Source organism: Fluviibacter sp. (genome assembly GCF_057744235.1).
In genome coordinates this window covers 230,687-334,049 of record NZ_JBIJFP010000001.1, presented here as the reverse complement: position 1 = coordinate 334,049, position 103,363 = coordinate 230,687, and the positions used below count along the sequence as shown (strand labels likewise).

Sequence of the window (103,363 nt, the reverse complement as noted above, 5' to 3'; positions counted from 1 at the left end):
AGTAAGAAATGGACGATGCCCATCAAAGATTGGAAAGCGGCATTGACTCGGTTTACTATTGAGTTCGGCGATAGACTCGTTGTGAATTAAATGAAACACCGTTTACACAAAAATTCTGACACGCTCAGTTCTGTGTTTTGACCGATCTCGATGCTTCGGGTTCTACATTCCGCAAGTACAACGCTATTGGTCAGAACTTCGACCGATTAATGGAGCATGTTGAAAAACTGCCAAGCAACTGGACTACGCTTTATAAGGTCGCGAGTCTCTCCTCTATCGAATTTAAGAAACTGGTCGATTCGCAGATGTTAAATCCCGCTATCAAGGCATCGACCATTCGAGGTATTCTTGGAGCGCCTGCACCTAAGGTGCAATCAGGGAATATCCGGGTTAGCGTTAGTTTTCCGAAGGGTCTAAACAAGATCGATCTTCAAAGCATTTCAAATGCCTTGAACCAACTGAAATTGAAAAATTTGGTTACGGTTAACCTTGAGAAGATCGAGTCTGAAATTCAGTCGAACAATGTTGAAGAGAATTCGATCGAACGCCTTGCTGCTTAAGAATCAAGATAGTTAACAGAAACCCGCCTTTACGGCGGGTTTTTTTATTTCTCAAACCGTTCAACGTCATCAATCAAAATTTCCCAATTTTTTCGGTCGATTCGCGTCTGTGACCCGAGGATCTTCTTAGCGATGTGACTATTCTGTACGTGGTCGTAGTGCTTCTCGATCTGTTTAACGCTCGTTCCTGCTAGTTTGGCAATTTCGTAGGGCGAGACTTTTCCCGTCAGTAGATGGTAAGAGATGTAGAAGTGCCGCAAAGAGTATGGGGTTTTATCCGTATCGAAATGCTTATGCTGCTTCTGTACTTCCGCTACCAGTTCATGAAAATACGCATACAGCGTCTCCATGCTCAATGGGGTCTTCGATGAAAAGTTTGAGAAAACGTAATCCTCGCGAGTGATGAACGGCGAGTACGTCTTTCTCCGCGTGAAAATGTCACCCCGTCGACCCCGTACCTCTCGCTTTCGCCGAACCTTTGTAGTTTCTGGTTGAACGGTCACGGTTGCAGTTTTATCGGGGTGTACTTTGACGTTCATGTACTGGAGTTGCCGCAATTCGCCAGTTCTGAAACCAAAGTTACCCATTAGCACGATGAAATCTCTAATGGATCGGCGGTAGTAGATTTCCTGATCTTTAGTCGGGTGATCTTTCGGTACTTTTTGATACCACTTCCCAGCGACCTCAACCAGTTGGGTATATTCCTCTAGGGTGTATCCGTCACGGCGAGTTTCATCAATGGGAATCTTAATCTTGCCGAAGTCTGGCGTGTAGTGCTTCTGGATTAACCCCTCGGATACCGCCCATCGGTATAACTGTTTAATGGTGATCGATTCATTGGTGATCACCGTCAATTTGATGGTCTATAACTGCTTCTGTCTGAACTGGCGATACTCCATGAACTTACGTTCGGGGATATTCTGAATGGTCTCGTTCTCGCCGACAAACTCAACATAACGGTTGGTGTAAGAGCGGACGTTGCGCGCGCGCCCTTCGCTGATTTGGTTGCCTGCTACCTGTTCGGCGATGTGCTTTAGATAGCGTGTCTGTAATTCGCCTGCAGTGATCGAGAACACCTTCTCGCCGTTCCGTACCTTTGTTAGGACGCTTAAACCTTCGTCTTTTGCCTGTTCTAGTGCAACACGCTTATCGCGAGTTTTAAGGGATTTGCGGACGTACTTTTGTTCACTCTGAACATACATACGCATCTGCCACACTTCACCCGATCTAGGTGTGCGATAGATACGCACCAGACCATCAAGAATGTCCGTCATATCAGTCATCCGCGGGGTCTTAACAACCTTCTTCTTAGCGGCGCTCGGGCGTTTGGGTGTCTTTGTCATGCCTGGTAGCGTGGTGTACGAATGACTTCACTGTTGCATAAAAAGACTAAGCATACAACGCTCACGCAAACAAAAAGGGCACCTCTGTGAGATGCCCCTCCTGTTTCGGACTCCGTAGAAAAGTCCGTAGACGGTGACGATAACCCGTTGTTTTGTATCAGTAGTCCGTATCAAGTTTGTAGATAAAGTAACCAATAAAAACAACAAGTTATATCATTTCAGTCACTCAAACTCGATAATGATCTGATCGACCGACAGCGACTCACCGGCCGCCGCCGAGATCTTCTTCACCCTACCGTCTTGCTCGGCCTTGAGGATGTTTTCCATCTTCATGGCTTCGATGACGGCAAGCTTCTCGCCGGCCTTAACTTCCTGGCCAACGGTAACAGCCACTTCACGGAGCAAGCCAGGCATTGGCGAGAGCAGGAACTTCGACATATCCGGTGCTTGCTTCTCTGGCATCAGGCTAAGCAGTTCGGCGGCGCGGGCGCGCAGCACGGTCAGATCTACCTGGGTGCCCCAGTGGAAGAGGCGGTAAGCCAGCTTGCGGCGCTCCAGCTGCATGGTGAAGGGCTCACCATTAACTGTACCTTCAAACAGCGCTTCACCCAATTTCCAATCGGAGCGCAGTTTGAACGTTTCGCCCGAGTAGGTGACATCGTAACCACCTTCAGCGGCTTCAACCGTAACGCTATGCGGAATACCATCGCGCAGCACAACCCATTCGTCGCCCACCTTGAGCTCATGGCCGGGCAATTGACCGGTAACGCGTGCGGCGCGGTCGATATAGGTGCGATGAACGAATGCTGCAACGCTGAGTAGCAGTGCAGGATCATCGTGCGGTACATCGCTGGCATCGAAACCCTTCGGGTACTCTTCAGCAATAAACGCGGTGGTGAAGTTGCCGGCCTGGAAGCGCGGGTGCTGCATCAGCGCTGACTGGAACGGGATGTTCGACGAAATACCGCGGATGACGAAGCTGTTCAGTGCATCGCGCATGCGTTCGATGGCCTGCTCGCGGGTTGCTGCGTGAACGATCAGCTTGGCAATCATCGAGTCGTAGAACATCGAGATTTCGCCGCCGTCGTAAACGCCGGTATCAACACGCACCTGACCTGGCACTTCTTGTGGTGGTGAAAACTTCACCAAGCGGCCGGTGGATGGCAGGAAGCCGCGGAACGGGTCTTCTGCGTTGATACGGCATTCCATGGACCAGCCATTCAGCTGCACATCGGATTGGCCAAAGGCGAGCTTTTCACCGGCAGCAACGCGAATCATCTGCTCAACAAGGTCGAGGCCAGTGATCAGTTCGGTGACCGGGTGTTCTACCTGCAGACGGGTATTCATTTCGAGGAAGTAGAAGGACTTGTCCTTGCCGACTACGAATTCAACCGTACCCGCTGATTGATATTGCACAGCCTTGGCCAGTGCAACCGCCTGTTCACCCATGGCTTTACGGGTGGCCGGATCGATAAATGGCGATGGCGCTTCTTCGATGACCTTCTGGTGACGACGCTGAATCGAACAATCGCGTTCGTTCAGATAAACCACGTTGCCGTGGGCATCGCCCAGCACCTGGATCTCGATGTGGCGTGGTTCTTCAACAAACTTTTCAATGAAGACACGGTCATCGCCGAACGCGTTCTTGGCTTCGTTCTTACAGGAGGCAAAGCCTTCGTAGGCTTCCTTGTCGTCGAACGCAACGCGCAGACCTTTACCGCCGCCGCCGGCCGAGGCCTTGATCATCACCGGGTAACCAATACCCTTGGCGATTTCAACGGCCTGTTCGGGTGTGTCGATCGGGTCGTTATAACCAGGAATGGTGTTGACCTTGGCCTCGTTGGCCAGTTTCTTCGAAGCGATTTTGTCGCCCATCGATTCCAGTGCCAGCACTTTCGGGCCAATGAACACAATACCGTTGGCTTCAAGCTGGCGACAGAAATCAGCGTTTTCCGACAGGAAGCCGTAGCCCGGGTGAACGGCTTCAGCACCAGTCTGTTTACAGGCAGCGATGATTTTGTCGATGACCAGGTACGACTCTTTCGAAGCAGCCGGGCCGATACAGACGGCTTCGTCAGCCAGTTCGACGTGGCGCGCCGAGGCATCTGCTTCCGAATACACGGCAACGGTTTTGATGCCCATCTTGCGGGCAGTCTTGATAACGCGACAGGCGATTTCGCCGCGGTTTGCAATCAGGATTTTCTTGAACATGTTTTTATCTCCCGGGCGATCAAAGCGGAATGTTGCCGTGCTTGCGCCACGGATTCTGGATATCTTTGTCTTTCAGCATGGCCAGCGAGCGGCAGATGCGCTTGCGGGTTTCGTTCGGCATGATGACGTCGTCGATAAAGCCGCGTGCGCCCGCCACGAATGGGTTGGCAAATTTAGCTTTGTACTCGGCTTCGCGTTCGGCCAGTTTGGCGGGGTTGTTCTTTTCTTCGCGGAAGATAATTTCCACGGCACCCTTTGGTCCCATCACAGCAATTTCTGCCGATGGCCAGGCGAAGTTGACGTCGCCACGCAGGTGCTTGGAGCTCATCACGTCGTATGCGCCACCGTAGGCCTTACGGGTAATCACAGTCACCTTCGGTACGGTACATTCGGCGTACGCGTAGAGCAGCTTGGCGCCGTGTTTGATGATGCCGCCATACTCTTGCGAGGTGCCTGGCATGAAGCCTGGTACGTCGACAAAGGTAACCACAGGAATATTGAAGGCATCGCAGAAACGCACAAAGCGGGCAGCCTTGATCGATGACTTGATGTCCAGACAGCCGGCCAGTACCAGCGGCTGGTTGGCAACGATGCCTACCGGGCGACCTTCCATGCGGCCAAAGCCGATGATGATGTTTTTGGCGTAATCCGGTTGAATCTCGAAGAAGTCGCAGTCATCAACGGTCTTGATGATCAGTTCCTTCATGTCGTAAGGCTGGTTCGGGTTAGCAGGGACCAGCGTATCGAGCGAGAAGTCCAGACGGTCAGCGCTATCGAGCGTTGGCTGTACGGGTGGCTTTTCTTTGTTGCTCGATGGCAGGAAGTTGATCAGACGGCGCAGCATCATGAGTGCTTCGACATCGTTTTCAAAGGCCAGGTCAGCAACACCGGATTTGCTGGTGTGGGTAATGGCACCACCCAGTTCTTCGGCCGTCACTTCTTCATGCGTTACGGTCTTAACGACTTCAGGACCCGTTACGAACATGTACGAGCTGTCTTTGACCATGAAAATGAAGTCGGTCATTGATGGCGAGTAAACCGCACCACCGGCGCAGGGGCCCATGATCATGGAGATCTGCGGAATCACGCCCGATGCCATCACGTTGCGCTGGAATACGTCTGCGTAGCCACCCAGGGCAGCAACGCCTTCCTGAATACGGGCGCCACCCGAGTCGTTGAGGCCGATTACCGGTGCGCCGACCTTCATGGCTTGGTCCATGATCTTGCAGATCTTTTCGGCGTGCGTTTCAGACAGCGAACCGCCCAGCACAGTGAAGTCTTGGGAGAACACGAATACCAGACGGCCGTTAACGGTGCCGTAGCCAGTAACAACGCCATCACCCGGCAGCGATTGTTTTTCCATGCCGAAGTCGGTGCAGCGATGTTCTTTGAACATATCCCACTCTTCGAACGATTCCGGATCCAGGAATAGTTCGATGCGCTCGCGGGCTGTCAGTTTGCCCTTGGCGTGTTGCGCGTCGATGCGCTTCTGACCGCCGCCCAGACGCGCTTGTTCGCGCTTCTGTTCGAGCTGATGGATGATGTCTTGCATAGTGAGACTCCTTAGGTGATATCCGGAATTACGAGCCGAGACCAGAGGTCGTTGGCGATGTTTGAGCAAGGGTTGTGCCAAGAAAGGCACCTAAAAGCTGACGGGCAGCTGAAGCGGGTGTCTGGCGCGCTTCGTCAACGGCCTGGCGGATGCCGGGCAGGTTGGCCAGTACGGTGGTGTTGGCATGAAAGGCACGGCGAAGCCCTGAATCGATCAGGCTCCACATCCAGGCTTGTGCCTGATGGCGGCGGCGTTCGGCAAACTCGCCCGTAGGCACCAGCGCGGTGCGATATTTCTCGATAGCTTCCCAGAACTTTTCAATGCCATCGTGGTGCAGGGCGCTGAGCGCAATCACCGGTGGCTGCCAGTTCGGGCTGCTCGGCCGGAGCATGCCGAGGGCGTTGCGCCACTGGGCCGCGGTTACTGTTGCGGCACGTGGATCGATGTCGGCTTTGTTAATGACGACCAGGTCGGCAATCTCGACGATGCCTTTTTTAATGGCCTGCAGGTCATCACCGGCGTTGGGTAGTTGCAGTAGGCAGAACATGTCGACCATGCCCGCCACCGTGGTTTCGGATTGGCCGACGCCGACGGTTTCAACGATGATGACATCGTAGCCGGAGGCTTCGCAGAGCAGCATGGCTTCACGGGTCTTTTCGGCGACACCGCCGAGTGAACCGGAAGAGGGGCTAGGGCGAATAAAGGCCTCTTCACGCACGGAGAGTTGTTCCATGCGGGTTTTATCACCCAGAATCGAACCACCGGAAACACTCGAAGAAGGATCAACTGCCAATACTGCGAGTTTGTGCCCCTGTTTGATGAGCCACATGCCAAGCGCTTCGATGAAGGTCGACTTGCCGGCACCGGGTACGCCGGAAATGCCAATGCGGATGGCGTTGCCCGTATTCGGCAGTAACGCGTTCAGCACTTGCTGAGCGCGGATCTGATGATCCTCACGCGTGGATTCGATGAGCGTAATCGATTTGGCCAACGCACGACGCTGACCGGCAAGCACACCCGACACCAAAGCCTGATCGGCTTCGGTGAGCGTGGTGACTTCTTCCGGGCGCATTGCGTTCATACTCAGTGCAGAAAGCGGGGTTTACTTGGCCAGTGCTTTACGAATTTCAGCCAGCACGGTGCGGGCCGAATCTTCAATGCGCGTACCCGGGCCGAAGATCGCCTTGGCACCAGCCTTGTACAGGGTGTCGTAGTCTTGCGCTGGAATTACGCCGCCAGCGAAGACGATGATGTCATCGGAGCCCTGTTCCTTCAGTGCATTCACTAGGGTGGGTAGCAGCGTTTTGTGGCCGGCGGCCAGCGACGATACGCCGATGGCGTGTACATCGTTTTCGATCGCCTGACGGGCGGCTTCTTCCGGTGTCTGGAACAGTGGGCCCATGTCGATGTCGAAACCGAGATCGGCAAAGGCGGTTGCCACGACTTTGGCGCCGCGGTCGTGACCATCCTGGCCAAGCTTGGCAATCATGATGCGTGGACGGCGGCCTTGTTCTTGAACGAACTTCTCGATGTCTTGCTTGATCTCTTCCCAGCTTTCCTGACCTTGCACAACGCCTCCGTACACACCAGAAATGGTTTGGTTGTTAGCACGGAAACGGCCGAAGACCTTTTCCAGCGCATCGGACACCTCGCCGACCGTTGCACGTAGGCGGATTGCCTTAACGGTGAGGTCGAGCAAGTTGCCCTGGCCAGACTTGGCAGCTTCTGTCAGCGCATTCAGTGCAGCATCAACCGCTGCGCTATCGCGCGTTGCACGGATCTTCTGCAGTCGGGCAACCTGGGCTTCACGTACAGCATGGTTGTCGATATCGAGAATGTCGATGTCGTCTTCCTTGGCCAACTTGTATTTGTTCACGCCCACGATGACGTCTTTGCCGGAGTCGATGCGTGCTTGCTTGTCGGCTGCACAGGTTTCCACCTGCATCTTGGCCCAGCCCGATTCCACGGCCTTGGTCATGCCGCCCATGGCTTCGATTTCCTCGATGATGCTCCAGGCCTTGTCGGCCATGTCCTGGGTGAGCTTTTCCATCATGTAGGAGCCGGCCCATGGATCGATCACGTTCGTGATGTGGGTTTCTTCCTGGATGATTAGTTGTGTGTTGCGGGCGATACGAGCCGAGAATTCGGTTGGCAGCGCAATGGCTTCGTCTAGTGCATTGGTGTGCAGCGACTGGGTGCCGCCGAACACGGCTGCCATGGCTTCGATCGTGGTACGTACCACGTTGTTGTATGGGTCTTGCTCGGTGAGCGACCAGCCCGACGTTTGCGAGTGGGTGCGCAGCATCAGCGACTTGGCGCTCTTCGGGAAGAACTCCGACATGATCCGGTGCCAGAGCAGACGCGCTGCACGCATCTTGGCAATTTCCAGATAGAAATTCATGCCCACAGCCCAGAAAAACGATAGGCGGCCAGCAAAGGCATCAACGTCGAGGCCCGAAGCGATACCCGTGCGCACGTACTCGCGACCATCGGCCAGCGTGAAAGCCAATTCGATCGCCTGGTTCGCACCGGCTTCCTGAATGTGATAACCCGAGATCGAAATCGAGTTGAACTTCGGCATGTGCTGCGCGGTGTAACCGAAGATGTCCGAAATAATCTTCATCGACGGGGTTGGCGGATAGATATAGGTGTTACGAACCATGAACTCTTTAAGAATGTCGTTCTGGATCGTGCCGGACAGTTTGTCTTGCGAAACGCCTTGCTCTTCAGCGGCCACAATATAGCCGGCCAGAATCGGCAGCACGGCGCCATTCATGGTCATCGAAACAGAAATCTTATCGAGCGGGATCTGATCGAAGAGAATCTTCATGTCTTCGACGGAGTCGATGGCGACACCCGCCTTGCCAACGTCACCGACGACACGGGCGTTGTCCGAGTCATAACCGCGGTGCGTTGCGAGGTCGAATGCGACCGAGACGCCCTGACCACCGGCGGCCAGCGCCTTGCGGTAGAAGGCATTTGAGGCTTCAGCTGTCGAGAAGCCGGCGTACTGGCGGATGGTCCATGGCTTGACTGCATACATGGTGGGCTGTGGGCCGCGCAGGAATGGGGCGAAGCCTGGCAGGGTGTCGACGTATTGCAGACCTTCGACATCCTGCTGTGTATAGAGCGGTTTGACCGTTAGGCCTTCCGGCGTGTGCCAGTCCAGGCGGCTCAGATCGCCATCCGGCGACTGTTTGGCGGCTGCCTTTTTCCAGGCTTCAATGGCCTCTGGGGTGGCTTTGTTCGAATGACTCATGGCAAACCTCACGACGGAAATTCTTGACGGTTGCGGTGCAACAAATCGCGCAGACGATCACGCGACCTGTACTTCGCAGGAAGTGCTGCTTTGGGTGAAAGCAGCAAACTGTGGCAGACTGCTGACAGCACACCACACATATAAACCGAATCATACGTTATTCATAATTATGGGCGCAACATCCCCGACTCCCCCAAAAAAGACGCCACGCGGCGCTCGGCAACCCATTGTTTCTTCAGCGCTTTATCAGGAGGTCGCTAACCGCCTGCGCGAGGAGATTTTCGACCACGTGCTGCAGCCGGGAGATTGGATTGACGAACTGGCACTCGTTGCCCGTTATGGCATCTCCCGCACGCCGTTACGGGAGGCGCTGAAAGTGCTTGCGGTCGAGGGTTTAGTGACCTTGAAACCACGTCGTGGTTGTTATGTGGCTGAAATTTCCAAAGAAGATGCCGCCGAGATTTACCCTGTGTTGGCCATGCTCGAAGGCCGCTGCGCCTATGAAGCTACCCGTAAGCTCGATGATGCGGCGGCCAGTCGGCTGCAGGCGTGCCACGATGCCTTAGAAGTCGCGGCAGCGGCCAATGAAATCCGTCAATTCTTTGAGGTTAATCAGGAGTTTCACCGGATTGTTCAGGAACAGGCGGGCAATCGCTGGTTGATTCAGATCATCAATGATCTGCGCAAAGTGCTCAAGCTGTCGCGACTGAACTCACTGTCTCGTGTTGGCCGTCTGGATTCATCGCTGGCAGAACACCGTCTGATTCTGGCGGCGATGCTGGATCGGGATGCCGAGGGTGCCGAGGCGGCTATGCGCGCGCACTTACTGGCCGGTCAGCACGCGATTCAGAAGCAAATGGATGAGGGGGGCGCCCCCCGCGAACGCAGCAATACCTAGGTGACTCTGAACCTGGGTTCAGTGAGGCCGCTGACGTGCCGCATCAGGTTCGCCCGCATGGGGCGATCACAACAGCGGTATAGGAGCCAGCGACCATTGCTATAAGCATTGGTTCAAGCAACGCTGGGCATCACCAACGCCGCAAGGGGCATAGAGTAGAACTAAACTGCGACTAGAACAGCGCGTTCTGGTGCGCCTCAATGGCGACCGTAGCGCGTTGGACCATGTCGTCTACTTTACGCTGGGCAGCGCCATTGTCAACGCTGGGTACACCACTGCTAGTGCCCTGCATACGGGCTTCAAGCAACTCGTGTGCCAGCGAAATGGCTGACATGATCGCGGCACGCTCGGCAGACACCTGCCGGCCTTTGCTGGCAACTGCCTGCATTTTGCTATCGACCAGAGCAACCGCCTGACGCAGCGCTTCCTGTTGTTCGGGCGGGCAGGCCAGACGGTATTCACGTCCGAGCAGTGTAATGTCCAGATGATTAGGCGTTGTCATCACAGATTCACCGATTCAGGCAGGTGCGACACCACCTGCTCAAGCTTGTTGCGAGCGCTGTCCATTTGTGACTCGAGCTGTTGACAGCGCGCCTCGGCCGCCTCCAGGTTGCCCCGGAGCTGGTTGTTTTGTTCGCGCGATTGCTCGAGCAGCGAAATGAGCTGGGTCAGCTTCTGATCCAGCAGAGAAAGATGGCTATCCATGCCGCGCACTATAGGATGCCGACGGCGAAGGGTCAACCATATTTATATTAAGTAGATGATTTTTAAACGATTGGTCGATTGGTGATACAATCCGCCGCGTTCGTCTTGTCTAAGATGAACCTTCCGATCGGTGCCCCGTCGCAGTGAAACTGCTCCGGGGTGAAACGGGAAACCGGTGACGCATTTATTGCCAACCCGGTGCTGCCCCCGCAACGGTAAGCGCTGTGTCGTACCTCAAGCCACTGGACTTTCGGGTCTGGGAAGGCGGTACGTTCGGTAGGGATTGCCCTACCCCGCGCGAGCCCGGAGACCGGCCTATCGGACATTCGTGCTGCGGGTGAGCGGCTCCGATCGCTGCTTGCGGCTATCAGACCACTCCTTTCAGTTTTGTTTGCTTGAACCTGCGGGGACGCTCGTTCGGGCTTTGGCGCATGCGCGCCAGGAGTTGCCATGTCTGTTATCCATACCCCGGGCTTTGCCCGATCACTTGTTACTTGTGCCGTTGCTTTGTTACCTCTTGCTGCCGTTGCGCAAGTGGAAATGCAGCAACCTACCGACATTGCTGATCCGATTGTGGTCACGGCGACGCGAATCCCGACGCGCTATAACAAACTGATTTCTGATGTCACGGTCGTCGACCAGGAACAGATTCGGGATTACAGTCCGGCTGAGCCAATTACCGATATTCTGGCCAACACACCGGGGGTTACCGTGCGCTCTAACGGAGGCTTAGGCACAAATACGACTGTGCAGATCCGAGGTGCCTCTAACGCACAAACAATTCTGCTGGTGGATGGGTTAAGACTCAATTCGGCTACAACCGGTGCGCCGCCATGGGCGTATATTCCGATGCCGCAGATTGGCCGCATGGAGGTGGTACGCGGCCCCACATCATCTTCGTATGGTTCTGACGCAATCGGCGGCGTTGTTCAGCTATTCACGCGTAAAGGTGAAGGTCCCGCTAAGTTTTACGCAGACTCGGGTTACGGTACCTATAACACCTCATCCGAGAACATCGGAGTCGAGGGATCTGAAGGTGGCTTAAGCTACAGCGTCTATGGGGGAAATACCCATTCGGTGAGTTTTCCCACTTTGATTAACAGTCCCTACAATAAGCAACCAGCTTCATATACGAATACCAATGCTTCAGCAAATTTAATTTATACGTTGGCACCAGGTCAAGAATTTGGCATCAAGACCTTATATGGCAGTGGCCAGAACGGATTCACGAGCACGAGCGCAGCGGGTGGGTTAGCCACTGGGCCAGCCACAAGCTTGGAGTCTTTAAATGTTTTGTCAGCATTCACTAAAAACAAAGTGCTTGACGAGTGGACCAGTATGATCCGAATCGGAACATCTCAGGACAACGCACGGAGTTGGTATGCTAACAATGCCCAGACCGTGTTTAACACTACGCAAAAACAAGCTCAGTGGCAAAACGACATTAAGCTGCCAGTTGGCAATGCCATGGTTGCGTACGAGTTTTTAAACCAATCGGTTAATTCTACGACAGCTTATAACGTCACCAGCAGAAATATAAACACCGTTCAAGGTGGCTGGAACGCTGATATCGGCAATCATCTATTGCAGGCAAATTTACGTAATGATGACAATAGCCAATTCGGTAACGCCACAACGACCTCACTTGGCTATGGTTACTTTATTCTACCAACCATTCGAGGGACTGCATCTTGGGGTACTGGCTTCCAGGCACCGACCTTTAACCAGCTCTATTACCCGGGTACCGGGGGTTTATACAAAGGAAACGCCAATCTCCAACCAACACGATCGGAGAATACAGAAGTAGGTGTGAGATACAACGATGGCACACACAGCGCCGGTGTTATTTATTATTACAATAATATAACCAATTTAGTAAATTTCACCAGTAACTATGCAACGTATACGAACGTTGGCCGTTCAACGATTCAAGGCGTAACAACGAGTTACGATGGTCATTTTTTGGGTTTGAATGTTATGGGTAGTGTGGATTATCAAAACCCACTGAATGCTGACACTGGCGCCTGGCTGGCCTACCATCCACAAGGTTTTGGCAGCCTTACGGTTGAAAAAGGACTGACTGACTGGAAGCTAGGTGGGCAAATGCAGGCTCAAGGCCCACAGCAGACGAATCCGGGTACATCAAGCAACACAACCCTTGGCGGTTATTCGGTGTTTAACCTTTATGGCAATGTCAAAATCTACAAAGATGTTTCTGCCTTCATGAGATTGAACAACATCTTTGACAAACAATATCAGACGGTTCAGAACTACCGTACATCAGGATCAAACCTCTTTGTCGGCCTCCGCTTCGATCAACGCTAAATTTTGCACGTGACCTCTCTACGACGACTCTTTCCGGTCTTAATCGCCCTGCTGCTTTTAGCACTCGGGGCGATTGCCATCGGGTTATCGGTGGGGAGCGTGAAGATATCTTTTGCCGATGTGGTTAGCGGTTTGATGGATCCCAATGCGCCATCAGCGGCTGTGATTCGCGACTTGCGCCTACCCCGAACGCTAGCCGCTTTCGGTTGCGGCGGATTATTGGCGCTGGCTGGTGCACTGATGCAGGTGCTGTTACGCAACCCTCTGGCCGACCCCTACATCTTGGGTATTTCCGGCGGCGCCGGGGTGGGGGCACTGCTCGCGATTTTCTTTGGTCTGGGTGTCGCAGGGCTCAATGGTTTTGCCTTTGCCGGAGCGCTACTGGCTATTCTGATTGTATTTGGTCTGGCGCATGGCGACGGCAGCTGGACGCAAACGCGGCTTCTACTCACCGGGGTGATGGTGGCCGCAGGCTGTGGGGCGCTCATTACGCTGTTGCTGTCGATTGCGCCTGAAGAACGCTTGCGAGGCATGCTGTTCTGGCTCATGGGAGATTTTTCTCAGGGCGTCAATCCAACCTACGCGTTGGCGGGCCTGGCCGTGATTGGTTTGCTAACGGCCCCGCTGGCACGTGATCTGAATGTGCTGATTCGCGGCAACGATACAGCCAAAGCGCTTGGCGTTTCGGTCGGCGTTGTCCGTATTGCCGTTTATCTACTCGCCTCCATGGCAACAGCCGTGTCGGTCACAACCGCAGGCTCAGTGGGCTTTGTCGGACTGGTCATTCCACACCTGACGCGAATGATCGTTGGCAATGACCAACGCATTTTGCTACCAACATCCATGTTGGCAGGCGGTATCTTTCTGGTACTGGCTGATACACTGGCCCGCTTATTGATTGCCCCGCAGCAGCTACCCGTGGGTGTGGTCACAGCACTGATCGGCGTTCCCGTATTTTTGTATCTGCTTAACCGGACACGCTATCAATGACGCACCGTCAATCTTTTGATGCGCTCAAGGCGCTGTTCCGAGTTGCCTCGGTGGGTTTACAGGTTGGCAATACTCACGTCTGTCAGGATTTATCTTTCGAAGCCTATCCCGGTGAGATGATGGCCATTCTGGGGCGCAACGGTGTGGGCAAATCCACATTGTTATCCTGCCTGGCAGGCTTGCCTCGTGGTGAACTGCAGGGTGAGATCCTGCTTGGCGGTAAAAGCTATGCCGATTGGGGTGATCGTGCGGCCGCCTGTTGGCGGGGCTGGCTCGCTCAGAAACAACAAGATCAATTTAGTGCGACGGTGCTGGAAACGGTTATTTCAGGACGGCACCCGCATTTGAATCGCTGGGCCTGGGAATCCACGAAGGATCACGCATTAGCGATGGCCTCGCTGGCGGCTGTCGGCCTAGCAGATTTTGCGGCACGCGATGTGCTCACACTGTCTGGGGGTGAGCGGCAACGCGTGGCAATCGCCACAATTCTGACGCAGAAACCAACGCTCTATTTCATGGATGAACCTTTAGCACATCTGGATCTGAACCATCAGATCGAGGTGCTGAATCTTATGCGGCAACGATCTTACAGTGAACGGATAAGCTGCATGATGGTGCTACACGAACCTGGGCTGGCCCATCGTTTCTGTGATTCAGCACTCCTGCTCTTCGGCGATGGCGAATGGCAGTATGGCTCCGTCACAAACGTGCTGACTGCAGAAAATTTATCCCGCCTCTATGGTTACCCGCTGGTTCAGATTGATCGTGCCGATGTGCGGGGCGAAATGCAGCGCTGGTTCGTGCCGGCCTAATGCCCCTAGGGGTAGGGCTCAAATTCCGGCGTAGTTATGCGGCTAGCACAGCCAGCGCCCCCAGATAAAAGGCCAGCTCACTCAATTGCTGGACTGCACCCAGGCAATCTCCGGTATAGCCCCCCAGCCATTTCTCCAGCTTCCGGCCTAACCAGATAGTCACCAGCAAGCCGGCCAGCAGGCCGCACAGCGCCGCCATACCGGGCAAGAGCAACATGGGGGCAACGCCGAACAACGATGCAATCAGTAACGCGTTGCGCGAAAGCCTTGTGGCCAAGGGCTTGGATTTGCTCAAGGCATCTTCGCGCACATAATTCATGCCCGCCATCATCAGCACCGAGCAATATCGGGAGAAGGCGTGCCCGGCAATCAGCAGCAGCGGCACCCACATCGGCTCAAAAGCAGTGAGCAGCACATATTTGCCAAGAAGCGCCATCGTGATCGCTATGACGCCGTAGCTACCCACCCGTGAATCTTTCATGATCTCGAGGATGCGCAACCTTTCCCAGCCGCCACCCAGGCCATCGGTCATGTCGGATAGACCATCTTCATGAAACGCGCCCGTCAAATAGATGCTGGTCAGAATGGCTAACAGGACAGCCACGGACGATGGAAAAAGCCAGCAGGCAACCCCGAAAGCCAGTGCACTCATCAACCCAACCAGAATGCCTACCGCTGGAAAATAGCGGGCAGCGTCATTCAGGCCTGCTGAAGAATGCGGCACTCGATCTGATACTGGGATACGTGTAAAGAATCGGATTGCGCCAAGAAAGGCGATCAATTCCCGGCGTAGCCTGGGCATGCTCAAGGTTTTTCCCCACGTTTGGGTCGATGATCGCGCGCTGTTTGCAGCGCTTCACAGAGGATTTTCGTGCCGTCAAGAATACGGGGGCCACTGCGGTTCATGAGATCGGACTGCACAAAGAAAAAATTGTTGCGCTGGGTAGCCGTAAGGCTGGGCCACTTTTTCCAGGCATCCAGCATTTCCGGATTCTGGTCAGCCATGCCTGATGTGACAATCGCCTCGGGATTGGCGGCAATCACCGCCTCGAAACTCACACGTGGTGCCAGCGGTTTGAGTGCGCCAAAGATATTCTCGCCACGGCACAGGGTAATCGCATCCGACATGATCTGCTGCCCGCCAATCGTGATGAGTGGATTTTGCCAGACCTGATAAAACACGGTGACCGGAGATCGGTTGCTGTATTTGCTGGCTAGTGCCTGATACCGTTGACGAAAATCCGCTGCGGATTTTTTGGCCGTGGCTTCTGTGCCGGTCAAGACACCGATACGTTCGATTTCACCGGGTATGTCCGTCATCTTGTGCGGCTGTGACATGAAGATCGGTATCCCCATCTGGCGCAGCTTGTCCAGCGCCGAGGGTGAATTACCGGATTCCCAGGCAATCACCAGATCCGGTTTCGCCGCGACCACAGCTTCCAGATTGATTTTGGAATGTCCACCGACACGCGGAATCTTCAGCGCCGAGGCCGGAAAGTCACTATAGTCGACCGTAGCAACAATTTTGTCGCCAGCACCTGCGGCGTATGTCACCTCAACGACCGATGGTGATAGCGTCACGATGCGACTGGCCGGCGCAGTCAACGTCACGGTGTTGCCTAGATCATCTTTCACGCTGATCGGTGCGGCCATGAGTCCGCCAGAAAAACCGAACAGGCCAATGATCAACGGACTGCAGAAGCGCTTATGAAGTGTATCCATGGAATCCATTCTAGAAGATCAGGGACAAAGTTGCTGTCAGCGTCAGTGTGGCCAACCAGAGCCCCAGTGCTTTGCGCTGTAACTGTTGTGCCCGTCGAATGTCGGCGCTATCGGGTGCGTTGCCACAGCCCAGTAGCGGCCGATGCTCTGTCGCACCATGATAGTCCGCAGCACCACCGAGCAGAACCTCAAGTGAACCTGCGCCCGCGGCCATGACCGGTCCGGCATTGGGGCTATCCCACTGAGGCGCCTGAAATCGCCAGCATTGCCATGCGGAGCGGGTCTGACCGGCGAGGGTATAGGCCAGTGCCGTCAATCTTGCCGGCACAAAGTTCAGTAGGTCATCAAGCCGGGCGGCGGCACGACCGAAATTCACGAAACGGGGTGTACGGTAACCCCACATAGCGTCGAGCGTGTTGGCCAGGCGATACATCAGTGCGCCGGCAGGCCCGAGCAGGCAGAACCAGAAGATCGGCGCGAATAATGCATCGTTGCCATTTTCAAGGACTGATTCGATACAGGCTTTGCTGACCCCACTGTGATCAAGGCTTGAGGTATCTCGCGACACCAGCCAGCTCACATGCATGCGTCCGGCCGCGAGATCTCCCGATTCCAGATCCGCTTGCACACGAGCGGCATGCTCCTGCAAAGAACGGCCGCCAATCGTCAGATACAAAATAACAATGCTGAGCACCATCTCGAGCAACCCATGGAGCAGCGGTAATGTCATGCCAATCACCAGCGGAGGTAGCAACACGAGAGCGCTCCAGCAGCACAGTCCGCGCCAACGGGTGGCGTGCAGTGATAGGTCGGGTTGGTTAAAGCGCTTTTCACAACGCGCTGCGAGATGGCCGAAACCCACCAATGGATGAAAACGGGTCGGTTCACCCAACAGGCGATCCAGCGCACAGGCCACCAACACCATGAGCGTCAGGATGGGGAGGCTGAAATTACTCATCAGCTCAGTAGGGCGGCCACGGTCTCTGGCGCGCTGGGAAAGTAAGCATGAAAGTACGTCGCCGTGAGCCTGTTGACCTGATACACCGCTTCACTTTGCCGCTGGTGCGCATCCTGTGTATGGGCGATCGGTGTCAACGGACAATCAAAGGTGGAATAGTGAAACGTATGACCACCTAGTTTGCCGCTCGACCACGACAGCGATTGCATGCCCAGAGCGGCCAGCTTTTTCTGCATCTGGACGACACCCGGCAAAATACCCATCAGCGAGTGTGCTATGCCGTCGGTATCAACAAGGCGTTCAGCCAAAGCAATCATGCCGCCGCATTCGGCCAACGCCGGCTTGCCAGCATCAATATGCGCCTTGAGGCTGGCAATCATCGAAACGTTTACAGCCAAGGCCTCCGGATGTAACTCCGGGTAGCCGCCCGGTAACCAGACGGCATCACACACGGGGAGCTCGGCATCCTGTAGCGGCGAGAAAAAATACAGCGTCGCACCCAGCGCCCGCAGACATTCGAGATTGGCGGGATAGGCAAAACAGAATGCGGCATCGCGCGCGATGGCAATAGTTTTGCCCTGTAAGGCGGGGGCGAAGATCGGGGCCGCAACATCAGGAAACGTCGCTACCGGCGGCAATTCGGCTGCAGCTGTTTCGGCAATCCGGTCAGCCAGTCGATCAATGCGTTGCGCCAGATCGGCAATTTCTGCGGCCGGTAACAATCCGAGGTGTCGCTCGGGCAAAGCCGATTCGTTATTACGGGGGACGGCGCCAAACCAGGCAATCCCTTCAGGCAGACTTTTTTCCAGCAGCTGTGCGTGATAGGCCGAACCCACGCAGTTCGCCAATGCGCCAACAACCCGCGTATCGGGTTGATAGGTTTTCATGCCTAAGGCAATGGCGCCGAAAGAGGCGGCCATGGCACTGCCATCGATCACGACGAGAATCGGCAAGTTGTAACGGCGGGCCAGATCCGCGGCAGAGGGATCACCATCAAACAATCCCATCACGCCTTCGATCAGGATGACTTCGTACTCCTGTGCCGCACGTGCCAATCGCCAGGCGACATCGGCTTCACCGCCCATCCGGAAATCCAGATTTTCACAAGGTGCGTCACTGGCGATGGCGTGAATCTGCGGGTCCAGAAAATCGGGACCGCACTTGAAGACCTTGACACGGCGGCCTTGCCGACGGTGAAGACGGGCCAAAGCAGCCGTGATCATGGTCTTGCCCTGACCGGAAGCTGGCGCGGCAATTAAAAGCGCCGGGCATTGCACCGTTGATTTCACCATCTCTAGAACTCAACGCCCGGCATGGCTTTAATGCCCTGCTGGAAGGCATGTTTGACCATCCCCATTTCCGTAACCGTGTCGGCAATCTCGATCAGCGGAGGCGGTGCAGCACGGCCAGTGATAATGACATGCTGCATGGGCGGGCGCTTCTGCAATACGTCAATGACGGGTTCCAACGCCAGCCAGCCAAATTTAAAGGCATAGGTAAACTCATCAAGGATCACTAAATTAATCGCCGGATCAGCGAGCTGTTTGCAGGCTTCTGCCCAGGCGGCTTCGGCAGCGCGCTTATCGCGCTCCCGATCCTGGGTTTCCCAGGTAAAGCCTTCGCCCTTGACCTGCCATGACACCTGCTCGGGGAACAGACGAAAGAAGGCTTCTTCACCCGAGTCGGACCGACTTTTAACAAACTGGATCACGGCACATTTCAGCCCGTGGCCAATCGCCCGCGCCAGTACACCGAATGCCGAAGAAGACTTGCCTTTGCCATTGCCAGTGTGAATGAGCAACAGGCCTTTTTCTGCCTGGGCTGCAGCGATTTTTTCGTCAACAACATCTTTTTTGCGCACCATGCGCTGCTGATGCCGTTCGTTGCGGCCGTTGTCTTGTTCTTGGGTCATAGTGTTCTCTGAAGGGTGATGAGTTTATGTGCCGGTGGACCAGCTATTCAGCGCGAGCTCCAGGCGCTTCCATTCATGATCTGCCGCGATACCGATCCGGATCAGGGATTCGTCGCGAAACAGTCGAACCAGAATCCCGTGCCGGGCCAGATGCTCGAACAGCTTTGTCGCATCGGCCAGCTGCAAGGTGCTGAATAGGCCCGTTGATTTTACCGGCGCCTCGGGGCGGATGGTATGGGTGATCAGCAATTTCAGGCGGATGCCCGCATCACGGATATGGGTGATCTGGTTGCGTTGCCAGTTCGTGTTTGCTAGTGCTGCTTGGGCAACCCATCGGGCAGGGCCACTGATGGCCCAGGGGCCCAGTGCCTCGGCCAGGCGCTGCCGCAGCAGCTGATTGGCAAAAACAAAACCGACACGGGCACCGGCCAGGCCAAAAAATTTTCCCAGCGATCGGAACGTCACCAACCGGGGTGCGGCATCGGTTCCCGCCATGGGCGTGACACTGGATTCCGGGTAGGCATCGCCATAAGCTTCATCCACAAGTAACCAGCCTTCGCGTTGATTCAAACTTTCGGCAGCGGCGAGTAGCGCAGTGGGCGGGTAATGCGTTGCGGTCGGATTGTTCGGATTACAAACCAGCACAACCTGCGCACCGCTCTCAACGGCGGCATCAAGTGTATCGACGATGCGTACCTCGTGTCCAGCGTGCCGCCAGGCGGCGATGTGTTCGTTGTACGTCGGACCAATGATTGCAACCTGTGAAATGGCAAACAACGCCGGGAGCTGCTGAATGGCTGCCTGACTGCCGGCAGTCGCCACTAACGCAGGGTTGCCGTAATAACTGGCGGCTACGGTATCGAGTTCGTCATCCGGTTCGGGCAACCGGTGCCAGGCGGCATCCGGAATTTCCGGTACGGGATAGAGCCACGGGCTGATCCCGGTAGAAAGATCCACCCATTGGTCCAGAGGGATGCCGAAGCGCTGTGCGGCGGCACGTAAACGACCACCGTGTTCAAGCATAGCCGTACTGTTGTCTCAGTGCCTGGTAGGTATCTGCCAACGGATCATGCTCGCCCCCGGTTTGTCCCCAGGTATCGTGAAATACCAGGTCTTCGAGGGGGAGCCGGGAAAGCCAACCCGCTTTTTCCAGCTCCGGCCGATCCAGAAATTCACTGACGTAACCTAGGCACAAATAGGCAATCGGTACGATATTTTCAGGAATGCCTAGAGCCGCTTTCAGTTCATGCGGGTGAAAGATGCTGACCCAACCCACGCCAATACCTTCTGCTCGCGCGGCCAGCCAGAGGTTCTGTACGGCACAGACGGTGCTGTAGAGATCCATTTCCTTCATGTGGGTCCGGCCCAAAACGGTTTGCCCGGTGCGTTCCCGATCACAGGTGATGCATAGATTAATGGGTGCGTCGAGAATCCCTTCCAGCTTCAGGCGGCTGTACAGATCCTTGCGCTCATCCTTAAACTGGGTACGTGCTTCCTCATTGGCCTTGCGAAACAGGGTCTGAATTCGCGCTTTGGTCTCTACCGAACGGATCAACAGAAAATTCCAGGGCTGCATGAACCCCACCGATGGCGCATGGTGTGCGGCCAGCAGCAGCCGGCCGAGCACATCATCCGGAATCGTTTTCGGAAGGAACTGGCTACGCACATCACGGCGCGAAAAAATAGCCTGATAAACCGCATCTCGGGCAGCATCTGGAAACGGTTGGCTGGGCAGTGCGTCGGAAGTCGTCATGGCGCCGTAAATACCTGTCAGGCATGGGATAATAAACGAATAAGGCGTTGTAATTACGGTTGCTGGCGCCTCTTTTTTATTGTCAGGATTGTTCAATATGTCATGCGCTTCCCTGATGGTTCAGGGCACCACCTCCGACGCCGGAAAATCGACGCTGGTTGCGGCCATGTGCCGGATCCTGAAGCGTCGTGGTGTGCATGTTGCACCATTCAAACCACAGAACATGGCACTGAACTCGGCAGTGACCGAAGATGGCGGCGAAATCGGCCGCGCCCAGGCATTACAAGCCTATGCCTGCGGTCTGGCACCCCACACAGACTTCAATCCTGTGCTGCTCAAACCGACCACAGATCGTCAAGCCCAGGTCATCATTCAGGGGAAGGTCGCGGCAGATCTCAACGCCAAGGATTACCATGCCTACAAACCCCGTGCCATGGAGGCAGTACTGGATTCCTGGAGCCGCCTGACCCGCCGATTCGAGGCCGTTCTGGTCGAGGGTGCCGGTTCACCGGCTGAAATTAATTTGCGGGATCGCGATATCGCGAACATGGGCTTTGCCGAGGCCGTGGATTGCCCGGTGATTCTGGTGGCCGATATTGATCGGGGCGGCGTTTTCGCGCATCTGGTCGGTACGCTGGACCTGCTTTCTCCGAGCGAACAGGCACGCATCAAAGGCTTTGTGATTAATCGTTTTCGCGGGGATATCGGGCTACTTGAACCCGGCTTGCATTGGCTTGAGGAACGAACCGGAAAGCCGGTGCTGGGTGTATTACCTTATCTACATGGGTTGTTTCTTGATGCAGAAGACGCCATTGCCAGTGGCCAGGAGCTATCTGGTCAAGCGCGCCTCAAGGTCATTGCACCCGCGTACCCCCGGGTTTCCAATCACAATGATCTGGATCCGTTGCGGTTACATCCCGAAGTGGATTTTGAGTGGATCGGCCCCAATCAGGTCATACCTCCAGCCGATTTGGTGGTTTTGCCGGGTTCAAAAGCCGTCCGTGCTGATCTTGCATGGTTACGCTCGCAAGGGTGGGACAAAGCCATCGAACGACATTTGCGCTATGGCGGTAAGGTTCTCGGCATCTGCGGAGGTTTCCAGATGCTAGGGCAGGTATTGCATGACCCACAAGGGCTGGAAGGCACGGCTGGTACTTCAGCAGGGTTAGGCTGGTTGCAAATAGAGACCACGCTGGCATCGGAAAAGCAGCTCAGAAACGTCCGCGGCACACTTTGTTTACCCGGCGAACCTCGCATGACGGGTTATGAAATCCATCTCGGCGTCAGCGAAGGTACGGATATGGCCCGCCCTATGGTGCGCATAGATGATGACCGCAGCGATGGGGCCCTGTCGGAAGACGGGCAAGTTGCCGGCACTTATTGCCATGGTGTGTTTGACCAACCTGAGGCGCTGGCGGCATTGCTGGCCTGGGCGGGTTGCGCAGAAACCACTACCGTGGATTTTGTCGCACGCCGTGAAGCAGATCTCAATCGCCTGGCTGACGCCGTTGAGCAAAGCCTGGATTGGCTCATGATTGAGCAGATTCTGCAGGAGAGCCATCGTGCGTGAATTGATTCTGGGTGGTGCCCGCAGCGGTAAAAGCCGGCTGGCTGAAAACCGGGCTGCCGGATATGAAGCAATCGGGCTATCGGTCATTTATATCGCTACCGCCGAGGCTTGGGATAAAGAAATGGCCGAACGGCTGGCACACCACCGGACAAGTCGTCCGACGCACTGGATGACCGTCGAAGAACCGATAGCACTCGCAGCGACACTGCAAGCCCATGCCAGCGACCATACCTGTCTCATCGTGGACTGTCTGACGCTCTGGCTGTCTGCGTTGGTTTTCAAGGGACGGGCGGGCGCTCAGTTGGAGGGCGGCGAACGGATCACCTGTGACCAATTCTGGGGCGAACGACAGGCGCTCCTCGATGTCTTGCCAGGGCTGCCGGGCGAAATCATTCTGGTCAGCAATGAAATTGGTTCGGGCGTGGTGCCGGAAAACCGGCTGGCACGACGATTTGCCGATGAGCAGGGACGGCTCAACCAGGATGTAGCCGCACTTTGCGAGCGCGTGACCTTATCGGTTGCCGGGCTACCACTCCGCTTGCGCGGTTAATCTCAGGAAAATTATGCGACTGTTTAACATCCAACCAACCACGGGTGCGCTGGCGCACGAATTACAAACCAAGATTGATGGAAAAACGAAACCACTGGGCGCATTGGGTCAACTGGAATCCCTCGCCAAACAAATTGGCCTGATTCAGCAAACGGCATCACCCCAACTCACATCACCGCAAATGCTGGTTTTTGCCGGAGACCATGGCGCTGCCAAAGCTGGTGTGTCCGCCTATCCACAGGACGTCACCTGGCAAATGGTGGAGAATTTCCTGGCCGGCGGTGCCGCCATCAATGTCTTTACCCGCACTTATGGTCTACCGCTCGCGGTGGTGGATTGCGGTGTCGCCCATGAATTTGGTACGCGGCCGGATCTGATTGATTGCAAGCTGGGGGCCGGCACGGAGAACTATCTCGAACACCCCGCGATGACGACCGCGCAATATCAACAAGCCATAGAAAACGGCACAACACTGGTTGCAGGCTGTGCGGATAAGGGCTGCAATGTCATCGGGCTCGGCGAAATGGGCATCGGTAATACAGCTTCAGCCAGTTTGCTGACGCATTGTTTGAGCGGAGAGCCGCTCGACGTCTGCGTCGGGCGCGGTACGGGATTGGATGATGCAGGTTTGAATCGCAAACAGCAACTGCTGGCGCAGGCGTTAGAACGGACAGGAAACATCACAGATCCGGCTCATGCATTGCAGGAATTTGGTGGCTTCGAGATCGCCACCATGGTCGGTGTGATTCTCGCTGCCGCCGAACGGCGTATGGTGGTGCTGATTGACGGCTTTGTAGTGGGTGCTGCAGCGCTCGTGGCCTGCAAACTGTACCCGGCGGCGCGCGATTACTGTGTCTATTGCCACCGTTCTGCCGAGGCCGGCCATCGGGTGCAACTGGCTGCCATGCAAGCTGAACCATTGCTTGATTTAGGCATGCGACTGGGGGAAGGTACGGGGGTTGCACTGGCTTGGCCTTTGATTCGGGGCGCTGTCGCATTTATTAACGACATGGCCAGCTTTGCATCAGCTGGCGTTTCGGAGAAAGCCTGACCCTCATGCTACGACTCTGGCTGATCCGACACTTCCCCCCGGCAGTAACGTCTGGGGTGTGTTACGGGCAAACGGATCTCGGGTTACTAACGCCCCTGCACGAACAATCGGCAGCGTTAAATAAGCTACGCGAACAGTTGCCGGCTCACATGGCATCACTGCCCGTTTTCTCCAGCCCTTTGCAGCGCTGTGCTGAACTGGCCGTTCAGCTGCATCCTGCACCAACCATCGATGCCCGATTGCAGGAACTGCATTTCGGCGATTGGGAACGACAAACCTGGGATGCTATTGGCCCCTCCGCACTTGATGATTGGGCGGCGGATATCGCCGGTTTCCGTCCGCCACGAGGCGAGACCGGGTATGAGCTACAACAGCGGGTGCTCGCCTGGCTACACGACATTGCGATTGATGGTGCCGAGATGATTGTGGTCACGCACGCCGGAGTGATGCGTGCTTTGCAGGCCTATCATCTGCAATTACATGGCCATCAATGGCTTTCACTGCGTTATGACTACGGCCAGGTGCTCTGCCTGGATTTCTCGGCCGAGCAAATCCGGGCGACCTCGGTACAATAGCGCCATGCCTGCTGACGCTATTTCTCTTCCTCAAGTCCGTCGGGTCCTTGTGACCAAGCTGCGCCACCACGGTGACGTACTCTTGGCCTCGCCCGTACTTACGACACTCAAGGCCGCCGCACCGCAGGCCGAGATTGATGCACTGGTCTACGCAGATACCGCAGACATGCTCTCAGAGCACCCAGCGCTGGCAAAGTTGCACTGCATTGATCGCGGTTGGAAAAAACTCGGACTGCTCGGCCAGGGTTCGGCAGAGTGGGCCCTGTTTAGCCAGATGAAAGCGCGTCAGTACGATCTGATTATTCACCTGACCGAGCACCCACGGGGTGGCTGGCTATCGCGTCTGCTGAAACCCCGCTGGTCGGTGGCGCCTCGGGTCAATGGCCGCGGTCGCTTCTGGAAACAGAGCTTCACGCATTTCGTATCCCCGATCATGGGTAATGGACACCGCCATGTAGTCGAGCAGAACCTGGATGCCTTGCGTCGCCTGGGCATTCAACCCGCCGCCGACAAACGCCATCTGACGCTGGTACCCGGTGCGGATGCAGACGCGCATGTGGCGGTGCGACTGCAATCACTAGGGCTGAAGCCAGGCGGCTTTGTCCATTTGCATCCGCCATCACGCTGGCATTTCAAATGCTGGACGGCCGAAGGCTGGGCAGAAATCATTATCCGCATCCGTACTGCCGGCTGGCCGGTATTGCTGACAGCGGCCCCAGGCGACAAAGAAGGACAACTGATTGACCGGATTCAGCAGGTATTGACCGCGCGCGGTGAAGCACCCGCGCTCAGTCTGGCCGGTGCATTATCGCTGAAGGAACTCGCTGCCCTGACCGGACAGGCCAAACTCTTTGCCGGGGTCGATTCCGCCCCGATGCATATTGCCGCCGCCATGCAGACGCCGGTGGTAGCACTGTTCGGTCCTTCGGGCGAAGGCCACTGGGGCCCCTGGGGCCAGCCTCGTGAAGGTGTTCACCAGGTGGTCACTCGCAGCGCACAGTTTAATTGCCGACCCTGTGGGTTGGATGGTTGCGGTGGCGGTAAAGTCAGCGAGTGCCTGACCCGTATCACAGCGGACCAGGTCTGGTCGGTGATGGTGCCGCTACTGTGCGTGAATTCTGCGTCAATCAGCCCAGAAAATCACTGAGTTTGCGGCGTACCAGACGCCAGGTGCGCCACCCTAGAACCCCGTTTTTGGCCAGTCTGAGTGCCCCTTTCGGGCGCCAGATGACGAGTACGAACAAACCCAAACCGACGGCCAGTGGATTAGCCCTTAGCCAGCGCCGCGTGCGTTCTGCGCCATCCATGACCTGATCCGCGGTATTGAGCATATCGCCCAAGGGTACAAGCACGGTACGAAGATCATTGCGCTGTTGCGAGATGCGCTCCAGTAAGCGACCTCGCCGGATGGCACGCACGTTAATCGCCGACATCATTGCTGGTATCGCGAATATGGGGTTCTTGCTGGGAGGCCTCTGCGGCACTGGCCGCTGCTGGTGTGTATTCCGACATTGCCGTAGGCGGCCGCAGAGCGGCACGATCTGTCTGCAAGGCCTGCAGGCTGTCCGAGAAAATATTGGCACCGGCCTGAGCATGCTTGCTGGCACGCCAGATGGCCACGAGTGCCAGTAAGGCAAAGAGCGCCGTGGCCATGCCGAGGATTAATAGGCGGTGCTCCCAGTTGGCCAAGACCAACCAGGCCAGCAGGGTGACAACCGCAACGCCGGAAAAAAACACCGCAACCGCGGTGAGCGCAAAAAGCGCAATCAGATGATCACGGGCATCGGCCAGTTCAAGCCCGAGCAATTCGAGACGGGTTTGCACCACCCCGAGTAGCTGCCGAACATGATCGCGGGCTGAATTAAATAACGACATCCGATTGCGCCTGCCGATTAACGACGGCCGATCAGCACACCCAGGGCCAGACCCAGTGCCGCCGCAATACCGACGGCCTTCCACGGCTCGGCATGCACGAAATCATCCGTTGCATGAGCCGCCGCTTTAGCTTTTTCCGTGGCAAAGGCCTGTGCATCGACCAGCGCGACTTTGGCATCCTGCAGACGCTTTTCCAGACGGCTACGCAGCTCGGTGACCTTCTCACCCGCCTGGCCGGCGGTGGCACGCAGTAGTTCTTCGGTATCAGCAACAACCAGCTTCAGATCGGCAACCAGTTTTTCTTTGGAGGCAGCAGTGTTCGACATGTGAATCCTTTCAAAGTGTGTTCACGAGGGGATATTGTGCAACCCTCGACTTAGCCTACGCTTAAGGTTACTTTCTTGCAATCGTGCATCATGACAACGCAATGTCGTAATCAATAATCAACGGTGCATGATCGGAGAATTTTTCACCTTTGTAGACGCAGGCCTGTGTCGCTTTTGCAGCAATACCGGGCGTAGCGATTTGGTAATCGATCCGCCAACCGACATTGTTGGCATAGGCCTGGCCGCGATTACTCCACCACGTATAACACTCGGCCGTGGTATCCGGATGCAATGCACGGTAAACATCGACCCAACCCAGCTCGTCGAGCAGTCGACTCATCCAGGCGCGTTCTTCCGGCAAAAACCCGGAGTTCTTCTGGTTTGATTTCCAGTTCTTCAGATCCTGTTCCTTGTGCGCAATATTCCAGTCACCACACACGATGACTTCACGTCCGGAATCCTTCAGCGCTTTCATGCGCGGTAGAAACTCGTCCATGAAATGGAATTTGGCCACCTGGCGCTCCGGAGAGCTAGAACCCGAGGGCAGATACAGCGAGACTACCGTCACCATTCCAAGATCCAGCTCCAGATAACGGCCTTCGGCATCAAAATCCGGATGGCCAATCCCCTGTGTGATCTGCGTTGGGATATGTGCGCTCCAGATACCGACACCGCTATACCCGGGTCGCTCTGCCAGGTGCCAGTAGCCCGTCAGCCCGGCGGGGTTTTCCATGGTGCCGTCCTTGGCCATGTCTTTGAGCGTAGCGCGCACTTCCTGAGTGCAGACGGCATCGGCTTGCTGGCCGGCGAGCCATTGGGCAAATCCCTTTTTCCAGGCCGAGCGGATGCCATTCAGATTGGCGGAAATGACTCGCATAAAAAGACTCGATCAAAGTAAAGGTTGCTCATTTTAATGACTACCGGCCAGAATGCGTAGGAAGCGCTATGCTTCTGCTAAAAAACCTCAAGGAGTTGTTCATGCGTGTCGGTTTTGTCGGTCTGGGCATCATGGGTCGCCCGATGGCCCTGAATCTGCTCAAGGCAGGTCATACAGTGACTGTGTGGGCGCGCCGCCCCGAGTCTATGACACCATTGCTGGAAGCGGGCGCGGCACCGGAAGATAGCCCGGCAGCGGTTGCCGCGGTATCAGACGTGGTGTTTTCCATGGTGGCCGACGCGCCGGATGTGCATGAAGTCATGTTGGGTGTGCACGGCGTGGCCCAAGGTGCTCACGCCGACTTGATCGCCGTCGATATGAGCACCATCCCGCCGGCAGCCGCCAGAAGCATCGGCAAGGCACTGTTTGATCAGCACATTATTTTTCTGGATGCGCCGGTATCCGGCGGTGAGGTTGGTGCCATTGCCGGCACGCTATCCATCATGGTGGGCGGTGATCCAGTAGCATTCGGCAAAGTACAACCGCTATTTGCCTGTATGGGTAAAAATATCGTCCATATCGGCGCCTCAGGCGCTGGCCAGGTGGCCAAGGCCGCCAATCAGATTCTGACGGGTATTGGCGTATTGGCGGTCGCCGAGGCATTTGCGTTTGCCAGGAAAAACGGGGCAGACCCGGCTAAAGTCCGCGCGGCACTGCTCGGAGGATTTGCTGGATCGAAGATTCTGGAAAATCATGGCCAACGCATGCTGGATCGCAACTTCAAGCCGGGCTTCAAGAGCTGGATGCATGAAAAGGATATGAACATCGTTATGCAGACGGCCCACGATCTGGGCCTCTATCTGCCGGCCTCCGCGGCCACGGCCCAGATGTTCAAAGCCATGGTCGGCACGGGAATGGGGGAAGAAGACTCTATTGCCATTCTCAAACTGCTGGAACAACTCTCTGGTCAGAAAACAGATTAGGGGTTGTTTGAGATAATAGAGCCGTTTGTTGTCATTACAGAGAGTTTTGCACCATGTCGTCACTGAGCCACGATTTCATCCGATTTGCCCTGGACCAGAACGTTCTGCGTTTTGGCGAGTTCAAAACCAAGGCCGGGCGTCTCTCGCCTTATTTCTTTAACTCGGGCCTGTTTCAGGATGGTGCCGCATTGGCCAAGCTCGCCGAGTTTTATGCCGGTCGTGCCATGGAATCCGCGGTACCTTTCGACATGCTGTTCGGACCCGCCTACAAGGGCATTCCTCTGGTCGCCGCGATCTCCGTGATTCTGGCGCAGCAAGGTCACAACTTTCCGTATGCGTTTAACCGGAAAGAAGCCAAGGACCATGGCGAAGGCGGCACGATTGTCGGCGCCCAGCTCCAAGGCCGCGTTCTGATTGTCGATGATGTCATCTCGGCTGGCACCTCGGTACGCGAATCCGTGGAACTGATCCGCAATCAGGGCGCCACACCAGCGGGTGTACTGATTGCATTGGACCGCATGGAACGTGGCACGGATGCATTGTCTGCCGTTCAGGAAGTCTCGGCTTCTTACGGCATCCCGGTGATTGCCATCGCCAACCTGGCCGACCTCCTCGATTTCCTCAAGGATAATGCAGAACTGGCCAGTCACCGTCCGGCGGTCGCTGCGTATCGTGAGCAGTACGGTATTTAACACGCTCCTACCCGGTTAACCGCTGGTCTGGTCGAACTAGCACTCCAGCGGATCCACCTCCACGGCCCAGCGCAACCCACCCGATGCATGACCGCGTGTCGTACGCTGTGCGGTAGGCTTAGCTGCCGTCTTTCTCTGTCCAATGCGGGGCAACCAGTCATTCAGAAAAGTCTGCAGCGCCAGACGGCTGGGGGACTCAACCAGCAACTGTCCCCGTTCACGCCCTGCCAGGCGAACCATACGCATGGGCACCGGATCGTAGATAAACACGTCCGGGTGCTCGGTCATCGGCACCAGTTCTCGAATACCCTGCAAGAATGTTAAAACGGTATCCAGGTACTTGGCTTCGGCGCGCACGATGGCTTGCGCTGCATAGGGCGGAAAGCCGGCGCGCTGCCGCTCGCTCAACTCCAGATCCAGAAATGCCGGCACATCGTGCCGGAGCAGGCACTGATACAGTGGATGGCCCGGATGCTCGGTCTGCACGATCACCCGCCCCGGACGATCCGCCCGTCCGGCCCGGCCCGCCACCTGCATCAGTTGTGCAAACAACCGTTCCGGTGCACGCCAGTCGGCGGCAAAAAGTCCGGCATCGGCACCCACCACGCCGACACGTGTCAGTGCCGGAAAATCATGGCCCTTGGCCAGCATCTGCGTACCCACCAGAATATCAACATCCTGCGACCGGATCTGTGCCTCCAGCGCCTCCCATTGTTTGCGGGTCGTGGCGACATCGCGATCCACCCGCAGAATGCGGGCTTGCGGAAAATGCGCCTGCAACGCCTCTTCCACCCGCTGCGTCCCACGTCCGAGGGGCCTGAGATCGGCATTGCCACAATCCGGACACTGCCGTGGAATGGGCGAGGTATCGCCACAATGATGACAACGCAGAGAACGATCCTGGCGGTGCACCACCCGGTGTGCGGCACAACGACGGCAATTGGAAATCCAGCCGCAGGCGGTGCAGGTCAGTACCGGGGCGTAACCACGGCGGTTAATAAACAGCAGACTCTGTTCACCCGCTGCAAGCCCTTGCGCCAGTTCATCTAGCAACTGAGCCGACAGGCCCTCTTCCAGCGTCAGGTGCCGGGTGTCGAGCAAGGTGACTTCCGGCAGCACGGCTTCGGCATGCGCGCGCTCTGGCAGATCCAGTCGCTGGTACCGACCGCTCTGCACATTCGCCCAGCTTTCCGGAGAGGGCGTGGCCGAGCCCAGCAATATCGGCACCCCTCGTTGATGCGCACGCCAGACGGCCAGATCGCGGGCATGATAGCGCATGCCCTCCAGTTGTTTATAGGCAGGATCGTGCTCTTCATCGACGATGATCAGCCCCAGCGTCGGCATGGGGGTAAAGACAGCCAGCCGGGTACCGATCACAATGCGCGCCTCACCGCTTAAGGCGGCGGCAAAATGCCGGGCGCGCGCCGCCTCGGTCACTTCGCTATGCAGGCTGACCACCGGGATATCCGGGAAGCGCTGCGCCACCCGCGCTTCGAGCAAGGGGGTCAGATTAATTTCCGGCACCAGTAACAACACTTGCTGATTCTGCGCCAGCACGGCTTCAATGAGGCGTAGGTAGACCTCTGTTTTACCAGAGCCGGTAATACCGAACAACAGATTAGCGGAATAACCGGCGAGCCGGCCGAACAACTCGGTGAGCACCACCTGTTGGCATGCCGTCAGCGCCGGCCCAGCCCCGCGCGCAGGCATACTTGTTGCTGCAGATTTTGGGACCCGCCGTTTGGTCGGATCCGGTTGACGCAATCCGGTGGGAATGGCTTGCAGCAAGGCCTCACCTGGTGCTGCCTGGTAGTAACTTGCCGCAAACAGGCAAAGATTCACCCAATCCGTCGGCAAGGGCGGCAAATCGCGCAGAATCACTTCTGCCGCTTTGAGTTGCCCGATGGGTGGCGCATCCGGCGCTTCCGTGCCTTCTAGCGGCAAAACCGCCATAATCAGTCCGACCCGCCGGCCAGACCCAAAGGGCACAACGACCCGTAAACCGACATCCGTCGGTAAAGTATCGGGTGGTGCCAGATAATCAAAATTGGCCGTGAGCGGGGCATCAATCGCCACGCGCAATCGCCACGCAGCACCCTGATGTATAAGGGGTTTATCCGCCGACATCACTTATTCACGCGTTAGCGGATATTTCTTAACAGAGTTCTCTGACAAAACGCGCAACCCTCTGTTAAAAAATAATAAATCGGCGATTCTGCGTTGTGGATAACTTTGTGGGTAACCGACCCGAGTCAGCCGACTTGACAGGTAAAAAGCGGCTATGGATATGGCACCAACTCGGGCACGCACTCGGGTCTTTCGCACGGGGTAACTTATTGCCCTGCCCGCAAGGCACGACCCACCGAATGGACCGTATCCACGAGGACGGACACATTTTCCGGCGGGGTGAACTGGGAAATGCCATGCCCCAGATTAAAGACATGCCCGGTATCAGCCGGACCGAAGCTACGCAGCACTTTTTCCGCTTCGCGAGCGACAGCTTCCGGGCCGGCACGCAGTATGGTGGGGTCCAGATTCCCCTGCAGCGCGACCCGATCACCAACGCGGGCGCGGGCCTTACCGATATCAATCGTCCAGTCCAGACCCAGACCATCGGCACCGGTATCAGCCAATACCTCGAGCCAGAGGCCGCCGCCCTTGGTAAAGACGATTGACGGAATGCGCTCGCCTTCCCAGGTCTTGTGCAGACCGGCAATAATCCGTTTCATGTAGTTCAGAGAAAACTCATGGAACGCCCCTTCCGCCAGCGTGCCGCCCCAGGAATCAAAAATCATCACCGCTTGGGCACCGGCTTCGATCTGGGCATTCAGATATTGAATCACCGATTCGGTGGTGACATCCAGAATCTTGTGCATCAGATCCGGTCGGTCATAGAGCATGGATTTGATACGGGCGTAATCATCCGAAGCACCGCCCTCCACCATGTAACAGGCGAGTGTCCACGGACTACCCGAAAACCCGATGAGCGGCACACTGTTATCCAGCGCCTTACGGATTTCGGCAACGGCATCGATCACGTAGCGCAGCTGATCATGCGGATCAGGCACGCAGAGATTGCGGATTTCCCATTCGTCACGCAGCGGACGTTCGAATTTGGGGCCTTCGCCTTCGGAAAAGTACAGTCCCAGACCCATCGCATCAGGCACGGTCAGAATGTCTGAAAACAGAATCGCCGCGTCTAAATCATAACGGGCCAGCGGCTGTAAAGTCACTTCGCAGGCGTAGGCCGGATTCTTGCACAGCCCCAGGAAACTGCCGGCACGTTTCCGTGTTTCACGATACTCCGGCAGGTAGCGGCCGGCCTGACGCATCAACCAGACAGGCGTCGTTTCAGTCGGTTCTTTCAAGAGAGCACGTAGAAAAAGATCATTACGGGGACGGGACACGTTCACTCCAATTTTTTCAGATAATGAATAAATACTTAATTGCCAGCACCGTTGGAAACGCTATCGCGTCGCTCCAGCGTGATACCCAACTGTTTAAATTTTCGGTACAGGTGCGTCCGCTCAAGGCCACTCTGCTCGGCCACCCGGGTCATGTTGCCGTTGCTACGTGCAATGTGATGCGTCAGGTAGAGCCGTTCAAAGGCATCTCGTGCATCTTTCAACGGCATATCGTAGAACTCGGCCAATGAGCCATCCGTATCCTCGGCCATTTTTTCCGGCTCGGGCTCCGCCACCGACTGTAGCAACGCATCCACGTCCTGACGACTGATGGTTTCTTCCAGCGCATTCAATGCCAGATTCTTCAGGGTCCCCAAGAGCGCGCCCCAGCCACCATCACCACCGTTCCAGTGTTTCTGCCGCAGAATATTCAGTGCATCCGGCGCCATATAGCGGTGCGGGATATTGCCCTGCTCACAGAGCAAGGTCAGCAAGGCGGGCAATAGCTCCGGCAAGTCACTGGCCGATTCAGACAAGGCGGGCAATCCAACCCAGACATCGCTGACGCGTTGTACCAGTGCGGCATCAACACCACTGTCGACAATCTGCTCGGTGGATGCGCTGCTGGCCACCACCAGTGTCAACCGGTATTTGGCCAAACGATCCAGCACAAAGCCCAGATTCATCTGGGTCATGCGACCGGCACCAAACAATTCCGGCAGGAACAGTACGCCACCTGCATGCTGCTCCAGCATTTCCTGGGTGATGGCCCGGCTTTCCTGAGACAGGTTAAGCCAAGGGGCATGCGGCGCCAGAAGACTGCGCGCCCCAACCTCCGCGATGAGACCCTGCGCACCGCGCAAAAACAGGATCGGCGAATGCTTGGCCGACTGTGCGATCCGCTGACCGAATTTCTTGAGAAGCCCGATCTGCAGGAGGGATTCAACCGCGTAATTCTGGCGTGTGGCTGAGGCATCCGGTTTCAGACATTTTTTAACCGTCGCCAGCAGCTTCTGCAGGGCGATCGGCTTTTCGAGGAAGTCTACCGCCCCGATACGGGTGGCCTCAACCGCCGTATCAATCGTCCCATGACCGGACATCATCACGACCGGCATGGTCAGCAAGCCATTGGCTGACCACTCCTTGAGCAACGAAATCCCGTCGGCATCCGGCATCCAGATATCGAGCAGCACCAGATCCGGGCGGCGCGAACCGCGCAGCTCGCGAGCGCGTGTTGCGTTCTCGGCAACAACAACGCTGTGCCCTTCATCAGCCAGAATTTCCGAGAGCAATTCCCGGATACCGACCTCGTCATCAACTACCAGTATTTCTGCCATATCAGGCTCCTACCGATTTCAATGTTTCAGATGGAGAGGTGCCGCCATTGTCTGCCGCTTGCAGAACAATACGAATTTCGGCACCCCCAGTGTCTCGATTGGCCAACGTTATTTTTCCACCGTGCTCTTCGATAATCTTTTTGACGATCGGCAAGCCCAGCCCCGTGCCTTTGGGTTTAGTCGTGACATATGGTTCGAAGGCATTAGCCATCATCTCGGAAGGGAAGCCCGCCCCCGTATCGGCAATCAGCAGTTCGACCTGCTTGCCTAGCGTACGTGTCGACACCTCGATCCAGGCACCCGCCAGACCTTCCGTGGCATCTTGGGCGTTACGAATCAGGTTATGAATAATCTGCCGCAGTTGCGCTGGATCCCCCTTAATTCGAGGCAGCGCATTTGCTAGATCAGCACGAATGGGTGTCGCGGAAGCTTCATAGAGCACCAGCAGCTCCTGTATCAGCGCGTTCAAATCCAACGCCATCAGATTAGCCGGTGGTAGCCGGGCGTAGTCTCGGAAACTATCGACCATGTGCTTCATGGCCTGCACCTGGTTAACGATGGTTCGCGTCGATCGCTGCAGCATGTCGGCATCGGTCTCCGGCAGACGGGAGACGAGTTTGTGTTCCAGGTGTTCGGCAGCCAGCTGAATCGGTGTCAGCGGATTTTTGATTTCGTGGGCCAGGCGCCGAGCCACTTCACCCCAGGCGGTCGCCCGTTGAGCGGCAATGAGTTCAGTGATGTCATCAAACACGACCACGTAACCGCCCCCCGAGGGTTCCGGCAATTCGGACCCATGCACCATCAGTTGCTGTTTACGGCCATTGGGTAGCACGCGTTCGACTTCCAGTTGCCATGCCATATCCCCATGATGGGCAAAACCATCACGGATCGTTCGTGCCAACTGCTCCTGGCGCGGCCAACCTTCCAGCGGCTCGGAGAGCAAACCCACCCAATCTTCCGCCAGTAATCTGCCCGCGGCACCATTAACGGCTTTCAGGACAAAACGCCGGTCAAACGCCAGCACCCCCGCCGAGAGGTTATCCAGCACTTCCTGCAGATAGGCGCGGGCGCGCTCCAGATCTGCCCGGTGACGCTCCGTCTCGGTATGGGCTTCGCGCAACTGGAAGGTCATGCGGTTAAACGACTGAGTCAGAATGCCCAGCTCATCGTGGCTCACCACCGTTTGTTTGGGAGAAAAGTCGCCGGCGGCAACGGCCTGTGTGCCCTCGGCCAGAATTGTGAGCGGTGCCGTAAAACGACGGGCCAGAATAAAGGCCGCACTAAAGGCTGCTGCCAGCGCCAGCAGTAATGTCAACGTGAGCGTCAGAGCATAGAGTCGGGTCAACCCTTCGCGCGCCAACTCCAGCTCACGATATTCCCGATAAACCGACTGCACGGCTTCGGAATCACTGGCCAGCTTGGCCGGTACTGGCACCACGACCTCCAGTAGACGGTGCTCGGCATAGCCGACTGGGGCCGGGAGTGCCACCAGCGCTCTTAAGACCGGCAGACCGGTGCCATCGGCTTCAATCGCGGAGAATGCGCCGTTTTTACGTGCTTCGGCCACCTGACCGGGTAACGGCAATACCGGTGATTCACCCCGGGCCTGCGTCGTTGCCAGCACCTCGATCCGGTTTCCGCTGACCTGCAGCAAAGTCGTCGACTGTGCACCGGTCACCTGCTTCAGTTTGTCCAGCACAGCGGGAGCCTGCGAAGACCCCCGTTGGGCAATCGCCAGCGCCGCATCACGTGTGGTCGATACCAGCCCCACGGTCACACCTTCCAACGCGTCACGACCCAGATTCAAACCGGCCTCCAAGGCCTGCTCCACACGCACATCAAACCAGCTTTCGATACTGCGAGTCACAAATTGCACCGAGACGGCATAAATCAGCGCGCCCGGCACCAGTGCCATAATCGCCAGCATCAGCATCAAACGGAACTTGAGACGGGCACCAAAAACCTGCTGCCGGTGGTCCCGCCACAAGCGGAATAGCTGCCGCGCGATGACCAGCACCATTGCCAACCCGAGCAGGATATTCAAGCCAACCAGCCAGCCATAGTGTCGTGCGAAAAAGTCCGTATTCAATGCCGCCTGCGTGAGCAGAAACAGCAGCGCCACGGAAACCAACATCATGATGAACAGGGCCAGACGCATTACCTGACTCCCGTTGCGCTGATAGCCGGCACCGTCACACGGAATGTCCGCCAGTCGCTGTCCAGTCGCCAATCGCGATCACCAAACGACACAACCTGAAAAGGTTTAGGCAAGAAGGCCGGATCCAGACGAAAACGTATCAGGGTCTCTACCGGCTCACCACTGCGCAGGCGGCCCGCGGGCACCATCCAGCTTACCGGCCGCGCCACGTAATCAAGCGCATCCGGCAGGTTCTGAAAGTTGCGACCTTCCTGGCCATCGCTGACCCGGTAATTTCTGACGAGTGCGTTATAGGTCAAACGACGATCCGCATGGGCGGTAAAGAGCGCTTCATCGACCCAATACCAGCGTGGGCGTCTTATTTGGCTCTCGATCTGGAAAACCAGCGGAATCCCGTGGTTGACGGCATCCGTGAGCGCAGGAGAGAGCTGTAGGCCAAAGGTGCCCGTCAGCACCAGCGTGTCGTCACCCACGGTTAAAGTCACTTGGCGGATATCGGCACCGGCCTGCGCACTGGCCATAGGCCACATTAGCCCAAGCACGGTCAGGCACCCCATCCGAAGGAAGTGGCGCCGGGTCGTCATTTTGCGTCCTTGCTCAGCAAGGCATAGAAGAACCCATCATGGCGAGCATCCGGCAACAGGTGCTGTTGCGATACCAACCGGGCGTCCGGATGCTGTTCGAGAAAACGGGCAATCTGTTGCTGGTTTTCTTGGGCAAATACCGAGCAGGTCCCGTAGAGCAGCCGTCCACCCGGTTTGAGTAATGGCCACATGGCTTTCAATAGTCGTTTCTGCGTGCGAGCGAGCGCATAAATATCTTCATCGCGGCGCAACCACTTGGCATCCGGGTGCCGGCCAGCCACACCGGAACCGGAGCAGGGGGCATCCAGCAGAATGGCGTCAAAAGGTCGCTTGGCCCAGCTGGCTAATGTCTCTGTAGCATCGGCGCAAATCACTTGAACGGCCCGATCAGCGGGAAAGCGAGCGGGATCAAGCGCCCGCGTCAACGCCGCACAGCGCTCACGATCTGCCTCCACTGCGATCAAAGAAATCGCGGCTGATTGCAGCAGATGCACGGCTTTGCCGCCCGGTGCGGCACAGGCATCCAGTACCCGCATCCCCGGTTGTACATTAAGCAGCCGCGCCGCCTGCTGCGCACCGATGTCCTGTATCGAGACCAGCCCGGCAGCAAAACCCGGCAAGGTTTCGGCCGGCCGGGGCTGTGCCAGCAGTAAGGCATCCGGGCCGTCCTCCGGCATCCGGTCTTGTAACGCAATCTCCGCCGCCGCTAATTGCGCAGCATAGGTATCGGGCGTTGTCGCCAGCGGATTGACGCGCAGCCCCATGGGCGGTTTACGGTTGCCGCCCGCAACGATGGCCTGCCATTGCGCCGGCCAATCTTCCTGCAGGCGATTCAACCACCATTGTGGGTGTTGCCAGGTCGCTTCAGCCTCACGGGCAATAGTTTGGTCTAGGTGTGCACGCTCACGCAGTGCCCGCCGTAAAATAGCATTCACAAATCCACGGTAACGCCCACCAGACATCATCGCGGCCGCTTCCACCGCCTGATCGACCCCCACATGCGCCCGATCAGGATGCATCTCCAGCCAGCACAGCGCCACGCGCAGCAAATTACGCAGCTCATCTTCTGCCGTCGGTCGATCCAGCAAGACTGATAGCTCGATATCCGCACGACGATAACGTCTCAAAGTGGCATAGGCCAGATCGATGGCTTGCGCCCGCACGGCATGAGCTGGCAGATCCCGCTGACGCAACTCACTCAGCACCACTGTCAGGCTACGCCCAAAGGCAATCACATCCGTGACACAGGCGGCGGCAGTCTGCATTGCCCAGGCCAGCGAATCCGGGGCCAGCGTCTTGGGTGCCCGAGGCGCCGGCGGCGGTGGACGACGCGTTGGCGAAATACCCGATACACGATCCCGCTGACGGGCCGGCGTTTTGGGCAGACGTAAGGTGGTTGATGAGCGGTTCATTATTGTTTTGAGTGTAGCATGTTTACAACACCAACTAGAGGCATAATCTGCGCATGAGGCCGCGCTATCTTCCATTCAGTTTCGTTCGTCGCTTTCGGCGGGTGTGCCTAAGGTGCCTTCTCGGAGGTTTCTGCCTGTTCAGTCTGCCAAGCTGGGCCTGGAATACCACTGGACACCGCGAGGTGATTGCCGTTGCCTGGTCAAACCTCAGCCCGGCAACCCGACAACAGGTGAGTGATTTGCTGGCACGACAGCGGATCATGCCGAATACACGTGATGTCACTGGAGAAGCCGCCTGGATGGCTGCAACGCTCTGGCCCGACGAATTACGGGATCAAACCGACAGCAGCGAGAACCTCGCACCTCCGGCAACCATGCGCCAATGGATCGAACGCGCGCGCACGGGCCAAGCCACCCGACGCTGGCATTTTGCGGATCGCAATGTGGCATTGCCATTTCATCAGCAACCGGTGCACGGACTTCTGGAGCAGGCACTGGACGATCAACTGCGCTTACTGGCCAACCCCGCACAACCCAGCGAGGTTCGCGCCGTGGCGCTGGCTTGGGTCAGTCATCTGATCGCGGATGCTCATCAACCACTCCATACGGCCAGCCGTACCGACCCTCTCCGGCCAGGCCAGCTTGATGCCGGAGGCAACACGGTCACCGTGGTCGATGCTGGGCGTCGCCCGCCGGACCCGCTAAGCCTGCATCGCTGGTGGGATGAACTGCCCGGCCATGCCCCGCCCGGCAGCAGCCGTTTTGACAAGGAGGTCAGTCGACTGACGCTCCAGGCAGCAGAGATTCCTCATTCGGTCATCATCACGCAATCGCGTTCGTGGATTGAAGAATCCTTTGTGATTGCCCGTGATCACGTTTACCCGGGATTGACCCCCAATGATGACGTCCAAGGCACCTTTATCATCCGCCAGGATTACTGGCTGGAAGGCCGCGACATCACGCGAACCCGCCTGGCACTGGCCGCCCGACGTCTAGCGCACGTGGTTACACAAGCACTCCGGCAGTGAGTTTAACTGCGAGCCATTGCCTCCAAGCGGGCAATACGTTCCGCCGTTTTAGGATGCGTCGAGAACAGCGTATCAATACCCCCACCGGCCAGCGGATTCATGATCATCATCTGTGCGGTGGCAGGATGTGCCTCAGCCGTCGGGAAAGGAATACCACGGGCATAGGCATCAATTTTGCCCAGGGCGCTGGCCAATGCCAACGGATCACCGCTGATCTCGGCACCCCCCCGATCTGCTTCAAACTCACGCGCCCGTGAAATAGCCATCTGGATCAAGGCAGCTGCCAACGGGGCAATGATCGCCACAATAATGCTGACCACGGCATTGGCCGGGCGCCCTTCTTCGTCCCGCCCGCCAAAGAACATAGCGAAGTTGGCCAGCGCAGAAATAGCACCCGCCAGTGTGGCGGCAATCGTGGAAGTCAGAATATCGCGGTGCTTCACATGGGCCAGCTCATGCGCCATCACCCCACGTAACTCGCGCTCGCTGAGTAGGCTGACGATGCCGGTGGTGGCAGCCACGGCCGCGTTTTCCGGATTACGGCCGGTCGCAAAGGCGTTGGGTTGCGCTTCATCAATCAGATAAACGCGCGGCATCGGCAAGCCGGCACGCCCGGCCAGATCGTGAACCATGTTGTACAGATAAGGCGAGGAGGTCTCATCGACCGGCTGCGCGTTATACATGCGCAGCACCATCTTGTCTGAAAACCAGTAGGCAAAAAAGTTCATGCCACCGCCGATCAGCAGCGCCATCAGCATCCCTTGGCGCCCCCCAATCAGGCCGCCGATCATCATGAACAGCGCCAGAATGGCGGCAAACAGCATTGTCGTTTTAAACCAGTTACCCATGATGCCTCTCCTTGATGCTCGCTCGATGCAAAAACGTTGTTGGACATGCCGCTCATTAAAGCGGAACACAGCTTAATAAACGCTTAGCGCGATGTAGATGGATAGCAATCCCCGGTTTTCAAGTGAGGCGAGTACCTACCGGCATCGGATGACCCCGCAGAAAATCAGCGGCAGCAAGGCGTTTTCCGCCAGGTGCCTGCAACACCTCGAGACACAACGCCCCCTCACCGCAGGCAACCACCACGCCCGAGGCATCGGTCGCCAGCACCGCTCCGGGCTCACCTTCGGCCGCAACCTGATGGGCACGCCAAATCTTGATGGGCTTATCACCCAGATGGAGTATGGCACCAGGGAAAGGGTTATAGGCACGAATCTGTCGATCCAGTACGGCAGCACTTCGGGTGAGTTGCAGGAGGGACTCCTGCTTTTCCAGCTTATGCGCATAGGTGACACCCGCCTCCGGCTGCGGGGTAGCTGTCAGCGCCCTCCCTGACGCCAGGGCTCGGAGTATGGCGACAATGCGTTCGGCCCCCAGGGCGGCCAGTCGATCATGGAGCAGCGCGGTGGTATCGCTCGGTTCTATGAATAGGCGTGCCGCATCGACCACGCCGCCCGTATCCAGACCCGCATCCATCTGCATGATGCAAACACCGGTTTCCTGATCGCCCGCTTCAATCGCCCGGTGAATCGGTGCGGCACCCCGCCAGCGCGGCAACAACGAGGCGTGGATGTTGAGGCAACCGTAGCGCGGCATATCCAGCACCGCCTGCGGCAAGATCAAACCGTAGGCAACAACGACCAGCACATCGAGGTTATAGCTGCGCACCAGCGCCTGGGCTTCATCGTTACGTAGCGACACCGGTTGTTCAACGGGTATGCCATGCTGCAACGCCAACTGTTTAACCGGCGAGGGGGTCAGCTGCATTCCCCGGCCAGAAGGCCGATCCGGTTGCGTGAGCACAACCGCCACCTCAAAACCGGCCGTCAGAATTAACTGCAAAGCCTGCTCGGCAAAGGCCGGTGTTCCGGCGAACCCCACGCGTAAGGTCATACCGTCTGCCGGGCCAGTTTGGCCAGTTTGTTCTTGATCCGCGTCTGTTTGAGCTGCGACAGATGATCAACAAATACCTTGCCGTTCAGATGATCAATCTCGTGCTGAATACAGATCGCCAACAGATCACCCGTGGCAAGGACCTGCGCTTTGCCCTCCAGGTCCTGATAGCGCACGCGCACATCGGAGGGCCGATCCACCTTATCGTAAATGCCGGGCACCGAGAGACAGCCTTCTTCATAGGTCTGCATACCGCTGGTGGATTCAATCACCGGGTTAATAAAGACCTGGAGTGATTTCTGATCTTCCGAGACATCAATCACCACAACACGCTGGTGCACATTGACCTGGGTAGCGGCCAGACCAATGCCCGGTGCCTCGTACATGGTCTCGGCCATATCCGCCACCAGCTGGCGCAAAGCGGCATCAAACACCGTCACCGGCTTAGCGACGGTGCGCAGACGTTCATCGGGAAATCGCAGAATCGGGAGCAGGGCCATGCGTCATCTCTGAGTGGCACACATCTGCGTTGCAGATGTGGAAATTGATTTATGCTTGTCATACGCCACCATATCGGTCAGCGCTTTCAGGTCAATATTATAGCGATGGGTCTCAAATTCAACCGGCTTGTTCTGACAGTGCTCACCCTATGTGCACTGTGTGGCTTATCCGCATTTGTACATGCGGCCCCGCCGTTGCCGCTGATTGTGCCGGAAGCCACCTTCGTCACACTGCCCCGGATCACGGGAACTACGCTGAATCAGCGGATGATGGACACCCGCAGCATTATCCGCATTCAACTCGGCGAAGCTTCCGATGCCTTTACACCCAACACGCCGCTCACCGTGATCCGACAAGGCCTGCGGCTGCGCGCACCTGGCGGCAAAACCCTGGGGGTCCTAGCAATACCCGTCGCCCAGGGCCATACGCTGAGCGAGGCCGCACGTGCGCGCGAAATTGCCGAACCGGTTTCCACCAATGTCGACTGGATGCGCCTTGATGTGCTGTACCAAGAAACCATGCGCGGCGACAGCGTCATGACCCGGACCGAGGTCAAAGCTATATATCAGTCCGCAGATCACTGCGCCGCTGCTGCAATATCGCCGCCTCCGGCATCCGAAGTCATCGCCTTGGCCAGCCACATGGACCTGATGGCCACGCGGGGCGAGCTTGTCGTCGTCTCGGGCGGCTGCCAGGCCGGACTTGGCGAAGGCCGCCAAGTGACCCTCTGGCGACCGGCCACCTCGACCTTTGGCCGTAAACTCGACCAGGCCGTTGAAGACCCGAAAAACGATAGCAACAGTGTCTTCGAGGATAATCCTGTCATCAACCGTGAACAAACACCCGGCCACCGAGTGGCCGATGGGCGCGTTGTCGCAGCCTACGACAGTACGGCGATTGTGCAGATTCACGCACTTTCGCAGGCGGTCCAGCCCGGTGATCTCGTTCGAATCCACGCGCCCTCCAAGCGCTAAGGCCTTATTTATGAACCCGGCTTCTTCCCACCTGGCATCAGACGAACTCACACACTGGCTGAATCTGACACTGCCTTCCGGCATTGGCCCGCGTACCCAGCAACAACTGCTGCGAGCCTTCGGCCAACCATCAGCAGTGTTCTCGGCCGGACTCAGCGCCGTATCCGGTGTCATTGGTATCAAACCTGCTCAGAGCCTGTTCGATGGTTTGCAGAATGACATCCAGCAAGCCCTCATTGCCCGCACCCTGGCCTGGAATGCGGAATCCGGGCATCACATCATCACCTTGGCTGATGAGCATTACCCGCAGCGGCTGCTGGAATCCAGTGATCCTCCTTGCCTGCTCTATGTCAACGGTGATCCTAGCTTTCTGAATCGCCCGGCCATTGGTGTTGTGGGCAGTCGCAACGCGACACCCCAGGGTATGGAAAACGCGCTGGCCTTCTCACGCGTTCTGGCCGATGCCGGTTTCACGATCATCAGCGGTCTGGCACTGGGCATCGATGCCGCCGCCCATGAAGGCGCCTTACTTGCCAACACGCGCAGCGATGCACCGAGTGGCACCATCGCCATCATTGGCACGGGCATCGACCGTGTCTATCCGGCCCGCAACCAAAAACTGGCACATCTGATTACCGGTCAGGGCTGCATTATTTCCGAGTTTCCGCTGGGCACGGTCGCCGCCGCCAGCAACTTTCCCCGCCGCAACCGGCTCATCGCCGGCTTATCGCAGGCCTGCCTGGTCGTTGAAGCCGCGCCCGCGTCAGGCTCACTCATTACGGCACGGTTGGCCGGCGAACTGGGCCGGGATCTCTTCGCCATTCCGGGCTCGATTCACGCACCCCAATATAAAGGCTGTCACGCCCTCATCAAGCAGGGTGCCAAACTGGTCGAATGCGCACAGGATATTCTTGAAGAGCTCCGCCCCCAGCATGCCCCGCAATTCATGGCGGCGCAACCGACCGCCCCCGTCAACCCGGTACACCAGCCTCTGTTGGCGGCATTGGGGCATGACCCGTGCACGCTAGATCAATTAATTAGCCGCAGCGGGTTGACGACCGACGCGGTTCTTGCGATGCTGACTGAACTCAGTCTGGAGGGTGTCGTCACCAACCTGCCGGGTGGCCGCTATCAAAGGCTGATCCGCAGTTAAATTCGGCACCCCATTACTGTCGATTGACTCGATTCCAAGCCATAGGTTGCTCCATGCTCGATATTCTTGTGTACCTGTTCGAACATTTCGAAGAACTTGGCGCCGGCGACCCGCAAACCACGGCTGATGGCTCACCGCTTTCAGAGACCTTAATCGAAGCTGGTTTTGAACGCGAAGAAATTGATGAAGCCTTTGGCTGGCTCGCCGGCCTGGCCGGGGAACGTCACCGCGCGATCTCTGCGCCCTCGGCAGACTCTGTCCGAATCTTTACCGATCGCGAATACGAGCATCTCGGACACGACTGCCTGAACTATCTGTTTGCGTTAGAAAGCCAGAATGCGGTACCGGCCGACCTGCGTGAACTGATCATCGACCGCGCGATGGCCATGGAAGACCTAAGCCTGGAGCACTTCAAAATCATTGTCCTGATGGTACTCTGGAGTCGCAACCAGGCGATTGACGGACTACTCGTCGAAACCCTGCTCGACGACGCCAACCCGGTCTACAACTAAATCCGTCATCCGGGTGCGCGGCTTGCCAATCCCGGCAAGCCCTCCTATGATGCGCCGGTTACTTACGAGAACCACCCCATGGGAAAAAAGCTGATCATTGCCGAGAAACCTTCAGTCGCTCTGGATATTTCCAAAGCGCTCGGCGGCTTTACCAAACACGACGACTATTACGAAAGTGACGATTACGTCCTGTCTTCGGCCGTGGGTCACCTGCTGGCACTGATCTGCCCGGAAGAATTTGAAGTCAAACGCGGCAAGTGGACTTTTGCCCATCTGCCCGTGATTCCCCCGCACTTTGATCTGCAACCCATCGAGAAGTCGGCACCGCGCCTGAAAGTGCTGCAGAAGCTGCTGCGTCGCAAAGACGTCGATGGCCTGATCAACGCCTGTGACGCGGGACGCGAAGGCGAGCTCATCTTCAATTACATCGCGCAGTACGCCAAGGCCAAGGTACCTGTACAGCGCCTGTGGCTGCAGTCCATGACCAAGGACGCCATCCAGAATGGCTTCGCCCATCTGCGCGATGGCGCCGATATGCAGGGGCTGGCCGATGCCGCCGTCTGTCGTTCGGAATCCGATTGGCTGGTCGGCATCAACGGCACCCGTGCCATGACGGCCTTCAACTCCAAGACGGGTGGCTTTCACCTCACCACCGTCGGTCGCGTGCAAACGCCGACGCTGTCTCTGGTCGTCGAGCGCGAAAAAGAAATCCGCGCCTTTATTCCCCGCAATTACTGGGAAGTCGAAGGCGAATTCCAGGCCGCTGGCGGTAACTACACTGGTCGCTGGTTTGATGAAGGTTTCAAAAAAGGCGAGGATGAACACGCCCGCGCCGAGCGCCTGTGGCAAGAACAGGAAGCCGCGGCAATCCGCAGCGATTGTCTGGGAAAACCCGGTGTTGTTACCGACACCGCCAAACCAGAAAATCGGTTATCTCCCCTGCTTTTTGACTTAACTAGCTTGCAACGTGAAGCGAACACCCGTTTTGGATTTTCGGCCAAAACCACGCTATCGATCGCCCAGGCGCTCTACGAACGCCACAAGGTTTTAACCTATCCGCGTACCGATTCGCGCGCACTGCCCGAAGACTATCTGCCCACCGTCCATAATGTATTGGCTGGCCTACCCGATATTTATGCGCCCTTCGCCAACGAAATTGTGAAAGAAGGCTGGGTCAAACCCAACAAGCGCATCTTCAATAACACCAAGATCTCCGATCACTTCGCCATCATCCCGACCGGCACGGTGCCCAAGAGCCTGTCGGAAGTGGAAGCCAAGCTCTACGATTTCGTTGTGCGCCGATTCCTCTCGGTTTTCTATCCGGCTGCCGAATACCTGGTCACCACCCGCATTACGCGCGTGGGCAAACACCCGTTCAAAACCGAAGGCAAAGTCCTCGTTAAAAAGGGCTGGCTCACCGTTTACGGCAAAGAAGAAAGCGACGAAGAAACCAACCTACCGGCTGTCACAGACGGTGAACAGGTTCAAACGGAAGACGTGCGCGTTAAAGCTTCGGCAACACGCCCACCGGCACGCTACTCTGAAGCCACGCTGCTCTCCGCCATGGAAAGCGCTGGCAAACGGATTGATGACGATGAACTGCGCGCCGCCATGGCCGGCCGCGGCCTCGGCACGCCAGCTACCCGCGCCCAGATCATCGAGGGCCTGTTGGCTGAACAATATCTATTGCGCGAAGGCCGCGAACTCATCCCGATGGCCAAGGCGTTCAACCTCATGACGCTATTGGAAGGTCTGGGCGTTACGGCGCTCACCTCACCAGAATTGACCGGCGAATGGGAATCGAAGCTGGGCAGCATGGAACGCGGCGAACTGCCGCGCAAACAATTCATGGCCGAAATTGCCCAGATGACCGAAGACATGGTCGCCAAGGCCAAGAACTTCGAACATGACACCATCCCCGGCGACTTCGGCACGCTGACCACGCCATGCCCCAAGTGCGGCGGCGTTATGAAAGAAACCTACAAGAAATTCCAGTGCGGCAGCTGTGACTACGGACTCTGGAAAACCGTGGCCGGTCGCCAGTTTGAAGGCGCCGAAATCGAGACGCTGATCAAAGAACGTCAGGTCGGCCCGCTCAACGGCTTCCGCAACAAAATGGGACGGCCGTTCGCTGCACTGATCAAGCTTAACGACGAACACCAACCTGCTTTTGATTTTGGTAATACAGACGATAGTTCCAGCGAGCCGGTCGACTTTAGCGGTGTGACTAGCGTTGGCAAATGCCCCAAGTGTGCGGCTAACGTTTACCCGTATGTCACCTCTTACGTTTGCGAAAAATCCGTCGGCCCGGAAAAAAGCTGCACATTCCGCTCTGGCCAGATCATTCTGCAACAACCAATTGATACCGAGCAGATGTCCAAGCTGCTCACGGCGGGCAAAACCGATCTGCTCAAAGAGTTTGTATCGTCGCGCACTCGTCGTAAATTCTCTGCCTTCCTCGCGCTCGATAAAGACGGCAAGGTCGGTTTTGAATTCGAACCGCGCCCGGTAAAAGCCGGGGCCACCGCGAAGAAGGCTGCGCCGAAAAAATCGACGGCTAAAGACGCGGATACCGAAGAAGCCAAGCCTGCTAAAAAAGTTGCTGCCAAGAAACCAGCGGCCAAAAAACCCGCAGCAAAAAAACCAGCGGCTAAAAAACCAGCGGCTAAAAAAGCCACTAAAGCCAAGGAATAATGGCAGGCTTGCAAAACAACACCCCAGTACCGGACGAGCTACGGCTACGTGCCGGTGGCCAGACACTGGGACTGACTTACCCGGACTTGGGCGAAGTCGCACTAAGCGCCGAGTTTCTGCGCGTTCACTCGCCCTCGGCTGAAGTGCGTGGCCATGGCGTTGGCAATGAAGTGCTGCAGACAGGCAAAGAAGATGTGCGTATCACCGGCATCGAACCAGTCGGCAATTACGCCATTAAACTACTGTTTTCGGATGGCCACGACAGCGGTCTATACTCTTGGGACATCCTCAACGAATTTGCCAGAAACCATCATTTACTCTGGCAGAGTTACCTACAGCGGCTTGAGCAAGCCGGCTATCAGCGCAAGGTTTAATGTGACACATCAAGACAACACCACTCACTTTGGCTACGAAACCGTTAATGAACGGGAAAAGGCAGGGCGTGTACGCCAAGTATTTGATTCGGTCGCCACCAAATACGACATCATGAACGACCTGATGTCCGGTGGCCTGCACCGCCTGTGGAAGATCTTCACCATCGGGCGCAGTGGCGTGCGCCCCGGCATGAAAGTGCTGGATATCGCGGGCGGCACCGGTGACTTGGCGAAGGCCTATAGCAAGAAGGTTGGCCCATCGGGTGAAGTCTGGCTCACCGACATTAACAACGCCATGCTCACCTGCGGACGCGACCGTTTGCTTAATGCCGGCACCGTGATCAAAACGGCCCAATGCGATGCCGAGAAGCTACCTTTCCCCGATGGCTACTTTGACATCGTGACCGTCGCCTTTGGCCTACGCAACATGACGCACAAAGATGGTGCGCTCGCCGAAATGCGTCGCGTCCTCAAACCGGGCGGTAAACTCATGGTGCTGGAATTCTCCAAGGTCACACCGCTGCTGGCACCGATTTACGATTTCTATTCTTTCAAGATCATCCCTCAAGTTGGGCAGATCGTCGCTCAAGATGCTGACAGCTATCGCTATCTTGCAGAATCCATTCGCATGCACCCAGACCAGGAAACGCTCAAAGGCATGATGGTGCAAGTCGGTTTTGACCGAGTTCAGTATCACAATCTGACCGGCGGCGTCGTTGCCCTGCACATCGGCGAAAAATTCTAGAGCCATGCTGCACAGCCTATCACTGCCGGTCATCAATCGCGCCCTACGGGACGACCCATGGGCGGCAGGCAGACTTGCCAGTTTTGCCGGTGCTTCGCTGCACATCACGCTGGCGGATCGTACGTTCCTTCGCTTCTGCATTGAACCGGACGGACTACTCGCAGCACACCAGGTTTTCGGTCAAGACGAACCCACGTTATCCATTGAACTTCCGGCACACGCTGCCGCACTACTCATCAGCCATGGTCGGCAAGGTGTGATCAAGGCTGCAAAAATTCGTGGCAACGTTGAACTGGCAAATACGCTGAACGATGTGATGGACCAGATCCAACCCGACCCTGAAGCTTTTCTTGCGTCAAAAGTTGGCGACATCGCCGCGCATCGCGCAATGACGATGATGATCGCGTTCAAGCAGGGCGCAGAACAACTGGTGACGCGTTTAAAAAATCAGTTCACCGAGCACGTGGCCGAGGGCCAATCGGTCATTGTGCCCAACCCTGACATTCGGCAATTTGTCGCCGACGTCGATCAACTGCGCAATGATGTTGCCCGTTTAGAGCAACGGATTCAGAAAGTCTCACGCAAGTAGCATCGTTGCCGGGTAAAATCCGCCTCAAAACACCTTCTCTACGAGCGATTTAAATAGGCTGCCCCATACCATGACATCAATCTGCCTGCTTTGTCGCGCCGTAGACGAAGAAATTCTGTATGCCACTGATTTGTATAGAATAATTCTTGTTAACGATCCGGCCTGGCCGGGCTTCTGCCGTGTCATACTGAACCATCACGCCGCCGAGATGACCGACCTGCCAATGGAACAACGATCCGCACTCATGGAGGCCGTATGCGTCACCGAGTCTGCTCTCAGAGATCTCATGGCGCCGACGAAAATTAATCTGGCGAGCTTGGGCAATGTCGTACCGCACGTACACTGGCACGTGATCCCGCGTTGGAGCGACGATTCTCATTTTCCTGATCCGATTTGGGCGAACCATAAACGGGCATGGCCCAACAAACCAGTGATTGATCGCACAGAACTCATCGCGCGCTTACGTTCCTATCTGGATGCCTAGTTTTCAACATGATGTTTCACGTGAAACATCTGCCGCGTTATTTCGTCATTCGGACACCTGCTAATTCGCAGGACAGGATCGCCTGACGGACGGCATCAATCGCTTTCGGCCTTGGGAAAGTCGTGCGCCAAGCCAAGCCCACCATTCTGGCAGCCGCAGTCGCATGTTTTGTTGCCACCGCTTTGCTTCCACCAGCCCCAAAAGGCAGCACTTTGACCATAGGCTCCTTGCCAACCAGGGGATCAGCAGCAGCGCTTGGCATGACAGCAATTCCGGCGCCACTAGCGACCATATGACGAATGGTCTCCAGCGAGCTCCCCTCCATCGAACCTGACAACCCTTCTGCACGTTGCAACCTCGGGCACGCTTCTAACACCTGATCGCGGAAGCAGTTACCGCTCCCCAGCAGCAGCAGCTGTTCACCATCCAGTTCTTCTGGATTCACCTGCGTTCGAGCAGCCCACCCATGTGTAGACGGCACCACGACACGGAACGGCTCTTCATAAACCTTCTGCGTCACAATACCGGGCATATCCACCGGCAAGGCCAGCACCAGGACATCAAGCTCCCCATCTTTCAGCATGGGAATCAAGTTGCCCGTAAAATCCTCGCGTAAAAACAGGGGCATATCGGGTGCTAAGCGGTGCAGCACCGGTATCAGCGACGGTAGCAGATACGGCGCTATCGTGTAGATCACACCCACGCGTAACGGTCCCTTGAGCGGATCCCGGCTTTGCGTGGCGATCTCCTCCAGTCTTAGGGTTTCATCCAGCACGCGTTTAATCTGGGCAACTATCAGTTCACCCAGCGGTGTCGTTCGAATTTCTGATGCACCCCGTTCAAACAAGGGTGCCCCTATCTGCTGTTCAACTTTCTTAATGGCTACCGAAAGCGTGGGTTGGCTCACATGACAATAGTCGGCGGCCTTACCAAAGTGGCGTGTTTTGTCTAACGCGCTGATATAGCGCATTTCTGTCAGCGTCATTGTAGCCATGGGTTTCCTCTGACGTCTTTGATCAAAAGTTGTTCCACGTGAAACATTCTAATCCGCTTATTTTATCGCTGTATGATTTGTTTCACGTGAAACACAGTTCATGATTTAGGCGGCCAACCGGCAAGATGCATCTGTTCCGCATTCAACCATTGCCATTCTCCGGGTGCCAGACCATCCGGTAATGCCAACTCACCGATGGCTATTCTTTCCAGGGCTTCGACATGATTACCCGCCGCGGCGATCATCCGCCGGACCTGATGGTACTTGCCCTGGCTAATCGTCATCTCCAGGAGCAATGGTGAGATCAACTGGCAGGCATCGGCTGCGATGGTTTCTAATTCATCCTTCAGAAGCACACCGGCCATAAGCTTTTCACATAACGATGCTGCCGCAGGCTCCGCGAGTGTTGCCCGATATACTTTGGGCACCGCATGCTTGGGTGAAGTGAGCACGTGGATACATTGGCCATCATCAGTAAACAGCAAGAGCCCGGTCGTTTCAACATCCAGTCGACCAACCGGTTGCACATCGCGCTCACGCAATGGGTCCGGCAAGAGCGAGAGAATACTGGGATGATGCTTGGGTGCCCGCGAACACTCATACCCCGCGGGCTTATGGAGCAGCAGATAGGCTTTTTCACAAAACGGCCATGCGCGCTCAAACCCATCTACCGTGAACACCAGCCCCTCGGTATCAAACACTGCATCGGCCTCATCGACCAACACATCATTCACACGCACCGCCCCGATACGAATCAAATGCCGGCACATTTTTCGGGATCCGAACCCCTGACTATGGAGCAATCGTTCTAACGCACTGTTTTTTTTGAGTTTTTTATTCATATCAGATAATATCGTCGAATGTGGCTTATTGTCTTTATAAAAAGAAACGGCCCGCCGCAGCGAGCCGTTCTGCACGATCAAGAACAATCACGCATCAATGTTACGGGCCGTCAATGCATTGGTTTCAATAAACGCACGACGTGGCTCAACGAGCTCTCCCATGAGGGTCGAGAAGATCTGGTCGGCGCCGATGGCGTCTTCAATCTGAACCTTGAGCAGACGACGAACCGTCGGATCCATGGTGGTTTCCCACAGCTGCTCGGGGTTCATTTCACCCAGACCTTTATAGCGCTGCTTGCCGATGCCGCGTTCCACTTCGTTAAACAGCCACTGCATGGCTTCACTGAATCGCGACACCGAACTTTGCTTCTCACCACGATGGATCACGGCACCACCCTGAGTCAGGTCCGCCAGCAATTCTGCAGTCTTGCGCAACTGAGTGTAATCGCCCGACGCGAGGAAATCCTGATCAATGAGACCCAGCTTCAGATTACCATGGTGCCAGCGCTCCAGTCGGAGCACCCAGCTTTCTCGGTTCGAATCATAGGCAGGAACAATCTCTAGAGGCTTCTCATGCGACGCACGGACTGGACCTGAGCCCAGAGCCTTAGTCAGTTCTTTTGCGGCGCTCTGAGCGGCTTTCTCGTCGCTCAGATCAATCGACAGGTTGTCGTTCACCAAGGTATGCAGTACTTCCGGGTGAATCAAATAGGACAAACGTTCAATAATGGCTTCCGACAGCAGGAAGCTGCGTGCCAGATCACCGAGTGCCTCACCTTCAATGGCCTGGCCCTTGGCTGGCTGGAGTTTGGCCTCATCCAGTGCCATCTGCAGCAGGAACTGATGATATTCGTGGTCATCCTTGAGATAACGCTCGGTCTTGCCGTGCTTAACCTTGTACAACGGCGGCTGGGCGATATAGATGTGACCACGCTCAACCAGTTCCGGCATCTGACGGTAGAAGAAAGTCAACAGCAGGGTACGGATGTGGGCACCATCAACGTCCGCATCGGTCATGATGATGATACGGTGATAACGCAGTTTTTCCGGTTTGTATTCATCCTTGCCGATGCCGGTGCCCAGGGCGGTAATCAGTGTGGCGATTTCCTGCGAGGCGATCAGCTTGTCGAAACGGGCTTTTTCCACATTCAGGATTTTACCCTTCAGCGGCAGAATCGCCTGGAACTTACGATCACGGCCCTGTTTGGCCGAACCGCCGGCAGAGTCTCCCTCCACCAGGTAAAGTTCGCACTTGCTCGGATCTTTTTCCTGACAGTCAGCCAGTTTACCGGGCAGACCCACGCCATCGAGCACACTCTTACGGCGGGTCATTTCTCGGGCCTTACGGGCCGCGTCACGAGCACGGGCCGCTTCAACAATCTTACCGGTAATCACCTTGGCATCTGCCGGACGCTCCAGCAGGAAATCCGCAAGCTTCTGGGCAACCACTTCTTCCACAGCCGGACGAGCTTCTGACGACACCAGTTTCATTTTGGTCTGCGAGGCAAACTTTGGATCAGGCATCTTTATCGACAGCACGCAGGTAAGACCTTCGCGCATATCGTCACCGGTGATATCGACCTTCGCCTTTTTCGCGATGTCGTTCTCTTCAATGTACTTGTTGATGATACGTGTCATTGCCGTACGCAAACCTGTCAGGTGCGTACCACCATCCGACTGCGGAATATTGTTCGTGAAGCAAAGAACGTTTTCTGCATAGGAATCGTTCCACTGCATGGCTACTTCAACGGAGATCGTGGCTTCACCCACTTTACTTTCACCCGTCGAATAGAACACATTTGGGTGGAGCACGGTTTTGTTCTTGTTAATGTAATCAACAAAACCCTTCACACCGCCCGAAAACGCGAAGTCTTCTTCCTTGCCAGTGCGTTGATCCACCAAACGGACACGAACGCCATTATTCAGGAACGATAGTTCACGCAAACGCTTGGCCAGAATTTCGTAATGAAATTCCACTGTCCCGAAAATTTCCGGATCTGCGAGGAAATGAACTTCTGTTCCACGGTTTTGGGTATCCCCGATAACGGCCAGCGGCGAAACTTCAACACCATTCTGCATTTCAAGAACACGGTTGACGGCCTTGCCCTGGTTGAACTCCATGAAATGCTTTTTACCGTCGCGACGGATCGTCAGCTTCAACCACTGTGATAGTGCGTTAACGCAGGAAACACCCACGCCGTGTAGACCACCGGAGACCTTGTAGCTGTTCTGGTTAAACTTACCACCGGCATGCAGAACGCACATCACGATTTCTGCCGCTGATCGCTTCGGTTCGTGTTTGTCGTCAAACTTGATACCGGTTGGGATACCACGACCGTTATCCTTCACCGAAATCGAGTTATCACTGTGAATCGTCACCACGATGTCATCACAGAAACCTGCCAGCGCTTCATCAATACCATTATCAACCACCTCAAACACCATGTGGTGCAGACCACTGCCATCCGACGTATCGCCGATGTACATCCCCGGACGTTTACGGACCGCTTCCAGACCTTCCAGCTGCTGGATCGATGATTCGTCGTATTCAGGTACTTGCGTGGGTTTTTTATCGGACATCGTTTTCAACTTTGATCATTCAAACAGGTGTTTTCTAATGGCATCACTGAAGCAAATCTTACTTAGATCCGCATCGGCATGACCACATACTTGAAGTTCGTGCTATCGATCGGACCGAAAAGGGCACTCGAATTGGAATCATTAAAGCGCCAGGCTACCGTCTCATCAGTGACGTGGCTCAATACATCCAACAGATAGTTCACATTAAAACCAATATCGAGGCGATCTCCGTTGTAATCGACTTCGATTTCTTCTTGGGCTTCTTCCTGCTCGGCATTGGCAGCACTGATTTTCAAAACACCATCTTCTAAAATCAGACGCACACCCGAGAATTTTTCATTCGAAAGAATCCGAGCCCGCTGCAGCGATTGGCTCAACGCCACACGATTCAATATCAATTCCTGCGTGAAGCTCGGCGGAATCACACGGGTGTAATCCGGGAACTTGCCATCAATCAGCTTGGTCACAAACACCACGTCACCGAACGAAAAACGTGCCTGGTTATGGGCCAGTGTGATGTTGAGCGGCTCTTCGGAATCTGCGAGCAGACGTGCCAGTTCCAGAACCGACTTACGCGGCAAAATGACTTCCTGACGTTCTAGGCTTTCACTGATGTCCATCTGGGCAAATGCCAGGCGGTGACCATCCGTGGCTACTGATCGCAACGCATTACCCTCAACCTGCAACAACATACCGTTCAGGTAGTAACGCACATCCTGTGCGGCCATCGCATATTGGGTCTGACCCAGCAGATGCTTGAACGACTTCTGAGTGACGGTAAACGACACCTGATTCGCCGGATTCAGATTCATCTGCGGAAAATCTTCCGCAGGCAAGGTCTGTAAAGAGAAGCGGCTCTTGCCCGCTTTAACAATCAGACGCTTGTCATCCATATCCAGGCTAACGGTGGACTCTTCCGGTAGTGACCGCAGAATATCCTGTAGCTTACGAGCACCCACGGTCACTGAACCTTCGGCATTGCCCTCCAGGTTCACACCCGTCGTGATCTGAATTTCGATATCTGTCGCAACCAGAGTCAGCATGGACCCTTTTTTCTCGATCAGCACATTCGACAGAATTGGCAGTGTATGCCGCTTCTCGACAATGCCAGAAACGGTTTGTAATGGGGCCAGCAGTGTTTCTCTAGAGGTCTTTAATAACAACATATATAGAATTCCTAATACGAATAAGCTCAGGTCAATTCTGTGGATAAGGTGATTTTCTCACGAAAATTCATGGGATTGCTGACTGTACAACCCTAAGGAAAACCCAGGGGATGACAGGTAGACGAAAAGGGGATGAATTTCGATCCCTGAACAAAAACCAGAGTTACGCACAAACCATCCACGTACTGTACAGGAGTTATGCATCATCCCTTCAGCACCTGGAGAAGAACGTGAATATCATGATTGATCTGCTGATCCTTGGTGCGTAGGTCTTCAATCGTACGTACCGCGTGCAGAACTGTTGTATGGTCACGACCCCCAAAGGATTCACCAATCATCTGGTAACTATGCGGTGTAACTTCTTTACAAAGCCACATAGCAACCTGACGAGGTCGGGCAATCATTCGGCTTCGTTTCTTGGAATATAGGTCACCAACCTTCAATTTATAGTAGTCAGCAACCATTTTCTGGATGTTTTCTACAGTAATTTGACGGTTATAGGCCCCAACAATATCTTTTAGGGCTTCTTTGGCGGTTTCCAGGGTTATTTCACGCCCATGAAACTGCGCAAAAGCCAGAACTCGGGTTAAAGCCCCCTCAAGTTCACGTACATTCGAGCGTAAATGCTTGGCAATAAAGAAAGCCACTTCATCCGCCAGCACTTTGCCTTCGGATTCTGCTTTCTTTTTAAGGATGGCGACCCGCATTTCCGTTTCCGGTGGCTCGATCTGTACGGTCAGCCCCCAGTCCAGACGCGTGATCAGGCGGTCTTCAAGGCCTTCAATCGCTTTCGGATACGTATCGCAGGTAATCACAATCTGCTTGCGGGCTTCTACTAAGGCATTAAATAAATAGAAAAACTCTTCTTGAGAGCGGTCTTTGCCCTTGAGGAATTGCACATCATCGAGCAGAAGCAGATCAATGGATCGATAGCTGCGTTTAAAACTATCAAAGGCTTTCTGCTGGTAGGCACGCACGACATCCGAGTAATAGTCTTCGGCATGAACGTAGCGCACCACTTTAGTTGGATCATGCGCCAGAACCGCATTGCCAATCGCATGAATCAGGTGAGTTTTACCCAGACCGGCACCGCCGTAAATAAATAGCGGGTTGTACGCACCGCCAGGTGATTCAGCTACATTCATACACGCTGCCCGGGCCAGTTCGTTGGCTTTACCAACCACCAGCTCATCAAACGTGAAATGTGGCATCAGCCGGGTGCCTTGACCATTGACTTTTCGACCAACGCTTGAAACAACCGCGGGTTCAGTCAGTGGTGCCGCCATGATAGGGCTAGCCTGTGGTGCATGAACCGGACGGTCGGTTGTGGATATTGTTGTTTGCGGAGCGGCAGACCTAGTTGGCACAGCATTTGCAATGGCTTGTGCTGCACCAATCGATAAATTGACCGTCACAGGTTCGCCGTAAAAACGTTCGGCGAGCTCCTGAAACGTACTGAGATAGTTGTCCCGAACCCACTTCAGAATAAAACGGTTCGGTGCAGCAATCGTGAGTTCAGTGGTGACATGATCACGGTCTGCAGCAAGCTGCAGCGGACGAATCCATGTGCTGAACTGCTGGGCAGGTAAGGTTTCCCCCAGCTTTTCAAGACAGTAGTTCCAGAATGGATTCATATTAACAACGAGATCAACGCCGAAAAGCGCGGTAGCGTGGGAAAAAAATAGAACGGCCGTTGCCGCGGTTTGTGCAACCTTTTAGGATACCTTAAGCCAGTCACTTTGTCCGGAGTTGGGCACCTCTGATTTGGACAGACAGGTTGATAATTCAGGAATAATGCTTGACAGACAAAGGGAAATTCCTGTTTAATCACGGGTTTTTCGCGGCACCGCTGCGATTCTTTGGCAATTTTCTGGATTCTGGGGAGCCCCCGTCATGAAACGTACTTATCAACCTTCCGTTGTTCGCCGTAAGCGTACCCACGGTTTCCTCGTTCGTTCGCGTACCCGTGGTGGTCGTGCCGTGATCGCTTCACGCCGCGCCAAGGGCCGTAAACGCCTGTCTGTCTAAGTGCCCGCGTCCGGTTTTTCCGGACGTAACCGTTTGAAACATGACTGGTTTCTATTCGGTTCGGAACAACGGTGATTTCATCCCGTTTTCGCTTTAGCAGGGCATCAAGGCTTCTTAAACCGTCGGAGTTCCAGACGGTCTTTGATGCCCGCAAAGCTTGCCGAGGTCAGTGGCTGACGATTCATCGCCATTTACCGAATGCGGCAACTACCTGTTGTTTAAATGATCAGGTAGATCCTCTGGAAACTGCAAATACTGCGAGCCGCTTGGGTCTAATCGTCGCCAAACGTTTGGTGGCGGCTTCCGCACGCCGGAATCTCATCCGTCGTATTCTGCGAGAGTATTTCAGGACCACACCCGCCATGTTTCCGCCCGGAGATTGGATCATTCGTCTGCATGAATCCCCGTTTCGGGTGCGAAAAGGCGAAGTAGCGCCGACACGCCTGCAGATTGTTACGGGATTGCGGCGGGATGTGACGCAACTAGTGAACCGTATCGCCGGTCAGATCGAACGGGAAAAACGGGAAAACACATCGTGAAACCCTATGGGCTTGAACGACTTATCGCCTTACCCGGTCTGTTGATCCGCCAGATACTGTTGGGTTTTATCCAGATCTATCGCTACGCCATCAGCCCGCTTCTGGGTCAGCGCTGCCGCTTTTATCCAAGTTGTTCAGCGTATGCCGCAGAAGCCCTGACGAAACACGGCGTTTTGAAAGGCCTGTGGCTTTCTACAAAAAGAGTGCTGCGTTGCCACCCATTCCACCCCGGTGGACACGACCCTGTGCCCTGAATCTGGTACCCTTGCATGCTTTCTGGCGTCTCTTTAGAGTCGCCCCGATTTTTTGAACCTTTTATCCGGCTGAACCATGGATTACCGTCGCTTATTTCTTACTCTGATTTTTACGATTTCTGCTTTCATGCTGTGGGAAGGCTGGAGTCAGCACAAGGCCGCCCAGAAGGCTGCCAATATGCCGGCCGCCGCCCAGGCGGCTGATGCACCGAGTGGTTCAGTCGATCTGCGCGCCAAGGATGGCAACGCCGTTCCGGCACGTGCTAATGGTAATGGTGCTTCGCTAACACAGACGGCTTCGGTCGCCAACGCCCCGACGGTGACTGTAAAAACCGATGAATACGTCGCCACCATCAGCCTGGCGGGCGCTTCGATTACAAGCCTGGAACTCATTAAGCATAAAGCCTGGGATGAACAGGGTCAGGTCGAGCTGTTCGGCAAAACCCACAAATACGCAGCGCAGTCGGGTCTGATCGGCGAGGGTTTGCCCAATCACAAAACCCTGTGGCGTCAGGTTTCAACAGCTACCGAACTGAAAGCAGGCCAAAATAGTCTGGACGTTGTCTTTGAAGCGGATGCCGCCAATGGCGGCAAAGTCACCAAAACGCTGACCTTCAAGCGAGGTGATTACGGCATTGATGTTTCATACAAGCTCAAGGGTGTTGCGGCTGACAAGGCCGATGCCTATTTCCAGCTGGTACGTGACGACAAGGCCCCGGCAGGAGACCCGAATATGGTGAGCGTTTTCACCGGTCCCGCCTTCTATACCGATGCCCAGAAATTTCAGAAAATTAGCTTTGGTGATATTGCCGATGGCAGCGCCAAATTTGAAAAAACCGCCGATAACGGCTGGGTCGCCATGATTCAGCACTACTTCGTTACCGCCTTCCTGCCGCCGGCCGGCATGCCGCGCGAGTTCTATACGCGCCAGGTGGAGCCGGGTGTTTTTGCAGCGGGTGTCATCGTGCCGATGCCAGCTGCTGACAATGGTGCCAGCGCATTGACCGTACCGCTTTATGCCGGCCCGCAGGAACACAGCACGCTGGAAAAAGTGGCACCGGGCTTTGATCTGGTGGTGGATTACGGTTGGCTGACCGTATTGGCCGCCCCGATTTTCTGGGTGCTGGAATGGCTCGAAGTGCTGACCGGCAACTGGGGTTGGGCCATTGTCATCATGACGATCATCCTCAAGCTCATCTTCTTCCCGCTGTCAGCGGCCAGCTACAAATCGATGGCCCGTATGCGTACCGTCACGCCGCGATTGATGGCGCTGAAAGAACGTTACGGTAACGACAAGCAGAAGCTGAACCAGGAAATGATGGATCTGTACCGCAAGGAAAAGATCAATCCGCTCGGTGGTTGTCTGCCGATTCTCGTACAGATTCCGGTGTTCATTGCCCTGTATTGGGTACTGCTCGGCGCCGTAGAAATGCGTAACGCACCATGGGTGGGCTGGATCCATGATCTGACCCAGCCGGATCCGTTCTACATTCTGCCAGCCATCATGATGGCCACCATGCTGCTACAGGTGAAGCTGAACCCGACCCCGCCGGATCCAGTGCAAGCCAAGATCATGTGGATCATGCCGCTCGGCTTCGGCATCATGTTCTTCTTCTTCCCGGCAGGCTTGGTGTTGTACTGGACGGTGAACAACATTCTGTCGATTGCTCAGCAGTGGGCCATCAACCGCAAGATCGACGCTGCCAAGCACAGCCATCGTTAATATGAAGACAGCCCCCATCGCGGCCATCGCCACGGCGCCGGGTCGTGGTGGTGTGGGCATCGTCCGATTGTCCGGTTCGGGGCTCGTGCTCTGGATCGAGGCGCTGACCGGTAAACCCCAGTCCGCCCAGTTTGGGCAACCCCGCGTTGCCACGTTCACCCCGTTTCTTGATGCAGATGGCCAGGTGCTGGATGAAGGCCTGCTGATTTATTTCGCGGGCCCGCATTCGTTTACGGGTGAAGATGTCATCGAACTGCAGGGTCACGGCGGCCCGGTGGTCATGCAGCTTTTGCTAGCCCGTTGCCTCGATCTGGGCGCGCGCCTGGCTGAGCCCGGCGAATTTACGCGCCGCGCTTTTATGAACGGCAAGCTTGATCTGGCTCAGGCAGAAGCCGTGGCCGATCTGATTAACGCATCGACAGCCACCGCTGCACGATCGGCCGTGCGTTCATTGCAAGGGGATTTTTCACGCACCATTGATGCGCTGATAGACCCGCTGATTGAGTTGCGAGCACTCACCGAAGCCACGCTGGATTTCCCGGAAGAAGAAGTCGACTTTCTCAAAAGCATTCAGGCCGAAGCCCGGTTAGGGAATATCCGCGAAGCACTCGCCCGGGTACAGGCTACCGCCAAACAAGGCAAGCTGCTGCAAGATGGTTTAACAGTCGTGCTGATCGGTCAGCCCAATGTGGGCAAATCGTCGCTGCTCAACGCTCTGGCTGGTGAAGACCTGGCCATTGTGACCCCCGTGGCCGGCACCACTCGCGATGTGGTGCGCGCTCATCTGCAGATTGAAGGTGTGCCGCTGCACGTGATCGATACCGCCGGGCTGCATGAAACCAGTGACGAAGTGGAGCGCCTGGGTATTGAGCGCACCTGGAAAGAAATCGAAAAAGCCGATGTGGCCGTGCTGCTCACCGATGCCCAGCACGGATTAACGACCGCCGAAGAGGCCATCATCGCGCGTCTGCCAGCGGGAACAACGCGCGTCTTGGTGCATAACAAAATTGATCTGGCGGCGGGTGCGGTCACTAACGCCGACGTGGTCGCCATCTCCGCTAAAACCGGAACGGGCATCGACCAACTGCGGGCACGCTTATTGCAAATTGCCGGCTGGCAACCGGGAGAGAGCTTGTTTATCGCCCGCGAACGCCATCTGCGCGCACTCAGTGAGGCTGCCGAACATCTGGCAACCGCTGCCGCTGCCTTGCCCGCGTTAGAAATTTTTGCCGAAGAACTGCGCCTTGCACACAAAGCCCTGCAAAGTATTACCGGTGAATACACGCCGGATGATTTGCTGGGCGCGATCTTCTCGAAATTCTGTATTGGTAAGTAAATCAATCATGGCCTGGATCATTACTAAATACCTAATCACCGCCGCCCTGGTGGTGCTGATTTCCGAAGTCGCCAAACGCAGCGATAAGCTGGGTGGTTTGGTTGCCGCATTGCCGATGGTGACTTTTCTGGCATTGATCTGGTTGTATGTAGAAAAGCAGCCCGCAGAAAAGATCTCGAATCACGCCTGGTATACCTTTTGGTACGTGGTGCCCACATTGCCAATGTTCCTGGCGTTTCCGTTTGTGTTTGATCGGTTCGGTTTCTGGCCGGCGATTGGTGCCTGCATCGGTATTACGATTGTGTGCTTTGTTGCGTTTGCGCTGATTGTTAAACAGTTCGGTATTGAATTGCTATAAAGTGTTTCCCTATGCCGTGCCTGGTCGGGAACGGCGGGATGATTAAGGAGCCACCATGCGTCGTTTAATTTTGAGTTTGTGCATTGTCAGCGGTGCCGCATTGGCTGGCCCGGATGACCCCTCCAAGTTTGATCCTACGGCATTAGGTGCGCAGAAGGCGGTGTATCAGTTCAATCTGGAACGTCCGGAAGATCTGAATCAGGCGCTGGGTTATATCAATAACCATCTGAACAGCCTGAAAGAATATGGCGATGTAAAGAATTCGCACTTGGTCGTTGTGGCGCACGGCAATGAACTGCATGCTTTTTCTAGGTTGAACCGTGCAGCGTATCCCGATTTGTATGACCGCTTGAAAGCGCTGACGGATCAGGGCGTGTCGTTCCGTATCTGCAAAAACGCGGCCGCTTTTCGTGGTTATAAGCCAACCGACTTTTATGATCAGGTGACGGTGGTGCCAGCCGCGATGACCGAATTACCCAAATGGGAAGCCAAGGGCTACAGCTATATCTCGGGTGGTGTGGTGAATCGGACCAAGCGTGCCGAGTTTCTGCAGAAACATCCGGAGGTTATGGATTGATAATGCCTTTGAGATTGCGTCATGTGATGGCGGCGCTAGCAGGCGCTTCGGTTCTGAACGGTTGTGCCCCTTCGCTCTTTCCGACAGAAATGCCGGTGACAGCATCGCAGTCGGATTTTGGGGGTGTGGCATCACTGGTGCCGTATCAGCCGCTGGTCGTGCGCTTACCGAGTAATCCAAGTACCGGTTACAGCTGGTCGTACACCGTGACGGGCGATGACGTGCTGCTGTTGGATACCATCACCGGTGAAGCGCCCGCTAAAGACGGCATGGTGGGTGTGCCGGGGCTGGAGGTGTGGTCGTTCCGCGCCAAGGGAACGGGGAAGGCAACGCTGACCTATGTGTACAGCCGTTCTTGGGAGAAAGGTGTTGCCCCCGCAAAGACCTTTACCCTGACGGTAGTGGTGAACCCGAGTAATTGATTTTAGAGAGTGTTTAGCCATTGCAACGCGCCCTGTCCTGCCTGGCGACCGGTGGCTAGGCAGGCGGTGAGCAGGTAACCCCCGGTGGGGGCTTCCCAGTCCAGCATTTCTCCGGCGACAAAGAGGCCGGGGTATTGCTTTACCATGAGGTGCTCATCCAGATTGTCGAAACAAACTCCGCCCGCGTTGCTGATGGCTTCTGCAATCGGTCGTGCGGCGTTTAGCTGGATGGGTAAGGCTTTGAGCGTTGTCGCCAGAGTGCGCAGCTCGGCGCATTGTTCTTTGCTGAGCACTTCATAAAGCAGGCCGGTTTTAACGCCGCTCAAACCCAACGCAGATTTCAGATAGCTGGACAGTGATTTTTTGCCGCGATGACACAGGGCATCGAGCACGTGTTCAGGGCTGTGGTTGGGGAGTAGATCGAGGGTGATCGTTGCGGCGCCGAGCGCATTGATGGTGTTACGCAATGGGCGCGATAGCGCATAAATCAGGCTACCTTCAATGCCGTGTTGGCTGATGAGGCATTCGCCGCTGCGCTCAAACGGTTGCCCCTCGTGATCGGTGAAGTGAACCCGCACGGATTTGAGCGGCTCACCCGCAAATGTGCTTTTTAAGTGTTCAGACCAAGCCACGTCAAAACCGCAGTTGGCGCTTTGTAGGGGCGAGACGGTGATGTCGCGTTCCTGTAGTAACGACACCCAGGCGCCATTGCTGCCAAGTTTGGGCCAGCTGGCACCGCCGAGCGCCAGTAGGGTGGCGTCCGGCCTCAGGGTAAGCGTGGTGCCGTTAGCATCGGTCATGTTGAGCGCACCGTCATCATGCCAACCCCGCCAGCGATGCCGTACATGAAAGCGCACGCCCTGCTGGCGTAGCCGATGTAACCAGGCTCGCAATAGCGGCGCTGCTTTCATTTCTTTAGGGAAGACGCGTCCGGAAGTACCAATAAAGGTTTCGATGCCGAGGTCGTTACACCAGCGGCAGAGATCATCCGGGGTGAATTGATCGAGACTGGTTTGTAGCCACGTACGCTCCGGGCCGAAACGGCTGGCGAAGCGATCAAAGCCCTCACTGTGCGTGATGTTGAGACCACCAATACCGGCCAGTAGAAACTTGCGGCCCACCGAGGGCATGGCATCGTACAGATCTACGGAGACGCCCGCTTTGCTCAGCATTTCGGCTGCCATAAGGCCGGCCGGGCCGCCGCCAATGATGGCAACGTGACGAGTAGGCTTTGCTGTGGCCAAAGCGGCGGCAGACGTGGGTAATGTCATGCCGCCATTTTACGCTGTACGGTAATCAGGCCGGTGCCGAGCTACGGATCAGGTAATCGAAAGCGCCAAGTGAAGCCTTGGCACCCTCGCCCATGGCGATAATAATCTGTTTGTACGGCACCGTGGTGCAGTCACCGGCGGCAAAGATACCGGTGGCGGATGTCTGGCCGTGGCTGTTGACCTCGATTTCGCCCATCTTCGAAAGGTCGAGTGTGCCTTTGAGCCAATCGGTATTGGGCAGCAAACCGATCTGCACGAAAATACCTTCGAGTTCGATACGGATGTCTTCACTGGTTTCGCGGTTCTTGTAGACGAGGCCGTTCACCTTGCTCCCGTCGCCCAGCACTTCCATGGTTTGCGCATTCTTCAGAATGACCACATTCGGCAGACTGGCCAGTTTGCGCTGGAGGACGGCATCAGCGCGCAGCTCGGCGCCAAATTCGATGAGGGTGACGTGACCGACAATGCCGGCCAGATCAATGGCCGCTTCAACGCCCGAGTTACCGCCGCCAACGACCGCGACACGCTTGCCCTTGAACAAGGGGCCGTCACAGTGCGGGCAGTAAGCTACGCCCTTACCCCGGTACTCCTGCTCGCCGGGTACGTTCAGCTCGCGCCAGCGGGCACCCGTCGAGATGATGACGCTCTTGGCCTTCAGCGTGGCACCACTCGCGGTACGAACTTCGGCGTAGCCCCCGGCTTCGGTGGCTGGGCTCAGCGATGCGGCACGTTGCAGGTTCATGATGTCCACATCGTAAGCTTTGACGTGTTGCTCCAGTTGGGCGACCAGCTTAGGCCCTTCGGTCTCCTGCACGGAGATGAAGTTTTCAATGCCGAGGGTGTCCATGACCTGGCCGCCGAAGCGTTCAGCCAGAATGCCGGTACGAATGCCCTTGCGGGCGGCATAAACGGCCGCGGCCGAGCCAGCCGGGCCACCACCGACGATGAGCACATCGTAGGGTGCCTGGGCGCTGATCTTCTCGGCTTCGCGGGCAGCGGCACCCGTATCAAGCTTGGCGAGAATTTCTTCGATGGTCATGCGACCGGCACCGAATTCTTCACCATTCATATAGACGGTGGGTACGGCCATGATCTGACGCGATTCGACGATGTCCTGGAACATGCCGCCATCAATCATGGTGTGCTGGACGCGTGGGTTGATGGCGGCCATGAGGTTGAGTGCCTGTACGACATCCGGGCAGTTGTGGCAGCTCAGCGAGATGAAGGTTTCGAACTTGTAATCGCCAGGCAGATTGCGGATCTGTTCGATCACGCTGGCATCCACTTTGGGCGGGTAACCACCCATCTGCAGCAGGGCCAGTACCAGCGAAGTAAATTCGTGGCCCATGGGCAGACCGGCAAAACGGGCCACGCCGCGTTCGCCCGGGTGATTAAGCGGAGCAACTCGGAACGATGGTTTGAATTCCGAATCATTGCTTTCAGTCACGTTGACCATATCCGACAAGGCAGCAATCTCGTTGACGAGTTCGCGCATCTGCTCGGAGTTGCCGCTGTTATCCAGCGAAGTCATCAGCTGGATCGGTTGTTCCAGGCGCTGGAGGTAGGCTTTAAGTTGTTCCTGAATGTTGGCGTCAAGCATGATGGTCTCCCGAATCAATAGGGGTGGTGCATGTAACGAGATAAGTGCATGGCAAAGCGGGGTCTTTTTTGAGACAAAAGAAAACCCGTTCGCCGCTTGGCGATGCAATCATCTATTGGGGTAGTACCCGGGGCTTTGGCCCCGGGTGTTTGCTGTTGCAGCGGTTGTTTAGATCTTACCGACCAGATCCAGCGACGGTGCCAGCGTCTTTTCGCCTTCCTTCCACTTGGCCGGGCACACTTCACCCGGGTGCGAGGCGGTGTACTGGGCAGCCTTCAGCTTGCGCAGCGTTTCGCCGACATCGCGAGCGATTTCGTTCGAATGAATTTCCAGCGTCTTGATGTGACCTTCCGGGTTGATGATGAAGGTGCCGCGCAGGGCCAGGCCTTCTTCCGGAATGTGGACGCCAAAGGCATTGGTCAGCTGGTGAGTCGGGTCGCCGATCAGCGGGAACTTGGCTTTGCCGACGGCCGGCGAAGTTTCGTGCCAGACTTTGTGCGAGAAGTGGGTATCGGTGGTGACAATGTAGACTTCTGCGCCAGCTTTCTGGAACTCGGCGTAGTGGTCTGCCGCATCTTCGATTTCGGTCGGGCAGTTAAAGGTAAAAGCGGCCGGCATGAAAATCAGCACGGACCATTTGCCCTTCAGGCTGGCTTCCGAGACTTCAATGAATTCACCCTTGCCGTTGCGATTAACGAAAGCCTGGGCCTTAAACGGTTGAACCTGAGTGTTGATCAACGACATGCTGTTGCTCCTGTTTGGTTTGGGAAGATGTGTGAAAGAGTGAATCTCTTATCGACAGTTCGCAGTGTACGGATGTTGTTTCTATAAATCCAATTGATTGTTACTAAACTTTCGTTAGCTAAAAACTATCGCTGTATGGGTGCCGATAAGGGGTACTCCGGTGGATATACTCAAGAATTCCTTGATAAATCAATAAAAAGCACAGCAAAAGCACAGTGCATTCGATAAAATTAGCACCCTTTTGTGTTGCGCAGATGAAGTTTTGCTGAAGCCACGCGGGCTTTATGCAGCAGATTTGATCTGGCGCAAGGTGACAGCGCTGTTGAAAGTTGTGGACTGATGGAATTTCCGGATCGTTTTGATGTGATTGTTGTGGGTGGCGGCCATGCCGGTACCGAAGCTGCGCTGGCGTCGGCCCGCACGGGTGCGCGCACGCTGCTGTTAACGCACAGCATGGAAACGCTGGGCGTGATGAGTTGTAACCCATCGATCGGTGGCATCGGCAAAGGCCATTTGGTAAAAGAAGTGGATGCCCTGGGCGGCGCCATGGCAGCCGCAACCGATGAAGCCGGGATCCAGTTCCGTATTCTCAATGCCTCCAAGGGCCCGGCGGTACGGGCAACGCGTGCCCAGGCTGACCGCGTTCTTTATAAGCAGGCCATTCGCCGCCGCCTGGAAAACCAGCCGAACCTGACGATTTTTGCCCAGGCCTGTGACGACCTGATTATGGATGGCGACCGCGTGGCGGGTGCCGTGACCCAACTGGGTGTGCGCTTCCATGCCGATGCGGTGGTACTGACGGCCGGCACGTTCCTGAATGGCTTGATCCATGTCGGGCTGAATAACTATTCGGGTGGGCGCATGGGCGACCCCCCTTCGGTGTCATTGGCCGCCCGCTTGCGTGAACTCAAGCTACCGCAAGGCCGCCTGAAAACCGGGACGCCGCCGCGCCTGGATGGCAAGAGCATCGACTTTTCAGTGATGCAGACCCAGCATTCGGACGACCCGATGCCGGTGTTTTCGTTCCTTGGCAACGCCGCACAGCACCCGCAGCAGTTGCCATGCTGGATTACCGACACCAACGAGCGTACGCACGAGATTATCCGTAACAACCTCGACCGCTCGCCGATGTATACCGGCGTGATCGAGGGTGTGGGCCCACGTTACTGCCCGTCGATCGAAGACAAGATTCACCGCTTTGCCGATAAGGCCAGCCATCATGTGTTTCTGGAGCCGGAAGGCCTGGATACGCACGAGATTTATCCGAACGGGATCTCCACGTCCCTGCCCTTTGATGTGCAGCTGCAGATCGTGCGCTCCATCCGCGGCATGGAACAGTGCCACATCCTGCGTCCGGGCTATGCCATTGAGTACGATTACTTTGACCCGCGCGGTTTGAAGTCGTCGCTGGAAACCAAGGCCATTAACGGTTTGTTCTTCGCCGGGCAGATTAATGGCACCACGGGTTATGAAGAAGCCGCGGCGCAGGGTTTGCTCGCCGGGCTGAATGCCGCGCGCCTGACGCGGGGCGAAGCGGCCTGGCACCCGCGCCGTGATGAATCGTATCTAGGGGTGCTGGTCGATGACCTGATCACCCGCGGGGTGAGCGAGCCGTACCGTATGTTCACCAGCCGCGCCGAGTTCCGTTTGAGCCTGCGTGAAGACAATGCCGACTTGCGTTTGACCGAAATTGGTCGCGATATGGGGTTGGTGGATGATGTGCGTTGGGCGGCGTTCTGCGCCAAACGTGACGCGATTGAGCAAGAACAGCAGCGATTGCGCGCCCTTCGTGTTAATCCGGCTAAGATTGACGCTGAGGCAGTCGCTAAAGTGCTGGGTAAACCGCTGGAGCGTGAAACCACCATGTTCGAGCTGCTGCGTCGTCCGGACACAACGTATGCGCAGTTGCTGCAGTTGGCCGCCGGCACGGGGCTGGCCGAGGCGGTGGCTTTGTCGGCCGAGGTGATCGAGCAGGTGGAGATTCAGGCCAAGTATCAGGGCTATATTGATCGCCAGCGCGATGAAGTGGCGCGCCAAGCCACGTATGAAAACCTGGCGTTGCCAGAAACCCTCGATTACACCGAGGTGATTGGTTTGTCGCGTGAGGTGTGCCAGAAGCTGCAAACGCAGCGACCGCAAACCTTGGGACAAGCGGCGCGTATCCAGGGCATTACACCGGCCGCCATTGGGCTGTTGCTGGTGCACCTGAAACGCATGGGTGTGGCGCTGGGGGCGGTGCTGTGAGCCAGGCGGCGAACGGACGTGCGGAAGAGCGTGTCCTGCTGCTGGCGCGGGCGCCGGAGATGGGGGTATCGCTGACCGAAGCGCAGGCCGACAAGCTGCTGGATTATCTGGATTTGCTTCAGAAGTGGAATAAGGCGTATAACCTGACGGCGGTGCGCGAGCGTTCGGCCATGCTGACGCAGCACTTGCTCGATTCGCTTTCGATAGTGCCGCATTTGCCGCCCGGCGATTTGCTGGATGTAGGCAGTGGCGGCGGCTTGCCGGGGATTCCGCTGGCCATTTTGCAGCCTGAGCGCTCAATCACCTTGATTGATACCGTGGGCAAGAAGGTGGCGTTTCTCAAGCAGGCCTCGATTTCGCTGGGCCTCAAGAACCTGGTGGCGGTATCGGATCGTATCGAAAGCTGGGTGCCACCGGCGACGCATGCGGTGGGTTTTGACCTGGTCACTGCCCGCGCCTATGCGACCTTGAGCACGCTGGTGGGGCAGACGCGGCGTCTTTTGGCAAAAAATGGGGGGTGGTTTGCCATGAAAGGTGTCTTTCCGGACGCCGAAATGGCAGAATTACCGTCTGATATCGTGGTGAAAGCAGTGATTCCGCTGCAAGTGCCCGAACTGGGCGCGGAAAGACACCTCGTTTTGCTGGTGCCGGCCGCTGCCGATACAGCAGTTTAATTGATGGCTTTACAAAGGCGCAGCATGCGTATTCTGGCGATTACCAATCAAAAAGGCGGTGTGGGCAAGACCACGTCCGCTGTGAATCTGAGCGCGGCCCTGGCCAAGCGCGGGCAGCGGGTGCTGCTGATTGATCTGGATCCGCAGGGCAATGCCACCACGGGTTGCGGTATCGCCAAGTCGGATGAGCTGCCCACCGTTTACGAACTGCTGCTCGGTGATACCACGCTGGCGCAGGCCATTCAGAAGACTGCCTACGGTTTCGACATTCTGTCGGCCAATCGCGATCTGGCGGGTGCCGAAATTGAACTGATTGAGCTGGATGGTCGTGATCAGAAGCTCAAAGAAGCACTGGCCACGGTGTCTGATCGCTATGACTACGTGCTGATTGATTGTCCGCCAGCGTTGAACATGCTGACGGTCAACGCGCTGGTGGCCTCGCAGTCGGTGATGATTCCGATGCAGTGTGAATACTATGCGCTGGAAGGCTTGTCGGATCTGGTGGAAACACTGCGTAAAGTGCGTGGCAATCTGAACCCCGCCCTGGAAATCGAAGGGCTGCTGCGCACGATGTACAACGCACAGAACACGCTGACGCAACAGGTTTCGGAAGAGCTGACCAGCCACTTCGGCGACAAAGTGTACGAAACGATTATTCCGCGTAATGTCCGTCTGGCGGAGGCGCCGTCTCATGGCAAGCCGGCCACGGCCTATGATCCCGCGTCCAAAGGTGCGCAGGCGTACATGGCGTTGGCAGATGAACTGCTGGCGCGTCATGGCAAAGCCGCCGCTTAAGAACAAGACTATGAACGCAAAGAAACAATCCCGCGGCCTCGGTCGCGGTCTGGACGCCCTGCTGGGCGGTACCAAGACGGCCTCGCCTACAGAGGTTGCTGCAACGTCAGCCAAGACGGATGTGCCGAGCAAGTTGCCGGTCACGGACCTGCAGCCGGGTAAGTATCAACCGCGCACCCGCATGGATGAGGCCAGTCTGAATGAACTGGCGTCGTCGATTGCAGCGCAGGGGCTGGTGCAGCCAATCATCGTGCGCCCGCTCGGTGCCGGGGCATCGACGCCGTACGAAATTATTGCCGGCGAACGCCGTTGGCGTGCCTCGCAGATTGCCGGTCTGAAAGAAGTGCCCGTACATGTGCACTTCATTGCAGACGAAGCGGCGCTGGCGATGGCGCTGATCGAAAATATCCAGCGCGAAGATCTCAATCCGCTGGAAGAGGCGCAGGGTCTGCGTCGTCTGATTGAAGAATTCAATCTCACGCATCAGGAAGCCGCGGAAGCGGTAGGGCGTTCGCGCTCTGCCGCATCGAATCTGCTGCGATTGCTGGACCTGGCCAACCCGGTACAGGATCTGCTGATGCATGGCCGGATTGATATGGGGCATGCGCGGGCGTTACTGGCATTGTCTGGTGGCGACCAGGTGGCGGTTGCGCAACATGTGGTCCTCAAGGGGCTGTCGGTGCGTGAAACCGAAGAGCTGGTGCGTCGTCGGCAAGCGGATAAAACAGCCGTGAAACCCTCGGCTGGCGCGGCCAAGGTGGAAAATGCCGACGTCACGCGTTTGAGCGAACGGCTCGCTGACAACCTGGGGGCGGCGGTCAAAATCGCCGCCAACAAGCGGGGTGCCGGCAAGATTACAATCAGCTTTGAGAGCCTTGATCAGCTTGATGGGTTGATTGAGCGTTTTTTTGATTGACGGCGGCGCAAGCTCGCCGTATAGTGACGGGGTTTGAAGGCGCCTTGTTTGGCACAGCACACAACGCGATGAGGTAATGGTGTTTAGAGTAATACGCCTGCAACTGATCGCAATAATCATAGCTGTGATACTGGCAGGGTTGCTTGCGGGGGGGCGTGGCAGTATTTCTGCTGCGATCGGAGGCGGGGCGGTTCTGATGCCTAACTTTCTGTTCGCGCTGAGATTGATGGCGGCGTCAGCAGGTCGTGCAAGTGTGGCGACTGCTGCAACGTTCATCGTCTACGAATTCCTCAAGCTTGCCCTCACACTGATTTTGTTGGCGGTTGCCATCGTGCTGTATACGGACCTCAGCTGGCCCAGTATGCTGCTCAGTATGGTGATCACCTTGCAGGTAAATTTTTTAGCATTGGCGAAAAGAACCTGAGATGGCGACTGAAAACGTAGCGAACGCAGCGGCCCATAGCGGCCCAACCCAGGGTGAATATATTGTTCACCACCTGACCCACCTGAACACCACAGGTGAGGCCCAGAAGGCAATTGTCGACTGGTCCGTGATCAACCTGGATTCCTTCATCTTTTCAACCCTGCTGGGTATTCTGGCGGTGGGTCTGCTGGCGTTTGTGGCGCAGCGTGCCACAGCCGGTGTGCCGGGTCGTCTGCAAGCGACCATTGAAGTATTGGTTGAGATGGTGGCTGATCAGGCCAAAGGCATTATTCACGACGCCAAATCACGCCTCTTTGTGGCGCCGCTGGCGTTGACCGTGTTTGTCTGGATCTTCTTCCTGAACGCGATGGACCTGCTGCCGCTGGATCTGTTCCCGAAGATCTGGTCGAGCTACTACGAAGCGACCGGTCACGACCCGCACCACGCATTCCTGCGTATTGTGCCGTCGGCTGACCTGAACATCACGCTGGCCATGGCGCTGGGTGTGCTGATCGTCTGCTTGTACTACAACGTCAAGATCAAGGGCATCGGTGGCTGGGTGCACGAGCTGTTTGCCGCCCCGTTCGGTTCTCATCCTGCGCTGGCACCGATCAACTTCCTGATGCAGATGATCGAGTTCGCAGCAAAAACAATTTCTCACGGTATGCGGTTGTTCGGTAACATGTATGCCGGTGAGCTGGTCTTCATGCTGATCGCCCTGATGGGTGCTTCGTGGGCCGGTATGCATTCGTTGTCGGGTGGCCTGCTGTTTGCTGGTCACGTGATTGCTGGTTCCATCTGGGCCATCTTCCACATCCTGATCATTGCCCTGCAGGCATTCATCTTCATGATGCTGACGCTGGTCTATGTTGGTCAGGCGCACGAATCGCACTAAGTTTCTTAGTTTGTTGTTGTAGTCCCTTTAGTTTCTCTTAACCCTGCTGTTCTTATCCCTTTCAAGGAGTCGTCATGGAACAAATCCTCGGTCTAGTTGCTCTGGCTTCCGGCCTCATCATCGGTCTCGGCGCTATCGGTGCCTGTATCGGTATCGGTATCATGGGTTCGAAGTACCTCGAAGCTTCGGCACGTCAGCCTGAGCTGATGAACGAACTGCAAACCAAGATGTTCCTGCTGGCCGGCCTGATCGATGCTGCATTCCTGATCGGCGTTGGTATCGCGATGATGTTCGCATTCGCAAACCCGTTCGTGCTGAAGTAATCCTGAACAACCTTTTTCAGGAGGGCACGTAGCGTGAACTTAAACGCAACATTATTCGCCCAGCTCATCGTCTTCTTCATTCTCGTATGGTTCACGATGAAATTCGTGTGGCCACCGATTACGAAGGCGCTGGATGAACGTGCGAAAAAAATCGCTGACGGCTTGGCCGCAGCAGAACGTGGCAAGCATGAGTTAGAGCTCGCCAGCAAGCGTTCGGCTGAGGTCGTCCGTGAAGGCAAAGAAAAGTCGGCTGATGTACTGGCAAGTGCTGAAAAGCGCGCTGTCCAGATCATCGAAGATGCCAAGGCCCAGGCCAAGGTTGAAGCTGATCGTATCGTGGCAGCTGCCCGCGCTGATGTCGAACAAGAAGTCGTTCGTGCTCGCGAACAGCTTCGTGAACAAGTCGCTGCGCTGGCTGTAGCGGGTGCCGAAAAGATTCTCCGCAAGGAAATCAATGCCGGTGCTCATGCAGAAATCCTGGTTGCCATCAAGCAAGGTCTGTAACAAATGGCTGAATCCCTCACCGTAGCCCGTCCTTACGCCGAAGCGGTTTTCCGCCTCGGCCGTGAGTCAAGTGCGCTGGCCGACTGGAGTGGTTGGCTGGCCCGTCTGTCGCTGATTGCCAATGAATCGGCAATGCGGGAGTGCTTTGCTAACCCGAAGCTCAATTCCCGTCAGGTCACTGACCTTGTGGTGGGCGTGCTGGGGGTGGAAGCCCCGCAGGCGCTGTCTCGCTTCATCGAAGTGCTTGCCGAAAACGGCCGCCTGGCACTTCTTCCCGAGATTGAGGCTCTTTTCGAAGAACTGAAATCGGATGAAGAAGGTGTCAAGGAAGCGCATATCATCAGCGCCTTCCCGATGGACGATGCCCAGGTTGCTCAGGTACTGCCAGTACTCGAACAGCATTTCTCTTCAAAGCTCAAGCCGCGCGTTACCGTGGACCAGTCGCTGATTGGCGGGGTCCGGGTTGAAGTCGGTGACGAGGTGTTTGACGCCTCGGTGCGTGGCCAGCTCGACGCAATGGCTGTCGCGTTAAAGAACTAGGAGTTTTCTAAATGCAACTGAATCCTTCTGAGATCAGCGAGCTGATCAAGAGCAAGATTGAGAACCTGAGCCTGGGTGCTGAAACCCGGACCCAGGGTACCGTTGTTTCCGTTACGGACGGCATTTGCCGCGTTCACGGTCTGGAAGACGTGATGCAAGGTGAAATGCTGGAATTCCCGAACGGCATCATGGGTATGGCCCTGAACCTCGAGCGCGACTCCGTCGGTGCCGTGGTCCTGGGTGAGTACGAACAAATTTCCGAAGGCGATACCGTCAAGTGTACGGGCCGCATTCTGGAAGTGCCGGTGGGTCCGGAGCTGAAGGGCCGTGTTGTTAACGCCCTTGGTCAGCCGATCGACGGTAAAGGTCCGCTGGGTAACAAGCTGACCGACAAGATCGAAAAGGTTGCACCGGGCGTGATCTGGCGTAAGTCGGTGTCGCAGCCGCTGCAAACCGGTGTTAAGGCCGTTGACGCTATGGTGCCGATCGGTCGTGGTCAGCGTGAGCTGATCATTGGTGACCGTCAGACGGGTAAGACCGCTGTTGCCATCGACACGATCATCAACCAAAAGGGTCAGGGCGTTACCTGTATCTACGTTGCTGTGGGTCAGAAAGCTTCGACTATTGCCAACGTGGTTCGCGCTCTGGAAGAGCACGGCGCACTGGAATACACCATCATCGTTGCTGCTACGGCTTCGGATCCGGCTGCGATGCAGTTCATCGCGCCGTACTCGGGTTGCACGATGGGTGAATACTTCCGTGACCGCGGTGAAGATGCCCTGATCATTTATGACGATCTGACCAAGCAGGCTTGGGCTTACCGTCAAATCTCGCTGCTGCTGCGTCGTCCGCCGGGCCGCGAAGCTTACCCGGGTGATGTGTTCTATCTGCACTCGCGTCTGCTGGAACGTGCTGCTCGCGTCAGTGAAGAGTACGTTGAAAAACTCACCAACGGTGAAATCAAGGGCAAGACCGGTTCGTTGACCGCCCTGCCCGTCATTGAAACGCAAGCCGGTGACGTCTCCGCTTTCGTGCCGACCAACGTGATTTCAATTACCGATGGTCAGATCTTCCTCGAAACCGACCTCTTCAACGCAGGTATCCGTCCGGCCATTAACGCCGGTATCTCGGTGTCGCGTGTGGGTGGTGCGGCTCAGACCAAGGTTGTTAAAAAGCTGTCGGGCGGTATCCGTACCGACCTCGCCCAGTACCGTGAACTGGCTGCCTTCGCGCAGTTTGCTTCAGACCTGGACGATGCAACCCGCAACCAGCTGGAGCGTGGTCGCCGCGTTGTGGAAGTGCTGAAGCAGCCGCAATACGAGCCGCTGAGCGTTTCGAAGCAAGCCGTGGTTCTGTATGCCATTACCCGTGGCTACGCCGATGATGTGGAAGTGAATCGCGTTCTGGAATTCACCCGTACACTGATCAGCGATATCGAACATAAGAACGCTGCGCTGCTCGACAAGATTGAGCAGTCCAAGGATCTGGACGCTGATTCGGAGAAAGCACTCGTTGCTGCCATCGAAGCATTCAAGTCTGCTTGGGTTTGATCTAGGAGAGCGCCATGCCAAGCGGCAAGGAAATCCGTACAAAGATCAAAAGCGTAGAAAATACGCGGAAGATCACCAAAGCCATGGAAATGGTGGCGGCATCCAAAATGCGCAAAGCGCAGGAGCGGATGCTCAAAGCCCGTCCCTATGGTGAGAAGATCCGCCGCGTTGCTGCGCATCTGTCGCATGCGCTGTCAGAGTACAAGCATCCGTTCCTCGAGAAGCGTGACCAGGTTAAAAAGGTCGGCATCATTCTCGTGACGTCGGATAAAGGTCTCTGCGGCGGCTTGAACACCAACGTTCTACGTCAGCTCGTCAATAAAATGCGCGAGCTTGACGGACAGAAGGTTCAGGTTCAGGTAACCGCGATCGGTAGCAAAGGCTTCGCATTCCTCCAGCGCAATGGTGCAGAAATCGCATCGCAAGTTACTGGTCTGGGCGACAACCCGCACATCGACAGCCTTATCGGCCCGGTCAAAGTGCAGATTGACGCGTTTAATGCCGGTGAAATCGATGAATTGCACATTGCCTACACGCGCTTCGTCAACACGATGCGCCAGGAACCGGTTGTTGAACAACTGCTGCCGCTTTCGGGCGACACCGTGGGTTCGGCACCGAGCCGCTGGGATTATGTCTACGAGCCGGATGCCAAGTCCGTGATCGATGATCTGCTGGTGCGTTATCTCGAGGCGCTGGTTTACCAGTCAGTCGCCGAGAACATTGCATCGGAACAAAGTGCCCGGATGGTAGCCATGAAGGCTGCTTCCGATAACGCCAAGAACGTGATCGAAGAGCTGAAGCTGGTCTACAACAAGACCCGCCAGGCAGCGATTACGAAAGAGCTGTCCGAGATCGTCAGCGGCGCAGCAGCGGTTTGAATTTTTTAGCTTAGGGATATAACGATGAGTCAAGGAACAGTCGTTCAGTGCATCGGTGCTGTGGTTGATATCCAGTTTCCGAAAGAGCACATGCCTAAAGTCTTCGAGGCCCTGCGTCTCGACGATAGCGCCAGCAATAGCCTGGTGGAATCGGGTCTGACTTTTGAAGTTCAACAACAGCTCGGTGACGGCATCGCCCGCACCATTGCACTGGGTTCGACCGATGGCATCCGCCGCGGTATGAAGGTCAACGCCTCTGGCGCCCCGATCTCGATCCCGGTTGGCCACGGTACGCTGGGTCGTATCATGGACGTGCTCGGTCGTCCGATTGACGAAGCTGGTCCGATCGAAAGCGATGAGCTGCGTCCGATTCACCGCACAGCTCCGGCCTTCGACGAACTGTCGCCGTCTGTTGAACTGCTGGAAACCGGTATCAAGGTGATCGATCTGATCTGCCCGTTCGCTAAGGGCGGTAAAGTGGGTCTGTTCGGTGGTGCCGGTGTGGGCAAGACAGTGAACATGATGGAACTCATCAACAACATCGCCAAGCAACACTCGGGTCTCTCGGTGTTTGCCGGCGTGGGTGAGCGTACCCGTGAAGGTAACGACTTCTATCATGAAATGAAGGACTCCAACGTTCTGGATAAGGTCGGCATGGTGTTTGGTCAGATGAACGAACCCCCGGGCAACCGTCTGCGCGTGGCGCTGACTGGTCTGACCATGGCTGAGCGTTTCCGTGACGAAGGCCGTGACATTCTGTTCTTCGTGGATAACATCTACCGTTACACCCTGGCCGGTACCGAAGTGTCCGCGCTGCTGGGTCGTATGCCGTCTGCCGTGGGCTACCAGCCTACGCTGGCTGAAGAAATGGGCCGTCTGCAAGAGCGTATTACCTCGACCAAGACCGGTTCGATTACGTCGATCCAGGCCGTTTACGTCCCTGCCGATGACTTGACTGACCCATCGCCAGCCACCACCTTCCTGCACTTGGACTCGACCGTCGTTCTGTCGCGTGACATCGCCGCTCTGGGTATCTACCCGGCCGTGGATCCGCTCGACTCGACCTCGCGTCAGCTCGATCCGCACGTCGTCGGTGAAGAACATTACAAAGTTGCCCGTGGCGTTCAGCAGACCCTGCAGCGTTACAAAGAACTGCGTGACATCATCGCGATTCTGGGTATGGACGAACTGGCGCCGGACGATAAGCTTGCCGTTGCCCGCGCCCGTAAGATCCAGCGTTTCCTGTCGCAGCCGTTCCACGTGGCTGAAGTGTTTACCGGTTCTCCGGGTAAGTATGTATCCCTCAAGGATACGATCAAGGGCTTCAAGATGATCGTTGAAGGTGAGCTGGATCATCTGCCGGAGCAGGCTTTCTACATGGTGGGTTCGATCGAAGAAGCCATCGAAAAAGCCAAGACCCTGCAGTAACCGGAAGTTCCATCCCCCCGCCGCGTTGGAAGACGCGGCGGATCAGGAGCAAATATGGCATTAAGAATTCATGTAGACGTTGTCAGTGCCGAAGAGATGATTTTCTCGGGTGAGGCTGATCACGTGGTTCTGCCGGGTGAATCGGGCGAGCTGGGAATCTGGCCGCGTCACACCCCGTTGCTGACACGCATCCGTCCGGGTGCCGTCCGTATCAAGCTGCCGGAAGGCGGCGAAGAGTTCGTCTATGTTTCCGGCGGTATGCTGGAAGTGCAGCCGACGATGGTGACGGTTCTGGCAGACACCGCGATTCGCGCTCACGATCTTGATGAAGCTCGTGCTCTGGAAGCCAAAAAGGCTGCAGAAGAGCTGCTCAAGAATCGCGATACCAGCATGGACTACGCTAAGGCCGAAGCAGAACTGGCCGACGCGATTGGTCAGCTGGCTGCGATCAAGAAGCTACGCAACAAGCACTAAGTTTCAGGCAGCAATGCCTCAAACGGAAAGGCCACCTTTGGGTGGCCTTTTTAATGCCTTGGTGTATGCTTTGTTTAACGCAGCTGATAATTCTCGTCTGGCTTGAGGAATGCCGGTAGTGCTGCAGCATCGTTCATCTCAAGCTGGTTAATCTCAATGGTGATACACATGGCATCCAGCGCCAAATCATTGGGCGCAGTGCCAAAGGGCTCTTCGATTTCTTCTGCCACATACTCCAGTGAGAGAAAAGTGTAGGAGATAAAGACGGAGATCAGCGGTGTCATGTAGTGCAGGTCATCTACCAGTGCAAACGGCAGCATCGTACAGAACAGATAGACGGTTCGGCGCAGAATCAGTCCGTACGCATAAGGAATGGGTGTGTTGGATATCCGCTCACAGGCCCCCTGAATGTGAGCCAGCTCATTCAGATTCTTATCGATATCGGCAAATAAAATGTCGCTGATCCGTCCGGCACGATATTGCGTACCGAGCCATTCTCCCAGCAGCAAAAGAACTCGATTGGTGCGTAGTGGGCTGCTCAGAACATCAGAAAGATAAGGCTCTGGCAGGAGGCGTTCCAGATCTGCTTGGGCATCGGTGCCGCGCAGTTGATGCTTGAGAGACCAGCTAAAGGCCGTGAGAAATTTGGCTACGAGTTGGTTGTCTTCGGGGGTGTTAAAGATGCTTTTGATCTGCCGCGTAATCGAACGGGTGGTGATGAGGAGCATGCCCCACAGGCAGCGTGCTTCATTGAAGCGCGCATAGCTGGTGTTGGTGCGAAAACCCAGAAAGATCGCAATCGCAATACCAACTAGACTGAAGGGCGCGGTGGTGACGTGGAGGCCAAGGCTGTCGTAATAGGGCAATAGCACCACGGCACTGATGGAGACTGCCAGATTGAGCATCAGCCGCGACATGATGTTCGGGAGCACCGAACCCCGCCAGTTGAATATGGAAAGGAACCAATGCTGATGGGGGCGAACGATCAATATTGGCTCCTTTCGGGGTTACAGCAATACGCGCTCGATGCTACCCGTATTGGCGCGGTTAACGTATTCCGCCATCCAGTTCTCGCCCAGAATGTTCTTGGCGAGTTCCACAACGATGTAATCGGCATCGGTGTTGGCATCATCACGGAAGCGCGACAGACCTTGCAGACAGGATGGGCAGGACGTCAGCACTTTCACCTGACCCGTAAAGCCATCCGCGCGGAGTGCATTAGCACCCTGCTCCATTTCCTCCTGTTTGCGGAAGCGCACCTGCGTTGAAATGTCTGGGCGTGTCACTGCCAGCGTGCCGGATTCACCACAGCAACGGTCGTTGAGCGGCACCGCAGTGCCCATCAGTTCGCTTGTTACCTTGAGCGGTGCATAGGTCTTCATCGGCGTGTGGCATGGGTCGTGGTACATGTAGCGCGTACCCTCAACACCATCCAGCTTCACGCCCTTCTCCATCAGATACTCGTGAATGTCGAGCAGACGACAACCCGGGAAGATGCGTTCGAACTGGTACTTCTGCAGCTGATCCATACAGGTGCCGCAGGAAACGATCACCGTCTTGATATCCAGATAGTTCAGCGTGTTGGCCACACGGTGGAACAGCACGCGGTTATCGGTGGTGATGCGCTGGCCCTTGTCTTCGTGGCCGCCCGAGGTTTGCGGATAGCCACAGCAGAGGTAGCCCGGTGGCAACACCGTGGTCGCGCCCACTTCGTAGAGCATGGCTTGCGTGGCCAGCCCCACTTGCGAGAACAGACGCTCCGAACCACAGCCCGGGAAGTAGAACACGGCTTCCGATTCTTCGGCGCTCAGCTTCGGGTTACGGATTACCGGGATGACCTTGTCGTCTTCAATGTCCAGCAACGCACGCGCCGAACGCTTGGGCAGGTTGCCCGGCATGGGCTTGTTGATGAAGTTAATGATCTGGGTGCGCACTGCCGGTTTGTGCACGGTGGCCGGTGGGTGCGCCACCTGATCCTGAATCAGATGCAGCGACTTGCCCAGCTTGTACAGCTTGTTCTGCGCGGCATAGCCGAAGCGGATCATCACCTCGCGGATGCCCTTGATGAACATCGGGTCCTTGATGGTCAGGAAGGCCATGGCCGCCGCAGTGCCCGGATTGAACTTCTGCTTGCCCTGCTTACGCAGCAGGTTGCGCATGGCGATGGTGACATCACCGAAGTCGATATCCACCGGACACGGCTTCTCACAACGGTGGCACACCGTACAGTGCGCGGCCACGTCATCGAACTCGGCCCAGTGGGCAAGCGACACACCACGGCGCGTCTGCTCTTCATACAGGAAGGCTTCAATCAGCAGCGAGGTGCCCAGAATCTTGTTGCGTGGCGAGTACAGCAGATTGGCGCGCGGTACATGCGTCGAGCACACCGGTTTGCACTTGCCGCAACGCAGGCAGTCTTTCACCATCGCCGAAATTTCGCCGATGCCCGATTGCTCCATCACAATCGATTCGCTACCGATCAGGTTGTAGCTTGGCGTGTACGCCATATCCAGATTGCCACCGCGCATCAGCTTGCCGCGGTTGAAGTGGCCTTCCGGGTCTACCTTTTCTTTATAGGCCCAGAACGCGGCCATCTCGTCATCTTGCAGATAATCGATCTTGGTAATGCCGATGCCGTGCTCACCCGAAATGACGCCGTCCAGCGAACGGGCCAGCAGCATAATGCGGTCTACCGCCGCGTTGGCGGTTTGCAGCATCTGGTAGTTGTCAGAGTTCACCGGCAAGTTGGTGTGCACGTTGCCGTCACCGGCGTGCATGTGCAGCGCCACGAACACGCGGCCGCGCAATACTTCTTTATGAATCGCGTTAATACGATCCAGGATCGGGCGATACACGTTGCCGTCAAAAATGCTTTCCAGCGCTGGCTTTAGTTCCTGCTTCCACGACACGCGCACGCTGTAATCCTGCAGGCGGTGGAACAGTACCGGGTTGGCGGCTTTGTTTTCCAGCGGACCAGCCACTACGCCCAGCGTCGCGAACGAGGCTTCGGCGTCAGCCAGTGGTGTGTCCAGATGATCCAGCAACCACTGCCAGCGGGTGCGTACCTGCGCTACGGTTTCCAGCGCTTGCTGGGCACGATCACCAATCAGGACATCCTTGCCCACATTGGCGTCACCCGCATCCAGCGTGAGGGTGCCACCCAGATAATCACTGAGGGCATCGCACATCGCCAGCTTGTTGGCGATAGAAAGTTCGATATTGATGCGTTCGATACCGTCGCAGTAATCCCCCATGCGCGGCAGCGGAATCACCACGTCTTCATTCAGCTTGAAGGCGTTGGTGTGTTTGGAAATCGCCGCAGTGCGCGAACGATCCAGCCAGAAGTTCTTGCGTTGTTCCGGGCTTACGGCAATAAAGCCTTCGGCCGCGCGTAGATTACACATGCGCACCACATCGGAGGCCGCCTGCATCACCGCCTGCTCATCGTTGCCGACCAGATCGCCAATCAGCACCATCTTCGGGCGACCGTGGCGCTTGGCCTTGGTCGCGTAGCCCACGGCTTTGAGATAGCGCTCGTCCAGATGTTCCAGACCGGCCAGCAGCACGCCGAGATCGCGGCCACCGCCATTGGGTTTGAAGTAATCGGTAATTTCTACAATGGCCGGCACGGCTTCGCGCACCTGGCCAAAGAATTCCAGACACACCGTGCGGGTGTGTGCCGGCATTTTGTGCAGCACCCAGCGGGCAGCCACGATAATGCCGTCGGTGCCCTCTTTCTGTACGCCCGGTACGCCACCGAGGAACTTGTCGGTCACGTCTTTGCCCAGACCCACCTTGCGGCAGGCCGCACCCGGCAGCGAGAGAATCTCTTCGCCCAGATGTTTTTTGCCGCTGGCATCAAAACGCGTCAGACGGAAACGCACCGTTTCCTGTTCGTGAATCTTGCCCAGGTTGTGGTCGAGGCGTTCTACTTCCAGCCAGTTACCATCCGGCGTCACCATCTTCCACCAGGCCAGGTTGTCGAGCGCGGTGCCCCACAACACTGCCTTTTTACCGCCGGCATTCATGGCGATGTTGCCGCCAATGCACGAGGCTTCGGCAGACGTCGGGTCGACAGCAAATACCAGGCCGGAGCGTTCAGCCGCTTCCGAAACACGTTTGGTCACCACACCGGCGCCGGAACGCACGGTGCCCACCGGGCTATCCACGCCCGGCAGATTCACAAACTCTACCGGCGCAATGTCGATGAGTTTTTCGGTATTAATCACCACCGAGTCAGCGGTGAGCGGCACGGCACCACCGGTGTAACCGGTGCCGCCGCCACGCGGAATAATCGTCAGGCCGAGCTTGATACAGTCGCGCACCAGCGGGCCGATCTCTTCTTCGGTATCCGGGTAGAGCACCACGAACGGGTACTCCACGCGCCAGTCGGTGGCATCGGTCACGTGCGATACACGGGCCAGGCCATCAAAGGCGATGTTGTCTTTACGGGTGTGCTTGGTCAGCGCGCGCAGCACCTTGCGACGACGGGCAGCACTGGTGTCCAGATGTTTCGCAAAACGGGTAATGGCTTCGCCGGTGGCCTTGAGCAGTTGCGCGACCTTCTCGTTACCGTCGCGGCGCTTTTCAATTTCGGCCAGGCGGTGACGCAGCGCAGAGATCAGCGCGGTTTGGCGCTGACGGTTCTGCAGCAGATCGTCTTCGAGGTACGGGTTGCGTTGTACGACCCAGATATCGCCCAGCACTTCGTACAGCATACGGGCCGAGCGGCCAGTGACGCGTTCGCTACGCAATGCGTCGAGGATCGCCCAGTTTTCCTGGCCGAGCAGACGGATCACGATCTCCCGGTCGGAGTACGAGGTGTAGTTATAGGGGATCTCGCGGAGGCGTGCGTTCATGATTTTATTCTGGTCGATTGGGGCCAATTAAGGTCAATACCCAGGCCATTTTCGGAACGCATATTGTAGCGCATCGGTATAATGGAAAGCAGGGCCAGAACCGTTTTCTGGTGCGCTTTTTCAAAGATTTCGAACGCTGCTATGACCTCAAAAACCGAAGGGCCTTTTCCGTTAACCGACTATCTGTGCCGTATCGAGGCTGCCCAGGTTTATGACGTGGCCATTGAGTCGCCGCTCGACTACGCGCCTAACCTGTCGCGCCGGATCGGTAACGAGGTCTTTTTCAAGCGGGAAGACCAGCAACCCGTGTTTTCGTTCAAGCTACGCGGGGCGTATAACAAAATGGCCAAACTGCCGGCTGATGCCCTTAAACGCGGTGTCGTTGCGGCTTCAGCCGGAAACCATGCTCAGGGTGTGGCCCTGTCTGCCCAGAAGCTAGGCTGTCGCGCCGTGATCGTCATGCCGACCACCACGCCCGGCATCAAGGTCAATGCCGTGCGTTCGCGCGGCGGCGAAGTCGTGCTGTTCGGCGACTCTTTTGACGATGCCTACAATGAGGCCCGTCGCCTGGAAAAAGAAGAAGGGTTCACCTTTGTGCACCCCTTCGATGATCCGGATGTCATTGCTGGGCAGGGCACCGTGGGTCTGGAGATCATGCGTCAGCACCCCAAACCCATTGAAGCCATTTTCTGCTGCGTGGGTGGGGGTGGTCTGATCGCCGGTGTGGCGGCAGCCGTCAAACAGGTCCGCCCGGAAATTAAGATTATTGGCGTCGAGGCCGTTGATGCCGATGCCATGACCCAGTCACTGGCCGCGGGCCATAGCGTACGCCTGGATCAGGTGGGGCTGTTTGCGGATGGTGCCGCCGTGAAACAGGTGGGTGGGGAGTGCTTCCGGATTGCCGAAGCCTATGTCGACGAGATGATTCGTGTCGATAACGATGCCATCTGCGCAGCCATCAAGGATGTGTTTGAAGACACGCGTTCGGTACTGGAACCGGCCGGTGCGCTGGCGGTGGCCGGTATGAAGGTCTGGGCAGCACAAAATGATGCACAGGGTAAAACCCTGGTTGCCGTGGCCTCGGGTGCCAATATGAACTTTGACCGCCTACGCTTTGTCGCCGAGCGCGCTGAGCTGGGTGAGCAGCGGGAAGCCATTCTTGCCGTGACACTGCCCGAGCAACCGGGCGCCTACCGCAAGTTCCTCTCGCTGCTCGGTAACCGCAGCATTACCGAATTCAATTATCGTTACAATGATCCTGGGGCTGCGCATGTCTTCGTCGGCATTCAGACGACCAAGCGCGCTGAGGTTGGGGCACTTATCGCCACACTGCAGGCCGAGGGTTATGCGGCACTCGACCTGACCGATGATGAAATGGCCAAGTTGCATGTGCGGTACATGGTCGGCGGCCATACGCCCAAAGTGGCAGGTGTGCTGCATGAGCTGGTCTATCGCTTCGAGTTTCCCGAGCGGCCCGGGGCTTTAATGAAGTTCCTGGAGAACATGAGTGCCGGCTGGAACATCAGTCTGTTCCACTACCGCAATCATGGCGCCGACTTTGGTCGTGTGCTGGTGGGTTTTCAGGTGCCGCCGCAGGACATGGCCGCGTTTCAGGCGTTCCTCTCGGGGTTGGGTTATCCGTACCGCGATGAACGCGACAACCCGGCCTACAAGCTGTTTTTGGCCTGATCAACAAAGTCTACAGACCCATGCTCTCGCCATTTGAACTGACCGCGTACCTGCTGGCCGGCGCGCTGGTATTGCTAGGCTGGGCCCTTTGCCGGGTATTGCCGCGGTTGCCGGGCTCCGGTGGTGTGCAGGGGCTGCGTTTCTGGTGGGCCTTGTTGCTCATGTTGGCGCTGAATCGCGTTCTGAACACGGCCTTTTTCACAGTGCAAAGCACACTCTTTGATCAGCCTGATGCGCTGCTTGCATTGGGTGAGGCTGCATTGATGGCCGTCGTCACTTCGGTGTTGCTTAAGCGCCCGGTTAGTAACCCGACACACGATTAACAACGCTGCCAGTCAGGCTAGAGCACTAGGCCTTCTTCGGTAATCCAGCCATCAAGCGGTACGTCGTGCGGCTGCGGGTGGATGTCGTCCAGTAGCTGCCCAGAGAACAGCACGCCAATCGTTTTAACGCCGGGTAATAAGGGCAGCGTACGGTCGTAATAACCCCCGCCGTAACCCAGGCGATAACCGGCTTTATCGAGTCCCAGGCAAGGAATGAACAGGTATTTTGGTGTTACCAGTTTCGCTGGGTTAGCAGGGGGTGCCACGATGCCGGCATCATCCAGGGTGGGGCGGATGTTCGGATCCCACAGATAAAAGGACAACGGCGTGCACGGTGTCGTGACCCGCGGCAGGCAGACCCCAACACCGGCGGCATACCACTCATGCATCAGCGGGGTGATATCCGGTTCTTTGGTGATTGGCGAATAAAAGGCAAACGGTGATGCGGGCGGATGGAAATACTGTTCCAAGGTGTCGCAGATTCGGCGACTGAAAACGGCATGATCATCTGCCGAGAGTGTGCGGCGCCACGCTTTCATGCGCGTACGCAGCGTACTGCGATAGAATTTTTCATCCGGCGGGTTCGACATAGACCGGACACTAGCATATTGCGTTGTTTTTTACTGCCTGGTTTTCAAGATGATCTCTGCGTGTTCAGCTCCCTCGACGGTTTCTTTGTTGCTCAAGCGGGCAATCGGTATCGTGCTCTTTTCCGTGGTGTCGCTGGCTGTCGCGCAGGATGCTGCCTACCTCAGCGCGCGTGATGCCGTTAAAAATGGCCAGTTGGGTAAAGCCGAGGCGCTGTACCCGCAGCTCAGGCAACATGAGTTAGCGCCCTATGTGGAGTCATGGTTGCTCAAGCCGCAGCTGACGACCGATAGCCCGGATATCCAGGCGTTTCTCAAAAAATATGACGGTGAACGACCAGCGGAGTTGCTGCGGGCCGACTGGATTCGTGCCCAGGCCAAACAGGGCAACTGGACACTGGTCGCCCAGCAGGGCGTGCTGATGCTTCAGCCGGATCCGGATGTGCAGTGCTACGCCCTACTGCCCCGTGTGAATAACGGCGACAGCGCTGCCAAAGACCAGGCACGGGCCTTGTGGAACACCGGGGTGGATTCGCCGGATGCCTGTCAGACACTGTTTGATGCCATGTGGGCTAATGGTGAGCTTAAAGCCAGCGATGGCTGGCTGCGGGCCCGCCGTCAGGTGGCCATGAACAAGCTGGGCATGGCCCGGCAGACGTTGTCCATCATGCGAATCAATGCAAATGATGCGGCCGGTGGACTGGATGCGGTACTCGGGAAGCCCGTGATTTATCTGGAGCGGGTCGGCACACCTAATGATGAAACCCAGAAAGAACTGGTGACGCTGGCCCTGGTGCGCATGGCGCGGAATGAGCCTGCGAGTGCCATGCCGGCACTCAAGCGTTACGGCAGCAATCTGGACAAAGCCCAGCAGGAATACGTGTGGGGCATCATTGGTTGGCAGCTGGGCATCCAGCAAAGCCCTGAGGCACTCGATGCTGTGAAGAAAAGTGGTACGGTGCTGTTGCCTGATGATGCGATGGCCTGGCGGGTACGGGTGGCCCTCCGTGCTCAGGACTGGAGTCTGGTTCGTAAAGATATCGAAGCCATGCCTGAGCCGATGATCAGCTCTCCGGAGTGGGTCTATTGGCTGGGTCGTGCTTTCAAAGCGCAGGGGCGCGATAGCGCTGCGGAAGATCAATTCAAACGGATTGCCGGCCAGCCTAATTTCTACGGTGTACTGGCCACCGAAGAGCTGGGCGGTCGCGCCAAGCTCCCACAACAGGCCGCGCCGATCAGCGCGGATGAAATCCGGGCAGTCGAGCGCCAGCCGGGTATTCGCCGGGCGTTGGCCATGTACCGTCTGGATCTGCGCCCCGAGGGTGTAAAGGAATGGAGTTGGGCGCTGCGCGGCATGAATGATCGCCAGTTGCTGGCCGCCGCCGAAATTGCGCAGCGGAATCAGATCATTGACCGATCAATCAGCGCCGCAGACCGCACGAAAGAAGAACATAACTACAAATTGCGTTTTCCGACGCCGCACGCAGACAAGATCATGGTGCACTCCGACCGCCAGAATCTGGATAAAGCCTGGGTCTATGGGCTCATGCGGCAGGAGAGCCGTTTTGTCACGAACGCCAAATCCAATGTCGGTGCCGCTGGTCTCATGCAGGTCATGCCCTCTACCGGCAAGTGGGTCGCCAACAAGATCGGCGTCAAACTGGGCCCGGGTGATCTGCACGACCCCGATACCAATGTCATGCTGGGCACCACCTACATGCGTCTGGTGCTGGAAAGTCTGGATAACCACCCGGTACTGGCTTCGGCCGCTTACAACGCCGGCCCCGGGCGCGCCCGCAAGTGGCGAGATGTGAAACCGCTGGAGGGTGCGATCTATGCCGAAACGATCCCGTTTTCCGAAACACGGGATTATGTGAAGAAGGTCATGAGTAATGCTGTGTTCTACCAGACGGTCATGACCGGCAATTCGCCCTCGCTCAAGATCATGTTGGGGACCATCGCCCCGCGTCCCGTCAAAGATTCGATGCCAGAACTGCCCTGAAATGGCATAAAATAGCGTTTTGCTCGACTAATCACTGATCAGACGATTGACCAAGGAAGACTCATGCTGAAGAACCAGAAAATTCTCCTCATTGGTGGCACCGGTTTTGTTGGCCGTCATCTGGCCCGTGTACTGGTCGATGCAGGCGTGCATGTCACGATCCCGACCCGTCGTTACGAAAAGAATCGCGATGTCACCATGCTGCCAAGCGTGACGCTGGTCGAAGCCGATATCAGCGATGAGGGTGTGCTCGCCCATCTGGCCGTTGGTGCCGATGCCGTGATTAACCTCGTCGGTGTGCTGCACAGTGATCCGGGTCTGCCCTATGGCAAGCAATTTGCCGCAGCGCACGTCGAACTGGTCAAGAAGATTGTCGCAGGTTGCCAGGCGGCCGGTGTGAAGCGTCTGCTGCACATGAGCGCCCTGCATGCAGGCAAGAAAGCCCCCTCCGAGTACCTGCGTTCCAAAGCCGATGGTGAAGCCATCGTGACCAGTTCGGGTCTTGTGACCACGATCTTCCGTCCGTCGGTGATCTTCGGTGCCCGTGATTCGTTCATCAATACCTTCGCCAAGCTGCTGCGGGCGTTCCCGATGATGCCGCTGGGCTGTGCCAATGCCCGTTTCCAGCCGGTAGCCGTGAATGACGTCGCCAATGCTTTTGTGCAGGCGCTGACCAATCCGGCCATGGAAAACCAGGCCTATGATCTTTGTGGCCCCAAGGTCTACACGCTCAAGGAAATTGTCGAATACACGGGTGAAGTCATCGGTTACAAGCGTCGTGTGATTCCGCTGTCGGAGCACATGGCCTACTTCCAGGCGGCACTCCTGTCGGTGCTGCCTAATCCGCCGATGTCGGCAGACAATATTCGCTCGATGGAAATCGACAGCGTCTGCGCTGCTGGCTGCCAGGTGCCGCCGGGCTGGAATCCGCAACCGCTGGAAGCCGTGGCACCGCTCTACCTGCTCGATAGCGGTGATGCTGCCCAGTTTGCGGAATACCGCAGCCGCGCTGGCCGCTAAGCCCGTTAGACATTGCACCACGGCTGAGGCATTGAGGTCGTGAACATCTATGTGGTCGGTGGTGCAGTTCGTGATCGCCTACTTGGCCTCACGCCGGGTGACCGGGATTATGTGGTTGTGGGCAGTTCCCCTGAAGACATGCTGGCCGCCGGCTACACGCCTGTAGGCAAAGATTTCCCCGTTTTTCTGCACCCCGAGACTCACGAAGAATATGCGCTGGCGCGCACCGAGCGTAAGACGGGACACGGGTATCATGGCTTCAGTTGTTACGCTGCGCCTGATGTGACGCTGGAAGAGGATCTCGCCCGCCGGGACCTGACCATCAACGCCATGGCTGAAGATGCCGATGGCAACGTGATTGATCCCTACAATGGCCAGCAGGATCTTGCCACACGAGTGCTGCGCCATGTAAGTCCAGCCTTCGCCGAAGATCCGGTACGAATTCTGCGCCTGGCGCGCTTTGCCGCCCGCTTCCCAGAATTCAGCGTGGCACCTGAAACGCTGACACTTATGCAACAGATGGTGCGTGCCGGTGAAACCAAACATCTCGTCGCTGAGCGTGTCTGGCAAGAAGTATCGCGTGGCCTCATGGCCGAGCAACCCGAGCGCATGTTCGCCGAGCTCGATGCCTGCGGTGCCAGCGTCGATTTGTTCCCGGTCATTCCTCAAACCGTCGGCCGCCTGAACGCCGTTGCGAAGGCCAATTTCGATTTGTCGCAACGTGTCGCACTTTGGTTGGCTGCGTGCACGCCGGAACAGGTGAGCGAAATCGCTGAGCACTTGCGCTTGCCTTCCGATTGTCGCGATCTGGCCTTGTTGCTCGTGCGTCATCGCACGGCACTCATGCAGCCGGCGGTATTGACTGCCGAGGATCGTCTCAATGTCTTGGAACGTTGTGATGCCCTACGCCGAGCGGATCGTTTCAATAGCCTGCTCGCCACCTTGCCGTGTCTGGGCGCTGATCTGTCAGTTGTGAGTGAATGGCAGGCCATGCAAGCGGCTGCCGCCGGCGTGGACGCAGGTGCCATCGCGTTGTCTGTCAGAACTCAGGAACACATTGCCACCCGGATCCGGGATGCGCGAATCGAAGCCATACAGAATCTCGTCTGAGGAAATTGCCTTGTTCCAAAATCAAGAAGCCCTCTCGCTGGAAGTCATCAGCCGCTACCCGAGTAAGGGTAGGCACCGTACCCCGCTATTGTTTGTGCACGGCGCCTTTACGGCGGCTTGGGTCTGGTCGGAACACTTTCTCGAATGGTTTGCCGAACGCGGTTGGCCGGCGCATGCTATTTCCGTCCGGGGGCATGGCGGCAGCGAAGGCCATGAGTTACTGGGCCAGTGGGGCATTGACCACTACGTCGCCGATGTCATGCAGGTGGTGGCGGAGCTCGGCGAACCGCCCATTCTCATCGGCCATTCCATGGGGGGCTTTGTGGTGCAGAAGTGCCTGGAGCAAGCCAGCTTTCCTGCCGCCGTGCTCATGTGTTCGGTCCCCCCCAAAGGCCTGTTGGCCAGCTCGCTTTCCATGATCTGGTCGCGTCCTGATCTGCTGGGTAATCTGTCCCAGTTAATGACCGGTGGCCCTGTCGATATTGATTCGCTCAAAGACGCGCTTTTTGCGCAGCCGGCATCCTTGTCCGATTTACAGCGCTATTTGATGCTTTCGCAGGTGGAATCGCAACGCGCGATTTGGGATATGACCATGTTCAACCTCATTAAACCCGAGCGCTTGAATCCGGTACCCAAACTGATTATTGGCGCCGAGCTGGATCACATCATCCCGGCCAACCAGGTGCGTGATACGGCAGAGATCTACGGCGTCGAACCGGTCGTTTTTCCCGGCATGGGCCATGGCCTAATGCTGGAGCGGGACTGGGATCACGTCGCGGGTGTGGTGCACGATTGGTTGAAGGCTGTCATGCAGGATGCACCGTAGCGAGATCGCAAAATTCTACCTAGTTCTCGAAGGCCAGCAATCTCGATAGGTTTTAATTAGAGCGTATGCGACCGATCGCTGCGTAAGAAACCCGGAATTTGTAGATTGGCCGGCAGGTCTTTCGTGAGCAGGATGACTTTGAAGAACTCGCCCATCTCGGCAGGCGACAGCAGGGTTTGCACCGCGTGTTGCGTACGCACCCATTGGGCATCAGCCTGGGCGTAATCCCGAGGCTGCTGTGCGGACAGTAACTCAAGCAGCCCGGCATCCATGAGCCAGCCGGCTTGGGTACAGTAGCCGGCGACTTCCATCCCAGCATCGAAACCTGCTTCGGCAATCGCCGTAAAGTCGACGTGCGCGGTAATGTCCTGCAGACCGGGCCAATAGAAAGGGTCGGGATGGGCGCGGTGACGGTAGTGGCACATCAGTGTGCCGCCGGTGCGTTCGTGGTGGTAGAACTCGTGTCGCGGGAAACCGTAGTCGATGAGCAACAAGGCCCCTTGTGTCAGACGTTGCGCCAGCGTGCTGATCCAGGCCGGGCCCGCTTCGGGAATTTCTGTCGTGTAGTCATCAGGCCACTGGTATTTTTCAGCGAGGGCACGGATGTGTGCGGCGCGCTCCGGGCTGGTGACGCCAGGCGCAGTCATAAAACGGATGCCGCCATCGATGTTTTCTACGCTGACACCGAGGCGTTTCCCCTGCCCGGCTTGCCAGTGCACCAGTTCAACGGGCATGGCATCGAGGACTTCGTTACCGATGATGACGCCGTCCAGCTGCTTCGGTAGGGTTTCCAACCAGGTGACCCGATTGAGCAGGTGGGGTACGGTGGCTGACAGGTGTGCGCGTTGCCGTGCTGCGAGCTCTGCCGAGAGTTCCAGAATGTTGTAGCGCTCGGGCAGTGCGTTCATGGTCTCCAGGGTTTGTAGCAGATCCGCTGCCAGTTTGCCGGTGCCCGCACCGGCTTCCGTGAGGATGGGGTGGCTGGCGGTCAGCAGGGGAGCAATCGTACGCGCTAGGGTTTGCCCGAACAGCGGCGTCATTTCTGGGCCAGTGACAAAGTCGCCGGCCGCCCCGAATTTATGCGCGCCACCACTGTAGTACCCCAGGCCTGGTGCGTAGAGGGAGAGTGACATGAATTCGGAGAAGGGGATCCAGCCACCGGCTTCCTCAATCGCCGCGACCATCGTTTCGGAGAGTGCCTGACTAAAGCGCTGTGCTTCGGCCTCCGGCTGAGGCAGCGGATCCTTGCCACGGGGCGTGGCAGGCTGAATGATTGGTGGCAGGCTCATGACGATGACAGGTAATTGGCAGTAGAGCAGGAGGATAGCGCATGCGACAATACGCGTCATGCCAAAAACACCTACTTTGTCCGAGATGCCTTCGCCGGTGATGTTAATCACTGGGGCGGCACGTCGCGTGGGGGCCACGATTGCCACCATGCTGCACGCCTCGGGCAACCGGGTAGCATTGCATGCCCGTCAATCGGTTCTGGATGCCGAGGCCCTGGCAGTACAACTCAATGGACTGCGGGCAGATTCGGCTTTAGTGGTGCAGGCCGATCTGCTGGATACGACCAGCATTGCGCCCCTGGTGAACGAAGTTGTGGGTCACTTTGGCAGACTCGATGGCCTGGTGTGCAATGCCTCGTCGTTCTTTCCTACGCCACTGGGGCAGATTAGCGAAACCGACTGGCACGATCTGGTGGGGAGCAATTTCAAGGCACCGCTGTTTCTGGCGCAGGCAGCCGCACCGCATTTGCGGGCGAGCAACGGGTGTCTGATTAACATTACCGATATTCATGCCGAACGACCGCTGGCAGGTTACCCACTGTATGCCGCTGCCAAGGGCGCACTGCTCACCCTGACGCGGGCACTGGCCATTGAGCTGGCACCCGAGGCGCGGGTGAATGCGGTGGCGCCAGGGCCGATTTTATGGCCGGAAGATGGCCAGTTTGCTGATGCCGAGCGCCAGGCGATTGTGCAACACACCTTACTCAAGCGTGCTGGCACACCGGAAGATATTGCCCGGACAGTGCGCTTTTTAATGCTGGATGCGCCGTACATTACGGGGCAGGTTATTAATGTTGATGGGGGCCGTAGCGCTCACCTGGCGACTTGAATCATGACGAATCAAAGCACCGAAGATCTTTCACAAACCATTTTGAAGCTGCGCCGTTTTATTGAGAACCGTGTGGGTAAGGCCATTGGCGATTACAAGATGATCGAAGATGGCGACACGGTGATGGTGTGTCTGTCGGGTGGCAAAGACTCCTATACCTTGCTGGACGTATTACTTGCATTACGTAAGCGGGCGCCGATTGATTTCCGCATCATTGCGATGAATCTGGATCAGAAGCAGCCGGGGTTTCCGGCCGATGTGCTGCCCAACTATCTGGCTAAGCTGGGGGTGGAACATCGAATTGTGACGCAGGACACCTACTCGATTGTTAAAGAGAAAGTGCCAGAGGGTAAAACCACGTGTTCGCTGTGTTCGCGACTGCGTCGCGGCATCATTTATAAAACAGCGAGTGAGTTGGGTGCCAACAAAATTGCGTTGGGCCACCACCGAGATGACATCGTGCACACGCTGTTTCTGAACATGCTATTTGGCGGCAAGCTGAAGGCGATGCCGCCAAAGCTGGTGACGGACAACGGCGATTTTATGGTGATTCGCCCGTTGGCTTATGTGCCCGAAGTCGATATCGCCCGCTATGCACGCGGTGTGGGCTTCCCGATTATTCCTTGCAACCTCTGTGGTACCCAGGAAAACCTGCAGCGGCAGAAGGTGCGGGAGATGATGGCCGATTGGGATCAGCGTTACCCGGGTCGTACAGAGTCGGTGATGACGGCGATTCAGAATGTGGTGCCGTCTCACCTGGGTGATCGAAATCTTTTTGATTTTGAAGGCCTACAGCTGGGCGATCCGGAAGCGGCTGGTGGTGGCGATATCGCTTTTGACAGCGAGTCGTATGACACTGACAGTTGTGAGACACCGGCACCCAGCGATGCGCCGCAGATAATAAACTTTGGGACGCGCCCGACGCCTGCTTGAACCTTAGATCGACGGGTCGTCGATATGACTGGGTTGAATGGTATGAGCCGGATCCAGGGCCAGGGCACGCTGCGCATTTTTAGCAGTCAGGGCTTCCTGGGCAAGAACCTCTTCCTGCTGGCGGGCGATGAATTCGTTTAGGCTGTCGATACCACGGAACTGTAAAATTGTATTGCGGACAGCGGCTTCCAGCAGTACGGCCAGGTTACGTCCAGCGGCCACCGGAATATTCACCTTGCGGATATTGACGCCTAGGATCTCCTGGGTCTGTGCTTCAAATGGCAGACGCGGTGTATCAACACCGGGTTGTTGCCGGTGCAAGTGAACAATGAGCTTGAGCCGCATTTTGCGGCGTGAAGCGGTTTCTCCAAAAATGGTGCGGATGTTGAGCAGACCCAAGCCACGCACTTCCAGAAAATCGCGCAGGATACCGGGGCAGCGTCCCTCGATCACATTAGGCGCAACACGGGTGAGTTCGACCACGTCATCAGCCACCAGGCCGTGGCCACGTGATATGAGTTCCAGTGCCAGTTCACTTTTGCCGGAGCCGGAGTCACCGGTGATCATGACACCCATGCCCAGTACATCCATAAAGACACCGTGCAGGCTGGTAGTGTCTGCTAGCTTACGTGCTAGGTAGTGGCGCAGCTGATCAATAACGGCCGAGCATGAACGCGCCGAAGAAAACAGCGGTGTGCCGGTTTTCTCGCAGGCATCACGCAGTTCTTCCAGCACTGGCAGGCTATCGGCCACGATGATGGCAGGTGGCGCTGCCTGGCAGAGATCTTCGTACACCGATTGGCGGCGTGTAGCGCGTGTACGCAGGGACCACTTCTGTTCTGCGATACCCACGACCTGGAGTCGTTCCGGGTGAATGATATTCAGGTGGCCAACGATATCGGAACCATAGGCATCCTTCTCCATCAGCCGGATGTTGCGGTTACAACCCACACTACCCACCCAGTTGAGCGCCAGGCTCTCTTTGTATTCTTCGTAGAGCTGTGCGACGCTGAGTTCTTTCATGGGGTATCGTTCAATCAGCTATTCTGTTGTGTGAAGAGGCGGAGTACAACCTCAGCCCCGGTACTGCTGCGCAGCTGTTCGCGGAAATCAGGATCGGAAAAACCCTGGGCCAGTTCGGACAGCAGCTGCAAATGTTCTTCGGTGCTCTGTTCCGGCACCAGCAGGAAAAAGATCAGATCGACCGGGCGATGATCGGGTGCATCGAACGGAATCGGTTTGCTCAGGCGGTAGAACATGCCGGTGACCTGGCGCAGACCTTTGACACGACCGTGCGGGATACCTACGCCCTGCCCTAGCCCCGTGGAGCCAAGTTGCTCACGCATGTGCAGACAGTCCAGGATGGCGGTGCTGTTCATACCGAGTCGCAGGCCGAGCGCGGCAGCGGCTTGTTCGAACAACGCTTCCTTGGTGGCAGGCTGCGCTGTCAGGACTATGGCGTCCGTGGTGAGTAGTTGGGCAATAGCGTTCATGGAATGAAACGCGGGCACCGAACCGGTGCCCGCTGTTCTTAGTGAGGGTTATTCGAGATGGCTGGCGACGCTGTGGCCGCGACCATGATCCTGAATCTTCTGTTTATATTTCTGAACCTGACGATCCAGCTTGTCGGTCAGATCATCCACCGCTGCATAAAGATTGGGATCAACGCTTTCGACAAAGATGTCTTTGCCGGGGACATGCAGGGTGACTTCGGCCTTCTGGTTCAGCTTCTCGACGCTCAATACAACGTGCATATCGATCACATGATCAAAATGGCGCGTGACCTTTTGCAACTTCTGGCTCACGTATTCGCGGATAGCGGGGCTGACTTCCAGATGATGACCACTGATTTGCAGATTCATACTGCCTCCTCTAAAGGGTCTTGCGCAAACTGGCGGTGGGGAGACCCATCGCCTCACGGTATTTTGCTATGGTCCGGCGTGCTACGACAATGCCTTCGGCACTAAATTGATCACAAATTTGTTGGTCAGACAGTGGTTTTTTCGGATTTTCTCCACCGATTAGCTGCTTGATTCGGGCTTTAATGGCCGTGGCAGAGGCCGCGCCGCCATCGTCGGTACCCACGTGGCTACCAAAAAAGTATTTAAATTCAAAGACTCCGCGCGGAGTGGCCATGAATTTCTGGGAGGTCACCCGGGAAATCGTCGATTCATGGAGGCCAAGCTGGTCGGCAATCTCACGCAGGACCAGCGGACGCATGGCCAGCTCACCTTTTTCAAAAAAAGCGGCCTGTTCGTCCACAATGGCCTGGGCCACCCGTTCAATGGTTTCAAAACGTTGCTGGATGTTCTTGATGAGCCAGCGCGCCTCCTGGAGTTGGCCGCTCAATCCACTGTGCCCGCCGCTAGCCTGACGCAGCAGGCCAGCATAGAGGCGGTTGATTTTCAGGCGGGGCAGCGCGTCAGGGTTGGTGATGGCGGACCAGCGCTCACCCCTAGCGTCATGCTTCTTGCGGACCAGCACATCAGGGATGATGTAGGGGCTCGCATCATCCAGAAAAGTGTTGCCGGGATGGGGGTTCAAACTGCGGATCAGCGTCTGGGCATCGCGCAGGGCATCAAGATCGGCCCCGGTTTTGCGGCGGATAAGTGTGAAGTCGCGTTGCGCCAAGGCGGGCAAGCACTCCGCGACCAGTTGACGTGCCAGATCAACGGCAGGATCGCTCAGACCTTTGAGCTGCAGCAGCAGGCATTCCGTCAGGTCGCGGCCGCCAACGCCGGGTGGGTCCAGCTCCTGTAGTTGGCTGAGTGCGTGTTCTAGCTCGGCCAGCGTCACCGATTCGTCCGGTGGTAAGGCTTCCAGAATTTCGTCCAGTGAACTGGTCAGGTAGCCCCGCTCATCCAGTGCTTCGATCAGCACGCGGACCAGTGCCTGTTCTCGCCAGGCCGTGCGCAGTAGCCCGGCTTGTGCCAGTAGATGTTCGCGCAGGGTCAGCGTGCTGCAGTTTCCGACTTCGTAGTCGCTGTCACCATCATCGCTGCCGCTGGCCGATGAATAGGCGTAGGGGCCTTCATCCATATCCATGGGGCTGGATTGCTCAAAGGCTTCGGCGGTGTCGGTCATGCCCTCGTTGGCAGGTTCGTGTGCTTCGCCAGTTGCATCCAGTGACTCGCGATGTTCATGAGCGGTGTCATGCCTAAAGTCGGTGACTTGCCCAGCATCATGGTCGCGAGTCTCATTCGCTGATGCATCGTTGACTGGGGTGTCACCCTCTTCGCCCTCGTCGCGTTCGAGCATCGGGTTCTCTGCCAGTGCCTGGGTGACTTCCTGCTGGAGTTCGACCGACGACAGTTGCAACAGCCGGATCGACTGTTGCAGTTGTGGCGTCATCGTCAGATGTTGCGTGGCCTTGAGTTGCAGGCTGGCCTTCATGGGGTGTTCCGGTCGCTGGGGGGCGTCAATAAAAGCGCTTAGAGGCGGAAGTGCTCGCCCAGGTAGACCTGGCGTACCGCTTCGTTTTCGATGATGTCTGCAGGGTGGCCTGAGGCCAGTACGGTGCCCTCGCTGATGATGTAGGCACGATCAGTAATACCCAGGGTTTCGCGCACATTGTGGTCGGTGATCAGTACGCCGATGCCACGCTCTTTGAGAAAGCGGATGATCTTCTGAATCTCCAGCACAGCAATCGGGTCTACCCCGGCGAAGGGTTCGTCGAGCAGAATGAAACGCGGTTGGGTGGCCAGCGCACGGGCGATTTCAACACGGCGACGTTCACCGCCGGAGAGCGCTGCGGCACGGCTGTGACGAATATGCTGGATGGCCAGCTCGTCGAGCAGCGTTTCCAGTCGGCTGTGCTCCTCGTCGGCACTTAGCTTCTGCAGCTGCAGGACGGCCAGAATGTTTTCTTCGACGGTGAGCTTGCGGAAGACCGAGGCTTCCTGTGGCAGGTAGGAGATCCCCATATGGGCACGCTGATGAATTGGTAAATGCACCAGCTCGTCATTGGCCAGAGTAATGTTGCCCCCATCCGCTGGCACCAGGCCGACCACCATGTAGAAACATGTTGTTTTACCCGCCCCGTTGGGGCCAAGCAAACCCACAACTTCACCGGCGCTCACATCAAACGACACGTCTTTGACGACGGTGCGTTTGCGGTACACCTTTCGGAGGTTACGGGCCGAAAGAATGGCGGGTTTGGCGTCGGTCATGGTGAAGTGATGAGAAGGGTTGGTTGGATGATGGATCAGGGGGTGTCGGTGAGTTCGTCGGTGTTGACGTTGCCTGCGCTGCGGATTACTTGCTGAATGGTGCGCATGGCAAAGCCGCGGCTGGCCAGATGACGGGTTTGCTTCATGCGCTCATTCATGTCGCGGGGTGCCTGGCCAAACTTTTTCAGCCATAGCGCCTGACAGCGGCTGAGCTCATCGGGTTGTTCCGATAGTACGGCAGCAATGGTATCGCGGTCGATACCTTTCTGTGCCAGTTCCTGCTGTAAGCGGGTGTTGCCGTAACGAGGTGCCCGCAACCGGATGCGCATTTCCGCGTAACGATCATCCGACAGCATTTTGCGCCGTTCCAGATCATCAAGCAGTACCTGTACATCGGATTCGGTCGGGGCTTCGTAGACGGCTTCGAGCACAGTTTCAAACACATCCCGTGTATTACCGGGGTGGCGTTTGGTCGGACGTGGTGCTGGTTTGCTGAGCAGTTTGGTGGCCAGTTCCTGACGTGAATAGTCGCGCCGCGCCAGAAGGCGCAGGGCGCGAGCTCTCAGGTCGTCAGCCGTGCTGGCCAATCTCGCGGTCTCCCCTCAGCTTAAGCGTCGTCCCCGGCAGTGGGTTTGGCACCTGCCTTGGTGATACCAGCCGCATCCATGATCTTAGCTTCGATTTCCTGGGCCAGCTCCGGGCGGGTCTTCAGGAATTCGCGGACGTTATCCTTGCCCTGACCGATCTTTTCGCCGTTGTAGGCGTACCAGGCACCGGCCTTATCAACGATCTTGTGTTCAACACCCAGCTCGATGATTTCGCCTTCACGCGAGATCCCCTCGCCGTACAGGATATCAAAGATGGCTTCGCGGAACGGGGGCGACACCTTGTTCTTGACGACCTTGACGCGGGTTTCCGAACCGACGACTTCGTCGCCACGCTTGATGGCACCGATGCGGCGGATATCCAGACGCACCGAGGCGTAGAACTTGAGCGCGTTACCGCCGGTGGTGGTTTCCGGGTTGCCGAACATCACGCCGATCTTCATACGGATCTGGTTAATGAAGATCACCAGCGTGTTGGTCTTCTTGATGCTGCCGGTCAGCTTACGCAGTGCCTGGCTCATCAGGCGGGCGTGCAGACCCATCATGGAGTCACCCATTTCACCTTCGATTTCCGCACGCGGCGTCAGTGCGGCGACCGAGTCGATGACGATGATATCCACGCCGCCTGAGCGAACGAGCATGTCGGCAATTTCCAGACCCTGTTCGCCGGTGTCCGGCTGAGAGATGATCAGATCAGGCACATTCACCCCCAGCTTGCCGGCGTAAACCGGATCCAGAGCGTGTTCGGCATCGATAAAGGCGGCGGTACCGCCCGCGCGTTGGGCAGCGGCGATGACCTGTAGCGTCAGCGTGGTTTTACCCGAGGATTCCGGGCCGTAGATTTCCACAACGCGGCCACGCGGCAGACCACCGATACCGAGTGCCATATCCAGACCCAGCGAGCCGGTGGAAACGGCCTGGATGCCCTGATCGATCTGGGCGTCGCCCATCTTCATGATGGCGCCCTTACCGAACTGCTTTTCAATCTGGGCGAGTGCGGCACCCAGTGCCTTGACCTTGTTGTCGTCCATGCTGACTTCCTTATGAGAGATTGGAATGATTATTGCACACCATGAGAGTCTCACCAGGTGAGCCTGTGTGTCGCTCGGTGAAAAATATTTAAAAGCAGCAGGTTGGGCAGTCAGGCCGGGAGAACGGTACAATCCGCGCCCATGTCTGCACCCGCCATACCCACCTTCAGCGGCCTCAACGAGCGCCAGCGTGAAGCCATTCTCTACCTGGACGGCCCCTTGCTGGTGCTGGCCGGCGCCGGCTCGGGTAAAACGCGGGTGATTACCGAGAAGATCGTGCATCTGATCGAGACCTGCGACATCAAGCCCCATCAGGTGGCGGCCATTACCTTTACCAACAAAGCAGCCATGGAGATGTCGGAGCGCATCGCCAAGCGCATGGCGAGTGTGTCAAAAGGCGCGCCGAAAGGGCTGACCATCGCCACCTTTCATTCGCTTGGCTTGCGCATGGTGCGTGAAGAAGCCAAAACGCTGGGTTACAAGCCGGGGTTTTCCATCTTTGACTCGGCAGACTGCCTGGGCATCATCAATGAGCTGAGCGGTACGACGGACAAGGCGAAGCTACGCTGGTTGCAGACCACCATTTCCCTCTGGAAAAATGCCCTGCTCAGCCCGAAAGAAGCCGCGGCCGCGGCCAAAGACGAAGAGGAGGCCATCGCCGCCCGCGTCTATCTGGAATACGCCAATGCCTTGCACGCCTACCAGGCGGTGGACTTTGATGATCTGATCCGGCTGCCGGTGACCCTGCTGCAGGACAACGCCGAGATTCGGCAGAAGTGGCAGGATAAATTCCGCCACATTCTGGTGGATGAATATCAGGATACCAATACGGCCCAGTACCGCCTGCTGCAACAGCTGACGGGGGTGCGCGCGTCGTTCACGGCCGTGGGTGACGACGATCAGGCCATTTACGGCTGGCGCGGGGCTGACGTCGAGAATCTGCGCCGACTGACCGAAGATTTTCCGCAGCTCAAAGTCATTAAGCTGGAGCAGAACTATCGCTCTACCGGCAAGATTCTGGAAGCCGCCAATACGCTGATTCAGAACAACCCCAAACTGTTTGCCAAGGCGCTCTGGTCGGAACACGGACCGGGCGCCCATATTAATGTCATCGCCTGCGCCGAAGGCGAGGCCGAAGCCGAAACGGTCGTCATGAAGCTGCAGGGTCACCGTTTCGAGCATCGGGCCAAGTTTTCGGACTACGCCATCCTGTATCGCAGTAACCACCAGGCCCGGGTGTTCGAGCAGGCCCTGCGCCAGCAGCGCATCCCTTATCTGCTATCGGGCGGCCAGTCCTTCTTTGACAAAGCCGAAATCAAGGATCTGCTGGCCTATCTGCGCCTGCTGGTCAACGACGACGATGATCCGGCCTTTATTCGTGCCGCCACAACGCCGCGCCGGGGTATTGGCAGCCAGACCCTGGCAACACTGGGGCGTTATGCGGCCGAACGCCAGATCTCCCTGTTTGCAGCGCTGTTTGAAGAAGGTTTTGCCGCACAGGTGAATAGCCGTGTGCTGCAGCCGTTACGCGAATTCGGTGAGTTTATTAACCGCTTCCAGTGGCGTGCGCAGCGGGAATCGGCGGCCGATGTCTTCCCCGATATTCTGACCGCGATTGATTACGAAAACTGGCTGTACGACCAGGAAGAGGCACGCACGGCTGAAACCCGCTGGGGGAATGTACAGGAGTTTCACGCCTGGATTACCAAGAAGAGTGACGACGACGGCAAGACGCTGGCCGAAATCGTGCAGACCATGGCGTTGATGTCGCTGCTCGAACGCCGTGATCAGGGTGAAGACTACGATGCCGTGCAGCTATCAACGCTGCATGCCGCCAAGGGGCTGGAGTTTGGTCACGTATTCCTGGTGGGTGTAGAAGAAGGCATCTTGCCGCACCGTGAATCGCAAGAGGCTGAGAAGCTGGAAGAAGAGCGCCGTCTTATGTACGTGGGTATTACCCGTGCCCAGCGCAGCCTGCATATCACCTGGTGCGAAAAACGACGTCAGGGTAAGGATCTGGTGCCATGCGAACCCTCCCGTTTTATTCAGGAGATGGGTTGCGAGACGGCCACGTCTGCTAGCAAGACGGTCGTTGAAAAATCGACCTCAACGGCCAAGCTGGATTTTCTCAAGGCCATGTTGCAGAAAACCCCACCGGGCGACTCGGGCGCGATTTAACGGACCCGCAAAAACAAAGGGACGCCGGAGCGTCCCTCGTTCGATCAGCCGACTGAGGTTACTTGGAACCGTCCACCATAAACTGTACAGCGGCCTTCACTTCGTCATCCGACAGGCTGGCTGCGCCGCCACGGGCTGGCATGCCCTTGAAGCCATTGATCGCGTGGGCATTCAGCGTCGCCATGCCCTGGCCGATACGACCAGCCCAGGCACCCTTATCACCCATCTTCGGTGCACCCATCACGCCAGCGCCGTGACAGCCGGCACATACGGTGTTGTAAACGGTTTTGCCGTCCTTCACACCACCCGCGCCGCCGCCAGCCTGGAGTTCGATTTTGGCTACCGGCGCAATGCGCGATTCGACATCGTCAGCACCGCTCACGGCGTCGGACTTGCCTTTACCGCTCATCGAGAATGGTACAACCACTGCCATCAGAACCACCGCCAAGGCGATGGAGAGATACATGATTTTGCTGCTGGAATTCTTGTCGGCCATGATGGATCCTGTGCGCGAAAGGTAAATGGGCGAATTATTTGCTAATTATAGCGGGAACTCAACGGCTTGGGGATGCTTTGGACAGTCGGGCCAAAAACGGCTAGACTTCGCCCGCACGCGCTCGTAGCTCAGTTGGATAGAGTATTGCCCTCCGAAGGCAAGGGTCGCACGTTCGAATCGTGTCGAGCGCGCCAGAATTCTGGCCTGCCTGTAGTCTGCAAAGAAGGTAGGCCTCACCCACACAGGGGCGGCGGCTTGGATCGTACCGAACGCTTTTACCGCATTGATCAGCTGCTCAATGAGCAGCGCTGTCTTTCCTTTGAAGCCATTCAGGAAGCGCTCGGTGTTTCCCGTGCCACCCTGCGCCGGGATCTGCAATATCTGCGGGATCGGCTCAATGCGCCGATTATCTACGATCGTCTGGGCGGTGGTTACCGGTTCGCCCAGGATGGGGCTTCGATCTCGACGGCATCAGCGGCCAGTGGTCCCAAATACGAATTGCCCGGTCTCTGGTTCAACGCCAGCGAAATTTATGCCCTGCTGATGATGCAGCAGCTACTCAACACCGTGCAGCCGGGGTTGCTCGGGCCGCATATTGCGCCTTTACAGTCACGTCTGTCGGCTTTGCTCGGTAGCCAGCAGAACCGGCCAGAAGATATTGAAGACCGTATCCGTATTGTGCATACGGGCCAGCGGGCGCCGGAACCCGCCAACTTTGCCTTGATTGCCTCGGCCCTGCTCAAGCGCCAACGACTGCAACTACAGCATTGGCATCGCGGCCGGGATGAGACCACGAGCCGTGAGATTTCGCCACAACGCCTAGTGTTCTATCGGGGTAACTGGTATCTCGATGCCTGGTGTCATCTGCGCAAGGATTTGCGCAGTTTTGCGGTGGAGACGCTCAGCGAAGTGGCGCTGCTTGATAAGCGCGCCAAGGAAGTGGCGGCTTCGGTGCTGGATAGCCGCGTGCAGAACGGTTACGGGATTTTTGGCGGGGCGCGGACACAATGGGCGCAACTGCGTTTTACGCCGGCGCGGGCGCGCTGGGTGGCGGCCGAACAGTGGCACCCGGATCAGCGCGGCAGTGTGTTGCCTGATGGGTGCTATCAACTCGATGTGCCTTACAGTATTGAAACAGAACTGGTGATGGATATTCTGCGCCATATGCCGGAGGTGGAAGTGATCGGGCCACCGGCCCTGCGTGCTAAAGTGCGAGACAAGCTGAAGTCTGCGCTGGCGGCACATAAAGACTGATCGTGTTAAGCAGCGCTTACGGGTTGTTACGCCGGACGTTGTGGCGCTACCTGTGGGTTGTCTATGTGGCAGCGTTGTCTTTTGGGGGTGCCGTGCAGGCGCAGGAAATTGAAGCACGCCTGTATTCGAATGCGCCGGTTAACTATAACTTTCTGGGCGTGGGTTTTACACAGGTCACCACCAATAAGTTTCAGCTTAATACGGAGTTGCTGGCTTATAACCGCACCTTTGATTTCTTCGGGCAGTCTGGCAAGGTGAATGTGATCGTGCCCTATGCGCAGTTGCACGGACACACGAGCACCGGCAGTCAAGTGATTAGCGGATCGTCGGTGGGCCTGACCGATCCGATCATCCGATTGGCGACTAACCTCTATGGCGCACCCGCGTTGTCAGTGGATGAGTTCAAAAATTATCAGCAGGATTTGATTGTGGGTGCCAATCTGTCTGCGGCGTTGCCCTGGGGCGAGTACAACAGCAACCAGCTGTTTAATGTCGGCGCGAACCGCAGCTTCATTCAACCGGGATTGGGCGTGTCACAGGCCAAGGGGCCGTGGCGTTTCGAGCTTTCCGGGGATGCAACGTTCTTTTCCAATAACAACAATTTTTACGGCGGGAATGTGTTGTCGCAGAGCCCGATCTATTCCGGCACGGGGCATGTGATCTTTTACTTTCCATCCACTGCCTGGTTATCCACCGACATAACGTACTACTCGGGTGGGCAGAGTTTTGTGAATGGT

The 103,363-nt window shown here is 56.6% G+C and carries 101 protein-coding genes, 1 tRNA gene and 1 riboswitch (1 of these 103 only partly in view); of the genes, 54 read left to right on the top strand and 48 right to left on the bottom strand.

Annotated features, from left to right (window positions below; all coding sequences use genetic code 11):
• Nucleotides 1–137: 137 nt before the first annotated feature.
• Nucleotides 138–560, top strand: coding sequence for a hypothetical protein (locus AC3GOJ_RS01600; protein WP_488235695.1), 423 nt, complete (start codon nucleotides 138–140; stop codon nucleotides 558–560).
• Between the two features lie 44 nt (nucleotides 561–604).
• On the opposite strand, the gene AC3GOJ_RS01595 is transcribed toward AC3GOJ_RS01600, so the two are convergent.
• The 6 genes from AC3GOJ_RS01595 to scpA all read right to left on the bottom strand — a co-directional run bounded on the left by AC3GOJ_RS01595 (nucleotide 605) and on the right by scpA (nucleotide 8,925).
• Nucleotides 605–1,408 (bottom strand): tyrosine-type recombinase/integrase, encoded by an 804-nt coding sequence (locus AC3GOJ_RS01595; protein ID WP_488235694.1) that lies wholly within the window; start codon nucleotides 1,406–1,408, stop codon nucleotides 605–607.
• Between the two features lie 15 nt (nucleotides 1,409–1,423).
• Entirely contained in the window at nucleotides 1,424–1,834 is a 411-nt protein-coding gene (locus AC3GOJ_RS01590; RefSeq protein WP_488235693.1) for a hypothetical protein, read from the bottom strand.
• Between the two features lie 291 nt (nucleotides 1,835–2,125).
• Complete coding sequence (gene accC, locus AC3GOJ_RS01585) at nucleotides 2,126–4,114, bottom strand: acetyl-CoA carboxylase biotin carboxylase subunit (protein WP_488235692.1); 1,989 nt, start codon at nucleotides 4,112–4,114, stop codon at nucleotides 2,126–2,128.
• Nucleotides 4,115–4,133: 19 nt separating this feature from the next.
• Nucleotides 4,134–5,666 (bottom strand): acyl-CoA carboxylase subunit beta, encoded by a 1,533-nt coding sequence (locus AC3GOJ_RS01580; protein ID WP_488235691.1) that lies wholly within the window; start codon nucleotides 5,664–5,666, stop codon nucleotides 4,134–4,136.
• Nucleotides 5,667–5,694: 28 nt separating this feature from the next.
• Nucleotides 5,695–6,738 (bottom strand): methylmalonyl Co-A mutase-associated GTPase MeaB, encoded by a 1,044-nt coding sequence (gene meaB, locus AC3GOJ_RS01575; RefSeq protein WP_488235711.1) that lies wholly within the window; start codon nucleotides 6,736–6,738, stop codon nucleotides 5,695–5,697.
• A gap of 30 nt (nucleotides 6,739–6,768) precedes the next feature.
• Nucleotides 6,769–8,925 carry a methylmalonyl-CoA mutase gene (gene scpA, locus AC3GOJ_RS01570; protein WP_488235690.1) on the bottom strand — a complete coding sequence of 719 codons (2,157 nt, stop codon included), beginning with the start codon at nucleotides 8,923–8,925 and terminating at the stop codon, nucleotides 6,769–6,771.
• Between the two features lie 169 nt (nucleotides 8,926–9,094).
• Here scpA and AC3GOJ_RS01565 point away from each other — a divergent pair, with 169 nt between their 5' ends.
• Nucleotides 9,095–9,823: a GntR family transcriptional regulator gene (locus AC3GOJ_RS01565; RefSeq protein ID WP_488235689.1), complete on the top strand. Its 729-nt coding sequence runs from the start codon at nucleotides 9,095–9,097 to the stop codon at nucleotides 9,821–9,823.
• A gap of 172 nt (nucleotides 9,824–9,995) precedes the next feature.
• On the opposite strand, the gene AC3GOJ_RS01560 is transcribed toward AC3GOJ_RS01565, so the two are convergent.
• Together AC3GOJ_RS01560 and AC3GOJ_RS01555 are read right to left on the bottom strand one after the other, a co-directional pair.
• Nucleotides 9,996–10,325, bottom strand: a complete 330-nt coding sequence (locus tag AC3GOJ_RS01560; protein WP_488235688.1) for a cell division protein ZapA — start codon at nucleotides 10,323–10,325, stop codon at nucleotides 9,996–9,998.
• On the bottom strand, nucleotides 10,325–10,528 hold the full coding sequence (locus AC3GOJ_RS01555) for a hypothetical protein (protein WP_488235687.1): 204 nt from the start codon (nucleotides 10,526–10,528) through the stop codon (nucleotides 10,325–10,327). The genes AC3GOJ_RS01560 and AC3GOJ_RS01555 overlap by 1 nt, the downstream gene beginning before the upstream one ends.
• A 111-nt stretch (nucleotides 10,529–10,639) precedes the next feature.
• Nucleotides 10,640–10,861: riboswitch (cobalamin riboswitch) on the top strand.
• Between the two features lie 117 nt (nucleotides 10,862–10,978).
• Here AC3GOJ_RS01555 and AC3GOJ_RS01550 point away from each other — a divergent pair.
• The 3 genes from AC3GOJ_RS01550 to AC3GOJ_RS01540 are packed head-to-tail and all read left to right on the top strand — an operon-like array spanning nucleotide 10,979 to nucleotide 14,655.
• On the top strand, nucleotides 10,979–12,853 hold the full coding sequence (locus AC3GOJ_RS01550) for a TonB-dependent receptor domain-containing protein (RefSeq protein ID WP_488235686.1): 1,875 nt from the start codon (nucleotides 10,979–10,981) through the stop codon (nucleotides 12,851–12,853).
• 9 nt (nucleotides 12,854–12,862) lie between these two features.
• Nucleotides 12,863–13,843, top strand: coding sequence for a FecCD family ABC transporter permease (locus tag AC3GOJ_RS01545; RefSeq protein WP_488235685.1), 981 nt, complete (start codon nucleotides 12,863–12,865; stop codon nucleotides 13,841–13,843).
• The gene (locus tag AC3GOJ_RS01540) at nucleotides 13,840–14,655 is read left to right on the top strand and encodes an ABC transporter ATP-binding protein (RefSeq protein WP_488235684.1); all 816 of its coding nucleotides are present in this window, start codon (nucleotides 13,840–13,842) and stop codon (nucleotides 14,653–14,655) included. Before AC3GOJ_RS01545 ends, AC3GOJ_RS01540 begins: the two co-directional genes overlap by 4 nt.
• Nucleotides 14,656–14,689: 34 nt before the next feature.
• Here AC3GOJ_RS01540 and AC3GOJ_RS01535 read toward each other — a convergent pair whose 3' ends face one another.
• From AC3GOJ_RS01535 to bluB, 7 genes are read right to left on the bottom strand one after another with little or no spacing between them, the layout of a single operon-like run.
• Nucleotides 14,690–15,457 carry an adenosylcobinamide-GDP ribazoletransferase gene (locus AC3GOJ_RS01535; protein ID WP_488235683.1) on the bottom strand — a complete coding sequence of 256 codons (768 nt, stop codon included), beginning with the start codon at nucleotides 15,455–15,457 and terminating at the stop codon, nucleotides 14,690–14,692.
• 2 nt (nucleotides 15,458–15,459) lie between these two features.
• The gene (locus tag AC3GOJ_RS01530; RefSeq protein WP_488235682.1) at nucleotides 15,460–16,377 is read right to left on the bottom strand and encodes a cobalamin-binding protein; all 918 of its coding nucleotides are present in this window, start codon (nucleotides 16,375–16,377) and stop codon (nucleotides 15,460–15,462) included.
• Between the two features lie 10 nt (nucleotides 16,378–16,387).
• Nucleotides 16,388–17,335 carry an adenosylcobinamide-phosphate synthase CbiB gene (gene cbiB / locus AC3GOJ_RS01525; protein ID WP_488235681.1) on the bottom strand — a complete coding sequence of 316 codons (948 nt, stop codon included), beginning with the start codon at nucleotides 17,333–17,335 and terminating at the stop codon, nucleotides 16,388–16,390.
• On the bottom strand, nucleotides 17,335–18,627 hold the full coding sequence (locus AC3GOJ_RS01520) for a cobyrinic acid a,c-diamide synthase CobB (RefSeq protein ID WP_488235680.1): 1,293 nt from the start codon (nucleotides 18,625–18,627) through the stop codon (nucleotides 17,335–17,337). Before AC3GOJ_RS01520 ends, cbiB begins: the two co-directional genes overlap by 1 nt.
• A 2-nt stretch (nucleotides 18,628–18,629) precedes the next feature.
• Nucleotides 18,630–19,247, bottom strand: coding sequence for a cob(I)yrinic acid a,c-diamide adenosyltransferase (gene cobO / locus AC3GOJ_RS01515; protein WP_488235679.1), 618 nt, complete (start codon nucleotides 19,245–19,247; stop codon nucleotides 18,630–18,632).
• 24 nt (nucleotides 19,248–19,271) lie between these two features.
• The gene (cobD, locus tag AC3GOJ_RS01510) at nucleotides 19,272–20,270 is read right to left on the bottom strand and encodes a threonine-phosphate decarboxylase CobD (RefSeq protein ID WP_488235678.1); all 999 of its coding nucleotides are present in this window, start codon (nucleotides 20,268–20,270) and stop codon (nucleotides 19,272–19,274) included.
• Nucleotides 20,263–21,000 (bottom strand): 5,6-dimethylbenzimidazole synthase, encoded by a 738-nt coding sequence (gene bluB, locus AC3GOJ_RS01505; protein WP_488235677.1) that lies wholly within the window; start codon nucleotides 20,998–21,000, stop codon nucleotides 20,263–20,265. The genes cobD and bluB overlap by 8 nt, the downstream gene beginning before the upstream one ends.
• A gap of 97 nt (nucleotides 21,001–21,097) precedes the next feature.
• On the opposite strand from bluB, the gene AC3GOJ_RS01500 reads away from it, so the two are divergent.
• The 5 genes from AC3GOJ_RS01500 to rfaQ are packed head-to-tail and all read left to right on the top strand — an operon-like array spanning nucleotide 21,098 to nucleotide 25,893.
• Entirely contained in the window at nucleotides 21,098–22,570 is a 1,473-nt protein-coding gene (locus AC3GOJ_RS01500) for a cobyric acid synthase (protein WP_488235676.1), read from the top strand.
• Entirely contained in the window at nucleotides 22,560–23,120 is a 561-nt protein-coding gene (gene cobU, locus AC3GOJ_RS01495; protein ID WP_488235710.1) for a bifunctional adenosylcobinamide kinase/adenosylcobinamide-phosphate guanylyltransferase, read from the top strand. Before AC3GOJ_RS01500 ends, cobU begins: the two co-directional genes overlap by 11 nt.
• 13 nt (nucleotides 23,121–23,133) lie before the next feature.
• Entirely contained in the window at nucleotides 23,134–24,171 is a 1,038-nt protein-coding gene (gene cobT, locus AC3GOJ_RS01490) for a nicotinate-nucleotide--dimethylbenzimidazole phosphoribosyltransferase (protein ID WP_488235675.1), read from the top strand.
• 5 nt (nucleotides 24,172–24,176) lie between these two features.
• Nucleotides 24,177–24,746, top strand: coding sequence for a histidine phosphatase family protein (locus AC3GOJ_RS01485; protein ID WP_488235674.1), 570 nt, complete (start codon nucleotides 24,177–24,179; stop codon nucleotides 24,744–24,746).
• A 4-nt stretch (nucleotides 24,747–24,750) separates the two neighbouring features.
• Entirely contained in the window at nucleotides 24,751–25,893 is a 1,143-nt protein-coding gene (gene rfaQ, locus AC3GOJ_RS01480; RefSeq protein WP_488235673.1) for a putative lipopolysaccharide heptosyltransferase III, read from the top strand.
• Here rfaQ and AC3GOJ_RS01475 read toward each other — a convergent pair.
• The 4 genes from AC3GOJ_RS01475 to AC3GOJ_RS01460 all read right to left on the bottom strand — a co-directional run bounded on the left by AC3GOJ_RS01475 (nucleotide 25,874) and on the right by AC3GOJ_RS01460 (nucleotide 27,824).
• A complete protein-coding gene (locus AC3GOJ_RS01475; RefSeq protein WP_488235672.1) occupies nucleotides 25,874–26,179 on the bottom strand; it encodes a YqjK family protein in 306 nt (101 codons plus the stop codon). The two genes, rfaQ and AC3GOJ_RS01475, sit on opposite strands and share 20 nt — an antisense overlap.
• Complete coding sequence (locus tag AC3GOJ_RS01470; protein ID WP_488235671.1) at nucleotides 26,166–26,621, bottom strand: phage holin family protein; 456 nt, start codon at nucleotides 26,619–26,621, stop codon at nucleotides 26,166–26,168. Before AC3GOJ_RS01470 ends, AC3GOJ_RS01475 begins: the two co-directional genes overlap by 14 nt.
• A gap of 17 nt (nucleotides 26,622–26,638) precedes the next feature.
• Entirely contained in the window at nucleotides 26,639–26,947 is a 309-nt protein-coding gene (locus tag AC3GOJ_RS01465) for an ElaB/YgaM/YqjD family protein (RefSeq protein ID WP_488235670.1), read from the bottom strand.
• Between the two features lie 88 nt (nucleotides 26,948–27,035).
• On the bottom strand, nucleotides 27,036–27,824 hold the full coding sequence (locus AC3GOJ_RS01460) for an exodeoxyribonuclease III (protein ID WP_488235669.1): 789 nt from the start codon (nucleotides 27,822–27,824) through the stop codon (nucleotides 27,036–27,038).
• 101 nt (nucleotides 27,825–27,925) lie between these two features.
• Here AC3GOJ_RS01460 and AC3GOJ_RS01455 point away from each other — a divergent pair, with 101 nt between their 5' ends.
• Together AC3GOJ_RS01455 and pyrE are read left to right on the top strand one after the other, a co-directional pair.
• Complete coding sequence (locus tag AC3GOJ_RS01455) at nucleotides 27,926–28,807, top strand: NAD(P)-dependent oxidoreductase (protein WP_488235709.1); 882 nt, start codon at nucleotides 27,926–27,928, stop codon at nucleotides 28,805–28,807.
• 53 nt (nucleotides 28,808–28,860) lie between these two features.
• On the top strand, nucleotides 28,861–29,499 hold the full coding sequence (pyrE, locus tag AC3GOJ_RS01450) for an orotate phosphoribosyltransferase (RefSeq protein ID WP_488235668.1): 639 nt from the start codon (nucleotides 28,861–28,863) through the stop codon (nucleotides 29,497–29,499).
• Between the two features lie 36 nt (nucleotides 29,500–29,535).
• Here pyrE and AC3GOJ_RS01445 read toward each other — a convergent pair whose 3' ends face one another.
• The 6 genes from AC3GOJ_RS01445 to rsmB all read right to left on the bottom strand — a co-directional run bounded on the left by AC3GOJ_RS01445 (nucleotide 29,536) and on the right by rsmB (nucleotide 38,394).
• Complete coding sequence (locus AC3GOJ_RS01445; protein ID WP_488235667.1) at nucleotides 29,536–31,626, bottom strand: primosomal protein N'; 2,091 nt, start codon at nucleotides 31,624–31,626, stop codon at nucleotides 29,536–29,538.
• A 206-nt stretch (nucleotides 31,627–31,832) separates the two neighbouring features.
• A complete protein-coding gene (gene hemE / locus AC3GOJ_RS01440; RefSeq protein WP_488235666.1) occupies nucleotides 31,833–32,906 on the bottom strand; it encodes a uroporphyrinogen decarboxylase in 1,074 nt (357 codons plus the stop codon).
• A 35-nt stretch (nucleotides 32,907–32,941) separates the two neighbouring features.
• Nucleotides 32,942–34,240 (bottom strand): sigma-54-dependent transcriptional regulator, encoded by a 1,299-nt coding sequence (locus AC3GOJ_RS01435; protein ID WP_488235665.1) that lies wholly within the window; start codon nucleotides 34,238–34,240, stop codon nucleotides 32,942–32,944.
• A gap of 1 nt (nucleotide 34,241) precedes the next feature.
• A complete protein-coding gene (locus AC3GOJ_RS01430) occupies nucleotides 34,242–36,398 on the bottom strand; it encodes a sensor histidine kinase (RefSeq protein ID WP_488235664.1) in 2,157 nt (718 codons plus the stop codon).
• On the bottom strand, nucleotides 36,398–36,982 hold the full coding sequence (locus tag AC3GOJ_RS01425; RefSeq protein ID WP_488235663.1) for a DUF4390 domain-containing protein: 585 nt from the start codon (nucleotides 36,980–36,982) through the stop codon (nucleotides 36,398–36,400). Before AC3GOJ_RS01425 ends, AC3GOJ_RS01430 begins: the two co-directional genes overlap by 1 nt.
• Nucleotides 36,979–38,394, bottom strand: a complete 1,416-nt coding sequence (rsmB, locus tag AC3GOJ_RS01420) for a 16S rRNA (cytosine(967)-C(5))-methyltransferase RsmB (RefSeq protein ID WP_488235662.1) — start codon at nucleotides 38,392–38,394, stop codon at nucleotides 36,979–36,981. Before rsmB ends, AC3GOJ_RS01425 begins: the two co-directional genes overlap by 4 nt.
• A 53-nt stretch (nucleotides 38,395–38,447) precedes the next feature.
• On the opposite strand from rsmB, the gene AC3GOJ_RS01415 reads away from it, so the two are divergent.
• On the top strand, nucleotides 38,448–39,422 hold the full coding sequence (locus AC3GOJ_RS01415) for a S1/P1 nuclease (protein ID WP_488235661.1): 975 nt from the start codon (nucleotides 38,448–38,450) through the stop codon (nucleotides 39,420–39,422).
• 2 nt (nucleotides 39,423–39,424) lie between these two features.
• Here the strand turns inward: AC3GOJ_RS01415 and htpX are convergent, their stop codons facing one another.
• The 3 genes from htpX to def all read right to left on the bottom strand — a co-directional run bounded on the left by htpX (nucleotide 39,425) and on the right by def (nucleotide 41,821).
• Complete coding sequence (gene htpX, locus AC3GOJ_RS01410) at nucleotides 39,425–40,273, bottom strand: zinc metalloprotease HtpX (RefSeq protein WP_488235708.1); 849 nt, start codon at nucleotides 40,271–40,273, stop codon at nucleotides 39,425–39,427.
• Between the two features lie 115 nt (nucleotides 40,274–40,388).
• A complete protein-coding gene (fmt, locus tag AC3GOJ_RS01405; protein ID WP_488235660.1) occupies nucleotides 40,389–41,321 on the bottom strand; it encodes a methionyl-tRNA formyltransferase in 933 nt (310 codons plus the stop codon).
• Nucleotides 41,318–41,821, bottom strand: a complete 504-nt coding sequence (gene def / locus AC3GOJ_RS01400) for a peptide deformylase (RefSeq protein ID WP_488235659.1) — start codon at nucleotides 41,819–41,821, stop codon at nucleotides 41,318–41,320. The genes fmt and def overlap by 4 nt, the downstream gene beginning before the upstream one ends.
• A gap of 51 nt (nucleotides 41,822–41,872) precedes the next feature.
• Here def and AC3GOJ_RS01395 point away from each other — a divergent pair, with 51 nt between their 5' ends.
• The 8 genes from AC3GOJ_RS01395 to AC3GOJ_RS01360 all read left to right on the top strand — a co-directional run bounded on the left by AC3GOJ_RS01395 (nucleotide 41,873) and on the right by AC3GOJ_RS01360 (nucleotide 49,347).
• A complete protein-coding gene (locus tag AC3GOJ_RS01395; protein WP_488235658.1) occupies nucleotides 41,873–42,796 on the top strand; it encodes a hypothetical protein in 924 nt (307 codons plus the stop codon).
• A 10-nt stretch (nucleotides 42,797–42,806) separates the two neighbouring features.
• Nucleotides 42,807–43,949, top strand: a complete 1,143-nt coding sequence (gene dprA / locus AC3GOJ_RS01390; RefSeq protein ID WP_488235657.1) for a DNA-processing protein DprA — start codon at nucleotides 42,807–42,809, stop codon at nucleotides 43,947–43,949.
• A 53-nt stretch (nucleotides 43,950–44,002) separates the two neighbouring features.
• Nucleotides 44,003–44,461 (top strand): Smg family protein, encoded by a 459-nt coding sequence (locus AC3GOJ_RS01385; protein ID WP_488235656.1) that lies wholly within the window; start codon nucleotides 44,003–44,005, stop codon nucleotides 44,459–44,461.
• A gap of 78 nt (nucleotides 44,462–44,539) precedes the next feature.
• Entirely contained in the window at nucleotides 44,540–47,155 is a 2,616-nt protein-coding gene (locus AC3GOJ_RS01380; RefSeq protein ID WP_488235655.1) for a DNA topoisomerase III, read from the top strand.
• Entirely contained in the window at nucleotides 47,155–47,529 is a 375-nt protein-coding gene (locus AC3GOJ_RS01375) for a gamma-butyrobetaine hydroxylase family protein (protein ID WP_488235654.1), read from the top strand. Before AC3GOJ_RS01380 ends, AC3GOJ_RS01375 begins: the two co-directional genes overlap by 1 nt.
• A 1-nt stretch (nucleotide 47,530) precedes the next feature.
• The gene (ubiE, locus tag AC3GOJ_RS01370) at nucleotides 47,531–48,274 is read left to right on the top strand and encodes a bifunctional demethylmenaquinone methyltransferase/2-methoxy-6-polyprenyl-1,4-benzoquinol methylase UbiE (protein ID WP_488235653.1); all 744 of its coding nucleotides are present in this window, start codon (nucleotides 47,531–47,533) and stop codon (nucleotides 48,272–48,274) included.
• 4 nt (nucleotides 48,275–48,278) lie between these two features.
• Complete coding sequence (locus tag AC3GOJ_RS01365; RefSeq protein WP_488235652.1) at nucleotides 48,279–48,863, top strand: ubiquinone biosynthesis accessory factor UbiJ; 585 nt, start codon at nucleotides 48,279–48,281, stop codon at nucleotides 48,861–48,863.
• Between the two features lie 70 nt (nucleotides 48,864–48,933).
• Complete coding sequence (locus AC3GOJ_RS01360; RefSeq protein WP_488235651.1) at nucleotides 48,934–49,347, top strand: HIT family protein; 414 nt, start codon at nucleotides 48,934–48,936, stop codon at nucleotides 49,345–49,347.
• A gap of 37 nt (nucleotides 49,348–49,384) precedes the next feature.
• Here the strand turns inward: AC3GOJ_RS01360 and AC3GOJ_RS01355 are convergent, their stop codons facing one another.
• From AC3GOJ_RS01355 to dnaA, 5 genes are all read right to left on the bottom strand, one after another.
• The gene (locus tag AC3GOJ_RS01355) at nucleotides 49,385–50,332 is read right to left on the bottom strand and encodes a hydrogen peroxide-inducible genes activator (protein ID WP_488235707.1); all 948 of its coding nucleotides are present in this window, start codon (nucleotides 50,330–50,332) and stop codon (nucleotides 49,385–49,387) included.
• Between the two features lie 107 nt (nucleotides 50,333–50,439).
• Nucleotides 50,440–51,270: a 16S rRNA pseudouridine(516) synthase gene (locus AC3GOJ_RS01350; protein ID WP_488235650.1), complete on the bottom strand. Its 831-nt coding sequence runs from the start codon at nucleotides 51,268–51,270 to the stop codon at nucleotides 50,440–50,442.
• Complete coding sequence (gyrB, locus tag AC3GOJ_RS01345) at nucleotides 51,271–53,763, bottom strand: DNA topoisomerase (ATP-hydrolyzing) subunit B (RefSeq protein WP_488235649.1); 2,493 nt, start codon at nucleotides 53,761–53,763, stop codon at nucleotides 51,271–51,273.
• A 62-nt stretch (nucleotides 53,764–53,825) separates the two neighbouring features.
• Nucleotides 53,826–54,929 carry a DNA polymerase III subunit beta gene (gene dnaN / locus AC3GOJ_RS01340; RefSeq protein WP_488235648.1) on the bottom strand — a complete coding sequence of 368 codons (1,104 nt, stop codon included), beginning with the start codon at nucleotides 54,927–54,929 and terminating at the stop codon, nucleotides 53,826–53,828.
• Nucleotides 54,930–55,132: 203 nt separating this feature from the next.
• Nucleotides 55,133–56,563 (bottom strand): chromosomal replication initiator protein DnaA, encoded by a 1,431-nt coding sequence (gene dnaA / locus AC3GOJ_RS01335; protein ID WP_488235647.1) that lies wholly within the window; start codon nucleotides 56,561–56,563, stop codon nucleotides 55,133–55,135.
• 259 nt (nucleotides 56,564–56,822) lie between these two features.
• On the opposite strand from dnaA, the gene rpmH reads away from it, so the two are divergent.
• The 8 genes from rpmH (at nucleotide 56,823) to AC3GOJ_RS01295 (ending at nucleotide 62,166) form a co-directional block, all read left to right on the top strand.
• The gene (gene rpmH, locus AC3GOJ_RS01330) at nucleotides 56,823–56,957 is read left to right on the top strand and encodes a 50S ribosomal protein L34 (protein WP_488235646.1); all 135 of its coding nucleotides are present in this window, start codon (nucleotides 56,823–56,825) and stop codon (nucleotides 56,955–56,957) included.
• 71 nt (nucleotides 56,958–57,028) lie between these two features.
• Nucleotides 57,029–57,496, top strand: a complete 468-nt coding sequence (locus AC3GOJ_RS01325) for a ribonuclease P protein component (protein ID WP_488235645.1) — start codon at nucleotides 57,029–57,031, stop codon at nucleotides 57,494–57,496.
• Nucleotides 57,493–57,750, top strand: coding sequence for a membrane protein insertion efficiency factor YidD (gene yidD / locus AC3GOJ_RS01320; protein WP_488235644.1), 258 nt, complete (start codon nucleotides 57,493–57,495; stop codon nucleotides 57,748–57,750). The genes AC3GOJ_RS01325 and yidD overlap by 4 nt, the downstream gene beginning before the upstream one ends.
• Nucleotides 57,751–57,826: 76 nt before the next feature.
• Nucleotides 57,827–59,473, top strand: a complete 1,647-nt coding sequence (yidC, locus tag AC3GOJ_RS01315; RefSeq protein ID WP_488235643.1) for a membrane protein insertase YidC — start codon at nucleotides 57,827–57,829, stop codon at nucleotides 59,471–59,473.
• Nucleotide 59,474: 1 nt separating this feature from the next.
• Nucleotides 59,475–60,809 (top strand): tRNA uridine-5-carboxymethylaminomethyl(34) synthesis GTPase MnmE, encoded by a 1,335-nt coding sequence (gene mnmE, locus AC3GOJ_RS01310; protein ID WP_488235642.1) that lies wholly within the window; start codon nucleotides 59,475–59,477, stop codon nucleotides 60,807–60,809.
• Between the two features lie 7 nt (nucleotides 60,810–60,816).
• Entirely contained in the window at nucleotides 60,817–61,167 is a 351-nt protein-coding gene (locus tag AC3GOJ_RS01305; protein ID WP_488235641.1) for a DUF3147 family protein, read from the top strand.
• Nucleotides 61,168–61,222: 55 nt separating this feature from the next.
• Nucleotides 61,223–61,744, top strand: coding sequence for a DsrE family protein (locus AC3GOJ_RS01300; protein ID WP_488235640.1), 522 nt, complete (start codon nucleotides 61,223–61,225; stop codon nucleotides 61,742–61,744).
• A 2-nt stretch (nucleotides 61,745–61,746) separates the two neighbouring features.
• Complete coding sequence (locus AC3GOJ_RS01295) at nucleotides 61,747–62,166, top strand: protease inhibitor I42 family protein (protein WP_488235639.1); 420 nt, start codon at nucleotides 61,747–61,749, stop codon at nucleotides 62,164–62,166.
• Between the two features lie 2 nt (nucleotides 62,167–62,168).
• On the opposite strand, the gene AC3GOJ_RS01290 is transcribed toward AC3GOJ_RS01295, so the two are convergent.
• From AC3GOJ_RS01290 to ahpC, 3 genes are all read right to left on the bottom strand, one after another.
• Nucleotides 62,169–63,437, bottom strand: a complete 1,269-nt coding sequence (locus AC3GOJ_RS01290; RefSeq protein ID WP_488235638.1) for a TIGR03862 family flavoprotein — start codon at nucleotides 63,435–63,437, stop codon at nucleotides 62,169–62,171.
• A gap of 25 nt (nucleotides 63,438–63,462) precedes the next feature.
• Nucleotides 63,463–65,037, bottom strand: coding sequence for an alkyl hydroperoxide reductase subunit F (ahpF, locus tag AC3GOJ_RS01285; RefSeq protein ID WP_488235637.1), 1,575 nt, complete (start codon nucleotides 65,035–65,037; stop codon nucleotides 63,463–63,465).
• Nucleotides 65,038–65,205: 168 nt separating this feature from the next.
• Nucleotides 65,206–65,781: an alkyl hydroperoxide reductase subunit C gene (ahpC, locus tag AC3GOJ_RS01280; RefSeq protein WP_488235636.1), complete on the bottom strand. Its 576-nt coding sequence runs from the start codon at nucleotides 65,779–65,781 to the stop codon at nucleotides 65,206–65,208.
• Nucleotides 65,782–66,120: 339 nt separating this feature from the next.
• Here ahpC and mnmG point away from each other — a divergent pair, with 339 nt between their 5' ends.
• The 13 genes from mnmG (at nucleotide 66,121) to AC3GOJ_RS01215 (ending at nucleotide 77,426) form a co-directional block, all read left to right on the top strand.
• Nucleotides 66,121–68,025, top strand: coding sequence for a tRNA uridine-5-carboxymethylaminomethyl(34) synthesis enzyme MnmG (gene mnmG, locus AC3GOJ_RS01275; protein WP_488235635.1), 1,905 nt, complete (start codon nucleotides 66,121–66,123; stop codon nucleotides 68,023–68,025).
• Nucleotides 68,022–68,699, top strand: a complete 678-nt coding sequence (rsmG, locus tag AC3GOJ_RS01270; protein ID WP_488235634.1) for a 16S rRNA (guanine(527)-N(7))-methyltransferase RsmG — start codon at nucleotides 68,022–68,024, stop codon at nucleotides 68,697–68,699. The genes mnmG and rsmG overlap by 4 nt, the downstream gene beginning before the upstream one ends.
• Nucleotides 68,700–68,702: 3 nt before the next feature.
• Nucleotides 68,703–69,494: a ParA family protein gene (locus tag AC3GOJ_RS01265; protein ID WP_488235633.1), complete on the top strand. Its 792-nt coding sequence runs from the start codon at nucleotides 68,703–68,705 to the stop codon at nucleotides 69,492–69,494.
• A 10-nt stretch (nucleotides 69,495–69,504) separates the two neighbouring features.
• A complete protein-coding gene (locus AC3GOJ_RS01260) occupies nucleotides 69,505–70,410 on the top strand; it encodes a ParB/RepB/Spo0J family partition protein (RefSeq protein ID WP_488235632.1) in 906 nt (301 codons plus the stop codon).
• A gap of 76 nt (nucleotides 70,411–70,486) precedes the next feature.
• Entirely contained in the window at nucleotides 70,487–70,834 is a 348-nt protein-coding gene (locus AC3GOJ_RS01255) for an ATP synthase subunit I (RefSeq protein WP_488235631.1), read from the top strand.
• A 1-nt stretch (nucleotide 70,835) separates the two neighbouring features.
• Nucleotides 70,836–71,729, top strand: coding sequence for a F0F1 ATP synthase subunit A (atpB, locus tag AC3GOJ_RS01250; protein WP_488235630.1), 894 nt, complete (start codon nucleotides 70,836–70,838; stop codon nucleotides 71,727–71,729).
• 74 nt (nucleotides 71,730–71,803) lie between these two features.
• The gene (gene atpE, locus AC3GOJ_RS01245) at nucleotides 71,804–72,052 is read left to right on the top strand and encodes a F0F1 ATP synthase subunit C (protein WP_162048816.1); all 249 of its coding nucleotides are present in this window, start codon (nucleotides 71,804–71,806) and stop codon (nucleotides 72,050–72,052) included.
• Nucleotides 72,053–72,085: 33 nt separating this feature from the next.
• Nucleotides 72,086–72,556: a F0F1 ATP synthase subunit B gene (locus AC3GOJ_RS01240; protein ID WP_488235629.1), complete on the top strand. Its 471-nt coding sequence runs from the start codon at nucleotides 72,086–72,088 to the stop codon at nucleotides 72,554–72,556.
• Between the two features lie 3 nt (nucleotides 72,557–72,559).
• Nucleotides 72,560–73,096, top strand: coding sequence for a F0F1 ATP synthase subunit delta (locus AC3GOJ_RS01235; RefSeq protein WP_488235628.1), 537 nt, complete (start codon nucleotides 72,560–72,562; stop codon nucleotides 73,094–73,096).
• Between the two features lie 11 nt (nucleotides 73,097–73,107).
• On the top strand, nucleotides 73,108–74,646 hold the full coding sequence (gene atpA / locus AC3GOJ_RS01230; protein ID WP_488235627.1) for a F0F1 ATP synthase subunit alpha: 1,539 nt from the start codon (nucleotides 73,108–73,110) through the stop codon (nucleotides 74,644–74,646).
• A 14-nt stretch (nucleotides 74,647–74,660) separates the two neighbouring features.
• Complete coding sequence (atpG, locus tag AC3GOJ_RS01225) at nucleotides 74,661–75,524, top strand: F0F1 ATP synthase subunit gamma (protein ID WP_488235626.1); 864 nt, start codon at nucleotides 74,661–74,663, stop codon at nucleotides 75,522–75,524.
• Nucleotides 75,525–75,548: 24 nt separating this feature from the next.
• Nucleotides 75,549–76,952 carry a F0F1 ATP synthase subunit beta gene (gene atpD / locus AC3GOJ_RS01220; RefSeq protein WP_488235625.1) on the top strand — a complete coding sequence of 468 codons (1,404 nt, stop codon included), beginning with the start codon at nucleotides 75,549–75,551 and terminating at the stop codon, nucleotides 76,950–76,952.
• 54 nt (nucleotides 76,953–77,006) lie between these two features.
• Nucleotides 77,007–77,426 (top strand): F0F1 ATP synthase subunit epsilon, encoded by a 420-nt coding sequence (locus tag AC3GOJ_RS01215; protein ID WP_488235624.1) that lies wholly within the window; start codon nucleotides 77,007–77,009, stop codon nucleotides 77,424–77,426.
• Nucleotides 77,427–77,500: 74 nt separating this feature from the next.
• On the opposite strand, the gene AC3GOJ_RS01210 is transcribed toward AC3GOJ_RS01215, so the two are convergent.
• Both AC3GOJ_RS01210 and AC3GOJ_RS01205 read right to left on the bottom strand, forming a co-directional pair.
• Nucleotides 77,501–78,415, bottom strand: coding sequence for a bestrophin family protein (locus tag AC3GOJ_RS01210; RefSeq protein ID WP_488235623.1), 915 nt, complete (start codon nucleotides 78,413–78,415; stop codon nucleotides 77,501–77,503).
• A gap of 18 nt (nucleotides 78,416–78,433) precedes the next feature.
• Nucleotides 78,434–82,285 (bottom strand): DUF3683 domain-containing protein, encoded by a 3,852-nt coding sequence (locus AC3GOJ_RS01205; protein WP_488235622.1) that lies wholly within the window; start codon nucleotides 82,283–82,285, stop codon nucleotides 78,434–78,436.
• Nucleotides 82,286–82,426: 141 nt separating this feature from the next.
• Between AC3GOJ_RS01205 and ilvA the strand changes: the two genes are divergently transcribed.
• Together ilvA and AC3GOJ_RS01195 are read left to right on the top strand one after the other, a co-directional pair.
• Nucleotides 82,427–83,974: a threonine ammonia-lyase, biosynthetic gene (ilvA, locus tag AC3GOJ_RS01200; RefSeq protein WP_488235621.1), complete on the top strand. Its 1,548-nt coding sequence runs from the start codon at nucleotides 82,427–82,429 to the stop codon at nucleotides 83,972–83,974.
• Nucleotides 83,975–83,994: 20 nt separating this feature from the next.
• A complete protein-coding gene (locus tag AC3GOJ_RS01195; RefSeq protein WP_488235620.1) occupies nucleotides 83,995–84,297 on the top strand; it encodes a hypothetical protein in 303 nt (100 codons plus the stop codon).
• A gap of 17 nt (nucleotides 84,298–84,314) precedes the next feature.
• On the opposite strand, the gene AC3GOJ_RS01190 is transcribed toward AC3GOJ_RS01195, so the two are convergent.
• A complete protein-coding gene (locus AC3GOJ_RS01190) occupies nucleotides 84,315–84,887 on the bottom strand; it encodes a 5-formyltetrahydrofolate cyclo-ligase (RefSeq protein ID WP_488235619.1) in 573 nt (190 codons plus the stop codon).
• Between the two features lie 49 nt (nucleotides 84,888–84,936).
• On the opposite strand from AC3GOJ_RS01190, the gene AC3GOJ_RS01185 reads away from it, so the two are divergent.
• The 4 genes from AC3GOJ_RS01185 (at nucleotide 84,937) to AC3GOJ_RS01170 (ending at nucleotide 89,842) form a co-directional block, all read left to right on the top strand.
• The gene (locus AC3GOJ_RS01185) at nucleotides 84,937–86,886 is read left to right on the top strand and encodes a lytic transglycosylase domain-containing protein (protein WP_488235618.1); all 1,950 of its coding nucleotides are present in this window, start codon (nucleotides 84,937–84,939) and stop codon (nucleotides 86,884–86,886) included.
• A 63-nt stretch (nucleotides 86,887–86,949) separates the two neighbouring features.
• Complete coding sequence (locus AC3GOJ_RS01180; RefSeq protein WP_488235617.1) at nucleotides 86,950–87,906, top strand: complex I NDUFA9 subunit family protein; 957 nt, start codon at nucleotides 86,950–86,952, stop codon at nucleotides 87,904–87,906.
• Nucleotides 87,907–87,945: 39 nt separating this feature from the next.
• Entirely contained in the window at nucleotides 87,946–89,016 is a 1,071-nt protein-coding gene (locus AC3GOJ_RS01175; RefSeq protein ID WP_488235616.1) for a tRNA nucleotidyltransferase/poly(A) polymerase-related protein, read from the top strand.
• Between the two features lie 10 nt (nucleotides 89,017–89,026).
• Nucleotides 89,027–89,842, top strand: a complete 816-nt coding sequence (locus AC3GOJ_RS01170; RefSeq protein WP_488235615.1) for an alpha/beta hydrolase — start codon at nucleotides 89,027–89,029, stop codon at nucleotides 89,840–89,842.
• Between the two features lie 56 nt (nucleotides 89,843–89,898).
• Here AC3GOJ_RS01170 and AC3GOJ_RS01165 read toward each other — a convergent pair whose 3' ends face one another.
• On the bottom strand, nucleotides 89,899–91,281 hold the full coding sequence (locus AC3GOJ_RS01165; protein WP_488235614.1) for a class I SAM-dependent methyltransferase: 1,383 nt from the start codon (nucleotides 91,279–91,281) through the stop codon (nucleotides 89,899–89,901).
• Between AC3GOJ_RS01165 and AC3GOJ_RS01160 the strand changes: the two genes are divergently transcribed.
• Together AC3GOJ_RS01160 and ttcA are read left to right on the top strand one after the other, a co-directional pair.
• A complete protein-coding gene (locus AC3GOJ_RS01160; protein WP_488235613.1) occupies nucleotides 91,190–91,960 on the top strand; it encodes a pteridine reductase in 771 nt (256 codons plus the stop codon). The two genes, AC3GOJ_RS01165 and AC3GOJ_RS01160, sit on opposite strands and share 92 nt — an antisense overlap.
• Nucleotides 91,961–91,963: 3 nt before the next feature.
• Nucleotides 91,964–92,893, top strand: a complete 930-nt coding sequence (gene ttcA / locus AC3GOJ_RS01155) for a tRNA 2-thiocytidine(32) synthetase TtcA (RefSeq protein WP_488235612.1) — start codon at nucleotides 91,964–91,966, stop codon at nucleotides 92,891–92,893.
• A 3-nt stretch (nucleotides 92,894–92,896) separates the two neighbouring features.
• Here the strand turns inward: ttcA and hprK are convergent, their stop codons facing one another.
• The 7 genes from hprK to recA are packed head-to-tail and all read right to left on the bottom strand — an operon-like array spanning nucleotide 92,897 to nucleotide 98,698.
• The gene (gene hprK / locus AC3GOJ_RS01150) at nucleotides 92,897–93,916 is read right to left on the bottom strand and encodes an HPr(Ser) kinase/phosphatase (protein ID WP_488235611.1); all 1,020 of its coding nucleotides are present in this window, start codon (nucleotides 93,914–93,916) and stop codon (nucleotides 92,897–92,899) included.
• Nucleotides 93,917–93,930: 14 nt separating this feature from the next.
• Nucleotides 93,931–94,386 carry a PTS sugar transporter subunit IIA gene (locus AC3GOJ_RS01145; protein ID WP_488235610.1) on the bottom strand — a complete coding sequence of 152 codons (456 nt, stop codon included), beginning with the start codon at nucleotides 94,384–94,386 and terminating at the stop codon, nucleotides 93,931–93,933.
• A 48-nt stretch (nucleotides 94,387–94,434) separates the two neighbouring features.
• Complete coding sequence (hpf, locus tag AC3GOJ_RS01140) at nucleotides 94,435–94,755, bottom strand: ribosome hibernation-promoting factor, HPF/YfiA family (protein ID WP_488235609.1); 321 nt, start codon at nucleotides 94,753–94,755, stop codon at nucleotides 94,435–94,437.
• 10 nt (nucleotides 94,756–94,765) lie between these two features.
• Nucleotides 94,766–96,286 (bottom strand): RNA polymerase factor sigma-54, encoded by a 1,521-nt coding sequence (locus tag AC3GOJ_RS01135; protein ID WP_488235608.1) that lies wholly within the window; start codon nucleotides 96,284–96,286, stop codon nucleotides 94,766–94,768.
• A 38-nt stretch (nucleotides 96,287–96,324) separates the two neighbouring features.
• Entirely contained in the window at nucleotides 96,325–97,062 is a 738-nt protein-coding gene (gene lptB / locus AC3GOJ_RS01130) for an LPS export ABC transporter ATP-binding protein (RefSeq protein ID WP_488235607.1), read from the bottom strand.
• Nucleotides 97,063–97,097: 35 nt separating this feature from the next.
• Nucleotides 97,098–97,649 (bottom strand): regulatory protein RecX, encoded by a 552-nt coding sequence (locus AC3GOJ_RS01125; protein ID WP_488235606.1) that lies wholly within the window; start codon nucleotides 97,647–97,649, stop codon nucleotides 97,098–97,100.
• A gap of 20 nt (nucleotides 97,650–97,669) precedes the next feature.
• Nucleotides 97,670–98,698 carry a recombinase RecA gene (gene recA, locus AC3GOJ_RS01120; protein WP_488235605.1) on the bottom strand — a complete coding sequence of 343 codons (1,029 nt, stop codon included), beginning with the start codon at nucleotides 98,696–98,698 and terminating at the stop codon, nucleotides 97,670–97,672.
• Between the two features lie 141 nt (nucleotides 98,699–98,839).
• On the opposite strand from recA, the gene AC3GOJ_RS01115 reads away from it, so the two are divergent.
• Nucleotides 98,840–100,876 carry a UvrD-helicase domain-containing protein gene (locus tag AC3GOJ_RS01115; protein WP_488235604.1) on the top strand — a complete coding sequence of 679 codons (2,037 nt, stop codon included), beginning with the start codon at nucleotides 98,840–98,842 and terminating at the stop codon, nucleotides 100,874–100,876.
• 58 nt (nucleotides 100,877–100,934) lie between these two features.
• Here the strand turns inward: AC3GOJ_RS01115 and AC3GOJ_RS01110 are convergent, their stop codons facing one another.
• Nucleotides 100,935–101,372: a c-type cytochrome gene (locus AC3GOJ_RS01110; RefSeq protein WP_488235603.1), complete on the bottom strand. Its 438-nt coding sequence runs from the start codon at nucleotides 101,370–101,372 to the stop codon at nucleotides 100,935–100,937.
• 117 nt (nucleotides 101,373–101,489) lie between these two features.
• Here AC3GOJ_RS01110 and AC3GOJ_RS01105 point away from each other — a divergent pair.
• The 3 genes from AC3GOJ_RS01105 to AC3GOJ_RS01095 form a co-directional block, all read left to right on the top strand.
• A tRNA-Arg gene (locus AC3GOJ_RS01105) sits at nucleotides 101,490–101,566 on the top strand.
• 61 nt (nucleotides 101,567–101,627) lie between these two features.
• Nucleotides 101,628–102,626, top strand: coding sequence for a helix-turn-helix transcriptional regulator (locus tag AC3GOJ_RS01100; protein WP_488235602.1), 999 nt, complete (start codon nucleotides 101,628–101,630; stop codon nucleotides 102,624–102,626).
• 2 nt (nucleotides 102,627–102,628) lie between these two features.
• Nucleotides 102,629–103,363, top strand: the 5' portion of a protein-coding gene (locus AC3GOJ_RS01095) for a transporter (RefSeq protein ID WP_488235601.1). 174 nt of this gene lie beyond the right edge of the window; only the first 735 of its 909 coding nucleotides appear in the window; its start codon is at nucleotides 102,629–102,631; its stop codon lies off the right edge, out of view.

What these genes read in the sequence shown, in the direction of transcription:
- AC3GOJ_RS01590 (WP_488235693.1), bottom strand. Translation starts at nt 1,834, where the DNA reads ATGACGGACATTCTTGATGGTCTGGTGCGTATCTATCGCACACCTAGA.
- accC (WP_488235692.1), bottom strand. Translation starts at nt 4,114, where the DNA reads ATGTTCAAGAAAATCCTGATTGCAAACCGCGGCGAAATCGCCTGTCGC.
- AC3GOJ_RS01580 (WP_488235691.1), bottom strand. Translation starts at nt 5,666, where the DNA reads ATGCAAGACATCATCCATCAGCTCGAACAGAAGCGCGAACAAGCGCGT.
- meaB (WP_488235711.1), bottom strand. Translation starts at nt 6,738, where the DNA reads ATGCGCCCGGAAGAAGTCACCACGCTCACCGAAGCCGATCAGGCTTTG.
- scpA (WP_488235690.1), bottom strand. Translation starts at nt 8,925, where the DNA reads ATGAGTCATTCGAACAAAGCCACCCCAGAGGCCATTGAAGCCTGGAAA.
- AC3GOJ_RS01565 (WP_488235689.1), top strand. Translation starts at nt 9,095, where the DNA reads ATGGGCGCAACATCCCCGACTCCCCCAAAAAAGACGCCACGCGGCGCT.
- AC3GOJ_RS01560 (WP_488235688.1), bottom strand. Translation starts at nt 10,325, where the DNA reads ATGACAACGCCTAATCATCTGGACATTACACTGCTCGGACGTGAATAC.
- AC3GOJ_RS01555 (WP_488235687.1), bottom strand. Translation starts at nt 10,528, where the DNA reads ATGGATAGCCATCTTTCTCTGCTGGATCAGAAGCTGACCCAGCTCATT.
- AC3GOJ_RS01550 (WP_488235686.1), top strand. Translation starts at nt 10,979, where the DNA reads ATGTCTGTTATCCATACCCCGGGCTTTGCCCGATCACTTGTTACTTGT.
- AC3GOJ_RS01540 (WP_488235684.1), top strand. Translation starts at nt 13,840, where the DNA reads ATGACGCACCGTCAATCTTTTGATGCGCTCAAGGCGCTGTTCCGAGTT.
- AC3GOJ_RS01535 (WP_488235683.1), bottom strand. Translation starts at nt 15,457, where the DNA reads ATGCCCAGGCTACGCCGGGAATTGATCGCCTTTCTTGGCGCAATCCGA.
- AC3GOJ_RS01530 (WP_488235682.1), bottom strand. Translation starts at nt 16,377, where the DNA reads ATGGATACACTTCATAAGCGCTTCTGCAGTCCGTTGATCATTGGCCTG.
- cbiB (WP_488235681.1), bottom strand. Translation starts at nt 17,335, where the DNA reads ATGAGTAATTTCAGCCTCCCCATCCTGACGCTCATGGTGTTGGTGGCC.
- AC3GOJ_RS01520 (WP_488235680.1), bottom strand. Translation starts at nt 18,627, where the DNA reads ATGGTGAAATCAACGGTGCAATGCCCGGCGCTTTTAATTGCCGCGCCA.
- cobO (WP_488235679.1), bottom strand. Translation starts at nt 19,247, where the DNA reads ATGACCCAAGAACAAGACAACGGCCGCAACGAACGGCATCAGCAGCGC.
- cobD (WP_488235678.1), bottom strand. Translation starts at nt 20,270, where the DNA reads ATGCTTGAACACGGTGGTCGTTTACGTGCCGCCGCACAGCGCTTCGGC.
- bluB (WP_488235677.1), bottom strand. Translation starts at nt 21,000, where the DNA reads ATGACGACTTCCGACGCACTGCCCAGCCAACCGTTTCCAGATGCTGCC.
- AC3GOJ_RS01500 (WP_488235676.1), top strand. Translation starts at nt 21,098, where the DNA reads ATGTCATGCGCTTCCCTGATGGTTCAGGGCACCACCTCCGACGCCGGA.
- cobT (WP_488235675.1), top strand. Translation starts at nt 23,134, where the DNA reads ATGCGACTGTTTAACATCCAACCAACCACGGGTGCGCTGGCGCACGAA.
- AC3GOJ_RS01485 (WP_488235674.1), top strand. Translation starts at nt 24,177, where the DNA reads ATGCTACGACTCTGGCTGATCCGACACTTCCCCCCGGCAGTAACGTCT.
- rfaQ (WP_488235673.1), top strand. Translation starts at nt 24,751, where the DNA reads ATGCCTGCTGACGCTATTTCTCTTCCTCAAGTCCGTCGGGTCCTTGTG.
- AC3GOJ_RS01475 (WP_488235672.1), bottom strand. Translation starts at nt 26,179, where the DNA reads ATGTCGGCGATTAACGTGCGTGCCATCCGGCGAGGTCGCTTACTGGAG.
- AC3GOJ_RS01470 (WP_488235671.1), bottom strand. Translation starts at nt 26,621, where the DNA reads ATGTCGTTATTTAATTCAGCCCGCGATCATGTTCGGCAGCTACTCGGG.
- AC3GOJ_RS01465 (WP_488235670.1), bottom strand. Translation starts at nt 26,947, where the DNA reads ATGTCGAACACTGCTGCCTCCAAAGAAAAACTGGTTGCCGATCTGAAG.
- AC3GOJ_RS01460 (WP_488235669.1), bottom strand. Translation starts at nt 27,824, where the DNA reads ATGCGAGTCATTTCCGCCAATCTGAATGGCATCCGCTCGGCCTGGAAA.
- AC3GOJ_RS01455 (WP_488235709.1), top strand. Translation starts at nt 27,926, where the DNA reads ATGCGTGTCGGTTTTGTCGGTCTGGGCATCATGGGTCGCCCGATGGCC.
- pyrE (WP_488235668.1), top strand. Translation starts at nt 28,861, where the DNA reads ATGTCGTCACTGAGCCACGATTTCATCCGATTTGCCCTGGACCAGAAC.
- AC3GOJ_RS01445 (WP_488235667.1), bottom strand. Translation starts at nt 31,626, where the DNA reads ATGTCGGCGGATAAACCCCTTATACATCAGGGTGCTGCGTGGCGATTG.
- AC3GOJ_RS01435 (WP_488235665.1), bottom strand. Translation starts at nt 34,240, where the DNA reads ATGGCAGAAATACTGGTAGTTGATGACGAGGTCGGTATCCGGGAATTG.
- AC3GOJ_RS01430 (WP_488235664.1), bottom strand. Translation starts at nt 36,398, where the DNA reads ATGCGTCTGGCCCTGTTCATCATGATGTTGGTTTCCGTGGCGCTGCTG.
- AC3GOJ_RS01425 (WP_488235663.1), bottom strand. Translation starts at nt 36,982, where the DNA reads ATGACGACCCGGCGCCACTTCCTTCGGATGGGGTGCCTGACCGTGCTT.
- rsmB (WP_488235662.1), bottom strand. Translation starts at nt 38,394, where the DNA reads ATGAACCGCTCATCAACCACCTTACGTCTGCCCAAAACGCCGGCCCGT.
- AC3GOJ_RS01415 (WP_488235661.1), top strand. Translation starts at nt 38,448, where the DNA reads ATGAGGCCGCGCTATCTTCCATTCAGTTTCGTTCGTCGCTTTCGGCGG.
- fmt (WP_488235660.1), bottom strand. Translation starts at nt 41,321, where the DNA reads ATGACCTTACGCGTGGGGTTCGCCGGAACACCGGCCTTTGCCGAGCAG.
- def (WP_488235659.1), bottom strand. Translation starts at nt 41,821, where the DNA reads ATGGCCCTGCTCCCGATTCTGCGATTTCCCGATGAACGTCTGCGCACC.
- AC3GOJ_RS01395 (WP_488235658.1), top strand. Translation starts at nt 41,873, where the DNA reads ATGCTTGTCATACGCCACCATATCGGTCAGCGCTTTCAGGTCAATATT.
- dprA (WP_488235657.1), top strand. Translation starts at nt 42,807, where the DNA reads ATGAACCCGGCTTCTTCCCACCTGGCATCAGACGAACTCACACACTGG.
- AC3GOJ_RS01385 (WP_488235656.1), top strand. Translation starts at nt 44,003, where the DNA reads ATGCTCGATATTCTTGTGTACCTGTTCGAACATTTCGAAGAACTTGGC.
- AC3GOJ_RS01380 (WP_488235655.1), top strand. Translation starts at nt 44,540, where the DNA reads ATGGGAAAAAAGCTGATCATTGCCGAGAAACCTTCAGTCGCTCTGGAT.
- AC3GOJ_RS01375 (WP_488235654.1), top strand. Translation starts at nt 47,155, where the DNA reads ATGGCAGGCTTGCAAAACAACACCCCAGTACCGGACGAGCTACGGCTA.
- AC3GOJ_RS01365 (WP_488235652.1), top strand. Translation starts at nt 48,279, where the DNA reads ATGCTGCACAGCCTATCACTGCCGGTCATCAATCGCGCCCTACGGGAC.
- AC3GOJ_RS01360 (WP_488235651.1), top strand. Translation starts at nt 48,934, where the DNA reads ATGACATCAATCTGCCTGCTTTGTCGCGCCGTAGACGAAGAAATTCTG.
- AC3GOJ_RS01355 (WP_488235707.1), bottom strand. Translation starts at nt 50,332, where the DNA reads ATGACGCTGACAGAAATGCGCTATATCAGCGCGTTAGACAAAACACGC.
- gyrB (WP_488235649.1), bottom strand. Translation starts at nt 53,763, where the DNA reads ATGTCCGATAAAAAACCCACGCAAGTACCTGAATACGACGAATCATCG.
- dnaN (WP_488235648.1), bottom strand. Translation starts at nt 54,929, where the DNA reads ATGTTGTTATTAAAGACCTCTAGAGAAACACTGCTGGCCCCATTACAA.
- dnaA (WP_488235647.1), bottom strand. Translation starts at nt 56,563, where the DNA reads ATGAATCCATTCTGGAACTACTGTCTTGAAAAGCTGGGGGAAACCTTA.
- rpmH (WP_488235646.1), top strand. Translation starts at nt 56,823, where the DNA reads ATGAAACGTACTTATCAACCTTCCGTTGTTCGCCGTAAGCGTACCCAC.
- yidC (WP_488235643.1), top strand. Translation starts at nt 57,827, where the DNA reads ATGGATTACCGTCGCTTATTTCTTACTCTGATTTTTACGATTTCTGCT.
- mnmE (WP_488235642.1), top strand. Translation starts at nt 59,475, where the DNA reads ATGAAGACAGCCCCCATCGCGGCCATCGCCACGGCGCCGGGTCGTGGT.
- AC3GOJ_RS01305 (WP_488235641.1), top strand. Translation starts at nt 60,817, where the DNA reads ATGGCCTGGATCATTACTAAATACCTAATCACCGCCGCCCTGGTGGTG.
- AC3GOJ_RS01300 (WP_488235640.1), top strand. Translation starts at nt 61,223, where the DNA reads ATGCGTCGTTTAATTTTGAGTTTGTGCATTGTCAGCGGTGCCGCATTG.
- AC3GOJ_RS01295 (WP_488235639.1), top strand. Translation starts at nt 61,747, where the DNA reads ATGCCTTTGAGATTGCGTCATGTGATGGCGGCGCTAGCAGGCGCTTCG.
- AC3GOJ_RS01290 (WP_488235638.1), bottom strand. Translation starts at nt 63,437, where the DNA reads ATGACATTACCCACGTCTGCCGCCGCTTTGGCCACAGCAAAGCCTACT.
- ahpF (WP_488235637.1), bottom strand. Translation starts at nt 65,037, where the DNA reads ATGCTTGACGCCAACATTCAGGAACAACTTAAAGCCTACCTCCAGCGC.
- ahpC (WP_488235636.1), bottom strand. Translation starts at nt 65,781, where the DNA reads ATGTCGTTGATCAACACTCAGGTTCAACCGTTTAAGGCCCAGGCTTTC.
- mnmG (WP_488235635.1), top strand. Translation starts at nt 66,121, where the DNA reads ATGGAATTTCCGGATCGTTTTGATGTGATTGTTGTGGGTGGCGGCCAT.
- AC3GOJ_RS01265 (WP_488235633.1), top strand. Translation starts at nt 68,703, where the DNA reads ATGGCTTTACAAAGGCGCAGCATGCGTATTCTGGCGATTACCAATCAA.
- AC3GOJ_RS01260 (WP_488235632.1), top strand. Translation starts at nt 69,505, where the DNA reads ATGAACGCAAAGAAACAATCCCGCGGCCTCGGTCGCGGTCTGGACGCC.
- AC3GOJ_RS01255 (WP_488235631.1), top strand. Translation starts at nt 70,487, where the DNA reads ATGGTGTTTAGAGTAATACGCCTGCAACTGATCGCAATAATCATAGCT.
- atpB (WP_488235630.1), top strand. Translation starts at nt 70,836, where the DNA reads ATGGCGACTGAAAACGTAGCGAACGCAGCGGCCCATAGCGGCCCAACC.
- atpE (WP_162048816.1), top strand. Translation starts at nt 71,804, where the DNA reads ATGGAACAAATCCTCGGTCTAGTTGCTCTGGCTTCCGGCCTCATCATC.
- AC3GOJ_RS01235 (WP_488235628.1), top strand. Translation starts at nt 72,560, where the DNA reads ATGGCTGAATCCCTCACCGTAGCCCGTCCTTACGCCGAAGCGGTTTTC.
- atpA (WP_488235627.1), top strand. Translation starts at nt 73,108, where the DNA reads ATGCAACTGAATCCTTCTGAGATCAGCGAGCTGATCAAGAGCAAGATT.
- atpG (WP_488235626.1), top strand. Translation starts at nt 74,661, where the DNA reads ATGCCAAGCGGCAAGGAAATCCGTACAAAGATCAAAAGCGTAGAAAAT.
- atpD (WP_488235625.1), top strand. Translation starts at nt 75,549, where the DNA reads ATGAGTCAAGGAACAGTCGTTCAGTGCATCGGTGCTGTGGTTGATATC.
- AC3GOJ_RS01215 (WP_488235624.1), top strand. Translation starts at nt 77,007, where the DNA reads ATGGCATTAAGAATTCATGTAGACGTTGTCAGTGCCGAAGAGATGATT.
- AC3GOJ_RS01205 (WP_488235622.1), bottom strand. Translation starts at nt 82,285, where the DNA reads ATGAACGCACGCCTCCGCGAGATCCCCTATAACTACACCTCGTACTCC.
- ilvA (WP_488235621.1), top strand. Translation starts at nt 82,427, where the DNA reads ATGACCTCAAAAACCGAAGGGCCTTTTCCGTTAACCGACTATCTGTGC.
- AC3GOJ_RS01195 (WP_488235620.1), top strand. Translation starts at nt 83,995, where the DNA reads ATGCTCTCGCCATTTGAACTGACCGCGTACCTGCTGGCCGGCGCGCTG.
- AC3GOJ_RS01190 (WP_488235619.1), bottom strand. Translation starts at nt 84,887, where the DNA reads ATGTCGAACCCGCCGGATGAAAAATTCTATCGCAGTACGCTGCGTACG.
- AC3GOJ_RS01185 (WP_488235618.1), top strand. Translation starts at nt 84,937, where the DNA reads ATGATCTCTGCGTGTTCAGCTCCCTCGACGGTTTCTTTGTTGCTCAAG.
- AC3GOJ_RS01180 (WP_488235617.1), top strand. Translation starts at nt 86,950, where the DNA reads ATGCTGAAGAACCAGAAAATTCTCCTCATTGGTGGCACCGGTTTTGTT.
- AC3GOJ_RS01160 (WP_488235613.1), top strand. Translation starts at nt 91,190, where the DNA reads ATGCCAAAAACACCTACTTTGTCCGAGATGCCTTCGCCGGTGATGTTA.
- AC3GOJ_RS01165 (WP_488235614.1), bottom strand. Translation starts at nt 91,281, where the DNA reads ATGGTGGCAATCGTGGCCCCCACGCGACGTGCCGCCCCAGTGATTAAC.
- ttcA (WP_488235612.1), top strand. Translation starts at nt 91,964, where the DNA reads ATGACGAATCAAAGCACCGAAGATCTTTCACAAACCATTTTGAAGCTG.
- hprK (WP_488235611.1), bottom strand. Translation starts at nt 93,916, where the DNA reads ATGAAAGAACTCAGCGTCGCACAGCTCTACGAAGAATACAAAGAGAGC.
- AC3GOJ_RS01145 (WP_488235610.1), bottom strand. Translation starts at nt 94,386, where the DNA reads ATGAACGCTATTGCCCAACTACTCACCACGGACGCCATAGTCCTGACA.
- hpf (WP_488235609.1), bottom strand. Translation starts at nt 94,755, where the DNA reads ATGAATCTGCAAATCAGTGGTCATCATCTGGAAGTCAGCCCCGCTATC.
- AC3GOJ_RS01135 (WP_488235608.1), bottom strand. Translation starts at nt 96,286, where the DNA reads ATGAAGGCCAGCCTGCAACTCAAGGCCACGCAACATCTGACGATGACG.
- lptB (WP_488235607.1), bottom strand. Translation starts at nt 97,062, where the DNA reads ATGACCGACGCCAAACCCGCCATTCTTTCGGCCCGTAACCTCCGAAAG.
- recA (WP_488235605.1), bottom strand. Translation starts at nt 98,698, where the DNA reads ATGGACGACAACAAGGTCAAGGCACTGGGTGCCGCACTCGCCCAGATT.
- AC3GOJ_RS01115 (WP_488235604.1), top strand. Translation starts at nt 98,840, where the DNA reads ATGTCTGCACCCGCCATACCCACCTTCAGCGGCCTCAACGAGCGCCAG.
- AC3GOJ_RS01110 (WP_488235603.1), bottom strand. Translation starts at nt 101,372, where the DNA reads ATGGCCGACAAGAATTCCAGCAGCAAAATCATGTATCTCTCCATCGCC.